Below are 111,863 nucleotides of genomic sequence, written 5' to 3' on the forward strand. Positions count from 1 at the left end.
GCCACTGGTGGCGGCCTGCACCAGGGCCACGCGGTGCGTCTCGCGCTTGAGCACGGGCAGGCAGTAGTAGTGCGGACGGATGCCACCCAGGAAGATGGCGTTGCGGTTGTAGAGCAGGTGGTGCGCGGTGATGGTGGCCGCCGTGTGCGGGCCCGCACCGGCCACGTACTGCGCGGCTTCCTTGGTGGTGATGTGCTCCATCACGATCTTCAGTTCGGGGAAGTCGCGGCGCAGGGGGATCAGCACCTGGTCGATGAACACCGCCTCGCGGTCGAACAGGTCGATGTCGGCGGACGTGACCTCGCCATGCACCAGCAGCTTGAGGCCTTCGCGCTGCATGGCCTCCAGGGTCTTGTGGGTCTTGCGGATGTCGGTCACGCCCGCGTCGCTGTTGGTGGTGGCGCCGGCGGGGTACAGCTTGAGGGCCACGACACCGGCCGCCCGGGCGCGCGCGATTTCCTCGGGCGGCAGGTTGTCGGTGAGGTAGAGCGTCATCAGCGGCTCGAAGGCCACGCCGGCGGGCACGGCCGCCAGGATGCGCTCGCGGTAGGCCTGCGCCTGCGCCGCCGTGGTCACCGGCGGCTTGAGGTTGGGCATGATGATCGCGCGGCCGAACTGGGCGGCGGTATGGGGCACCACGGCCTGCAGGGCGGTGCCATCGCGCACGTGCAGGTGCCAGTCGTCGGGGCGGGTGAGGGTCAGGGAGTCGGGGGTGGCGGCGCTCATGGTGCCGCGATTGTCGCAGCCACCACGGATGGCTTCGGCCGGCCTCAGGGCACCTGGTCGGTGGGGTACTTCCAGAAGTCGCGCAGCAGGTAGCTGATGGGCAGGTTCATCGGCAGGTTGTTCGGCGGGATCGGCTGCTCGAACCAGCGCTGGTAGATGGCGTGGATTTCGTGGCTGTAGATCAGGCGGCGCATTTCATCGTCGATGATTTTCTTGAACGCCGGATCGCCCTTGGGCAGCATGATGGCCAGCGGCTCGGTGGTGATGAAGCGGCCCACCACCTTGAGCGCCTTGGGGTCGGGCCGGGTGGACGCCAGTCCATAGAGCAGCACGTCGTCCATCACGAAGGCCTGCGCCTCGCCGCGCTCCACCATCTGCACGGCTTTCTCGTGGTCCTCGGTCTCGACGATCTCGAAGCGCAGGCCCCGCTCGGCCTGGATGCGCCGCACCGCGGCCAGCGGCGTGGTGTTGCGGGTGATGGCCACGCGCTTGACCTCGGGCTGGTCGATGCGGTCGATGCCGCTGTTCGCTTTGACCAGCATGCGCGCGCCGGTGATGAAGTGGGGAATGGTGAAGGCCACCTTCTCGCGCCGTTCCGCGTTGTTGGTGGTGGAACCGCATTCCAGCTGGGCCTTGCCGGTCTCGATCATCTCGATGCGGTTGGCCGGGGTGAGCTGCAGGTACTCGATCGGCAAGGCCGGCAGCGCCAGCCGGGCCTGCACGGCGGCGGCCAGGCGGCGACAGACGTCCACCGCGTAGCCGATGGGCCGCTTGTCGGGGCCCAGGTAGGAGAACGGCACCGAGGATTCGCGGTGGCCGATCACGAGGCGCCCCTGTGCGCGGATCTGCTCGATCACGGGACCCGAATCGCTGGCCGGCGCGGGCCCGGCCCACGCCAGGAGGACCAGCGCGGCCAGCGCCGCGCGCAGGGCAAGCAACAAGGGGGGCTGGGGCATGGCGGGCGTCCTCACGGTGTGTCCTGCGTCCACGAAGGGCGGGACGATACGTCGCGCCGGCGGGTCGGCCGCTACCGCGAATGCGGTATTTCTTCTGAGGAACGTGCCAACGGAAGCGCCGCCCCGATCGGCGGCACCCGGGGGAAGCCTCAACCGAGCAGGTCGCTCAGCCGGTTCCAGAAACCGATGGCGGCCCGCTTGCCCTTGCTGGTGTCCATGGGGCGCGTGCGGTACAGGCGGATATCCAGCGTCAGCGTGAGGCCGTCGGCCGCCGGCACCAGGCGCCGGCCCGCCACCTCGTTGCGCACCGCGCTGGCGGGCAGGAAGGCGATGCCATGCCCCTCGACGGCCATGGCCTTCAGGCCCTCGGCCATGTCGGTTTCATAGACGCGCTCGAGCTGGCTAGCCAGTGAGGTGTCCTTGAGCAGGTGCTCGACCGCGCGGCCCAGGTAAGCCCCGGGCGCGTAGCCCAGGAAGGGCTGCGCCTGGCCACCGGGCGAGGGCAGCGCGTACAGCGGCCCGCCCTGGGCGTTGGGTCGGCTGTAGGGCGCCAGCACCTCGGTGCCCAGGGGCAACATCTCATAGCGCGAGGTGTCCAGCTGGATGGGGTGCGCCGCGTGGTGGTACGCGATCAACAGGTCGCAGCTGCCCTCCACCAGGCGCATGACGGCGTCGTGCACGTTGAGCGCGATCAGCCGGCTTTTCACCGGGCCGACCGTCTCGCGCAGGCCGGACAGCCATTGCGGGAAAAAGGTGAAGGCCAGGGTGTGCGGCACGGCGAACTCGATGACGTCCTGCGCCGCCGCCGTGTGCGCGCGCAGCATGGCGCGCGTGGTGTTGAGGGTCTGCAGCAGGTCCAGCGCCTGCTCGTACAGGGTCTGGCCGGCCGGCGTGAGCCGCGTGGGGTAGGAGGAGCGATCGACGAGGTCGGTGCCGGCCCAGGCCTCCAGCGACTGGATGCGGCGGGAAAACGCCGGCTGGGTGACGTGCCGCAGCTGGGCCGAACGGCTGAAGCTGCGGGTCTCGGCAAGACTGACGAAGTCTTCCAGCCACTTGGTTTCCATGGCGCGCGATTATGGTGGTGTGGCGGGCCGACACCCGCTGGGGTTTTCTCGATCCGGGGCTCAGTCGTTGCCGGCTTGCTGCAGCGCCCACATCCGGGCGTAGGCGCCGCCCCGCGCCACCAGGTCGGCGTGGCGCCCGCGTTCGACGATCCGGCCGTTCTCCAGCACCAGGATTTCGTGGGCGTCGACCACCGTGGACAGGCGGTGCGCGATGACGAGCGCGGTTTTGTGGCGCGCGGCCTGGCGCAGTTCCGCCTGGATCGCCCGCTCGTTGGCCGAGTCCAGCGCGCTGGTCGCCTCGTCGAAGATCATGATCGGCGGGTTCTTCAGCAGGGTGCGGGCGATCGCCACGCGCTGCTTCTCGCCGCCCGACAGCTTGAGCCCGCGCTCGCCCACCATGGTGCGCCAGCCCTGGGGCAAGCGCTCGATGAAGCCGCGGATGTGCGCCGCCTCGGCCGCCGCCACCGCCGCCTCGTGCCCGGCCTCGGGCCGGCCGTAGAGGATGTTGTATTCGATGGTGTCGTTGAAGAGCACCGTGTCCTGCGGAACGATGCCGATGGCCTCGCGCACGCTGGACTGCGTGACCTCGGCGATGTCCTGGCCGTTGATCGTGATGCGGCCTTCCCCATTGGCCCGGTTGCTGGTGTCGTAGAAGCGGTAGAGCAGGCGCGCCAGCGTGCTTTTGCCCGAACCCGAGGGGCCCACCACCGCCACCGTCTTGCCGGCCGGGATGTCAAAGCTCAGGCCGTGCAGGATCTCGCGCGCGGGCTCGTAGGAGAAATGCACGTTCTCGAAGCGCACGGTGGGCGGCCCGTCGAGCACGAGCGGCTTCGCGCCGGGCGCGTCGGCCACCTCGCGCTCCTTCTCGAGCAGCGAGAACATCTTCTCCAGGTCGGTCAGGCTCTGCTTGATCTCGCGGTAGAGCACGCCCAGGAAACCCAGCGGGATGTAGAGCTGGATCATGAAGGCGTTGATCATCACGAGGTCGCCCAGCGTGAGCTTGCCGGCCACCACGCCGTTCGTGGCGCGCCACAGCATGAACACCAGCGCCACCGCAATGACCAGCTGCTGTCCCGCGTTCAGCAGCGACAGCGTGCGCTGGCTCACCAGGCGCGCGCGGCGCAGCTTCTGCAGGGCCTCGTCGTAGCGCGTGGCCTCGTAGTGTTCGTTGTTGAAGTACTTGACCGTTTCGTAGTTCAGCAGCGAATCGATGGCGCGCGTCTGGCCGGCCGATTCCAGTTCGTTCATGCGGCGGCGAAACTGGGTGCGCCACTCGGTCACCACCACGGTGAAGCCGACGTACAGCACCAGGGCCGCCAGCGTGATCCACACGTAGCCCATGTCGAACTGCGTGCCCAGCAGCGTGAGCACCAGCGCCACCTCGATCAGCGTGGGCACGATGCTGTAGAGCGAGTACGAGATCAGCGATTGCACGCCGCGCGTGCCGCGCTCGATGTCGCGCGTCATGCCGCCGGTCTGGCGCTCCAGGTGGAAGCGCAGGCTCAGGCTGTGCAGGTGGCCGAACACCTGCAGCGCGATGTGGCGCGTGGCGCCCTCGGTGGCCTTGGCGAAGACGAGTTCACGCAGCTCGGTGAACAGGCTGGTGCACAGGCGCAGGCCGCCGTAGGCCAGCAACAGGCCCAGCGGCACCACCAGCAGGGCCTGGGCGCTGCCCGGCGGGATGTTCATGGCGTCCACCAGTTGCTTGAGCAGCACCGGCACGCCCACGTTGGCGAGCTTGGCCGCCACCATGAAGGCCAGCGCGGCGATCACGCGCCATTTGTATTGCCACAGGTAGGGCAGCAGGCGCCGCAGGGTGGCCCAGTCGGAGCGGCGGGCGGGCGCCGCGGCGGGCTCGCCGGGCGCGGACGGCAAGGCCATACGGCCTTGGGTGGGGGTATCGGGACGCATGCAAGACAATCGTGGGAGTCAGCCGGAGATTGTGCCCATGCCCACCGATTCAAGCGCCGCCCACGCGCCTTTGCCCTCTTTGCCCTCGGACCACCGCGAACTGGTGCTCAAGGTGATCCCCATGCCGGCGGACTGCAACGCCAACGGCGACATCTTCGGCGGCTGGGTCATGGCCCAGGTCGACCTGGCCGGCGCCGTGCTGCCGGCGCGCTTCGTGCGTGGGCGCATGGCCACGGTGGCGGTGAACCAGTTCATCTTCAAGCAGCCGGTGCGCGTGGGCGACATCCTCAGCTTCTATTCGCAGGTCACGCGCATCGGGCGCACCTCCATCACCGTGATGGTGGAGGTGTTCGCCGAGCGCATTTCCTCGCAGGGCCAGTACCTGAAGGTGACCGAGGCCAGCCTGACCTATGTCGCCATCGACCTGGAGGGCCGGCCCCGGCCGATTCCCGCCGACGCCAAGTCGGCCTGGACGGCGCCGGCCTGAGCGCGGGCGGGGGCGCTCAGCCGCCCCAGCGGCGCACGCGCCCGGTGTCGATGTGCACGAACTGCTCGCGTGGGTAGAAGCCCACGCCGCCGGCCTGCAGCGACAGCGCGGCATCGCGCAGGTCGGCCAGCGGCACGCCGGGCAGGCGCACGTCGATGGCGCGACCGTCCATGTGCAGGCTGCGGGTGGCCACACCGCCGCCCCGCGTGGCCTTGAGGTGTGCGTTGGTGAGCGGCGAGCGGTAGCCCGATACCACCTGGTACGGCCGCTCGGTGCCCAGCACCCGGCGCAGGGCGTGCAGCACGTCGTGCAGGCCGGGGTCGATGTGGCCGACATCGCCCGAGTAGTGGTCGCGCAGGAAATGGTCGAGCCGGCCCAGGGCCTCGGGCAGGTAGTCGGCACCCGTGGCGTAGACCAGGTCGATGCGCTCGTGCGTGTGCAGGTGGTCGAAGGCCAGCGCGCGCTGGGGCGCGGCCCACACGTGCCGGGGCAGGGCGAGCAGCGGCGCGGCCACCGCGGCGCCCAGGCCTTGGCGCAGGAAACGGCGGCGAGAGGCAGGGGAGAAGGGACGGTCGTTCATCGGGATGGCTGCGGTTGGGGCCGGGGGCGGGCGTCGAGGGCGGCCTGCAGCCGCGCGTCGTGACCATACACGTCGGCGAAGAAGTGGGGGCGGCCCTGCTTGACGAGCACCGTGCCGTAGGCGATGAGCACCGGCAGCGGGTCGCGCAGGGCGACGTGGGTGGACGTGCCGGCGGCCATCTGCTCGCGGATGCGCGCTTCGTCCCAGCCGGGCATGCCCGCCATCACGAAGCGCGCCAGCGCCACCGGGTCCTCCACGCGGATGCAGCCGTGGCTGAAGTCGCGCCGTTCGCGCGCGAACAGGCCGACCGAGGGCGTGTGGTGAAGGTAGATGTTGTCGCGGTTGGGGAAGACAAACTTGATGTCGCCCAGCGCATTGGCCGGCCCCGGGCGCTGGCGGATGCGCAGCCGGCCGGCCAGCACCGCGTCGAGCTTGGCCGGGCTCAGCACGGTGTCCACGCTGCCGTCGCCGCCGACGAACTCGAAGCCCTGGCGCACCCAATGGCCCGGGTCGCGGCGCAGGCGCGGCACCGTCTCCTGGCGCGCGATCGATGGCGGCACGTTCCAGTAAGGGCTGAACTCGATGCTGCGCAGGCGTTCGTCGAACAGCGGGGTCTCGTGGCCCACGGCCTTGCCCACGATCACGCGCATGCTCAGGCGCACCTCGATGCGACCGTCCACCACTTCGTAGGCGCGCAGCACGTACTCGGGGATGTTGACCACGATCATGCGCGGCCCTTGCAGCAGGGGTGTCCAGCGCAGGCGCTCCAGGGTCAGCGCCGTCTGGCGCGCGCGCGCCGCTGGCGGCACCTCCAAGGCCGCCAGCGTGGCGGCGCCGAGCACGCCATCGTCCGTCAGGCCATGGCGCCGCTGGAAGGCCCGCAGGGCCTCGAGCGCGGCGCCATCGAGGCGGTCGGACAGCGGCGCGCCGCCAGCCAGGTCGCCCAGCAACGCCAGGCGCTGGGCCATCGCGGGCAGGCCCGCCCAGCTGCCGCCCGGTTCGAGTTTGGGCGAGCGCGCACCCGCCGGCCGCGGCAAGGGCGGCAGGCGCCGCGACCAGGCGGGGTGGCCGGCCAGCGCGTCCATGTCGCGCAGGACCTTCTGCAGCTGGCCATAGATTGGCAGCGGGGGAACCGCCGCCCGCACCGCCGCGTCGAGCCGTCCCTGGGCCAGGGCGTCGGCCAGCGCCTTCGCCGGATCGAAGGCCCTCGGCGCCACGCTGAAGCGCTGGTGCACGGCGCGGGGATCGACGCGGCCGAAGGCCAGGTCGTGCAGGTAGCGGCGCATGGCGGCGCCCAACTCGGTGGCGAACCGGGCGCCGGCCGCCCCGTCCGGGCGGGCCAGCGCCTCGCCCAGCTGCCGCTGGAGCGCCTCGGCCTGGTAGTCGCCCGGATCGAGGCCGTTCGCCCCCGCGCCGGCCAGCAGGGCCAGGGCCTGGCGGGCCAGCGGCTCGTTCCAGGCCTGGCCGCTGCCGGCCTCAAGCCAGGTGGCGGCCGCGGCGGGGTCCAGCCACCAGGGCCAGGCGCCCAGGGCGAGCAGCCAGTGGCGGCGGCGCCAGGAAAACGAAGCCAGGTGCATGGCGGCATTGTCCCCGACCGGGCGGCCGCGCCCGGGCCGCGGGTCAGAACCGGCCGTGGCGCCCTTCGCCCGCCGCGAAGCGCTGCGCGCCTTCCAGCGCGTCGGGAATGCGCGCCTGGCCGCGCCGCCATTCCTGCTGCAAGGCCTCGCCCAGGGGCAGGTCCCACTGCGCGTAGGCGCTCTCGCGGTCCGCGAGCATCGTGGCCTGCGGGAAGCCCGCGAGCTGGCGCGCCAGCGCGATGGCCGCCTCGCGCGCCTGGCCGCTCGGCACCACCCGGTTGGCCAGGCCGATGCGCAAGGCCTCGTCGGCCTCGACCTTGCGGCCGGTCAGGATCAGGTCCATGGCGTGGCCCATGCCGATCAGGCGCGGCAGGCGCACGGTGCCGCCATCGATCAGCGGCACGCCGAAGCGGCGGCAGTAGACGCCGAAGTAGGCGTCGGCCTCCATCACGCGCAGGTCGCACCACAGCGCCAGCTCCATGCCGCCGGCCACGGCCGCGCCGCTCACGGCGGCGATCACGGGCTTGGACAGGCGCAGGCGCGAGGGTCCCATGGGGCCGAGGGCGCGCGCGTCGGCGCTGTCGAAGTCCAGATCGGCCAGGGCACCGCCCTCGCCGGCCCGCGCGGCGCGCGCGCCGAACTGCAGGTCCCAGCCGGCGCAGAAGTGGCCGTGCGCGCCGTGAAAGACCGCGACCCGTGCCGCGGCGTCGTCCTCGAAGGCCAGGAAGGCCGCGTGCAGTTCGCGCGCGGTGGCGCTGTCCACCGCGTTGCGCACCTCGGGGCGGTCCAGGGTGACGACGCGGATGCCGTCGTCGAGGGATTCGAGGCGGACGGTCATGCGATCCGGCGCCGGGCCGCCCCAAGCCGGATCAGCCCCCTCGGGGGGCAGCGACCCGCGCAGCGGTGGAGCGTGGGGGTCATGCCTCCCCCCACCAGCCCACGCGCGGCTGCTGCAAGGCGGCTTCCAGTTCGGCCGCCTCCACCTCGATCTCCAGCCGCAGCAGCGCCGCCGCCATGGCCTTGCCCAGGTTGTCCAGGCGCAGGTTGCGGGCGCCGCCGCCCTGCAGCGCCCCCTTCAGCACGAACTTGAGCGCCAGGATGTTCGGCAGCGCCCAGGCCTCCACCGCGCCCGGCAGCCACGGCGCGAAGTGCGCGCGCACGCGCTCGGCCGTGACCTCCCGCGCCAGCAGGGCGTAGCCCGCCGGGTTCCAGGCGAACAGGCCAAAGTCCACCCAATCGGCTTTGTCGCCGCTGCGCGCGTGGGCGATGCGCGCCAACGGAATGCGGACCCGGCTCATGCGGCTTCTCCCATGAACGCCACCTGGACACCCGCCTCCACCTCGCCCCGGTCCACCAGCGTGGGCCAAATGCCCAGCAGCTCGCTCACGTTGTGCAGCCCGGTGAAGCCGCAGGTGTAGGCCGGGCCGCTGAGGCCCATCCAGGGGAACAGGCGCCCGAAGCCCTCGGCCGCGGCCTTCTCGGGCGTGCGCAGCACCAGCCGCGTCCAGATTTCGTTGAGCTGGTTGAGCGCGTCCACCGCCGGCAGCGGCGCCAGCGGCCCATGGGCGGAGTTCAGGCCGGGGTACTCCACGTACAGCTCGTCGTGCGGCACGCGCCGCTCCTTCAGCTGGGCGCGGATGGTCGCCTGCGCCTGCTGCGACTTGTCCCAGGCGTCGGGCCAGGAGAAGCCCCAGGTCACCTCGGCCTTGTAGCCGTCGCGGAAACCCGCCACCACCTTCAGCCGCTCGCTGGGCGCGCGGCCGCGCGCGCCGCTCAGCCGCACGCGGTCCTGCCCGAGGTCTTCCAGGTGGATGCCGCTCATGTCCAGCACCACGTCGGGGCTGTGGTAGGCGTGCGGGTCGTGCACCTCGTACAGCAGCTGCTGGCGCACGGTGTCGAAGTTCACCCGCCCGCCGGTGCCCGGCGCCTTGGTGATGAGCGCGCGGCCATCGGCCCAGACCTCGGCGATGGGGTAGCCGATGTGCGCCAGATCGGGAATGGACTGCCAATGGCCCTGCGCGCCGAAGTTACCGCCGCTGCCCTGCCCCGAGCACTCCAGCAGGTGGCCCACGGTGAGGCCCTGCGCCAGGCGGTCGAGCGTCTCGCCCTCGCCCTCGCGCGCGCCGTCCAGGCGCCAGCCGTGCGCGTGCGCGATCGGGCCCAGGAACAGCGCCGCGTCCGCCACCCGGCCGGTGATGACGATCTGCGCGCCCCCGTCCAGCGCGCGCACGATGGGCGCGGCGCCCAGGTAGGCGTTGGCGAACACCAGCCGCTCGCGCACCGACGCCACCGCCGCGCCGGTGAACAGGTGCTCGAAGGCGCCGCCGGCCGGGTCGGCCAGGCGCGGCAGCACGTCGTCGCCGCTGACCACCGCCACGCGCGCCTTCAGGCCCTTGGCGGCGAAGGCGGCCAGCACCGCCTGCGCCGCGCCCCGCGGGTTCAGGCCGCCGGCGTTGCAGACGAAGCGCACACCCTGGCGCTGCATCAGCGGCCACAGGCGCAGCAGCAGCGGCACCACGTCGCGCGCGTAGCCCAGGCCGGGGTCGCGCTGGCGGTCCTTCTGCAGGATGGCGAGCGTGAGTTCGGCCAGGTGGTCGCTGGCGATGAACTGCACGCCGCCGCGTTCGATGCTCGCGGCGATGGGCTCCCAGGCGTCGCCGTAGAAGCCCAGGCCGGCGCCGATGCGGACTGATTTCATAAAAGATGTTCGTGAACCGGGTGCCATCCAGAGGCGCCAAGGAGCCGGCTTTGCCGCGCCTCAGGTGCCGCCCCTTGAGGGGTCGCGCGAAGCGCGGCGGGGTGGTTGTCATCTTCATGGCGCCTGCGCGACTGCCGATGGGGGAGAACCCCTAGCGGCAGTCCCGGGGAGGACAGCTATAAATCTTCGACCCCTGCGGTGCGGCCCGCTCCCAAGCTTGCAGCAAGCTGCGCACCAGCCCCGGGGCAATACAAGACAGGAGACGGTTCCGTGCAACTGCTGCAACTGCTGATCAGCGGGGCGGCCCAGGGATGCATCTACGGCCTCATCGCGCTGGGCTTCGTGCTCATTTACAAGGCGACCGAGACCGTGAGCTTCGCGCAGGGCGACCTCATGATGGTGGGCGCCTTCGGCGGCCTGCTCACCATGACGCTGCTGGGTTTCCCGTTCTGGCTGTCCGTCGTCGCCGCCGTCGTGGGCATGGGCCTGTTCGGCATCGTGCTCGAGCGCCTGGTGATCCGCCCCATCCTGGGGCAACCCGCCTTCTCCATCGTCATGCTCACCATCGGGGTGGGCTACCTGCTGCGCGGGCTCATCACCATGATCCCCAACATCGGCACCGAGACACACACCCTGCCGGTGCCCTACGCGGGCCAGGTGCTCAAGCTGGGCACGCTGGTCATCTCGGCCGAGCAGATCGTGGTGATCGGCGCCACCGCCGTGCTGTGCGCGCTGCTGTTCGCCATGTTCCGCTACAGCAAGCTGGGCGTCGCCATGCAGGCCTCGTCGCAGAACCAGCTGGCGGCCTACTACATGGGCATTCCGGTCAAGCGCCTCAACGGCCTGGTGTGGGGCCTGGCGGCGGGCGTGGCGGCCATCGCGGGCCTGCTGCTGGCGCCCATCACCTTCGTGCACGCCAACATGGGCTTCATCGGCCTCAAGGCCTTCCCGGCGGCGGTGGTGGGCGGCTTCGGCAGCCTGCCCGGCGCCATCGTGGGCGGACTCATCATCGGCATCGTCGAGGCCATCGCGGGCTTCTACCTGCCCGAGGGTTTCAAGGACATCGCGCCCTACCTCGTGGTGCTGATCATGCTGGTGCTCAAGCCCAACGGGCTGTTCGGCGAGAAGCTGCGCAAGAAAGTCTGAGGCCGAACGATGCGATTCCTCTTCAAGACGAACTACGACCAGGACATCCGGCTCGCCAAGCACGGCGGCCACGTGTTCTGGTACGGCCTGCTGTGCCTGTTCCTGCTGGCCGCGCCCTGGGTGATCGACGAGTACTGGCTGGCGCAGCTCACCTTCGTGCTGATCTACGGCATCGTGGGCCTGGGGCTGATGCTGCTGGCCGGCTTCACCGGCCTGTTCTCGCTCGGCCACGCGGCCTTCCTGGGCGTGGGCGCGTACACGCAGGCCGCCCTGGTCAACGCGGGCGTGCCCTTCCCCATCGCCCTGGCCTGCGCGGGCCTGCTGGCGGCGGCGGTGGGCGTGGTGGTGGGCCTGCCGGCGCTGCGCGTCAAGGGCATCTACCTGGGCATGGCCACGCTGGCCTTCGGCTTCATCGTGGAAGAAGGCATCGCGCGCTGGGAGTCGGTCACCGGTGGCAACAAGGGCCTGATGGTCAACCCGCCCCAGCTCTTCGACTGGGCGCTGGACTCCACCAACGAGTTCTACTTCCTCTGCCTGGTGGTGTGCGTGCTCAGCACACTGGCGATCGTGAACCTGATGCGTTCCTCCACCGGCCGCGCCTTCGTCGCCATCCGCGACTCGGAAATCTCGGCCCAGAGCATGGGCATCCACCTGGCGCGCTACAAGACCCTGTCCTTCGCGCTGTCGGCCGCGCTGGCGGGCCTGGGCGGCGCGCTCTACGCGCACAAGATTCAGTTCCTGTCGCCCGAGCAGTTCTCCATCATCCAGTCGATCGACCTGCTGCTCATGGTGGTGATCGGCGGGTTGGGCTCCATCCACGGCGCTTTCCTCGGCGCCATCTTCCTCATCGTCATGCCGCAGCTCATCGCGCTGGGCAAGGACACCCTGCCCGAGGCCATCGGCCAGTCCGCCGGCCTGCAGGGTGCGGTCTACGGCGCGGTGCTGATCGCCTTCGTGCTGTTCGAGCCCATGGGGCTGTACGGGCGCTGGCTCAAGGTGCGCGCCTACTTCCAGCTCTTCCCGTTCTACCGCCAGGGCATGTTCAAGCGGCAGAAGTCGTTCCAAAAGTCGGACCGCCTGAAATGAGGACCACCCCCGCAGCGCCTTCGGCGCTTCCCCCCTCAAGGGGGCGGCGCCCGCGGCCCGGCAAAGCCGGTTCCGCGGCACCTCCCGATTCCGCGCCTGCGCGCGTTGCGTTGTCGGCAAGAAGAACCGTATGAGCAATGTGCTTCTCTCCGCCAAGAACCTCAGCGTGCGCTTCGGCGGCGTGCTGGCGGTCAACAACGTCAGCTTCGACGTGAAGAAGGGCGAGGTCTTCACCCTGATCGGCCCCAACGGCGCGGGCAAGACCACGGTGTTCAACCTCATCAGCCGCATCTACACGCCCACCACCGGCAGCATCGACTACGCCGGTCCCGCCGGCCCGGTGCGCCTGACGGACCAGGCGCCGCACAGCATCGCCCGCCTGGGCATCGCGCGCACCTTCCAGAACATCGAGCTGTTCGAGCACGCCACCGTGCTGCAGAACCTGCTGATCGGGCGCCACACGCACCGCCGCACCGGCCTGTGGAGCGAGATTTTCTTCACCGGCAAGACCCGCGCGGCCGAGGTCGAGGCGCGCGAGAAGGCCGAGCAGGTGATCGACCTGCTGGACCTGCAGCACCACCGCGAGAGCCTGGTGGCCGGCCTGCCCTACGGCGTGCGCAAGGTGGTGGAGCTGGCGCGCGCCCTGTGCACCGAGCCGCGCCTGCTGCTGCTGGACGAGCCCTCCTCCGGCCTGAACGTGGAAGAGACCGAGGACATGGCCTTCTGGATCACCGACATCAAGAACGAGCTCGGCATCACGGTGCTGATGGTCGAACACGACATGAGCCTGGTGTCCAAGGTGTCCGACCGCGTGCTGGCCATGAGCATGGGCACGGAACTCGCCACCGGCACGCCGGCCGAGGTGCAGAGCCACCCGGGCGTGATCGAGGCCTACCTGGGCAGCGTGGACGACGTGTCCAGCCTGCGCCGCGAGAACCACAAGGTGACGTCATGAGCGTGCCCACCAGCGACGCGCCGGTTCTCAAGCTGTCCAACGTGGAGAGCGCCTACGGGCCCATCAAGGCCATCCGCGGCGTGAGCCTGCAGGTGCGCCGCGGCGAGATCGCCACCGTGCTGGGCAGCAACGGCGCGGGCAAGACCACCATCCTCAAGACCATCAGCGGCATCATCGACCCGCGCAAGGGCACGGTGGAATTCAAGGGCCAGGACATCACCGCGCAGGACCCGGCGCTGATCGTGCAGCAAGGCCTGCTGCACGTGCCCGAGGGGCGCGAGGTGTTCCCGCTGCTGAGCGTGCGCGACAACCTGCTGATGGGCGCTTACACCCGCAAGGACCGCGACGGCGTGGCGCGCGACATGGAAATGGTCTTCGGCTACTTCCCCATCCTGAAGGAGCGCGCCGCGCAGGACGCCGGCCTGCTCTCGGGCGGCCAGCAGCAGATGCTGGCCATCAGCCGGGCGCTCATGGCCAACCCCGATCTGGTGCTGCTCGACGAGCCCAGCCTGGGCCTGTCGCCCAAGCTCACCAAGGAGATCTTCGAGATCGTGGTGCGCATCAACCGCGAGCGCGGCACCACCATCCTGCTGGTGGAGCAGAACGCCAACATGGCGCTCAACGCCTCCGACTACGGCTACGTGCTGGAGAACGGACGCATCGTGATGGAAGACACCTGCGCCCACCTGCGCGAGAAGGACGACATCAAGGAGTTCTACCTCGGCATGAAAGAAGCCGGCGTGCGCGCCGACCGCCGCTGGAAGAAGAAGAAGAACTGGCGCTGAGCGGCGACGAAGGGGACACGACATGAGCTACCTCTGGGACCTCTCCCACATCCAGCCCCAGACGGCCAGCGTGCTGGACGGCGACACCATTCCCGCGATGTTCTGGAACGCCGTGCGCGCGCGCGGCCCGAACGTGTGGATGCGCCAGAAGGACCTGGGCCTGTGGCGCAGCTGGACCTGGACGCAGACCGGCCAGGCCGTGCGCGAGATCGCCCACGGCCTCATGGCCCTGGGCTTCGCGCCCAAGGAAACCGCGTCCATCCTGTCCAACACCACCATCGAGTGGGTGCTGGCCGACCTGGCCGTGCTGAGCGCGGGCGGCGTGGCCAACGGCATCTACCCCACGGACGCGCCCGAGCAGGTGCACTACCTCTGCGAGGACTCGCGCACCACCGTGCTGTTCGTGGAGGACGAGGAGCAGCTCGACAAGACCCTGGCCGTGCGCGCCCAGCTGCCACTGCTGCGCAAGATCGTGGTGGTCGACATGGAAGGCCTGCGCGACTTCCACGACGACCAGGTGATCAGCCTGGACGCCCTGCGCGCCCTGGGCCGCGACCACCTGGCGCAGCACCCGCAGATGCTGGAACAGCGCGTGGCCGGCGTGGGCCCGGACGACCTCGCCATCCTGGTCTACACCTCGGGCACCACGGGCAAGCCCAAGGGCGCCATGCACTCGCACAAAGGCCTCGTCTACACCGTGCGCGGCTACAACGCCATCCTGCCGCGCTACGACAGCGACGAGTGCATGTGCTTCCTGCCGCTGTGCCACATCGCCGAACGCATGGGCGGCGAGTACTTCTCGCTCTACACCGGCGCGCGGCTGAACTTCGTCGAGAACCCCGAGACCGTGCCCGAGAACGTGCGCGAGATCGCGCCCACGGTCTTCACCGCCGTGCCGCGCGTGTGGGAGAAGTTCTACTCGGGCGTGATGATCGCCCTGAAGGAAGCGAGCCGGCTGCAGCAGGCCGCCTACGCCTGGGCCATCGGCGTCGGCCAGCGCGTGGCCGATCACGTGCTCAAGGGCGAAGCCGTGCCGGGTGGCCTCAAGCTGCGCTTTCGGCTCGCGCGCCTGCTGGTGCTCGACAACGTGCGCAAGCTCATCGGCATCCACCGCTCGCGCTTCCTCGTCACGGGCGCGGCGCCCATCTCACCCGACCTGGTGCGCTGGTACCTCGCGCTGGGCGTGCCCATGCTCGAGGTCTGGGGCATGACGGAGACCTGCGGCGCCTCCACCGGCGTGCCGGCGCAGCGCATCAAGCCCGGCAGCATCGGCCCGGCGGCGCAGTACAACGAGGTCCGCCTCGACGCCGCCACCGGCGAGATCCTGGTGCGCGGGCCCAACGTCTTCATGGGCTACCTCAACCTGCCCGAGAAAACCGCCGAGACCATCGACGCCGAGGGCTGGCTGCACACCGGCGACGTGGGCGTGGTGGACGAGGAAGGCTTCTTCCGCATCACCGACCGCATGAAGGACATCATCATCACGGCCGGCGGCAAGAACATCACGCCCAGCGAGATCGAGAACGAGCTGAAGTTCTCGCCCTACGTCACCGACGCGGTCGTCATCGGCGACCAGCGCCCCTACCTCACGGTGATCATCATGATCGACCAGGAGAACGTCGAGAAGTTCGCGCAGGACAACGACGTGCCCTTCTCCAACTACGCCAGCCTCACGCGAACGGCCGAGGTGCAGCAGCTCATCCAGGGGCTCATCGACGCCACCAACCGCAAGTTCGCGCGCGTCGAGCAGATCAAGAAGTTCTGGCTGCTCGACACCCAGCTCACCGCCGAGGACGAAGAGCTCACGCCGACCATGAAGCTCAAGCGCAAGCTCGTGCAGAAGAAGTACGCCGAGCAGATCGAGGCCATGTACCACTGACGCCGCCCCGCGCGGCACCACCCGAGGAGACCCGCGCCGTGAAAACCCGCTACACCCTGACCGCTTTCGCGCTGGCGCTGTCGGCCAGCGCCGCCCTGGCCCAGTCGCAGGGCGTGAGCAAGGACGAGATCGTCCTCGGCTCCATCCAGGACCTCTCCGGCCCGCTGGCCGGCTTCGGCAAGTCCGTGCGGCTGGGCATGGTGCTGCGGGTGGACGAGATCAACGAGCAGGGCGGCATCAACGGCCGCAAGATCCGGCTGCTCGTCGAGGACTCCAAGTACGACCCGCGCAACGCCGTGCTCGCGGCGCAGAAGCTGGTCAACCAGGACAAGATCTTCGCCATGGTGGCCCACATCGGCACCGCGCAGAACATGGCCGCCATGCCGGTGCAGTTCCAGAAGAACGTCATCAACTTCCTGCCCGTGACGGCCGCGCGCGAGATGTACGAGCCCTTCCACCGGCTCAAGTTCGCCAACATCGGCCCGTACTACGAGCAGATGCGCACCTTCCTGCCCCGCATGGTGCAGGAGAAGAAGCCCAAGGCGGTCTGCGCCATCTACCAGGACGACGAGTTCGGCCTGGAGGTGCTGCGCGGCGCCGAAGAAGGCCTCAAGGCGGTCAACCTGCAGATGGTCGAGAAGACCTCGTTCAAGCGCGGCGCCACCGACTTCTCCTCGCAGGTGGCGAAGATGAAGTCCGCCAACTGCGACTTCATCGTGCTCGGCACCATCATCCGCGAGACCATCGGCACCATCGCCACGGCGCGCAAGCTGGACTACAACCCCACCTTCTTCGGCTCGCAGGCGGCCTACACCGACCTCATCCACAAGCTCGGCGGCCCGGCCATGAACGGCCTGTACGCCACCATGACGACCCAGCACCCCTACCTGGACGAGGCCTCCCAGCCCATCCGCTTCTGGGCCAACAAGTACAAGACCAAGTTCAACGAAGACCCCAATGTCTTCTCGGTCTACGGCTACAACGCCATCGACATCTTCGCCCGCGCCGCGGGCAAGGCCGGCGCCAACCTCAACACCGACAGCTTCGTCAAGACCATGGACAGCCTGAGCGTGCCGACCGACATCTTCGGCTCGCCGCCGCTCAGCTTCAGCCCGCAGCGCCGCTACGGCAGCATGGCGATGCGCCTGTCGCAGATCCAGGACGGCCGCTGGAAGGTCGTCTCGGACTATGTGAACAACTGAGCGCTCGCCTCGGCCCGGTGCGGCGGGAAGGGTTTTTCCGCATCACCGGCCCGGTCAAAGACCCCATCATCCCCGCAGAAACGACAACCCACCGGAGACGACAGCGATGAAAACGACACTGAGTCTGATCGGCGCGGCCATCGCGCTGAGCACCGGCGCCGCCATGGCGCAATCACAGGGCGTGAGCAAGAACGAGATCGTGCTCGGCTCCATCCAGGACCTCTCCGGTCCCATCGCCGGCTTCGGCAAGCAGGTGCGCCTGGGCATGATGCTGCGCGTGGACGAGGCCAACGAGCAGGGCGGCGTCAACGGCCGCAAGATCAAGCTCATCGTCGAGGACTCCAAGTACGACCCGCGCAACGCCGTGCTCGCGGCGCAGAAGCTGGTCAACCAGGACAAGATCTTCGCCATGGTGGGCCACATCGGCACCGCGCAGAACATGGCCGCCATGCCGGTGCAGTTCCAGAAGAACGTCATCAACTTCTTCCCCGTGACGGCCGCGCGCGAGATGTACGAGCCCTTCCACAAGCTCAAGTACAGCTTCGCCGCCACCTACTACGACCAGATGCGCGTCGCGGTGCCCAAGCTGGCCAAGGAGAAGAACGCCAAGAAGGTCTGCACCATGTACCAGGACGACGAGTTCGGCCTGGAGGTCAAGCGCGGCGCGGAAGACGGCCTCAAGGCCAACGGCCTGTCGCTCGCGGTGGAGACCACCTACAAGCGCGGCGCCACCGACTTCGCCTCGCAAATGCAGAAGCTGGCCTCGGAGCAGTGCGACATGGTCGTGCTGGGCACCATCATCCGCGAGACCATCGGCGCCATCGCCACGGCCAAGCGCCTGGGCTTCAACCCCACCTTCATCGGCTCCAGCGCGGCTTACACCGACCTCATCCACAAGCTCGGCGGCCCGGCCATGAACGGCCTGTACGCCACCATGACGGTGCAGCACCCCTACCTGGACGCGGCCTCGCAGCCCATCCGCTTCTGGGCCAACAAGTACCAGACCAAGTTCAACGAAGAGCCCACGGTGTTCTCGGTCTACGGCTACCTGGCCATCGACGCCTTCATTCGCGCCGCCACCAAGGCCGGCCCCAACCTCAGCACCGACAGCTTCATCAAGGCCATGGACACCATGACCATTCCGCCCGACATCTTCGGCAGCGCCGAGCAGACCTTCGGCCCCACCAAGCGCCTGGGCAGCAACGCCACCCGCATCTCGATGCTGGACAACAACCGCTGGAAGGTGGTCACGGAGTACATCAACACCACCACCGGCAAGTGAGTCCCGGCTGACGGTTTCCTGAGCATTCGCGCCGCCCGCTCGACGGGCCATGCGCGGCAGCCGCCGGTGTCGCAAGCCCCGGTGGCTTTTTTTTGCCAGGGCCACGCCGCCGCTCAGGCGGCGGGCAGCGTCCACCAGAAGCGCGCGCCCTCGCCCACCCGGCCGCAGGCGCCCACCTCGCCACCGTGCTGCTGCACCACGCGGCGCACCACCGTCAGGCCCAGGCCGGTGCCGGGCACCGCCTCGCCGGCCAGGCGGCTGAAGGGCTTGAACAGCTCGCCGGCGCGCGCCTCGTCGAAACCCGGGCCGTTGTCGCTGACGGCGAAACGCCAGGCCTGGTCCTCGCGCTGCGCGCCCACGTCCACCGCCAGCCCGGGCCGGCCCTGCCCGTACTTGAGCGCGTTGCCCACCAGGTTGGTCACCACGTGCGCCATCAGCCCGCGGTCCACCGCCACCACGGGCAGCGGCCCCACGCGCACCGCCTGACGCGCGCTCGGGTATTCCATGGCCAGCTGCTCCACGCATTCGCGCACCAGCTCGCCGAAGTCGACCTGCGCCTTGTGCAGCGCCTGCTGCTCCACGCACGCCAGGTCCAGCAGGTCGCTCACCATGCGGCTGGCGCGCAGGGACTCGTGGCCCAGCTTGCGCACCAGGGGCAGGGCCTGGGCCGGCTGGCCTTCTTCGATGGCCTCGCGCGCCATCTCGCTCAGGCCGTGGATGTTGCGCAGCGGGCCGCGAAGGTCGTGCGAGACCATGCCCGAGAAGGCGCGCAGGCCCTGGTTGATCGCCTCCAGCTGGGCCGTGCGCTCGTGCACCGTGCGGTCCAGGCCGTCGGCCAGGCGCTGCAGCGCGGCCTCGGCCTGTTCGCTGCGGCGCAGTTCGCTCGCCAGCCGGCGCGCGTCGCGCTGCAGGATCAGCGTCAGCACGAAGAAGTACACCAGCACGATGGGCAGCGGCGTGATCTCCCGAAACGTCCGCACGTCCAGGCCCACGCGGATGGCCAGCAACAGCAGCAGCGGCTGCACCAGCAGCGCCGCCGCCAGGGCGAACTGCCCGCTCCAGCGGTCGTGCCACCAGCGCCACAGCAGCCACAGCGAGGCCGCCACGAGCACCCCCGATGAGGCCAGCGGGCCGCGGAAGGGGTTGTCGCCCAGCGCCCTCACCAGCCCCACCACCCAGACCAGGCCCAGCGCACTCAGCCAGGCAAAACGCCACCCCTGGCGGCGGGCGCCAGGGGTCAGGTAGGTGTGCAGCCCCACCAGCAGGGCGGTCAGCGCGAACACCACCACCGCGGCGGCCGGGCCGCCGATGCCCTCGGCCCGCACGCCGAAATGCAGCTGGGCCACCCGAAAACCGAGCTGCGCGAGCCCGAACAGCACGGCCGAGCCCGCAAGCCAGCGCACGTAGGGCCAGGACGCCCGGTTGGCGTAGGCGATGAAGATCACCCCCAGCAAGGCGACCATCGCCCCGGTCATGAACCGCAGGTCGCCAAAGAGTGAAAGCCAGCCCATGCGTGCTCCGAAACCGCAACGCCGCGAGTGTGACAGACGGATACATCTCCGCCAGCGGGTTCTCACCGAACGGGCGGCGCAAGCGGCCGCCGGTGCATCGCACAATGCCCAGGATGGCCCCCGACACCGCCCTCCGGCTCGCCGACGCCCTGCTCGCGCTGCACGTGGGGGTGGTGCTGTTCGTGGTGGGCCTGCTGCCCCTGGTGCTGCTGGGCGGCGCCCTGGGCTGGCGCTGGGTGCGCCACGCCGGCCTGCGCGCCGCGCACCTGGGGCTGATGCTCTTCATCGCGGTCCAGGCCTGGCTGGGCCGACTCTGCCCCCTCACGGTCTGGGAACAGGACCTGCGGCGATCGGCCGGCGAGACCGGCCACCGCGAGAGCTTCATCGGGCACTGGCTCTCGCGGCTGCTCTACTGGGAGGCGCCGTGGTGGGTGTTCGTGGCCGCCTACACGGCCTTCGCGGCGCTGGTGGGGCTGGCGTGGTGGTGGGTGCGGCCGTTCAGAGGCCGAACACCCTGAGCGCGTTGCCCCCGCGCACCGCCTCGCGCTGGTCGGCCGCCAGGGTGTCGATCTTGCCCAGCGCGCCCTTCACGTCGTGCACCTGGTGCGGCCAGTCGGTGCCCAGCATGACCTGCGAGGCGCCCACGATGGACACCAGGTACTGCAGCGAGCGCGGGTCGTAGGTGATGCTGTCGTAGTAAATGTGGCGCAGGTAGTCGGTCGGCTTGCGCTGCATGCGCCGGCGCTGGGGGATCTCCACCTCGTCGCCTTTCTCGAAGCGGCCCACCAGGTAGGGCAGCGTGCCGCCGCCGTGCGAGGCGATGAGCTTCATGTTCGGGAAGCGGTCGAAGAAGCCGTCGAAGATCATGCGCGTAAAGGCCAGCGTGGTGTCGAACATGAAGCCCACGGACCAGCTCAGGTCGTACTTCGTCATGTCCATCAGGTCCACGCCCGGCGGGTCGGTGGGGTGCACCAGCACCGGCAGGCCGCGCCGGTCGATGGCGGCCCACACGGGCTCGAAGAAGGGGTCGGTGAGGCTGCGGCCCGAGATGTTGGCCAGCACCATCACGCCCACCGCGCCGTTGGCGCAGGACCGCTCCAGCTCCTGCACGGCGCGCTCGGGGTACTCCCAGGGCAGCGAGGTGAACCAGCGGATGCGGTCCGGGTACTGCGCCTGGGCGCGCGCCATGGCGTCGTTCGACTCCACCGCCGCCTGGCGGCTCGTGGCCTCGTCGCCCCAGTACACGTTGGGGCAGGTCAGCGAGACGATGGAGATGTCGATGCCCGCCGCGTCCATCTGCCGGATGCGCAGCGCGTAGTCGAAGTGGCCGGGCTGCGGAATGGCCACCGGCGTGTCGCCGCGGAAGATCTCGTCCTGCCCGTCGGGACGGCGCTGGATGTTGTAGGCCCCGCCCTTGGCCTTGAGCAGCTCCAGCCAGGCGGGCGTGTACATGTGGGTGTGAACGTCGATGACGGGCATGTGGTGTCTCCGGTGTTGTCCTTGTTTGTCGCGCGCCCGCGCCGTCGCGCAGGACCGTTAGCAAGCATACCTTTTCGGGAAAACACGCATGCGTCCATCGGGTGCGCCCTCCCAGAATCGGTGCTCCACACAACGAGGAGACACGCATGCGACGCCGACACTTCCATGCCCTGGCGGGCGCTGGCCTGCTGGCCGCGGCCCAACTGGGCCTGCCGGGCCTGGCCCAGGCGCAAGACAGCGGCACGCTGCGCGTGTGGGTGGGCTTTCCGCCCGGGGGATCGGTGGACACGGTGGCGCGCATCGTGGCCGAGAAGATGCGGGGCACGCTCAACCAGAACGTGATCGTCGAGAACAAGCCCGGCGCGGGCGGGCGGCTGGCCCTGGGCGAGCTGCGGCGCATCGCGCCGGACGGCAACACCATCATCCTGGCGCCCAGCGGGGCCCTGGTCATCTCGCCCTACCTGTACCCCAACGTGGGCTACGACCCCATCAAGGACTTCAGCCCCATCGCGCGCGCCACGGTGTTCGACTTCGCCGTGACGGCCGGCCCGGGCGCGCCGCAGGGCAAGCTGAAGGACGTGCTGGACTGGATGAAGGCCAACCCCGCCAAGGCCAGCTACGGCACCTCCGGCGCCGGCACGGTGCCGCATTTCGCGGGCCTGCTCATCGGCCAGGCCACGGGCATCCCCCTCACGCACGTGGCCTACCGCGGCGGCGCGCCGGCCGCGCAGGACCTGCTGGGCGGGCAGATCCCGCTGATGGTGGACACCGCGTCCGAGACCATCGAACACCACCGCGCGGGCCGCCTGCGCATCCTGGCCGTGACGGGCGAACAGCGCTCGGCCGCGCTGCCCGAGGTGCCCACGCTGAAAGAGCAAGGCATCAACCTGGCGGCGGACGCCTTCTTCGCCTACTTCGGCCCGGCCGGCATGAACCCGCAGGCGGCGGACCGCATCAGCAAGGCCGTCGCGGTGGCGCTGGCGGACCCGGGCATCCAGGAAAAAATCCGCGGCTACGGCCTGGTGCCCAGCCACGCCGGGCCGGCCGAGACGGGCGCGATGGTGGTGGAGCACCTCAAGCGCTGGGAAGCGCCGGTCAAGGCCTCGGGCTTCAAGCCGGAGTGAGGCGCTGCCCGCTCAGGGCTGGCGCCCGTACTGGCTGAGGCGCCGCGTCCGTTGTTTGCGCGCCCGGCGCCGCTCCTCGGCCGCCGTCGACGGCGCCCCGCGCCGCAGCAGTTCGGCGGCGACGCGGGCGTCGGGATCCTCGGCCAGACGGGCCGTCAGCAGGCGGCTGAAAAAATCGGTGATGCCCATCCGCAGGCGGACCTGGGCATCGTCCGGGGTCGGCGGCTGGCTCACGCCGGGCTTCGTGAACAGGGCCTTGCCCTCCCTCGTCGAGGTGTCGGGCGGCACAGGCTGGGCGGCGCGCGTCGGCAGCGGCGCGGGGCGCGTCTTCGAGGACGGGGCGGGAGAAACGCGGCGGGCGGCTGAAACGGTCATGCGGTGACTGGGGCAAGGGGCGCTCTGGTGGGCACCGGAGAACGGCCATGAGTGGTGAATCGCCCACCCTGGTTTCCACCATCGGCCGCCTGGCCGGGGCCACGCGGCGCCGGCTTGAGCCAGCGCAAGGTGCGACAGGGCCGGCCAGGCCACCATCGGCGGGCCCGCTTCGCCCTCGCCGTGGCGCGCGCGCCGCATGGACACCCCCCGACACCCCCACCGCCCCGCGCGCCCGCCGGACGCCAGCGCCCCCGACTGGAGCCTGCCCGAGGCCGAGCTGCTGGCCCGCCACGCCAGCGGCCCCCAGGGCCTGGGCCAGGCCGAGGCCCTGGCCCGCCTGCAGCGGCACGGCCCCAACGCCGTGGCCGAACAGGCCGCCGCCACGGCGTGGCGGCTGGTGCTGCGCCAGTTCGCCAGCCCGCTGGTGCTCATCCTCGTGGCGGGCGCCCTGGTGTCCGCCGCGCTCAAGAGCTGGGCCGAAGCCACCACCATTCTCGCCATCGTGCTGTGCAGCGCGGGCCTCGGCTGGTGGCAGGAGTGGCGGGCCTCGGACGCGGTGGCGCGCCTGCGCCAGCGGCTGGCGCTCAACGCGCGCGTGCGGCGCGACGGCGCCTGGCGCCCGCTGCCCGCGCGCGAACTGGTGCCGGGCGACCTGATCGAGCTGAGCGCGGGCAAGCTGGTGCCGGCCGACGGCGTGGTGCTGCAGGCGCGCGACTTCCTCGTCACCGAGGCCAGCCTGACCGGCGAGTCCTTCCCGGTGGAAAAACGCCCCGGCCCCGTGGCGGCCGACGCGCCGCTGCGCGAGCGCGGCAACAGCGTTTTCCTGGGCAGTTCGGTGCGCAGCGGCACCGCCACCGTGCTCATCACCCGCACCGGCGCGGCCACGGTGTTCGGCGAACTGGCGGCCGAGCTGAAGCAGCGTCCGCCGCAAACCCGCTTCGCCCAGGGCGTGCGCCGCTTCGGCGACATGCTGCTGCGCCTGATGCTGGCCGTGGTGCTGGCGGTGCTGGTGGTCAACCAGTGGCTGGGCCGCCCCCTGATCGATTCGCTGATGTTCTCCGTGGCGCTGGCGGTGGGCCTGTCGCCCGAGCTGCTGCCCGCCATCGTGAGCGTGATGCTGGCGCGCGCCACGCGGGCCATGGCCGCCCAGGGCGTGCTGGTGCGCCGGCTCGAGGCCATCGAGGACCTGGGCGGCGTGAACGTGCTGTGCACCGACAAGACCGGCACCCTCACGCAGGGCGTGATGACGCTGGACGCCGCGGTGGACCCCGACGGCCAGCCCGACGCGGGCGTGCTGCGCTGGGCGCACCTGAACGCGGCTTTCGAGAGCGGCATCGAGAACCCGCTGGACCAGGCCCTGGTGGCCGCGGGCGAGCGCGCCGGCCTGACGCTAGAAGGCTGGCGCAAGGTGGACGAGATTCCCTACGACTTCGTGCGCAAGCGCCTCACCATCGTGGCGCAGCGCGGCGCCGATGGCGAACGCCTGCTGGTGACCAAGGGCGCGGTGCCACAGACCCTGGCGGTGTGCGATCGCGTGCGCCAGGCTGGCGGCGAGGCCCCGCTGGACGCGGCGCGGCGCACCCGCATCGACGAGCACGTGCGCGAACTCGGCGGGCAGGGGCTGCGCGTGCTGGCGGTGGCCACCCGCGCGGTGCGGGCCGACCGGGTGGGCCTGGCCGACGAAGCCGGCCTCTGCCTGGAGGGCTTCCTGGCCTTCACCGACCCGCCCAAGCCCGGCGCGGCGCAGGCGGTGCGGGCGCTGCGCGCGCACAAGGTGCGTGTGAAGATGGTCACCGGCGACAGCCGCCATGTGGCCGCGCACGTGGCCCGGCAGGTGGGCCTGGACCCCTCGGCCCTGCTCACCGGCGCCGAGATCGCCGCCATGCGCGACGAAGCGCTGTGGCACCACGCGCCGCGCACCGACCTGTTCGTCGAGGTCGATCCCTCGCAGAAGGAACGCATCGTGCGTGCGCTGCAGCGCACGCGGCACGCCGTGGGCTACCTGGGCGACGGCATCAACGACGCGCCCGCGCTGCTGGCGGCCGACGTCGGCCTGTCGGTGGACCAGGCCGTCGACGTGGCGCGCGAAAGCGCCGACGTGGTGCTGCTCCAGCCCGACCTCGACGTGCTGTGCCGCGGCGTGGAGGAGGGCCGGCGCACCTTCGCCAACACGCTCAAGTACATCGCGCTGAGCATCAGCGCGAACTTCGGCAACATGGTCAGCATGGCCATCGCGGCGCCCTTCCTGCCCTTCCTGCCGCTCACGCCCACCCAGATCCTGCTGAACAACTTCCTGTCGGACCTGCCCTCCATGGCCCTGTCCACGGACCGCGTGGACACCGCGGTGCTGGGGCGGCCACTGCGCTGGGACCTGCACGGCCTGCGGCGCTTCATGATGGGCTTCGGCCTGATCAGCTCGCTGTTCGACCTGCTCTGCTTCGCCTGGCTGCTGTGGGTGCTGCGCGCCGACGAAGCGGTGTTCCGCACGGCCTGGTTCCAGGTGTCGCTGCTGACCGAACTCGCCGCGGTGCTGGTGCTGCGCACGCACGGTCCGGTGTGGCGCAGCCGCCCGGGCGAACTGCTGTCGGGCGCGCTGATCGCGATGGCCGCGCTGGCCCTGGCCCTGCCCTACAGCGGCCCGCCGGCCGCGCTGCTGGGCTTCGTGCCGCTGGGCTGGGCGGCCACCGCCGTGGTGCTGGCGCTGGTGTTGGCGTACGCGGCGGCGATCGAAGCGGCCAAGCGCTGGGCGCGCTGAGGCCCGGCCTGCCGCCGGCGGTCAGGGCTCGATGCGCGTCTGCGACTGCTCCCGCATGTACTGCGGCAGGTAGTGGAACGACGCCAGCGCCTTGCCCGTGCTCCCCGAGCCCTTCCATCCCCCGAACGGCTGGTAGCCCGGCCAGGCGCCCGTGGTCGCGCCCAGCGGGCGGTTGACGTAGGTCACCCCGGCCTCGATGTGGTCGAGGAACCAGGCCACCTCGTCCTCCGCGCCGAAGAAGCCCGCCGTGAGGCCGAAGTCGCTGGCGTTCGCTTCTGCCATGGCCTGCTCGGCGCTGTCCACGCGGCCCAGCATCACCAGCGGCGCGAACATTTCCTTGCGCCACAGCGGGTGGTCCAGCGGGGCCTCGGCCACCAGGGGCGCGCAATAGAAGCCCGCGTCGGCATCGGCCGGCAGCGGGCCCGCCGCGACGATGCGCGCCCCCCCGCCGTCCAGCTGGCGCCGGCAGTCGGCGTGCCGCAGCTGGGCCGCGCGCGTGGCCACGGGACCGGTCCAGCTGGACTCGATCTGCGGCTCGCCCACGGCGATCGCGCCCACCGCCACGCGCAGGCGCTCGATCAGCGCATCGGCCACCGAGCGGTCCACGTACACGCGCGACAGCGCCGAGCACTTCTGCCCCGACATGCCGAAGGCCGAGCGCACGATGCCCTGGGCCGCCGCGTCCAGGTTGGCGCGCGCGGTGACGATGGCCGCGTTCTTGCCGCCCATCTCGGCGATGCAGGGACGCGGCCAGCGCCGGTTCACCTGCGCGCGCAGGATGCGCATGCCCACCTCGTAGGAGCCGGTGAAGGTCACACCGCCGATGCCGTCGTGCTGGATCAGCGCCTCGCCCACGGTCGCACCATCGCCCACCAGGCAGTTGAAGGCGCCGTCGGGCAGGCCCGCGTCCTTCAGGCATTGCGCCAGCAGCAGGCCGGACCAGGGCGTCTCCACCGATCCCTTGAGCACCACCGTGTTGCCCGTGACCAGCGCCGCCGCCGTGGGACCGCCCGCCAGCGCGAAGGGGAAATTGAACGGCGCGATGACGGCCCACACGCCGTAGGGCTTCATCACGCTGCGGTTGCGGCTCTTCATGTGGGGCAGCGGGTCGTCGGGCAGGGCATGGTCGTAGCCCGCGTTCTCTTCCATCTGCCGCGCGTAGATGTCGAAGAAGGCGCTGACCTCGGCCACCTCGCCCAGGGCCTCCATGCGGGTCTTGCCCACCTCCAGCGACACGATGGCCGCCATCTCGTAGAGGCGTTCGTCCACCAGGCGCGCGGCGCGGCGCAGCAGGGCCACGCGCTCGCGCCAGGGGGTGCGGCGCCAGACGGGCAGCGCGCGCCGCGCGGCGGCCACGGCCTGCTCCACGTCGTCCACCGAGGCCTGGGCGAAACGGCCCAGCCGCTCGCTCTGGCGCGCGGGGTTGTGCTTGTCCAGCGTCGCCGCGCGCGCGACGAAAGCACCATCGATGAACAGGCCATGGTCCTGGCCCAGCCGCTGGCGCACGCGCGCGAGCGCGGCGTCGAAACGCTCGTGCAGCGCGCGCGGCGGCGCGAACATCGTGGAATAGGTCAGTTGAAAATCGCTCATGCCCAGGTCTCCTTCTGGTCTCGATGGGTCCGCGCCGCGCGCCTCAGGACACGATATAGGCCGCCGACCCTACCGCCAGCAGCGTGCCATCGGCGCCGTGAAATTCCATGCGCGTGCTGGCCACGCGCGAGCCCAGGCGCAGCGTTTCAGCGCCAATGCGAAAGCGCGCGCTGCCCACGGCCGGGCGCAGGTAGTCCACGCGCAGGTCGATGGTGCCCAGCTTGGCGAAGCGGAGCATGCGCTGCTCCACGCTGTCGTCCATGTGGCGCGCGGCCATGGCGGCCAGCACGGCCAGACCGCCCATGGAATCCATGGCGGCGCTGATGACCCCGCCGTGCAGGCGGTGGTGCGCGTAGTGGCCGATCAGCTCGGGCCGCAGGTCGAGGTGGCCGTTCACGCGTTCGGGCCGGACCTCGTCGATCTTGAGGCCGATGTGCTGGTTGAAGACGATCTTCTGCTCGAAGAGCTCGACGATGGCCTGCAGGAACTCGGGTTCGAAACACACGGCGGATGGGGTTTTGGCGGTGCTCATGGTGTCCTCCGGAAGGTGCTGCCGGCTCAGGCGCCGAACTGCCGCGCCGCCAGGTCTTTCATGATCTCCTCGGCGCCGCCGCCGATCATCATGACCTTCACCTCGCGGTAGAGGCGCTCGCTGGCGGTGCCGCGCATGTAGCCCATGCCGCCCAGTATCTGCACGGCCGCGTCGGCGTTGGCCTGCATGGCCTGGGTGCTGTGGTTCTTGAGCAGGCAGACGTGGCCCACCCAGTCGGGGCCCTCGTCGCCCGCGTCGATGCGATCGCCCAGCGCGTCCAGCCAGGCCTGGGTGGAGCCGATGCGCATGCGCATGTCCATGAGCTTGTGGCGGATCGCCTGGCGCTGAATCAGCGCTTCGCCGAAGGTCTGGCGCTCGCGCGCCCAGGCCAGCGCCTCGTCGTGACAGGCCTCGGCAAAGCCCAGGGCCAGCGCGCTCATGGCCAGGCGCTCGCCGTTGAAGTTGCCCATGATGCAGCGAAAGCCCTTGTTCTCCTCGCCGATCAGGTAGCGCGCCGGCACGCGCACGCCGTCGAAGCGCAGGTGGCCGGTGTCGCTGCAGTGCCAGCCCATCTTGTGCAGCGGCGTGCGGCGGAGGCCTTTGGCGTCGCAGGGCACGGCGATCAGGCTGATGCCGCTGGCGCCCTTGTTGTTCGGATCGGTTCGAACGGCCAGGGTGATCCAGTCGCAGCGCAGGCCGGAGGTGATGAAGACCTTCTCGCCGTCGATGACGTAGTCGCCGCCCTCGCGGCGCGCGCTGGTGCACAGGCTGGCCACGTCGCTGCCCGCGCCGGGTTCCGTGATGCCGAGCGCGGCGATCCGCTCGCCCTGCAGCACCGGCGGCACGACCTCGGCCTGCAGCTCGGGCGAGCCATGCTTGAGCACCGGCGGCAGGCCGATGTTGTGGCTGAACAGGCTGGCCAGCAGGCCGCCGCTGGCGGTGCGCCGCGCCAGCAGCTGCGACACGGCGTTGCGCGCGCGCCAGGGCGCGGGCGTGCCGCCGAGCGCCTCGGGGTAGCCCAGGCCCAGCAGGCCGATGCGCGCGGCCTCGCGGTAGAGCCCGCGCGGGAACGTGGCCCGGGCGTCCCAGTCGTTCACGTGCGGCACCAGCGCGTCGCGCGCGAAGCGGTCCACCGTGTCGAGCAGGGCCTGGGTGTCGGTGGGGTCCCAGTTCATGCCGTTGCCTCTGCCACAAAGCTGACGAGCAGTTGCCCCGGCGCCACCTGCTGTCCGGCCGACACGGACACGGCCTGCACCGTGGCGTCGCGCGGCGCGGCGATCAGGTGCTCGATCTTCATGCTCTCGATGGCGAACAGCGCCTCGCCCTTGGCCACGCGCGCGCCGGGCCGGGCGTGCACGGCCACGAGCTTGCCGTTGAAGGGCGCGCGCAGCTCGCCCACCGCGCCAGCGGCGCCGGCACGGGTTCGCGCGCGGTGGCTCAGGTCGCTGAGCGTGAGCGTGTGCGGGCCCACCTGCACCTGCCAGTGGCCGTCGCCCAGCGCGACGGCGGTGGTGGCGTGGCGCACGCCGTCGATGGCGACGCCCTGGGGTTGCAGAAGGGCCTCGTGCGTGCGATCGCCCAGCACGACGCTCAGGCGGCCGTGGCCGTGTTCCAGCACGGCGAGGTCGAGCACCGCGTCGCCGTGCCGCCAGCGCAGCGGCCGCGCGAAGGGGCACGGCAGCGCGCCGGGCGCGGGCCGATCCGCGCAGGCCGCGACCAGCACCCCGGCCAGCACCGCCTCGGCCGGCGGCCGCAAGGCATCGCGCAGGCCCTCACCCTGCTCCGCCAGAAAGGGGATGAGCGCCTCGCCCGCGCCGAACACCGGGTGGCGCAGGCAGGCCGCCAGCAAGGCGCGGTTGGTGGGCAGGCCCAGGAGCACGGTCGCGTCCAGCGCGTGCGCGAGGCGTTCGATGGCCTGCGCGCGCGTGGGCGCGTGGGCGATGAGCTTGCCCAGCAGGGCGTCGTAGTGCGGCGTCACCTCCGTGCCGGTCTCGATGGCGTGGTCGAAGCGCAGGCCCTCGCCCAGCGGGGGTTCGGCGAAGGCGCGCACGGTGCCGGTGTGGGGCGCGAAGCGCTCGTCCTCGGCGCACAGGCGCACCTCGATGGCGTGGCCTTGCAGGCGCACCTGGTCCTGCGCCAGCGGCAGCGGCTCGCCGCGCGCCACGCGGATCTGCCACTCCACCAGGTCCAGGCCGGTGAGCATCTCCGTCACCGGGTGCTCCACCTGCAGGCGGGTGTTCATCTCCATCAAAAAGAACCGGTTGCCGTCCAGCAGGAACTCCACCGTGCCCGCGCCCACGTAGCCCGCCGCGCGCGCCAGCGCCACCGCGGCCTCGCCCAGGCGCTCGCGCAGTTCCGGCGTGACCGCCGGGCTCGGCGCTTCCTCGACGATCTTCTGGTGGCGCCGCTGCACCGAGCAGTCGCGCTCGCCCAGGTGGATGCAGCGCCCCTGCGCGTCGGCGAAGACCTGCACTTCCACGTGGCGCGGGCGCCGCACGGCCGACTCGATCAGCAGGTCCGCGCTGCCGAAGCCGGCCAGCGCCTCGGCGCGCGCGCTGGCCAGCGCGGCGGGCAGCTGCGCGGCCTCGGCGACGAGGCGCATGCCGCGCCCGCCGCCCCCCGCCACGGCCTTCACCATCACCGGGTAGCCGATGCGCTCGGCCTCGGCGGCGAAGGTCCCGTCGCCTTGGTCGGCGCCGAAGTAGCCCGGCAGCACCGGCACGCCATGCGCTTGCGCCAGGGCCTTGGCGGCCGACTTGCTGCCCAGCGCGCGGATGGCCTCGGGCGGCGGACCCACCCAGGTGAGGCCGGCGTCGATCACGGCCTGCGCGAAGTCGGCGTTCTCGCTGAGGAAACCGTAGCCGGGGTGCAGCGCGTCGGCGCCGGTGGCGCGCGCGGCGGCGATCAGGCGATCGATGCGCAGGTAGGACTCGGCCGAGCCCGCGCCGCCGAGCGCGAAGGCCATGCCGGCCTCGCGCACGTGCGGCGCGCGCGCGTCGGGCTCGCTGAACACCGCCACGGTGGCGATGCCCATGCGGTGCGCGGTGCGGATCACGCGGCGCGCGATCTCGCCGCGGTTGGCGATGAGCAGGCGCTTCAAGACGCGTCTCCCTTGGCCCAGGGCGCGGGCTGTTTTTGCGCGAACGCGGCCAGACCGGCGGCGGCCTCGGGGCTGCGCAGCGCATTCGCGAAGGCGATGGCCGCCTCGTCGCGCAGGTCGGGCAGGTGCTGGTGCAGGCGGTGCAGCAGCTGCTTGGTGGCCGCCAGCGCGCCGGGCGCGGCGCGGCCCAGGGCCTTGGCGGCGTAGGCCACGGCGGCGTCCAGCGCGTCGTCGGCCACCACGGTGTTCACCAGGCCCACGGCCTGCGCCTCGCGCGCGGTCCAGCGCGTGCCGCTCAAGAGGCACTGGCGCGCGGTGGCGTCGCCCAGGCGCCGCCACACGAAGGGCGCGATCTGCGCCGGTGGCAGGCCCAGCGTGACCTCGGGCGTGGCGAAGGCCGATCGCTCGGTGGCGATCACCACGTCGGCGCAGCACACCAGGCCGAAGCCACCGCCCATGGCCGGGCCGTCGACGGCGCACATCAGCCACTGCGGCAGGCCGATCAACGCGTGCAACAGATCGCCGAAACCGCGGTTCATGGCGATCAGCGGATCGGGCTCGCCGGGGGGCAAGGCCTGGCCAATGGCGCTGGCGAAACCGCCCAGGCTGCCGCCCGCGCAGAAGGCGCCGTCCGCGCCCGTCAGCACCACGCCGCGCAAGGAAGCATCGGCCTTGGCGCGCAGGCAGGCCTCGAACAGGGCCAGCACCATCGCGTCGCTCAGCGCGTTGCGCGTGGCGGGTTCGTTCAGCGTCCAGGTTTCCACGTCGTGCCGACGATCGATGAGCAAACTGGCCATGGTCACTTTCTGCAGAGTTGAGCGAGCGAAGGGCTGATGTCGCGGGCCACCGTCGAACCGGCTTGGCCGGGCCACGGGTGGCGTCCCCCTTGGGGGAAGCGGCGTCAGCCGCTCAGGGGGGTTTTCTTGATCCCCATGATCTTGCTGAGGATGCCCAGCATCACCTCGTCGGCCCCGCCGCCGATGGACGCCAGGCGCCCGTCGCGGTACATGCGAGAGACCTTGTTCTCCAGCGTGAAACCCATGCCGCCCCAGAACTGCAGGCAGGTGTCGGGCACCTGGCGGTTGAGCCGGCCGGCCTTGAGCTTGGCCATGGTGGCCCACTCGGTCACGTCCTCGCCGGCCACGTAGCGGTCGCACGAGAGGTAGGTGAGCGCGCGCAGGGCCTCGACCTCGGTCTTGAGCTCGGCCAGCTTGAACTGCACCCACTGCTGGTCGGCCAGCTGGGCGCCGAACAGCTTGCGCTCCTGCGCCCACTCGATGGTCCATTCGATGCAGTTGTTCAGGCTCTGCAGGGTGCTGGCCGCGCACCACAGGCGCTCTTCCTGGAACTGCTGCATCTGGTAGACGAAGCCCGCGCCCTCCTGGCCGATGCGGTAGCGCTGCGGCACGCGCACCTCGTCGAAGTACAGCAGGCCGGTGTCGCTGCTGTGCATGCCGATCTTGCGGATCTTCTTGCCGACCTCGAAGCCTTTCACGGTCTTGCCGTTCTCGCGCAGCGGCACCATGACCAGGCTCTTGTTCTTGTGCGCGGGGCCGTCGCTGGTATTGACCAGCAGACAGATCCAGTCGGCCTGCAGGCTGTTGGTGATCCACATCTTCTGGCCGCTGATGACGTAGTCGTCGCCGTCCTTGCGGGCGGTGGTCTTGATGGCGGCCACGTCGCTGCCGGCGCCCGGCTCGCTCACGCCGATGGCGCCCACCGCCTCGCCGCGGATGGCGGGGGCCAGGAACTGCGCCTTCAGTTCCTCGCTGCCGAAGCGCGCCAGCGCTGGCGTGGCCATGTCGGTCTGCACACCGATGGCCATGGGCACGCCGCCGCAGTGGATGTGGCCCAGGGTCTCGGCCATGGCCACGCTGTAGCTGTAGTCCAGGCCGGCGCCGCCGTGCGCCTCGGGCTTGGTCAGGCCCAGCAGGCCCAGTTGCCCCAGGCCCTTGAAGACCTCGTGCGCGGGAAACATCTCGGCCGCTTCCCACTCGTCCACGTGGGGGTTGATGTGGTCGTCGATGAAGCGCTTGAGCGTTTTCTGTATTTCGCGGTGCTCGTGCGTGAACTGCATGGGGGGTCTCCTCGGGGTGGGTATGTGAGGGGTCTACATGCGCGCCACGCCGAACGGCAAGGGGCGCGGGTGGCGCTGTTCGGCCTCGGCGCAGGTGTCCAGGCAGAAGGCCAGCACGGCGCGCGTGTCGCGCGGATCGATCACGCCGTCGTCCAGCAGCAGGCCGCTGGTGTGGAAGGCGTCGGCCTGGCTCTCGAAGACCTGCACGATCTGCTCGAACTGCTGCTGCATCTGCGCCGGGTCGGGCGCGATGCCTTTGCGGGCCAGCCCGGCCTCGGCCACGATCTGCATGGTGCGCGCGGCCTGCTCGCCGCCCATCACGGCCGTGCGTGCGTTGGGCCAGCTGAACAGGAAACGCGGCCCGAAGCCGCGCCCGCACATGCCGTAGTTGCCGGCGCCGAAGGAGGCGCCGCACTGGATGGTGATCTGCGGCACGGTGGCGCCCGTCACGGCCTGGATCATCTTGCTGCCGTGCTTGATCATGCCGCCCTGCTCGCTGTCCTTGCCCACCATGTAGCCGGTGGTGTTCTGCAGGTAGATGAGGGGGTGGCCCAGCTGGCACATCCACTGGATGAAGTGCGTGGCCTTGTTGGCGCCGGCCACGTCGATGGGGCCGTTGTTGCTGATGAGGCCCACCGCGTGGCCGCCGATGCGGGCCTGCGCGCACACCGTGGCCGCGCCGTAAAGCGGCTTGAATTCCAGCAGGTCGGAGCCGTCGGCCAGGCGGGCCATCACCTCGCGCATGTCCACCGGCTCGCGATGGTGCGTGGGCATGAGGCTGAGCAGGTCGTCGCTGGGCAGCAGCGGCTCGGCCACCACCGGCGCCACCGGGCGCGCGACACCGTCGCGCAACTGGTCGACGATGCGCCGCGCCAGCCCCAGCGCCTCGCGGTCGTCCTCCGCCAGGTACTCGCCCAGGCCCGACACGCCGGTGTGCATCTCGGCCCCGCCCAGCTCCTCTTCGGTGGCCACCTCGCCCGTGGCGGCCATGAGCAGCGGCGGCCCCGCCAGGAAGGCGCGCGAACGCCCGCGCACCATCACCACGGTGTCCGACAGCCCCGGCATGTACGCCCCCCCCGCCGTGCCCGAGCCGTGCTGCACCGTGATCACCGGCAGGCCCGCGGCCGAGTGCCGGGCGAGGTTGCGGAACAGCGAGCCGCCGTGCACGAAGCCCTCGACCTTGTACTTGGTGAGGTTGGCGCCCGCGCTCTCCACCAGGTGAACGAAGGGCAGCTTGTTCTCCAGCGCGATGTCCTGCACCCGCAGAATCTTTTCCAGCCCACGGGGCTGGATGGCGCCGGCCTCAATGCCCGAGTCACTGGCCACCACCATGCAGCGCACGCCGCTGACGAAGCCGATGCCCGCGACCACGCCGCCGCCGGCCACCGACTTCGCGGGGTCCTTGGTGTCCTGCAGAAAGCCCGCGAGCGAGCACAGCGGCAGCCAGGGCGCGCCCGGGTCCAGCAGCAGCGCGATGCGCTCGCGCGGCAACAACTGGCCGCGCTTGTCGAACACGGGCTTGGCCTGGGCCGAGGCGGTGGCCGCGCGCTGCTCGAGCGCGCGCAGCTGCGCGATGCGCTCGAGCATGGCCACCCGGCGCAGCTGCGCGGCTTCGGTGTGGGGGTTGAAGCAGGACGCGAAGCTCATGGCTGGAACACCTGGGGCACAACGTAGCGGTGGAAACCATCGAAAGGCTTTACGGCGTCGCGCGACTGCGCCTCGGCCGGCGCCGCGACCTGGCCCCAGCCCAGGCGCACCTGGGGCCGCGCGCCGTCCACGCGCAGCACGCTGCCGCTGATGAAGCTGGCGGCCGGCGACAGCAGGAAGGCGATGGCCGCGCTGGTTTCGGCCTCGTTGCCGAAGCGGCCCAGGGGCACCGTTTCGCGCATCTCGCGCAGCATGGGACCGGCCTCCGGCGGGTAGTGGTCCATGCCGCTGGAGGCGATGTAGCCCGGCGCCACCGCGTTCACGCGCACGCCGCTGCGGGCCCATTCCAGCGCGGCGGTCTCGGTGAAGCTCACCATGCCCGCGCGCGCCGCGCCGCTGTGGCCCATGCCGGGCATGCTGCCCCACATGTCGGCCACGATGTTGACGATGGCGCCACCGTGCGCCTGCAGGCTTTGCAGGTAGCACTCGCGCGCCACCAGGAAGCCGCCCATGAGGTTGGTGTCCAGCACGGCCTGCCAGCCCTTGGCACCGATCTTTTCCAAGGGGCTGATGTACTGGCCGCCCGCGTTGTTCACCAGGCCGTGCACGCGGCCGTGCGCGGTCACGATGTCCGCCACCAGGGCGCGCACCGCGTCTTCCTGGCGGATGTCGCCGGCGTGGCAGCTCGCGCGCCCGCCATCGGCCGCGATCTCCTCGGCCACGGCCCGCAGCTTCTCGGGCTTGCGGCCCACCAGGGCCACGTGCGCGCCCAGCGCGGCCAGTTCGTGCGCGGTGCAGCGGCCGATGCCCGAGCCACCGCCCGTGACCACGATGACCTGGCCCGCGAACAGGCCGGGCCGGAAGACGGAGCGGTAGCGGTCCGCCGCGGGGCCGCCCCCCGCCGGATCAGCCCCCTCGGGAGGCAGCGACCCGCGCAGCGGCGGAGCGTGGGGGCCTGGGTTCATTCCATGTCCTTGACGAAGAGTTGCAGCGCGGCCTCGGTGAGGCCGTCCAGCGTGGTCGGCCCCTCGGGGTCGTACCACTGCGCGGTCCAGTTGAGCGCGCCGAAGATCAGCAGCCGCGCCAGCGCGGTGTCGCCCCGCAGGGCGCCTTCGCGTCGCAGGGCCTGCAGCACCGGCACCCACACGGCCTCGTACTCGGCCATCAGCTCGCTCACCACGCGCTTGGGCTGCGGCGCGAGCCAGCGCCACTCGTACAGCATCACGGGGATGTGGTCGCTCTCGGGGCCCAGCAGGTTGTCGAAGTGGCCGCGCACCAGCACGCGCAGGCACTCGCTGGCCGACAGCGGCCCAGGCGCGGCGGCCACGGCCGCGTCCATGCGCTCGCGCTGGTGCCGCAGGGCGCGCTGCATGCCCTCCTCCATCACGGCGGCGAGCAGAGCTTCCTTGTTCTCGAAGTGGTAGAAGGGCGAGCCCGAGCGCATGCCCACGGCGGCGGCGATGTCGCGCGTGCTGGTGGCCGCGAAACCCTTCTGGCGAAACAGGCGCGCGGCCGCGCGCAGCAGGGCCTGGCGGCGGTTGCCGTCGTCGCGCTCATCGGCGGTCTTGCGGGGGCGTCCGCGGCTGCGGCGTTCGGGCGCGGGGGTGGCCTGGGGATCCATGGCGCGCCACGTTAGCAGCGCCATTCATTTATAGCAAGCGGATGCTTGGTGAAAATACCAATGCCCGCTGTCGCCGGCCCGACAGCGGCGGCACGGCGCCTCAGCCCGTGGCGTGGCAGGCCACAAGGGCGTAGGGCAGCGCCGGGTCCTCGAACCAGGCCCGCAACTCGAAGCCGGTGTCGGCGGCCATGGCCTCCACGCCCGCGCGCTCGTACTTCTGCGACTGCTCGGTGTAGATGAACTCGCCGGGCCCGAAGTGAAACTCGCGCTGCAACAGCGCGCTGCGCACGGTCTGGCGCGCCTGGCTCACCAGGAAGCTGCGCGCCACGCCCTGCAGCGGGCAGTAGCTCGCGTAGTGGCGGAAGCGCTCGAGATCGAAGTCCATGCCCAGCTCGCGGTTGAGGCGGCGCAGCAGGTTCAGGTTGAAGGCGGCCGTCACGCCCTCGGGGTCGTCGTAGGCGGCCCGCACGGTGTGCGGGTCCTTGCGCAGGTCCAGGCCGAGCAGCAGGCTGTCGCCCCGGCGCAGGTGGGCGCGCACGCGGCGCAGGAAGCGCCGGGCCTCCTCGTCGGTGAAGTTGCCGAGGTTGCTGCCCAGGAACAGCGCCACCTGGCGGCGCCGCGCGCTGGGAATGGGCCAGGTCTGGAAGTAGTCGCCGCACAGCGGGTGCACCGCCAGCGCGGGCAACTGGCGCGCCATGCGCGCGCTCAACTGGTCCAGCGCCTGGGCGGAGATGTCCATGGGGCGGTAAACCAGCTCGGCGCCGGCCTTGAGCCAGGCGCGGCACAGCGCCAGCGTCTTGCGCCCGTCGCCGCTGCCGAGCTCGAGCATCTCGATCGGCGAGCCGCCGGTGTCCAGCGCGCCCAGCAGGTCCCTGGCGTGGCGGCGCAGCAGGGCGGCCTCCACCCGCGTGGGGTAGTAGCTGGGCAGGCGCATGATGCGTTCGAACAGGCGCGAGCCGCGGTCGTCATAGAAGTACTTGGACGACAGCCGCTTGGGACTGCCCGACAGGCCGGCCAGCACGTCGGCGGCCAGGCCGCGCGGCGCGGCGGCCCCGGCTTCGGGTGGCGCGGTGTCGCGCGCGGGTTGGATGGCGGATGCGGGGTCGCGGCCTCGGGTCATTCTGCAAACCTTGCTCGGTGCCCGCCGGCGCTCATGGCCGGGCCAGGCGGATGCCGGTGTATTGCCAGCGCAGCGGCGGCTGAAAGAAGTTGCGGTACGTCAGGCGTTCATGCCCCGGCGGTGTGGCAAACGACGCGCCACGCAGCACCTGCTGGTTCACCATGAACTTGCCGTTGTATTCGCCCACCGAGCCTTCGGCGCGCCGAAAGCCCGGGTAAGGCGCGTAGGCGCTGGCGGTCCACTCCCAGCGGTCGCCCCAGGCCATGCCCCGGCCAGCGGCGGCCTCCCATTCGAACTCGGTGGGCAGGCGCGCGCCGGCCCAGTCGGCGTAGGCGCTCGCTTCGTACCAGCTCACATGCGTCACCGGCGCCTGCGGTGGCAGGGGCAAGGGGCCGGCCAGGGTCTGGTGCCACCAGTCGCCGCCCTCGCCGCGGAACCAGTACATCGGCGCCGCGATGGCGTTCTGGCGCAGCCAGTCCCAGCCGTCGGCGTGCCAGTGGCGCGGGTCCTGGTAGCCGCCGGCGCCAATGAAGGCGGCGTACTCCGCGTTGCTCACCAGCCGGTCGCTGAGCGCGAAGGGCGCGAGCAGCCATTCGTGGCGCGCGCCCTCGTTGTCGAAGGCGAAACCATCGCCCGCGTGCCCGATGGCGACCACACCGCCGGGGTGCTCGAGCCATCCCACCATGGCGGCTTGAGGCAGGTGTTCGCCGGCCAGGCTCACCACGGCGGTGTCGGCGCTGGCGTAGGCGGGGCGCAGGGGGTTGTGGCCCAGGATGGCCTTGATGTCGGTGAGCAGCAGTTCCTGGTGCTGCTGCTCATGCTGCAGGCCCAGCGCCAGGCGGTCCAGCCACCGGGCCGGTGGCTGCGTGGCCAGCCAGGCCATCACGGCGGCGTCCACGTGCGCGCGGTAGGCCAGCACCTCGGCCACGGTCGGCCGGCTCAGGTGGCCGCGCTGGGCGCGCGGCACGCGCACCCCCTCGCCCTCGTAGTAGCTGTTGAAGAGGTAGCCGTAGGCCGGGTGGAACGGCGCGTAGCCCGGCGAGGCGTGCGCGAGCAGCATGGCCTCGAAGAACCAGCTGGTGTGCGCCAGGTGCCACTTGGGCGGGCTCACGTCCACCACGGGCTGGACCACGTGGTCCTCGATGGCCAGCGGCGCGCACAGCGCCTCGCTGCGCGCGCGCACCTCGGCGTAGCGCGCGGCGGCGTCGGCGGTGGCGTCGCGCCGCATGCTCAGTCCACCACCTGCACGCCGCGCCAGAAGGCCACGCGGTCGCGCACCATGTCGGCCTCGGGCTTGGGGTCGGGGTAGAACCAGGCGGCGTCGCGGTTGAGTTCGCCGTCGATGAGCAGGCTGTGGTAGCTGGCCTGGCCCTTCCAGGGGCAGTAGGTGTGGTGGTTGCTGTGCTGCAGGTACTCGCGGCGCAACGCGCTCGCAGGGAAGTAGGCATTGCCCTCGACGAGCACGATGTCGTCGCTTTCGGCAATCACCGTGCCGTTCCAGATCGCCTTCATGGGCGCTCCTCGGGTGTGTTGGGATGGGGATGTCTCGCATCCTGGGCGCATTTGCGGCTCATTGCAAGCCTGTGGCGATCGGGAATGACCGCATGGGGTCATTGACTTGTCATCGGCGCCGTTTCTCCCTGTGCGGCGCGCGCGCCCGTTGCCGCCTCGACCTAGCGCTGAGGCATGTTCCTGGTCCCGTAACCCTGCCTCACGCGGGCGTCCTCCGGGATGGGAGGCATGGTGCGGTTCCACGCTTCCCATGCCTCCCGCATGTCGCTCATCCGCTGTGGGTCCCGCGCGGCCAGATTCGCGCGCTCGCGCGCATCCGAGGCGATATCGAACAGGTAGTCGATTCCATCCACGCGCAGGTACTTCCAGTCACCGTTGCGGTGCGCCCGCTGCTCTCGGTGCTTCATCCGCCAGAACAGCGGACGATCGAAGTGGGCCTGGGGCGCGTGCAGAACCGGCAGGAGCGACAACCCATCCAGCGGGTAGTCCGGATCCGGACGCGCGCCCGCCGCCTCCAGAACGGTGGCGGACCAGTCCATGGTCATGCAGTGTTGCGCGGTCACGGCACCGCGCGGAATCACGGCCGGCCAGTGCGCGATCCATGGCACGCGGATGCCACCTTCGGTCAGGTCCATCTTGCCGCCCACGAGCGGCCAGTTGTCCGAGAACCGTTCGCCGCCGTTGTCGCTGGTGAAGACGACCAGCGTGTTGTCGGCGATGGCGTTCCGGCGCAGCGCCTCCATCACCCAGCCGATGCCCTCGTCCATGTGGTGGATCATCCGCTGGTAGGTGTGGACGCTGCCACCATGCAGATGGAAGAGGTTCTGCCTGACGTCTGGCGCGAGGTGTTCGTCATCCCGCGTCTCCCAAGGCCAATGGGGGGCGGTGTAATGGAGGCTGAGAAAGAACGGTTCTTTCTTTCCAGCCATGCGATTGATGCAGTCGACGGCGCGTCGCGAGAGAAGGTCCGTGAGGTAGCCCTCTTCGTGCCTCTTCTGCTCGCCGAGGTACAGGTCGTGGTCGCCGTTGCCGCTGCAGTGAGAGAAGTAGTCCACCCCACCCGACAGGGGGCCGAAGAATTCGTCGTACCCCGACTTGAGGGGACCAAAATGCGGCGGGTACCCGAGATGCCATTTGCCGATCAAGGCGGTCTGGTAACCCGCCCGCTTCAACAGCGAGGGAACGCTGGGGTGTCCCGGGGGCATACCGAGCGTCGCGCTGCCCTTGCTGTCCGCGTGAATCGGCTCCTCGGCCGCCCCTCGCAGTCTGTACTGGTAACGTCCCGTGATCAGTGCAAAGCGCGTCGGCGAGCAGAGCGATGAGTTCGCGTAGCCATCGGTGAAGCGGATGCCGTTCTCGGCCAGCGCATCGAGGACCGGTGAAACGCGGCCGAAGGCCGCCTCGCGCCCACCGTAGCAACCCAGGTCGGCGAACCCAAGGTCGTCGGCAACGATGAAGATCACATTGGGTTGCATGGCAAGGGGTGTTGCAGGATCCACGGGAGCGCTGGGGGCCACGGCGCGTGCGGTCAGTCCAGCGTCAGATTCAACCGCTTCACCACTGGCGCCCATCGCGCCGTATCGGCCTGCACCTGCGCCTCGGCCACCTGGCGCGTGCTGCCCACGCCACGCAAATCCAGCGCTTGCAGGCGGGTTTGCACATCGGGGGCCGTCATGATGGCGCCGGCGGCCTGCTCCAGTGCGCTGGCGACCGCCGCGGGCAGGCCTTTGGGCGCCTGCAGCAGCAGCTTGAAGCTGATGTCCAGGGTCGGCTTGTGGAGTGCCTCGGCCAGCGTCGGCACCTGCGGCGCCAGCGCGGACGGCTCGGCGGACGAGACGGCCAGCGCCACCAAGCGGCCGGTTTTCACATGCGGCAGCACCGTGGGCGTTGCCAGAAAGCCGCAGTTCACCTCGCCGGCCAGAACGGCGGTGGTGGCTGGCGCGGGGCCGCGGTAGGCGATGTGCTCCATGCCGACGCCGGCCTCGCGCAAGAACATTTCAGCGGCCAGATGGCCCGGCACGCCAGCGCCACCCGACGCGTAGATCATTCGGTTCGCATTCGCTCGGGCCACCAGCTCGGCCGCGGTCTTCACGCCCGTGCCTGGGTGGCACACCAGCATCTGGGTGAAGTTCGCCAGCACGGAGAGGTTCATCAGGTCTTTGCGCGCATCGAACGTGAGCTTGGGGTACACGAGCGGGTTCACGGTCACCACGGTGTCCGGGCTGACCCCCAGGGTGTAGCCATCGGGCTCGGCAGCCGCCACCACACCGGCGGCCAGGCTGGTGCCGGCGCCCGGGCGGTTCTCGACCACCACGCTCTGGCCCAAGCGCTGCGACAACCGTTCGGCGAAGAGACGGGCCGTGATGTCGGAGGGCGCGCCCGGCGGCGATCCGACGAGCAGGCGAATGGTCTTGCTCGGGTAGGCGGGCGCCTGCGCCTGCGCGTTGCCGGCGCTCAGCACGGCCAGCGCAAGGCCGGCCAGCAGGGAGGGAAGAAGTCGCTGGGTCATGGCTGTCTCCTGGTAGAGGTCGAACGAAAGGTGTGCCCGTGCGCTGCGGGCCTCAGCCCCCGGTGAAGCGCGGTGCGCGCTTGTCCAGCCGCGCGCGCATGCCTTCGTGCTGGTCGTGCGTGGAAAAAAGCGTCTGAAAGGAGCGCCGCTCGAACCGCAGCCCGCTCTCCAGCCCGCTGCTCATGCCTTCCAGCACGGCTTCCTTGATCAGGCGCAGCGCCAGCACGGGCAGTGCGGCCAGCTCGCAGGCGATCTGCAGCGCGCGCGCTTCCACTTCGTCGTCGTTCACCACTTCGCTGGCCAAGCCCATGGCCAGGGCCGCGTCGGCGCCGAAGGGTTCGCCCCGCAGCAGGATGTGCATGGCAGCGAATTTGCCCACCACCTGGGTGAGACGTTGCGTGCCCCCACCCCCGGGCATGATCCCGAGCTTCACCTCCGGTTGGCCGAAGCGCGCGCCCTGGCCCGCGACGAGGATGTCGGCGTGCATCGAGAGTTCACAGCCTCCGCCAAGCGCGTGGCCCCGCACGGCGGCGATCACCGGTTTGCGGCAGTTGGCGATGGCGCCCCACAGCCGGTCCATCTGGCGCGCCATGATCTGCGCCGGCGTGGCGTCCACGTACTCGTTGAGATCGGCCCCGGCGCAGAACGCGCGCTCACCGCCCGCCAGCACGATGGCGCGAACCCGGTCGTCGGCGTCGAGTCGCAGAAAGGCCTCGGCGAGTGCATGGCGCAGCTCGAGGTTGAGCGCATTGAGCACGGCCGGGCGGTTCAGGCGCAGCAGCGCCACGCCATCCATGGGGTTCGCCTGCAACAAGCAGTCGCTCGCGGTGCTCATGTGGCTGCGCCCTGAAAGCGCGGCGCGCGTTTCTCGAAGAAGGCGGCAACGGCTTCGGCGTGGTCGGCCGTGTGGTGCGCCAGGCCCTGCAGGCGACCCGCGCTGCCCAGAGCCTCGTCCAGCGTTGCGGTGCGTGCCTGCTGCAGCAGCTGGCGCGTCCATCGAAGCACCTGGGGCGGGTTGGCCGCGATGCGGGCGGCCAGTTGCAAGGCCTCGTCGAGCAGCGCCTCGGGCGCCACCACCCGCGAGACCAGGCCGATGCGCAGGGCCTCCTCGGCATCGATCGCATCGCCGGTGAGCGCCATCTCGGCCGCGCGCGCGTAGCCGACAACACGCGGCAGCAGCCAGCAGCCTCCGTCGCCGGGCACGATGCCGACCTTGACGAAGCTCTCGGCGAAGCGCGCTTGGCGGGAGGCGATGCGCAGGTCGCACATGCAAGCCAGGTCGTTGCCGGCGCCGATGGCCGGGCCGTTGACCGCGGCGATGATGGGCACTTGCAGCGCCTCGAAGGCGCGTGGAATGCGCTGGATGCCGTCGCGGTAGGCCTGCGCGATCTGCTCGGGCGTGCCAGCGAACATGCCACGGCGCTCGCGCATCTCGGCCACGTTGCCGCCGGAGCAAAAGGCTGTTCCCGCGCCGGTCAGGATGGCGACGCGCACGTTGAGGTCCGCGTTGAGCGCGGCGAAGGTCTGTTCGAAGGCCGCGAACATCGCTTCGCCGCTAAGGGCGTTTCGGGTGTCGGGACGGTTGAGGGTGAGCAGCGCGACATGGCCGCGCCGCTCGATCAGGATGGGTTCGCTCATCGGGGGTCTCCCACGCGTTCGATGGCCATGGCCACGCCCTGCCCCACGCCCACGCACATCGTCACGAGGCCGTAACGCCCGCCGCTGCGTTGCAGCTGCCGCGCGGCGGCCAGCACCAGGCGCGCGCCGCTCATGCCCAGCGGGTGACCGAAGGCGATGGCCCCGCCGTGGGGGTTCACCTGCGGTGCGTCGTCACTCAGGCCGAGCGCGCGCATCACAGCCAGGCCCTGGGCCGCGAAGGCCTCGTTGAGCTCGATGACATCGAAGTCGCCGATGCGCAGGCCGGTGTGTGCCAGCAGGCGCCGCACCGCCGGCACCGGGCCGAAACCCATCACACGCGGGGCTATGCCCGCGCTCGCGTAGCCGAGCACACGGACCAGGGGCCGCAGGCCGTGGCGCTGCGCCCCGGCTTCGCTGGCCAGCAACAGTGCGGCGGCGCCATCGTTCACGCCCGATGAATTGCCGGCGGTGACCGTGCCGCCCGGGCGAAACGCCGGTTTGAGCGCGGCCAGACTCTGGGCCGTGGCGTCGGCGCGCGGGTGCTCGTCCTCGCTCACCCGCACGACGGCGCCTCGGCGGCCCGGCACCTCCACGGGCACGATCTCCTGCGCCAGCACTCCGGCCCGCGCGGCGGCCGCCGCGCGTTGCTGGCTGCGCAGGGCGAAGGCGTCCTGGTCGGCGCGCGAGATGCCGTGTTCCTGCGCCACGTTCTCCGCCGTGTCGCCCATGCTGTCCACGCCGTGCAGCGTTTCCATGCGCGGATTCACGAAGCGCCAGCCGATGGTGCTGTCGTGCACCTCGGCGCGGCGCGAGAAGGCCGCCGTGGGCTTGGGCATCACCAACGGCGCGCGGCTCATGCTTTCCACGCCCCCCGCGATGGCGATCTGCGCCTGGCCCGCGTGCAGCGCGCGCGCCACCTGGGCCACGGCCTCAAGGCCCGAGCCGCACAGCCGGTTGACGGTGAGCGCCGGCACCTCGACCGGCAACCCCGCCAGCAGCGCGCTCATGCGCGCCACGTTGCGGTTGTCCTCGCCGGCCTGGTTCACGCAGCCAAAGACCAGTTCGTCGATCAGCGCCGGCTCGAGGCCGGGGTGACGCGCCATCAGCGCGCGGATCGGGATGGCGCCCAGGTCGTCGGTGCGCACGCCCGAGAGCGCGCCGCCGTAGCGCCCGATCGGCGTGCGCACGCCGTCGCAGAGGAAGGCGTCCATGCTCACAACCCCAGCACGCGCTCGGCGTTGCCGTGCATGATCTTTTCCATGATCTCCGGCGTGTAGCCGAGCCCGTCCCACTCCCGCAGGATGCGCTCATAGGGCAGGCTGGGGTAGTCGCTGCCGAACATGATCTTGTCCTGCAGGCGGCCGCGGATGTCCACCTTCAGGTTGCCCGGGAAGTGCTTGGGCGCCCAGCCCGACATCTCCCAGAACACATTGCCCTTGTGCAGGGCCACGGCGGTGGTTTCGTCCACCCAGGGCCAGCCGGGGTGGGCCATGATGATCTTCAGCGTCGGGAAATCGGCCGCGAGCTGATCGATGTGTTGGGGGTGGGCGTGGCGGATCACCGCACCGTGCCCACCCGGCATGCCCGCGCCCATGCCGGTGGTGCCGACGTCGATCATCACCGCGGCGCCCATGGCGTCGATCTCCTCGAACAGCGGGTAGTAGCGCCGGTCGCTGACACCGAAGTGCTGCATGATGGGGTGGAAGTGAAAGCCGATGAAGCCCAGCTCGCGCACGGCCTTGCGGGCCTGGATCATGGCGATCTCGCCTTTGGCCGGCTCCACCGCGCCCCAGCACTGGATGATCCGTTTCGGGTGGCGCTTCCACATGCCGTGCACGTACTCGTTGGTGCAGGGCGGCGCGGCAATGGTGGTCTCCAGGTCCAGCGCCACCAGGCAGGCCTCGACGCCCGCGCCGGCGAACTCGGCGATCACCTCGTCTTCGCTCTTGCCCACCCAGTCCCGCTTCCAGTAGCGGGCGAGCTCGGCGGGATAGGGACCCTGGGAATCGGTCCAGGTGGACGTACCCGGGTAGCAGTGCAGGTCGATGATGCGCATGGGGTCTCTCGGGGGTTCGGTCAGTGGGGGATGCGGCGCGCGGCCTCTTCTTCTGCCAGCCGCTGGCCGATGAGTTCGCCCAGCGCCTTCTTGGATACCTTGCCAAAGGTGGAGACGGGAAAGTCCGGCAAGACCTCCAGCCGCTCGGGCAACTTGAACTTGGCGATTTCCTTGGTCAGCAGAAAACCCACGAGCTCCTTCAGGTGCAACTCGTGTCCGGCCTTGAGGATCACGAAGGCGCACATGCGCTCGCCCAGGTTGGCGTCGGGCATGGGCACGCAAGCCACGTTCTGCACCGCGGGGTGCATCAGGATCAGGTTTTCCACCTCCTCGGCACTGATCTTTTCGCCGCCGCGGTTGATCAGGTCTTTCTTGCGGCCCTCGACGATGTAGTTGCCGCTGGGGTGCTTGCGCATCAGGTCGCCGGAACGGTAGAACCCGTCGGGCGTGAACTGGCGCGCGTTGTACTCAGGCACACCGAAGTAGCCGCGCAAGGTGTAGGGGCCGCGCACGGTGAACTCGCCGACCTCGCCGTCGGGCACCACGCGGCCCTCGTCGTCGAGCAGCAGCACCTCGTCGTCCTCGCACACGGGACGGCCGCAGGTCTCGAGCTTGACGTCCTCCGGGTCGCTGGCGCGCACGAACATCAAGGTGCCTTCCGACATGCCGAAGTTCTCCTGCACGAACACGCCGGGTATCAGCGCGCGTGTCTTCGCGCGCACTTCGGGCTGCATGCGTTGTCCGCCGCTCTGGATCAGCCTGAGGCTGGACAGGTCGTAGGCGCTGGCGGCCTCGTCGTTGATCAGGCGGATCAGCAGCGCGGGCACCACCTTGAGGTGCGTGACCCGGTGCTTCTGGATCAGCGCGAACATGTCCGTCGGGCGCGTGTTGGCGTGCAGGACCACCTTGGCGCCCTTGAACAGAAAGCCCTGGATGCCCGGGCAGGCCAGCGGCAGGTTGTGGGCGATCGGCAGCACCAGCAGCAGCACCGATTCCGCGTCGATCTCGGTCACCTCGGCGGCCACCTTCGAGTTGTAGGCGTAGTCGTTGTTGGTTCGCGGGATCAGCTTGGGGATGCCGGTGGTGCCACCCGAGAGCTGGAAGATGCAGGGGTCTTCGGGGTCGATGCGGATCTCGGCCAGGCGCGAGGCCGGCAGCTTGGCCGGCGTGTCGATCAGCGCACGCAGTGAGACCTCGCCCGGCCCCGCGTTGCCCAGCACCAGACGAAATTTCAGCGAGGCGTTCTCGGCCTGCACGCGTTCGATCATCGGCGCGAAAGTGAAGTCACCTGCGGTGCCGGGGTAGACACAAGTGGTCGCGCCCGAGAGCCGAACGAACTGGCTGATCTCGGCATAACGGTGCGTGACCAGCGCAGCGATCGGGATGCAGCCGATCTTCTGCAGTGCGAAGTACAGCAGCACGAACTCGTGCACGTTGGGCAGCGTGGGCACCACGCGGTCCAGCGGGCGCAGGCCGAGCTCGAGCAGGTTGAGCGCCAGGTTAGTGGTGACGCGGTCGAGTTCGGCGTAGGTGAAAGACACGTCGCCGTCAATCAGCGCGACGCGGTCCGCGAAGCGCTTGAACACGGCGTCGAACTCCTGCGCCAGCGAGCGGTCCTGCCAGTAGCCCTTGGCGCGGTAGCGCGCGGCGCAGTCGGGCGGAAAGGGAACGAATCCTTCAAGCATGGGAAGTCTCCGGAGGATCAAGGGGGATGGGGCAACGCGGGCGCGGCCTCAGGTCGAACTCGTGAAGCCGCCGTCGATGACGACCACCTCGCCGGTGACGAAGCGCATGCCCTGGATCAGGTTGAGCATCACCTCGGCCACGTCGTCGGCGGTGACGCAGCGCTTCAGCGGCGTGGCCTTGGCGCGCGCGCCCATGAGCGTTTCGTACTTGTCGCCCAGCATGCGCTGCATCCAGTCGCCTTCCATCCAGCCCGGCGCCACCGCGTTCACGCGGATGTCCGGGCCCAGGTTCCAGGCCAACATCTTGGTCAGGCTCACCACGGCGGCCTTGCTGGCCGCGTACGGTGGCGGCTGCGGGCCGGGGCGCAGACCCACGATGCTCGCGGTATTGACGATGCAGGGCTCGCCTCCTTGTGCCCTGCTCTTGCGCAGCAGCGGCACCGAGGCGCGGCTCACCTGGAAGTTGCCGCGCACGTTGACCGCGAAGGTGCGGTCCCAGGCGTCCATGTCCAGGCTGTCGAGGTCTTTCACCTTCCAGGTGGCGGTGGTGCCGGCGTTGTTGACCAGCGCGTCCAGGTGGCCGAAGGCGCTACCCACCTCGGCCAGCATCTGGCGCACGGCACTGTCGTCGCTCACGTCGCAGGGCAGCACCAGGGTCTGGGCGCCCAGAGTCCGGGCTTCTTCGGCCACCGCTTGCGCGGCCTTGGCGCTCGAGGCGTAGTTGATGGCCACGTCGTAGCCGGCTTTCGCCAGCGCCAGCACGGCGCTGCGGCCGATGCCGGTGCCACCGCCGGTGACGAGGGCCTTCTTGCGGGGGGTCATGTTGGGAGGCTCCTGTTTCGGTTGTGAAAGCTTGAGTCGGCCCAGGGCGCCAGCTGCGCCGGCGCCATCGGGTCTGGAAAACGTTGCGGCGAGTGCTACTGGGGCTGCACGCCGAGTGCGGTCACCAGGCGCCTCATTGCGCCTTGCTGCTGCACGAAGAACGCGTGCGCGGCGCTCACGCTGTCCTGTCGCGGGTACACCCCCATGTCGGCCAGCCGACGGGTGACTTCGGACGAGGCGGTGATGCGGTTGACGTCGGCGTTGATGCGTTCGATGACGCCGGGCGGTGTGCCCGCCGGCGCGATGATCTGGAACCAGCCGATGGCCTCGTAACCGGGATAGGTGTCCGCCACCGGCGGCGCATCGATGCCGGGCAGGCGCTGCGCCGAGGTGACGCCCACGGCGCGCAGGCGGCCCGACTTCACATGCTCCAGCAGTCCCGGCACACCATCCACCGTGAGCACGGCGTCGCCCGCCAGCACGGCCGCCACCGCGTCGGGCGGCGTGCGGTAGGGCACGGTGAACAGGCCCATGCCCCCGGCCTTGCTGACCATCTCGCCGGCCAGGTGCGGCAGCGAGTTGAGCTGCGGCGCGGCGAAGTTCACCTTGCCCGGATGGGCCTTAGCGTGCTGGGCCAGGTCCGCCATGGATCGGATGCCGCTGCTGGCCGGAACCGCCAGCATCAGCGGGCTGATGCCCACCGTGGCCACGGGGGCGAGGTCGGTGTCCGGGTTGAACTGCGGGTTCTTGAACACGAGCGGAGTGATCGTGCCCATGGCGGCCGGGACGAAGCCAATGGTGTAGCCATCGGGCGCCGAGCGCACCAGCGCCGACATACCTGGAATGCCGCCTGCACCGGGGCGGTTGTCCACCACAACGCCTTGGCCCCAGACGTTGGCAAGCCGCTCGCCAACGATGCGCGCAATCACGTCTGGCGCAGAACCCGCGCCCACCGGAACGATCATGCGCACGGGCCGGCTGGGCCAGTCCTGTGCCGCGGCGCTGCCCAGTGTGGACAGCAGACAGGCCGCTGCCAGCAGGCGCCTTCTGGAAATGGGGTTCATGGCGTGTCTCCGTCTCGTTGTCTGTGTTCCCGGCGCGGGATGGGGCGGACTGTAGGCAGGCCTAAAGATTCAAATAAGATGGAAATATTCGAAAAGTGATTCGAATCTGATATCTCCCCGAATGAACAACAGGTAAGTCAAGGCATGAAGCTCGATCAGCTGCAGCACCTGATGGCCATCGTCGAACACGGCAGCCTGCGCGCGGCCGCCAGGCGCTTGGACATGCCCCAGCCCGCGCTGACGCGCAGCGTGCGGGCACTGGAGCGGGAACTGGGTGTGAGCTTGTTTGCGCGGGAGACCACGGGCATGGTCCTGACCGCCGAAGGCGTGCGCTTTCATCGCCGGGCCTGCGTCATCACCAGCGAGGCTCAGCGCGCGCGGGAAGAGGTGCAGCACCCGGGGCCGGCCTACGAGGGAACGGTATCGGTGGCCTTGTCGATCATGCCCCACCTGGGCATGCTGCCCGATGCGCTGCCGGTGTTCCGCCATGCCTATCCGAAGGTCAGGCTCAACATCACCGAGAGCCTGATGCCCGGCGTGGAAAGCGCATTGCGCGACGGCGGGCTGGAGTTCTACCTTGGCGCTGCGCCATCGCAGAAGCTGGCGCCGGGCCTGGCGATGCGGCACCTGTGCGACAACACGCGCGTGGTGGTTTGCCGCAAAGGCCACCCGCTGGCGCGCGTGCGCAGCCTCAAGGCGCTGGCCGGCGCCGAGTGGGCCAGCACCACCATCGACCACAACGCCGAGCAGGACCTGGCGCGGCTGTTTGCCTCCCACGGTCGGGCCGCGCCGCGCGTGATGCTGAGCGCGCACTCCGCGCTGTCGGTGCAGGTGGCCCTGGTGCGTACCGACCTGCTGGCCATGTTGCCTCGGCAGTGGTTGGACTTCGCCATGACGCGTGACCTGCTGGACGTCATCCCCGTGCGCGAGCGCCTGCCGGCGCCCGCCATCGTGCTGGTGCGCCGACCCGATCTGCCGCTGTCGCCGCCAGCGGAGTTTTTGTGCGACGTGCTGATGCGCCGTCTTCCATCAGCCTGACTGGGCCACCCGGCCGGCGGTGCCTGAGGCCGGCGCCAGCGAAGCCGCGATGCGCCCGGCCACCCGCTCGGCCTGCATCGCGATCGTGCGCAGCAGCCCGCCCGGCTGGCGGATGTCGTAACCCACGAAGTGCAGCCCCGCCAATGCGCCTTCACCGTGCAGCACCGTGGGCAGGCCGCGTTCATCCAGCGGCAGCGGGTGGTTCGGGAACAGTCCCTGCACCAGGGGCTGGTAGCCGGTGGCGAGCACGATGCTGTCGAAGCCCTGCCCCCGTCCGTCGGTGAAGCGCACGCCACCGCGCATGAGCGTGGCGATGCCGGGGTAGACGGTGATCTCGCCGCGCCGGATGCGCGCGAGGGTGCCGACGTCGATCACCGGCGTCTTGCCCTCGCGGCGCAACTGGCGCAGCGGCGAGGCGGCCGGCGTGCGCAGGCCCCAGCGCGACAGGTCGCCCACGGTGAGCCGGCGCAGCAGCGTGGCGCAGGCGTCGCCCATGGGTTCGGGCAGGCGGGCCAGCGCGATGCTGGAGAGCTGCGTGGGCCGGCCCAGCACGTCGCGCTTGACGATGTTGACCGGCGAGCGCACCGACAGCGCCACCGCCACGCCCTGCTCGGCCAGGTCCAGCGCGATCTCCGCGCCCGTGTTGCCCATGCCCACCACGAGCACGCACTGGTCTTTGAACGGCTGGGCGTTGCGGTAGTCGTGGCTGTGCAGCACGCGGCCGGTGAAGGCGTCCTGCCCCGGCAGCACCGGCCTGCGCGGCTCCCGGTTGGCGCCGGTGGCCAGCACCAGCTGCGCGGCGTCCAGGACCCGGCCGCCAGCGGTGTGCACGCGCCAGCGCGCGCCGGGGTCGGCGGCGGCGCCGGCGGTGATGCGCACCACCGTCTGCCCGCCCACGGGTTCGATGCGGTGGTGGCGGGCGTAGGCCTCCAGGTAGTCCACCACCCCCTGGCGTGGCACGTAGCGCGGCGCCTCGTCGGGGAACGGCAGGCCCGGCAAGGCCGAGTGCGACTTGACCGTGTGCAGGTGCAGCCGCTCGTAGTGCTCGCGCCAGGACGAGCCCAGTTGCGCGGCCTCGTCGATGACCGTGGCGTCCCGCCCCAGCAGGCGAAGGCCGCCGGCCACCGCCAGGCCCGCGGGCCCGGCACCGACGATGAGGACAGTGTGGCGATCGTTGGGGGCGGCGGACTCGGTCATGGTGGACGCGAGTGTGAGGGTGCGCTTCGTCGCACGCCATCGGTGTTCGCCCGTGGCGGGCACCCGAAGGACCGCGCACGGCCCTCCCCCACCTGGGGGAGCCGCCTGTACCCCGCCCGTGTATTCCCGCCGCAGTGCACACCCTATCGTGCCCAGCCCGGCGCCGGCCGGCCCCGCGGTCCACCCCCATGGAGAAACCAACGTATGGCATCCCTCATTGAATGCGCCCATCTCGCGTGGGCCGTCGGCATCGGCCCCTTGTCCGGGGGGTCGCACCGCACCCCCTTGCTGCCGGGCTGGAAGGCCTTGCAAGCGCCGCCCCTGGCGGCGCAGGCTGAGCAAGCCCTGCACGGCGGCGGCTTCGGCGCCAGGGCGTATCTCAACCCGTCCACGGGGGACATGGTGGTGGCCTACCGAGGCCGGGACCTGCCTTCGGCGCTGCCGGGCCCTGCGCGGCAGGACTTGCCCGAGCTGTTGCTGGGGCTGAGCCTGGTGCTCGGCCGCCAAGGAGTCGAGATCGGCACTGAGCTGCGGCGCCAGGCGATAACGCACTGCCTCGCGGTGGTGGCGTCGGCCCAGCGGCAGGGACAGGACCCTGGCCGCCTGTTCTTCACCGGTCACGGCATGGGCGCGGCCCTGGCCGCCAGCATGGCCGTCTGGCTGGGGCGCCCCGCCACGCTGTTCGCCGCCGCCCCCTTCACGGTGGCCGGCGGAGGCCAGGACTGCCACGACGCCCTCAGCCACGTGTCGGTGCAAGGCGAACCGATGGGCTACGCGCGCCACGCCATGCCCTTCGCCGTGAGCGCCGAGCGCGACCGGGCGATCGAGGCTGGCCCGGCGCCGGTGTCGAAGGCCCTCGCCCTGCACCGCATGGACCTGCACCTGGCGCTGCTGCTGGACGAGCGCCTGCCCGCCCTGATGCAGCGCCTGCCGGAACTGCTGCCCGCGCTGTGCGGCGGTTCACCCGACCCGGCGCACGATCTGATCGGCCCGCTGATCGAGGACCAGCTGCGCCAGGGCGCGGGCGCCCCCAGCGCCCTTCGGCGCTTCATCGACGATGTCGAGAAGCTTCCCCTGCTGAGCGCGTTCGACACGCCGCCCGGCGGGCGCCAGGCGCTGATCGCCCTGCTGGCCATCCTCCATGGGTCGCAGGCCGGCCGGGGCACCCGTCCGTCACGGTGGCCGGCGGACGAGGCGCCGCCAGGGCCAGCGAGCGGGACCCAGCACCAGCACCGCCCCGGCATCGGGGTCAGGGAACCGGCCTGAGCGGGCCATCACGTCGGCAGCACGAGCCCGAAGGCCAGGCCGCTCGCCAGGCCCAGGGCCAGGCCCGCGAGCACGTCGAGCGGGAAGTGCGCGCCGGTGTGCACGCGCGCCCAGCCGGTGGCCAAGGCCACGGCCGCCATGGCGGTGATCAGCGCCCCGCTGCCGGTGTGCGGCAGCAGCGCGCCCAACACGGCGCCCATCACCAGGGCATGGCTGCTCGGGAAGCCCGCGCGGCCGCCGTGGCCCAAGTGGTTGGGGCACAAGCCCAATGCAAAGGGCCGCTGCGCCTGCCAGCGGCGCGCCAGGCGCTTGCCCGCCAGCTGCACCAGCCCGGCCCAGGCCAGGCACAGCAAGGTCAGGGCCGGCCCCAGCGGGTGCGGCAGCGACACCAGCACCACGAGCGCCAGCAGCGGCAGCCAGCTCCAGCGCGCGACCAGCCGCGCCAGCACCAGCGCGGCGACCGGGCCGCGCCCCGCGCCGAGGCGGCGGAACAGCCAGATGTCGACCCGCAGCCAGGGGCTGGCGGGCGCGAAGGGAAGCGTCTGGTCGGCCATCCGCGCACTGTGCGGCGCGCAGATGACAGGCGCGTTAAGCGCGGTCGGCTCGGGGCGGTTGCGCCGGGGTGTCGCGCAGCGCCTCGGCGCGCTCGCGCATCAGGGCCTGGTCGGCCTCGTTCTGGGTGAGGCTGGCGGCGCGCTCGAAGGCCTCGCGCGCTTGCGCCCGGCGACCCAGCTGTTGCAGCAGGTCGCCGCACACCGCGCTGAGCCAGGGGTAGCGCGCCAGCGCGGGCTCTTGCAACAGCGGCGCGAGCACGGCCAGGCCAGCGGCCGGGCCAGCGTGGCGCGACACCGCCACCGCGCGGTTGAGCTCCACCACGGGCGAGGGCGCCAGGCGCGCCAGCTCGGCGTACAGCGCGGCCATGCGCGCCCAGTCGGTGGACTCCACCGAGGCGGCGCTCGCATGGCAGGCGGCGATGGCCGCCTGCAACTGGTAGGGGCCGGGCGATTCGGTGATGAGGTCGGCGCGCGACAGCGCGTCCAGCCCGCGGCGGATGAGCAGGCGGTCCCAGCGCGCGCGGTCCTGCTGCTCCAGCAGCACGGGGTGGCCCTGCGCGTCGGTGCGCGCGGCGCTGCGCGAGGCCTGGATCTCCAGCAGCGCCTGCAGGCCCAACGCCTCGGGCTCTCGCGGCATCAGATCGGCCAGCACGCGCGCCAGGCGCAGCGCCTCGTCGCACAGCGCGGGGCGCATCCAGTCGCTGCCCCGCGTGGCCGTGTAGCCCTCGTTGAAGATGAGGTAGATGACCTCCAGCACCGAGCCCAGGCGCTCGGCCAGCGCGGGGCCGTGCGGCAGTTCGAAGGGCACGCCCGCGTCGCGCAGGGTGCGCTGCGCGCGCACGATGCGCTGCGCCACGGTGGACTCGGTCTGCAGCACGGCGCGCGCGATCTCGTGCGTGCTCAGGCCGCCCAGCAGCTTGAGCGTGAGCGCGACGCGCGCGTCGGCCGAGAGCACGGGGTGGCAGGCGGTGAAGATCAGGCGCAGCAGGTCGTCGCCGATCGGGTCGCGGCGTGCGGCGTCCACCAGCTCGGCCACGTCGGGCGCGCGGTCGGCCTGCAGGGCCACCAGGTCGGCGGCGATGTCGGCCTCGTGCCCCTCGCGCGTGGCGCGCTGGCGCAGGTGGTCGAGCGCGCGGTTGAGCGCGGTGCGCATCAGCCAGGCCCCGGGCTTGTCGGGGATGCCGTCCTTCGGCCAGTGCTCCAGGGCCGCCACCAGCGCGTCCTGTGCGATGTCCTCGGCCACGCCGAGGTCGCGCACGCGGCGCATGACGGCCGCCACCACCTGGGCCGACTCCAGTCGCCAGGTGGCGGCGATGCGCTGGTGGATGGCACTGTGCATCGGTCGCCGCGCCTCAGGCCTGCTGCGCCTGCTGGGCGAACGCCGCCTCGTCCATGTAGAACACCTCCCACTGGTGGCCGTCCGGGTCGGCGAAACCGTGCTGGTACATGAAGCCGTGGTCTTTGGCCGGGTTGGGCGTGCTGCCGCCGGCGGCCAGGGCCTTGGCGACGAAGGACTCGACCTCGGCGCGGTTCTCGCACGACAGCGCGTTGAGCACGGCCGTGGCCTTGGCCGGCTCGGCCACCGGCAGGTGGGTGAAGGTCTGGAAGAAGGGGCGCACGAGCAGCATCACGTAGACGTGTTCGCTGATGACGATGCAGGCACCCTGGTCGTTGCTGAACTGCGGGTTGAGCGTGAAGCCCAGGCCGGTGTAGAAGGCGCGGGCGCGCGGCAGGTCGGCGACGGGCAGGTTGACGAAGATCTGGCGGGACATGGGAGGTTCCTGGGTCGGGGGTGGGTGGTGGGGGCGGCGGGATCAGGCCTGCAACATCTGGCGGAAAGCCTCCACGCTGGGACCGTCGGCCTGGATTTCGTCGAGCTCGATGAGCTGGCGCACCTCGACCACGGCGGGCTTGCCTTCGCCCACCGGGTTGGGGAAGCGGCGCGACCACTCGATGGCCTCGTCGCGGCTGCGCACCTGGATCAGGGTGTAGCCGGCGATGAGTTCCTTGGCCTCGGCGAAGGGGCCGTCGACGACGCGCGGCGCGCCGGGGCCGTGCTGCACCCGCCAGCCCTTGCGGCTGGGGTGCAGGCCCGAGGCGTCGAGCAGCACACCGGCCCGGGCCAGCTCCTCGTGGAAGCGCAGCATGGCGTCGAACACGGCGGGGTCGGGGCTGGGTGTGGTCTCGGCCTCGAACTCGGGGATGGAGCGCACGATGATCATGAATCGCATGGGACTCTCCTGGACGGCGCGGGCAACCGTTTCGCCCGCTTCATCCCCACGACGGCTCATCGCGCCGGGTTTCGACGGGGTGAATCTAGGTAAAAACCCTAGGCCCGACTCTCGTCGAAGCAGGGCGCCAGGCCGCGCACCTCGACCGTGGCCCACTCGGCCGCCGGGCACTGGCGGGCCAGCTCGATGGCCTCCTCGCGCGTCACGCCGTCGAGCAGGAAGAAGCCGCCCACCATTTCCTTGGCTTCGGCAAAGGGTCCGTCGAGCCGGCGCGCCGCACCAGGCGCCTGGCTCACGCGCACCGCGTCGCCCAGGCCGGCGAGCGACTCCACCGCCCTGAGTTTGCCCTGCGCGCGCAGCGCGTCGCCGAAGGCCTGCATGCGGGCATAGACCTCGCGGCCCTGCGCTTCGGTGCGCTCGGCGCGCTGGCCGGCGGGTTCGATGATGAGCAGCATGTAAGACACCTGCGTGTTCTCCCGGTAGGCAAAGCGCGCATCCTAGACGCACAATGCCCCGCCATGAACACCCCACCGTTCGATGCGTTCCGTGACCAGGCCCTGGCCGAAGGCTTCGATGAGGTGTTGGAGCGCCGCTGGGCGCCGAACACGGTGCTGGGCACCCACACCCACCCGTTCTCGGTGAAGGCCTTCGTCGCCGAGGGCGAGATGTGGCTATCCTGCGGCGAAGACACGCAGCACCTGCGGGCGGGTGCGCCCTTCTCCCTGGGCCACGAGGTGCCGCACGCCGAACGCTACGGCGAGGCCGGCGCGGTGATCTGGGTGGCGCGGCGCCGCGCGGGCTAGGCGGCGCGGCGCAGCCAGGCGTACCAGCCCATCACGGGCCGGCCCTGCTCTTCCCGTATCGGCCCGGCCTCGATGGCCTGCACCGCGAAACCGTGAGCGGCGGCCAGGCGCTCGATCTGTTCGCGCGAATGCGCGTAGCGCAGGCTGGGGCGCAGCTGCAGGTCGCGCCCGGGATCGGCTCGCTCAACGCTGAAGGCAAAGCGGCCACCACTGGCCAGGCGGGCGGCGACGGCGGCGAAGACCGCGTCGAGCGGCCCCACGTAGATGAACACGTCGGCGGCGACGATGAGATCGGCCGGGACGTTGCTGGCGCGCAGGAAGCCGAGCAGGTCGCCGTGCACCACCCCGCGGTACGCGCCGCTGGCGCGGGCGCGTTCCACCATGGCGTGCGACGCGTCCACGCCCTCGACGGCGTCGGCGATCGGCGCGATCAAGCGGCCGCACAGGCCGGTGCCGCAACCCAGGTCCAGCACCAGGCCGATCCGCCGACCCTCGGCCAGCAGCGGCTTGAGCAGGGTATCGGGCGCGGCGTACCGCAGCTGCGCGAGCAGGTGGTCCTGAAAGTCGTCCGCGTACTGGTCGAACAGCGCGCCCGCGTACACCGGCGGCGGGGGCGGCGGATCGCGCAGGTCCTGCACCGAAGCGAGGTAGTGGCGGTGCAGCGCGGGCTCGGCACCGTGCTGCAGGGCCTGTTCGTAGGAGCGCGCGGCCTCCTTGAGCTGACCGCTCTCGCGCAGCAAGTGGCCGCGCTGGCTCCAAACCTCGGGCTCGCGCGGGTCGATCTCCAGCGCGTCGTCGAGCGCCTGCAGGGCCTCGCGCCAGCGCTCCTGGCGCAGCTCGCAATGCGACAGCGCGAGGTACAGGCTCGGCAGGAGGGCACCCAGCGCGATAGCCTGGCGCAGCGCGTGCGCCGCACCAGCCCACTGGTTCAGCGCTTCGCGGCTGAGGCCCAGGGCCGCCCAGGCGTCGCGGTGCGTCGGGTCGGCGAGCAGCGCGGCGTCCAGGCGCTCGATGGCGGCGTCCCATTGGCCCAGCCGGCACAGCGTGACGCCCAGGTTGGCCAGCACCGACGGCCGGCCCGGCACGAGCGCCTGCGCCGCCTCGTAGTCGGCGCGCGCGGCGTCCAGGCGGCCGGCTTCGAAGTGCGCGTTGCCGGCAAAAAAATGCGCCTTGGCGCGTTCGGTGGTGTCGTCTGACATGTCGGCGGGCAAGGAAGCGACGAAGACGCGCATCCTACCCAGGCGCGAGGGGCGCATGGCGCTTTCGCCACCGCCTTGCGTGCCAAACAATCGCGCTCCAGGCAACAAGCCCACGTCCATCGGCATTGCGGCGCCTCAGCGGCAGCGGCCCCTCTGGGCCTAGACGCCGAGGTAGCGCTGAAGAAGATCGGGCTGTGCCTTGAGCTCGGCGGCGGGCGCTTCGTGCACGATGTGGCCGTTGCCGATGATGTACACGCGGTTAGCCAATGCCAGCGTGGCGGCCAGGTTCTGCTCGACCAGCACAATGGTCTGCCCAGCCCGCGCCAGTTCGTGGCAGATGCGCACCAGGTCCTCCACGATGACCGGCGCGAGCCCCTCGAACGGCTCGTCGAGCAACACGATCTTCGGATTTCGCACCAGCGCGCGCGCGATCGCCAGCATCTGCTGCTCGCCTCCCGAGAGGTCGGTGCCCCGGCTGGCGCGTCGCTCCTTGAGCCGTGGAAACATGTCGTAGATGCGCTCCAGCGGCCATCGGTTGTCGGCGGTCAGCCCGGCAAGGACGATGTTCTCCTCGACATTGAGGCTGCCGAAGATGCGGCGGTCTTCGTGAACCAGCTGCACGCCGCCCCGCGCAATGTCGTGCGCGGGCCGGCCGACCAGCTCCGCGCCGTCGAGTCTGACGCTCCCGGATGTCGGCCGAACCACGCCCATGAGGCTCTTGAGCGTGGTGGACTTGCCCGCGCCGTTGCGGCCCAGCAGCGCCACCACCTCGTGCTTTTTCACCTGGAGCGCGACATCGAACAGGATGTGGCTATCGCCGTAGTGGCTGTTCAGCCCAGTGACTTCGAGCAAGTTCATGAGGTGCCCTCCGCCCTCGGGATGGCGGCGCAAGCCCTCTGCGGATCTGCGGATCGGTGTCTCATGCGTTCAATGCCTCTTCCTGGGCATGCAGCCCGCCAAGGTAGGCCTCCTGGACCTTCACGTTGGTCTTGATCTCATCGGCCGTGCCTTCCACCAGCACGCGACCTTCCTGCAGCACAGTGACTTTCTGCACCAGCTCGAACAGCGAATCCATGTCGTGGTCGATAACGATCATCGTGCGACCCAACGCGATCGACTTGAGCAGCGCCACGGTCTCGACGCGCTCCTGCGGACTCATGCCGGCGAGCGGCTCGTCCAACAGCAGCAGGCTGGGGGACGTGGCCAGTGCCAGCCCGATCTCAAGCCGCCGCTTCTCGCCATAGGCGAGCTCTGACACGGGCGTGTCGAGCCGGTCGCTCAGATGAACCAGCGCCGCGGTGTCGTGCACCAGCGCGTCCAGGCCCGGCACCTTCCACAGGCTGCGGAACAGGTCCAGCCTGAATTTGCCGCGAACCTCGCCGAGCGCGGCGATGCTGAGGTTCTGCTGCACGGTCAGCCGCTCGAAGAGCTGGTTGATCTGGTAGCTCTTCGTGAGCCCGAGCTGGCAGGCATCGGTAACGCCCAGGCTGGTGATGTCTCGCCCATCGAACACGATCTTGCCGGCGCTCGGCGTGACCTCGCAGGTGAGCATCTTGAAGAAGGTGCTCTTGCCCGCGCCGTTCGGTCCGATGATCCCGCGGATCTCGCCGTGATCGACGGTGAAGTCGATATCGCTGTTGGCCATCAGTCCCCCATAGCGCTTGCTCAGACCCGTCACCTGCAGCACGGGGCCGCTGCGGCTGGTGGTCGGCTTGTGACGGCTGGTGGTGGCCGTGCTAGCGAACGCCGACCCGGATGCCATGGACGCAGCGCCATTTGACCGCCGCGCCGCCGGCCCGCGGCCACGCGTGACGATCCGATAGGCATCGACGAGGGCTCCCACGATTCCGCGGCGAAGAAACACCACGAGCAACACGAACACCAGGCCCAGCACCAGCTTCCAGGTGGCGCCCAGGTGGAGCGTCGTCTGCAGGAAATCGCTCAGCAGCAGCCAGGTCGCCGCGCCCACCAGCGGACCGAACAGGGTGCCCGCGCCGCCGATGGCCGTCATCATGACGATCTCTCCCGAGGTGTGGAACATGAACGCATCGGGCGGCATGAAGCCTTGCATGAGTCCGAGCAGGCCACCGGCGAATCCCGCGTACATCGCGGCGACGACGAAGATGGTGAGCTTGTAGCCGTGAATGTTGTGACCGAGCGCCTGCGCGCGCTGCGGGTTGTCGCGGATGGCGCGCAACAGCAGGCCCACCGGCGAGCGCACGATGCGCAGCGCCAGCACCAGCGCGACGAAGTACCAGAACGCGAAGAACACGTACATCGCCTGGTTGCTCTCGAAGCCGAGTGTCGTGAAGCCCAGCTTCAGATTCGGTGGCGGCACGCCCGGCAGACCGTTCTCGCCGCCCGTGAAGGCCGAGAGCGGGTTGAACTCGACGAAGAAGAAGACCTCGGCGATCGCCACGGTGATCATGGCGAAGTAGATGCCGGTGCGCCGCAGGGCGATCAGCCCGATCACGTAACCGATGGCCCCTGCGACGAGCGTTCCGAGTACCACTGCGACGACCGTGTTGTCGAACGTCGTCTGCGTGAGCAGGTAGGCGGCGAACATGCCGCCGGTGCCGAAGAACGCCGACTGGCCGAACGACAGCAGCCCCGTGTAGCCGAACAACAGGTCGAAGCCGATGCCGACCAGCCCCATGATGAGGATCCGGTTGATGGTGGTGGGCGAGAAGCCCAGCAGGGGCAGGACGAAGGGGGCGGCGATCAGCGCGAGCAGCGTCAGTGCTTCGACGAGAAAGGGGCGTTGTCTGTGCATCGGGAGAGCGGTGTTACTCGCGACTTGCCGTGCCGAGCAGCCCGTGAGGACGCAGCACCAGCACCAGCGTCATCGCCACGAACAGCATGACGTAGGAATAGGCAGGATTGAACATGGAGGTGATGGAGATGATCTCGCCAGCGATCAGTCCTCCCAGGACGGCCCCGGGGAAAGATCCGACGCCACCGATGACCACGACGACGAAGGTCTGCACCAGGATGGCGTCGCCGACGTCTGGCGCGATTGCGACGACCGGGGCATTGACCACGCCAGCGAAGCCAGCCGCCATCGCGCCGATGCCAAACACCAGCATGAAGATCCTGTAGACGTTGATGCCGAGCGAGCTGACCATGGTCGCGTCCTCGATGCCTGCGCGAACGATCATGCCGATGCGCGTTCGATAGAGCACGAAATACAGCAACACCAGCGCCGCGGCCACAATGCCCAGCAGGGCCAGCCGGTAGGTCGGGTACATCATGAAACCCAGCGGCGTGATGCCCACCAGCGCGTCGGGCGGCGGCAGCCGTTTCGACAGGCTGCCGAAGAAAAAGCGCACGGCCTCGACGAACACGATGCCCAGCCCGAAGGTCACGAGCAACTGGTCTTCGGGAGGACGCGCATAGAAATACCGGATGATCAGCCGCTCGGTCAACAGGCCCACCAGCATGACGAACAACGAGCCGGCGAGGATGGCCACGAGGAAAGAGCCCGAGTAGCTCCAGGCCACCCAGCCCGCGTAGCCGCCCAGCATGAACATGGCGCCGTGCGCGAGGTTGAGTACGCCCAGCGTGCCATAGATGATCGTCAGGCCGGAGGAGATGAGCGCCAGCAATGCGCCCAGCACCAGCCCGTTGAAGCATTGCGAGATGAAATTGGCCCAGTTGATCACGCGGTACAGCCCTTTTCGTCGATGGATCGACCCGCAGGCCGATGCGCAGCGCTGCGTCCGGCGAAGCGGACGCAGCGACCCTCAGGTGTAGTCACCCGGCTTGCAGCCGAACGCATCGGGTGGCTGGATCACTGTGTCGCCGGGCACGATCTCGACCACTTCCCAGAAGTCCTCGTTGTTCTTCATGTCCTTCTTGGCCTTGCCGCGCACGATGACCACGGGGCGCACGCACTGGTGGTCCTGCGGCCGGTAGTGGACATCGCCCAGCAGAGAAGGAATCGTTTCACCCTTCTCGAACTGCCGGATGACGTCGGGCGGGTAGAAGCTGCCGGCCTGCGTGACCATGCGCGCCCAGTGCGCGAAGCTGACGTAGGCGTTCTCGGCGCCCCACTCGGGTCGGTAGCCGTGCTTCTGGCGGAAGGCGTCCACGAACATCTTCGCCAGCGGGTACTTGTCTTCCAGCGTCCACCAGAAGTCGGTCGCGGCGAAAACGCCAGCGGTGAGGTCCGGTCCCGCCTCCTTGGCGATGAAGGGAATCTGGTAGGGCAGAACGAGTGTCATTTTGGGGATGAGACCGAACTGCTTGGCCTGCTGCGTCGACAGCACGGCGTCTCGACCCCAGTTGACGTTGATCAGGAACTCGGCATCCGAATTCATGATGTTGGTGAGGTATTGGCTGAAGTCCTGCGTGCCCAGCGGTGATACCTGGTTCGTGACGACGGTCCAGCCGGCGTTCTTGGTCAGGTAGTCCTCAACCGATTTCGTGGTGGTGTGGCCGTACGTGTAGTCCGGCGTCATGAACGCCGCCTTGCGGTTCTTCCCGAATGTCTTGACCAGGATGGGGCCGATCGCGTTGGCCGCCATTTCGCCGTAGAAGCCTTGCCGGAAGCCATACCGCACGCAGTCCTTGCCGGTGGTGTCGTTGGACCCCGAGATGCCCGGCATATAGAGAATTTTCTCGCGCTGCGCAAACTTGTTGAGCGCCACCGCCACCGCCGACGAGGTGGAGCCGGTCATCAGAATGATCTTCTTCTGGTTGATGAAGGTCTGCTGCACCTGCACGCCCTGGTTGGGCTTGGCAGCAGAGTCGGCCGAGAGCAGTTCGACCTTCTTGCCGAGCACGCCCTTGTCGATCTTCGGCGCGAGCTTCTTCATCAACTCGTGGTTGGTGTTGATGTGCTCGACCGCGAGCTGCCAACCCTTGAGCTCGTCCTCACCTTGCGCCGCGTAGGTGCCGGTGAGCGGCACCGCAGCACCGATGTAGACCGTGTCGCCCTGCGAGCCGGCCGGCCAGGTGCCGATGGCCGACTTGTCCTCGGCGTAGGCCCATTGCACGCCAGCGAAGTTGCCGAGCAAGGCCGTTCCGGCGATGCCTGCGCCTCGGTACAGCACGTCGCGGCGCGAGATGGGGGGCGTCGTTTCCTGGGGGAGCGTGAACTTGGACACTGCTTTCCTTTCGTGGAGAGGGGTCTGGTTTCGGCCCAGGCCATTGCCGCGGAGGCCGACGCCTTGCGCGTGGCGGCTGCCTGTCTGAATGCAGGATCGCAGTTGCCCATGCGCCCCGCAACAGCGGTTGGAGCATGGCCGCCGATTTGGTGAAGAAACGAAAATCGCTTGTCAAAGCGCTGTCAACAATTGACACTGCGACGCAGCAAATTCGCCCCGCCCGCGCCCCGATGCCCCGCACCCTCGTCGGCCCCAAGATCCGCGATCGCCGCAAGGCGCTCGGCCTGACCCAGGCGGGGCTGGCGCACAGCATCGGCATATCGGCTTCCTACCTGAACCTGATCGAGAGCAGCCGCCGGCCGATTGCCGGCGCCTTGCTCAAGCGCGTGGCCGACGCGCTGTCGGTGCCGGTGGACGACTTCGACCGTGCGGCCGAGCGCCGGCTCATCGACGACCTGGGCGAGGCGGCGGCCGACCCCGCCATCGCCTCGCGCGCGCCCGACCCGGCCAGCGCGGCCGACCTCGCCGCCGGGCACCCCGAATGGGCCCAGGCGCTGGTGTCGCTCCATCGCAGCCTGCGCGACAGCCGACAGGCCGCCGCCGCGCTGTCCGACCGGCTGAACCAAGACCCCTTCCTGGGCGACGCCGTGCATCGCCTGCTGACGCGGGTGACGGCGATCCGCTCGGCCTGCGAAATCATGGCCGACCAGGGGGAACTTGACGCGGCGCAACGCTCGCGCTTCCTGGCCATCATCGGCGACGACAGCCGACGACTGGCGGAGGTGGCAAGCGCGCTCGCGGATTTCTTCGAGCCCTCTCGCGTCAGCGCGCGCTCGCTCACGCCGATGGACGACGTGGACGACTTCATCGCAGAACACGACAGCCACTTCCCGGCGTTGGAAGACGCTGCGCTGGCGCTGCGCGCCGCCGTCGGCGGCCCCGACAGCGACATCGAACGGCGGCTGGTGCGCTACCTGCAGCGCATGCACGGCGTGCAGGTGGTGTTCGCGGCCGAGCCACCAGCGAACGCCGCGCACGCGCGGCATGGCACCTGGTTCGATGCCCACGCCCGACGCTGCACGTTGCTGGAGGTTCTGCCCGGCACCACGCGCCGCTTCGAGTTGGCGCGCCTGGCGGCCCAACTGGCGTCGGGAGAAGCCATCGATGCGCTGCTCGACGCCTCGCTGCAAACCGATGCCGCGCGACGGGGTGCCCGGCGCGCGCTCGGCGCCTACACGGCCGCCGCGGTGCTCATGCCCTACGACGCCTTTCTGGCCGCCGCCCGCCGCACGCGCTACGACATCGACCACCTGTGCCGCCGCTTCGATGCCAGCTTCGAGCAGGTATGCCACCGGCTGGTCACGCTGCGGCGGCCCGGTGCACAAGGCGTGCGCTTCGGCTTTATGCGCGCCGATCCGGCCGGCCACATGACCAAGCGCTTCCCCCTGCCCGGCATGCCGCTGCCGCGCTACGGCAACGCTTGCCCGCTGTGGGCGGTCTACAAAGCCTTCCAGACCCCAGGCGTTCTGGAACGCCAGCTGGTTGAATTTCCGAACGCCCAGCGCTTCCTGCTGCTGGCGCGGGCGGTGGAAAAGCCGCGCCTGACCTGGCAGGTGCCTCGGCGTTTCGTCTCGGTGATGCTGTCTTGCGACGCCCTGCAAGCCGACCAGATGGTGTACGCCGACGGGCTGAACCTCTCCTCGGCCGCGCCGGCCGTCCCCGTGGGCCAGACCTGCCGGCTGTGCCTGCGCCCCGGTTGCGACTGGCGCGAGGAAGAACCCATCATCCACGCAGGGATTGACTCGATATCCACCGACGCCGGGTCGGCATAGACTTTGCTGCACGGCCGGCAAGCGCCCCGGTCGACGGAGACATCGATGACCATGCGCGTTTTGATCGCCGAGGACGAGGCGAACATCACCGAATCCCTGCGCTTCATCCTGGGCCGAGAGGGCTTCCAGGTCACCTGCGTGGCGGACGGCGAGAGCGCGCTGCGCCGCCTGCGCGCCGACCCGCCGCAGGTCCTGGTGCTCGACGTGATGCTGCCCGGCGTCAACGGCTTCGAGGTACTCAAACAGGTGCGCGCTGACCCGGCGCTGCAGGGGCTGCCGGTGCTGGTCTTGACGGCCAAGACGCAGGCGTCCGATCGGCGCATCGCCGAGGAAGTTGGCGCCAGTGCCTACATGACCAAGCCGTTCTCCAATCGGGACGTTGTCGAGCAGTTGCGGCGCATGGCCGAGGCCGCCTAGACACCGCAGGCCCCGCCATGGATTCGCGCTTCGCCGCCCGGGCCCGCCTCAAAGACGCGGCCGTGCTGCTGCCGTTCACCGGCCTGTTCCTGCTCATGCCTCCGTTCATCGGGCTGTTTCCGCCCGACGCGCGGCTGGCCGGCATCCCGGTCATGGTCCTCTACGTGTTCGGTGTGTGGGGCCTGCTGATCGCCCTGGCCGCGCTGCTGGCGCGCCGCCTGAGCGCCTCCGAGCGCCGGCCGCCCGAGCCACCGCCTGGCTGATGCTGTCCGGCGACGTCGTCCTCGCCGCGGCGCTCATCTACGTCGCGCTTCTGTTCGCCGTCGCTTTCTTCGGTGACTGGCGGGCCGGCCAGGGGCGCCTGGGGTGGCTGAGCTCACCGGTCGTCTACACGCTGTCGATCTCGATCTACTGCACGTCGTGGACCTACTACGGCATGGTCGGATCGGCCACGCGCGACGGCATCGAGTTCGCCGCGGTCTACATCGGCCCGATGCTGGTGTTCGTCGGCTGGTGGCTGCTGCTGCGCAAGCTGGTTCGCATCGGCCGGGTGCACCGCATCACGTCCATCGCCGACATGGTGTCCTCGCGCTACGGCAAGAGCACGGCGCTGGCGGCGCTGGTGACGGTCATCGCCGTGGTGGCGTCCACGCCCTATATCGCACTTCAGCTCAAGGCAGTGGTCGCCAGCTTCGAGGTGATCAGCGGCGCGCACGCCGATGGCGGCATGTTTGGTCCGCGGGGCGACTCGACGCTGGCGCTCGGGGTCGCCGTCGGCATGGCGGTGTTCGCCATCCTGTTTGGCACGCGCAACATCGACGTCGACGAGCGCCACCACGGCGTGGTCGCGGCCATCGCGCTCGAAGCGATGGTCAAGCTGGTGGCGATGCTCGGGGTCGGGCTGCTGGTGGTGTTCGGCATCGCCGACGGTCCGGGCGAGATCTTCGCGCACATGCCGGCGCAGCTGCTGCGCAGCGAGCAGGTGCTCGGCCCACGCTGGGTCACGGTGGTCTTCCTGTCGGCCGCGGCGGTGGTGTGCCTGCCGCGCCAGTTCCAGGTCACGGTGGTGGAAATCGGCAACGAGCGCCACCTGCGCACCGCCTCGTGGTTGTTCCCGCTGTACCTGTTCTTGATCACCCTGTTCGTGCTGCCGATCGCGATCGCCGGGCTGACATGGCTGCCGGCCGGCGCCAATCCGGACATGTTCATGCTCACGCTGCCCCTGTGGGCCCAGCGCCCCGAGGTCGCGCTGCTGGCGTTCCTGGGCGGCTTCTCGGCGGCGACCTCGATGGTCATCGTCGCCGCGATCGCGCTGTCGACGATGGTGTCGAACCACCTGATCCTTCCGGTGGCGCTTCGGCTGCCGCGGCTGTCGCTGGCCGCCAGTGGCGACATGCGCCGCCTGCTGCTGCGCAGCCGACGCATCAGCATCTGCCTGATCCTGCTGCTGGGCTTTCTCTACCTCAGGCTGAACGCGCGCTTCAACCCCATCGCATCCATCGGACTGACCTCTTTCGCCGGCATCGTTCAGCTCCTGCCCGCCCTGCTCGGCGGCTTGTTCTGGCGCCAGGCCACCGGGCGCGGCGCGGCCGCAGGGCTCTGCGCTGGCGCCGCTGTGTGGGCCTATACCCTGCTGCTGCCCAGCTTCAAAGGCGACTGGCTGCTGTCGGCGGCCACCATGGCCGACGGGCCCTTCGGCCTGCACTGGCTGCGCCCCTATGCGCTGTTCGGCCTCGATGGACTGGACCCGCTGGTCCATTCGGTGTTCTGGAGCTTCACGTTGAACGTGCTGCTGTTCGTCGGCGTGTCGCTGCTGCGCGATCCCAAGCCGCTGGAGCGGCTGCAAAGCGCCCTGTTCATCGACGTGTTCCGCGACCCGCTGGGCGACACCTCGCGCTTCGTCAGTCGCTCGGCCACCACCTCCGATCTGAACATCCTGGCCCAGCGCCTGATGGGGGTGGACGAGGCGCGCCAGCTGCTGGAAGGCGGCGCGGGCAGCGACGCGGGAGCCAACGAGCCGATCGCCGACGAAACGCTGATCGCCGAGCTGGAACGCAAGCTCGCCGGCAGCGTGGGCGCCGCTTCGGCGCGCGCCATGATCTCTCAGGTGGTGACCGGCGAGACCATCAGCCTGTCGGCGCTGCTGCGCATCGCCGACGAGACCGAGCGCATCCGCGCCTACAACCTGCAACTGGAGAACCAGTCGCGCCAGCTCGCCGAGGCGGCCGCGGAACTGCGCCTGGCCAACGAACGGCTGACGCAGCTGGACCGCCAGAAGGACGACTTCCTCAGCCACGTCAGCCACGAAGTGCGCACGCCCATGACCTCGATCCGCTCGTTCGCCGAGATCCTGCTCGACAGCGGCGACCTGGAGCGCGCCCAGGTGCAGCGCTTCCTGGGCATCATCCACGAGCAGAGCCTGCGCATGACACGCCTGCTCGACGGCATCCTCGATCTCAACGTGCTGGAAGACGGCGCCGCTTCCTGGATGCTGACGCCGGTGGACCCCGAGGTCGCGCTGGACAATGCGCTCAGCCTGTGCGAGGGCCTGGGCAGCGCCAGCGGCGTGCGGCCGCGGCGCCTGGCGCGCCTGGACGGCGTTCGGGTGATGGCCGACGTCGATCACCTGACCCAGGTATTCATCAATCTGATCGCCAATGCCATCCAGCACAACACCAGCGATGCGCCGCGGGTTCTTGTCAGCAGCGCGGTGCGCGAGGGCATGTACGTCGCGCTGATCGAGGACAACGGACCGGGCATCCACCCGAGCGAGCGCGAGCGCATCTTCTCCAAGTTCTCGCGCGGCTGGGCGCACACGCGCTCGGCGACCCAGGGCGCCGGGCTGGGCCTGGCCATCAGCTGGCAGATCATGCAGCGGCTGGGCGGCTCGCTGAAGCTGCTGCCGGCACGGCCCGGTGGCCAAGCCGGCAATTGCTTCCAGGTGCGGCTCGCGTGCTGCCCCCCCACGGCGACGCCCATGAGCACCCGTGCGCCATCGCCCCTGGCCGATTGACGTCCGCCGCCAAGGGCCCGCCACCGGCGGGGCGCTCGGTTCAGAGCGCGGAAAAATCCGGCTTGCGGCGCTCCATGAACGCCCCGAAGGCCTCCTTCGCCGCCGGCTCGCGCAGCATGCGGCCGAAGCTCTCGCCCTCTTCGGCGATGGTGCGCAGAACGCGCTCTTCCTGGCCCTTCTTCATGAGCCGCTTGGTCTCGATCAGCGAGCTCAGCGGCTTGGCCGCGAGCTTCTTCGCCACCGACTGCGCGTAGCCGTTCGCTTCGGTGGGCGGCAGCACGCGGTTGACCAGGCCCACCTCCAGCGCGGCCTCGGCCATGAAGGGCTCGCCCAGCAGCAAGGCCTCGGCCGCGCGGTGGTAACCCAGCATCTGCGGCACCAGCAGGCTGCTGGCGGCCTCGGGGCACAGGCCCAGATTGACGAAGGGCATGGAGAAGGCGGCGTTGTCGCCCGCGTAAACCAGGTCGCAATGGAACAGCAGCGTGGTGCCCACGCCCACCGCCGGGCCGCAGACCGCCGCCAACAGCGGCTTGGGAAAGGTGGCGATGCCCTGGAGGAAACGGAACACCGGCGAGTCCAGCCCGGCCGGCGGATTGTTCAGGAAGTCGCCGATGTCGTTGCCGGCGGAGAACACGGTCTCGTGGCCCTGCAGCAGCACCACGCGCACGCCGGGGTCGTTCACCGCCGAGGCCAGGGCCTCGGCCATGGCGCCGTACATGGCCGAGGTGAAGGAGTTCTTCTTGTCGACGCGGTTGAAGGTGATGGTGCGGATGCCGGCTTCGGTGTGGACGAGGATGTCGCTCATGGTCGTTGGCGGGAAAGGGTTGAAAACAGCAGCCGGGCAAGTTAACACGAAGGCCACCGGGTGGCCCACCTAAACTTCGGCGTTTCCCCCGCCCGTGCCGCCCGCCATGTTGACCCGCCTGCTGCTGACCTGCCTTGCCGCGTGCCTTGCACTGCCCTTGGCCGCGCAGACCCCGCCCACGTCCGCGCCCGCGGCCGAGCCCCTGCCCCCGCAGCCCCGGCCGCGCGTGGCGCTGGTGCTCTCGGGCGGCGGCGCGCGCGGCTTCGCGCACGTGGGCGTGATCAAGGCGCTGGAGGCCGCGCGCGTGCCGGTGGACCTGATCGTCGGCACCTCCATGGGCGCCATCATCGGCGGCCTGTACGCCAGCGGCATGACCGGCGAACAGCTCGAGCGCGAGATCCTGACCGTGGAATGGAGCGGCCTCTTCAATACGCGCCAGCCGCGCCAGGTGCTGTCGCAGCGCCGCAAGGAAGAGGACTTCGAGCTCTCGCCCGTGTTGCTGGTGGGCTTTCGCGACGGCGAGTTCCGCCTGCCCACGGGCGCGGTGTCCTCGCGCTCGCTGGAAATGCTGCTGCGCCGCTACACCCTGCCCACGCGCCACCTGAGCAGCTTCGACGCCCTGCCCACGCGTTTCCGCGCCGTGGCCACCGACATGGAGACCGGCCAGGAGGTGGTGATGGACCGCGGCGACCTGGCCGCCGCGCTGCGCGGCAGCATGTCGGTGCCGGGCGTGTTCTCTCCACTCGGCATGGACGGCCGCATCCTGGGCGACGGCGGGCTGGTGAACAACCTGCCGGTGAACGTGGCGCGCGCGCTCGGCGCGGACGTGGTCATCGCCGTCAACATCGGCACGCCGCTGGCCGGGCGCGAGACACTGGGCTCGCTGGTGGGCATCACCACGCAGATGGTGAACATCCTGACCGAGCAGAACGTGAAGGCCAGCATCGCCCTGCTCACCCCGCGCGACCTGCTGCTCACGCCGCCGCTGGGCACGCTCAGCTCGTCCGACTTCGACCAGGCCAAGGAACTGGTGCGCCTGGGCAATGCGTACGGGCGCACCGTGAACGCGGCGCTGGAGCGCTTCTCGGTCGGCGAGCGCGAGTACGCCGCCTGGACCGGGGCACGGCGCACGCAGGCCGAGCTCAACGCCACGCGCGTGGGCACCATTTCGGGCATCCGCTTCGAGGGCGTGGACGAGACGCGCGCCCAGCGCCTGGGCGTGGGCCTGGAGCACCTGAAAGGCCAGCGCGCCGACGTGCAGCTGATCGAGAACGACATGGAGGCCCTGGCCGCCACCGGCGACTACGAGCGCGTGGACTACCGCCTGGTGCGCAACACCGACAGCGGCGGCGAAGACCTGGTGGTGGGCCTGCGCGAGAACAGCTGGGGGCCGAACTACCTGCGCGTGGGCCTGGACCTTCGCACCGACTTCCGCGGCGAAGGCGCGTTCAACCTGCGCATCAGCCACAACCGCCACTGGCTCACGCCCAGCGGCACCGAGTGGCGCAACCGCGTGCAGCTGGGTGAGACCCTGGGCCTGTACTCCGAGATCTACCAGCCCCTGGACCCGCTGGCCAACACCTTCGTATCGGCCTATGGCGACCTGAGCGTGCGCAAGGTCGACCTCTACGGCGAGGAAAGCCGCCCGCTGGCGCGCATCCAGCGCGAGTCGCTGCGCGTGGGCGCGGACATCGGCTGGCCGATCGGGCGCCAGGGTTCGGTGGGCGACATGCGCCTGGGCGTGGTGGCCAGTTCACGGCGTTCGTCGCTGGAGCTGGTGCAGCCGGGCTTCAACCTGCAGCCCGACGTGCTGGACGTGCACTGGCGCGAAGCCGGCCTGCGCGCGGCCGTGATGGCCGACCAGCTCGACTATGCGAACTTCCCGTCGCGCGGCTACCGGGCCTTCGGCGAGGTGGTGGTGGGCAAGCGCCACGTGCGCGGCGGCGAGCGCAGCAGCTTCGCGCGGCTCGAGGGCTCGTACACCGGCGTGCGCAGTTTCGGCGAGCACACCTTCAACCTGGGCCTGCGCTTCGCGCACGCCAACAACATCCCCATCGGGGCGATCGACGAGTACTCGCTGGGCGGGTTCCAGAACCTCTCGGGCTTCCGCTCGGGACAGGTGGCTGGCAACTACCTGGCCTTCGGCCGCCTCACCTACTACCGCCGCCTGCCCTGGAACATCGGCATCGCGCGCGCGATGTTCGCGGGCGGCTCCATCGAGGCGGGCAACGCCTGGCTGGACCGGCGCGACGTGTCCTTTCGCCACCTGCTCGCCGGCGGCAGCCTGTTCGTGGGGGCGGACACGGGGATCGGTCCCCTGTACCTGAGCGTGGTGAGCGCGCCCAAGGGCTTCACGGGGCTGTACCTGTTCCTCGGCCGGCCCTGAACGCCCGCCGCCCCGGGTCGCTGGCGAAGCGCCTCACTCCTTGAAGTACACCACCTGGTGGGTGGTGGCCAGCAGCGCCCCCGCCTGGCTCCACACCTGCGCGCGCTGATCGAAGTAGCCGTTGCGAAAGGCGCTGGCCTGCGCCTGGCCCAGCAGCCAGCCCTCGCCCACCGCCGCCAGCTCGGCGGCCCCGGCGTGGAAGTACACCGTCATCGACACCGTGCCCGCCGGCACGCGCGTGGCGCGGCGCAGCCACACGCGCGGGTAGAAGACGTCGCACAGCGCCGCGAGGGCCGGGAAGTCCAGCGGGCGCGGCGGCTCGTCGCGCATCCACACCGTGGTGCGGCTGGACTCGCCCGTGCCGTCCCACACGCGCGGCATGGCGCCTTCGGGAAAGCGCAGGTCGTAGCGCTTGACCCATTCCACCGGCGCCATCATCGAGGGCTTGCCCAGCGCCGCTGGCGACAGCACCGGCGGCAGGGGCTCTTCCTGCGCGCCCCAGGTGTCGCGCCGCACCGCGGTGAGCGCGGTGGCGCTCAGCACGGTCTCGCCGCCCTGCTCGATGCTCACCGCCCAGTGCTGCGTGGAGCGGTTGGTGCGCACCGTCTGCGCCTCCACCTCGAAAGCGCCGTCGTTCAGCGCGGCGCAGAAGTTGACGGTGAGCGCCACCGGCTCGCCCAGGCGATCGGGGTGCAGCAGGAGGGCGTTGAGCGCGGTGGCCGCCGTGATGCCACCGAAGGGGCCGACCATGTTGGCCCAGGCCGGATCGGTGCGGCCGCTGTAACGGCCATCGGCCATGGCGTCGAGGGCAATGGCCCGGTCAAAAAGGTGCGGATTCATCCGGGGCAGTGTGCACCAGCGGCGTGCACCCACCCCCCGACTGTCCGCCGACCGACAGTCCGGCTGTTGCCTGCGCGACAAGCGCATGACGGGCGGCGGGCGTTCCGCCGAAATCCATAGCAGCGCCGCCGCGCCGCGTGGGGTTTCCCCTCATTCTTGATATGGGTCGCGTGCTCACAATGCCCCTCCTACATGGCACCGAACACCCCCAACGACTGCATTCTCGAAGCGCGCGGACTGGTCAAGGAGTTCAAGGGCTTCGTCGCCGTGAACGACGTCAACCTGCGCGTGCGGCGCGGCCAGATCCACGCGCTCATCGGGCCCAACGGCGCAGGCAAGACCACGGTCTTCAACCTGCTCACCAAGTTCCTCATCCCCACGCGCGGGCAAATCCTCTACAACGGCGAGGACATCACGCCGCAAAAGCCCGCCCAGGTGGCGCGCCGGGGCATGGTGCGCTCGTTCCAGATTTCGGCCACCTTCCCGCACCTGAGCGTGCGCGAGAACGTGCGCATCGGCCTGCAGCGCGCCACCGGCCAGTCCTTCCACTTCTGGAAGAGCAAGAAGGTGCTCGACCGGCTCGACGAGCGCGCGATGGCGCTGCTCGACACCGTGGGCCTGTCCGAGTTCGCCGACTGGGTCACGGTGGAGCTGTCCTATGGCCGCAAGCGCGCGCTGGAGATCGCCACCACGCTGGCCACCGAGCCCGAGCTGATGCTGCTCGATGAGCCCACGCAGGGCATGGGCCACGAAGACGTGGAGCGCGTGACGCAGCTCATCAAGAAGGTGTCGGCCAACCGCACGGTGCTGATGGTGGAGCACAACATGAACGTGGTGTCGAGCATCGCCGACACCATCAGCGTGCTGCAGCGCGGCCAGGTGATCGCCGAGGGCGACTACGCCACCGTATCGGCCAACCCGCAGGTGCTGGAGGCCTACATGGGCAGCGCCGACGCGCAGCTGCAAGGGGCGCATTGATGGCCGCTGAAGAACTGCTCCGCCTCAGCGGCGTGAACGCCTGGTATGGCGAGTCGCACATCCTGCACGGCGTCGACCTGCAAGTGAACCGCGGCGAGGTCGTGACCTTGCTCGGCCGCAACGGCGCGGGCCGCACCACCACGCTCAAGGCCATCATGGGCATGGTGGGCAAGCGCGCGGGCTCGATCCGGCTCTTCGGGCAGGAGACCGTGAACATGGCGACGCACCAGGTGGCGCGCCTGGGCCTGGGCTACTGCCCCGAGGAACGCGGCATCTTCGCCAGCCTGAGCTGCGAGGAGAACCTGCTGCTGCCGCCCGTGGTGGCCGACGGCGGCATGCCACTCGACGAACTCTACGAGCTGTTCCCCAACCTCAAGGAGCGCCGCCACAGCCCGGGCACGCGCCTGTCGGGCGGCGAACAGCAGATGCTCGCGGTGGCGCGCATCCTGCGCACGGGTGCCAAGCTGCTGCTGCTCGACGAAATTTCCGAAGGCCTGGCGCCGGTCATCGTTCAGACGCTGGCGCGCACCATCCGCACGCTGCGCGAGCGCGGCTTCACCATCGTGATGGTCGAGCAGAACTTCCGTTTCGCGGCGCCGCTGGCCGACCGCTTCTACGTCATGGAACATGGCCGCATCGTGGAGGGCTTCGGCGCCGCCGATCTCGACGCGAAGATGGGCATGTTGCACGAGTACCTCGGCGTCTGACCCTGGTCGCCGGGTTTGGGTCTTTCCACGTTCACACACCGATGAAGGAGACGACGACATGAAGACGACGAAGAAATTGCTGGCCACCGCGGCGGCGGCCATGCTGACGGCGGGGGTTGCGCAGGCGCAGATCTCCGATGGCGTGATCAAGATCGGCGTGATGAACGACATGTCGGGCCTGTACGCCGACATCGGCGGACCGGGCTCGGTGCTCGCCGCACGCATGGCGGTCGAGGACTTCGCGCCCGAGAAGAAGGGCATGAAGGTCGAGGTCGTCTCGGCCGACCACCAGAACAAGCCCGACGTGGGCTCGACCGTGGCCCGCACCTGGTACGACGTGGACAAGGTGGACGCCATCTTCGACGTGCCCACCTCGTCGGTGGCGCTGGCCATCAATCAGATCACCAAGGAAAAGGGCAAGGCCTTCATCAACACCGGCGCGGCGACCTCCGACCTGACCGGCAAGCAGTGCAGCCCCAACACCGTGCACTGGCTGTACGACACCTGGATGCTGGCCAACGGCACCGGCGGGGCGATCGTGAAAACCGGCGGCGACACCTGGTTCTTCCTGACCGCCGACTACGCCTTCGGCCACGCGCTGGAACGCGACACCGAGGCCGTGGTGCTGAAGAACGGCGGCAAGGTGCTGGGCAAGGTGCGCACGCCCTTCCCGGGCAGCGACTTCAGCTCCTTCCTGTTGCAGGCCCAGGCCTCCAAGGCCAAGATCATCGGCCTGGCCAACGCCGGCGGCGACACCATCAACAGCATCAAGCAGGCGGCCGAGTTCGGCATCACCAAGGGTGGCCAGAACCTGGCCGGTCTGCTGGTGTTCCTGCCCGACGTGCACGGCCTGGGCCTGGCCACCGCGCAGGGCCTGATCTTCACCGAGACCTTCTACTGGGACCTGAACGACCAGACCCGCGCCTGGAGCAAGCGCTTCGCCGAGCGCAACGGCGGCAAGTACCCCAGCTCCGACCACGCGGGCGTATACGCCTCGGTGCTGCACTACCTGAAGGCGGTGGAGGCCGGCAAGACCGACGACGGCACCAAGGTGGTGGCCAAGATGAAGGACATGCCGACCGACGATCCGCTGTTCGGCAAGGGCACGATCCGCGCCGACGGCCGCAAGATCCACCCGGCCTACCTGTTCGAGGTCAAGAAGCCCTCGGAGTCGAAAGGCCCTTACGACTACTACAAGGTCCGCGCCACCATCCCCGCCGACCAGGCCTTCCGTCCCCTCAAGGACGGCGAGTGCCCGCTCGTGAAGTAAGCACCGGAGCGTTCTGAGCATGACCGAGATCTTCGGCGTCCCCACCGCGGCCCTGTTCGGGCAATTGCTGATCGGGCTGATCAACGGCTCGTTCTATGCCCTGCTGTCGCTGGGGCTGGCCGTGATCTTCGGTCTGCTCAACATCATCAACTTCACGCACGGCGCCCAGTACATGATGGGCGCCTTCGTGGCCTGGCTGCTGCTCAACAAGCTGGGCATCGGCTACTGGTGGTCGCTGCTGATCGCGCCCGTCGTGGTCGGGGCCACCGGGGTGCTGATCGAGCGCTTCATGCTCAAGCGGCTCTACCAGCTCGACCACCTCTACGGCCTGCTACTGACCTTCGGCATCGCGCTCATCATCCAGGGCCTGTTCCGCCACGAGTACGGCTCCTCGGGGCAGCCCTACGCGATCCCGCCGCAGCTCATGGGCGCGCAGAACCTGGGCTTCATGTTTCTGCCCAACTACCGCGGCTGGGTCGTGGCCGCCTCGCTGGTTGTCTGCCTGAGCACCTGGTTCGTCATCGAGCGCACCAAGCTCGGCGCCTACCTGCGTGCGGCCACAGAGAATCCCACGCTGGTGCAGGGCTTTGGCGTGAACGTGCCGCGCATGATCACGCTCACCTATGGCTTCGGCGTGGGCCTGGCCGCACTGGCCGGCGTCATGGCCGCCCCCATCTACCAGGTGAGCCCGCAGATGGGCTCGGACCTGATCATCGTGGTGTTCGCGGTGGTGGTGATCGGCGGCATGGGCTCCATCATGGGCGCCATCCTCACGGGCTTCGGCCTGGGCATCATCGAAGGCCTCACCAAGGTCTTCTACCCCGAGGCCTCCAGCACGGTGATCTTCGTCATCATGGCCATCGTGCTGCTGATCCGGCCCGCGGGGCTGTTCGGAACCCAGAAATGAAACACCCTCGCCGCGCTTCGCGCGCCCCCCTCAAGGGGCCGGCGCCTACGGCCCGGCACAGCCGGTTCCGTGGCACCCCTGGCCGCACAGCCCCGCGTGCCACGCGATGGGCCATCGACGGGAATTCCTGATGAGCACCTCGACCACCACCATCGCCCACGCGGGCAGCGCCCACAAGGCCCCTGCCGGCACCTCGTCCCTGGTCATCGCCTTCGCCATCATGGCCGCGTTCTTCCTGATCGCGCCGGTGGTCGTGTACCCCGTGTTCCTGATGAAGGTGATGTGCTTCGCGCTCTTCGCCTGCGCCTTCAACCTGCTCATCGGCTTCAGCGGCCTGCTGTCCTTCGGCCACGCCATGTTCCTCGGTGGGGCGGGCTATGCCTCGGCGCACGCCGCCAAGGTCTGGGGCTTCACGCCCGAGCTGGCCATCCTCTTCGGCACCTGCTGCGCGGTGCTGCTGGGCGTGGTGGTGGGCGCGCTGGCCATCCGCCGCCAGGGCATCTACTTCGCCATGATCACCCTCGCGCTGGCGCAGATGGTGTTCTTCTTCAGCCTGCAGGCCCGGTTCACCGGCGGTGAAGACGGCATCCAGGCGGTGCCGCGCGGCCAGCTCTTCGGCCTGGTCGACCTGAGCCAGCCCATGGCCATGTACGCCGTGGTGTTCGTGATCTTTTTCGCCGGCTTCCTGCTGATCTGGCGTGTGGTGCACTCGCCCTTCGGCCAGGTGCTGCAGGCCATCCGCGAGAACGAGGCGCGCGCCACCTCGCTGGGCTACGACACCGACCGCTACAAGCACCTGGCCTTCGTGCTCTCGGCCGGCCTGGCCGGCGCGGCCGGTGCCACCAAGGCCATCGTGTTCCAGCTCGCCTCGCTCACCGACGTGCACTGGAGCATGTCGGGCGAGGTGGTGCTGATGACGCTGCTCGGCGGCATGGGCACGCTGTTCGGCCCGGTGGTGGGCGCGGCCATCATCGTCTCGATGCAGAACTACCTGGCCCAGCTCGGCGCCTGGGTGACGGTGGTGCAGGGCGTGATCTTCGTGATCTGCGTGCTGGCCTTCCGCCGCGGCGTGGTGGGCGAGATCGCGAACCTGATCAAGAAGCCGCTGTAAAGCAGCCGCCCGCAGGCGGCGCGTGGGTGGGCCTCCCGGTGGGGCGGGGGGTGACGGCTCAGACCGTGTCTGGCGCCTTGACCGGCACCGCCACCGGCCGATCGGCCACGGGCCAGTCGCGCGCGAGGGCCTGGGGACCGTCGAGCTTGCCTTCCCACTGGGCGATCACCGCCGTCGCGATGCTGTTGCCGATCACGTTGGTGCCGGTGCGCCCCATGTCCAGCAGCACGTCCACGCCCAAGATCAGCAGCAGGCCGGCCTCGGGCACGCCGAACATCGGCAGCGTGGCGGCGATGACGACCAGCGAGGCCCGGGATACGCCGGCCATGCCCTTGCTGCTCAGCATCAGGAACAGCAGCAGCGTCAGCTGGGTGGCGAGGGGCATCTGGATGCCGTAGACCTGGGCCACGAAGAGCACCGCGAACGTCAGGTACATCATCGAGCCGTCGAGGTTGAAGGCGTAGCCCAAGGGCAATACGAAGCCGCTCACCTCGCGGCGCACGCCGAACCTCTGCAACTGCTCCAGGGTCTTGGGGTAGGCGGCCTCGCTGCTGGCCGTGGAGAAGCCAATGAGGGCGGGCTCCTTCAGTAGCTTCAAGAGATGGAACACGCGCCCCCGCAACACCAGGTAGCCGGCGGCGATCAGCACCAGCCACAGCGATCCCAGCGCGACGAAGAAACTGAGGATGAACCTGGCATAGGACCCCAGCACGTCCAGCCCCTGCACCGCGATGGCGGCGGCGACCGCGGCGAAGACGCCCACCGGGGCGAACAGCATGACGAAGTCGGTGACCTTGATCATCACGAGCACCAAGGCGTCGATGGCCGAGACGAGCGCGGGGTCCACATGGGACTTGACCGCCCGCAGCCCGAAGCCGAAGAAGAGCGAGAACACCACGATCTGCAGCACCGAATTGGTGGCCATCGCGCTCACGATGCTCGTCGGGAACACGTTGAGGAGGAAGTCCTTGACGTTCAGCGAGCTGGTCTTCAGGTGGGTGGTGGCCTGGTCGTCGGGCAGCGGCAGGCGCAGGCCCGCGCCCGGCTGCAGGGCGTTGGCCCACAACAGGCCCAGCAGCAGCGACACGAAGGACGCCCCGACGAACCAGGCCATGGCGCGAGCGCCCATGCGGCCCACGCGGCTCTCGTCGTCCATGCCCGCGATGCCCGCGACCAGGGTGGCGAACACCAGGGGCGCGATGATCATCTTGACCAGGTGCAGGAAGATGCCCGCCACCACGCTGAAGTGGTCGCCCCACTCCTTGGCGGCGGCCGCGTTCGGGGCCATGGCATGGCACATGTAGCCGGTCGCCACGCCGAGCACCAACGCGAGCGCGATCCAGGCGGTGAGTCTGTTGAAGTGCAAGTGGGTCTCCTGGGGAAAGGGATGGCGGCCGGCTGAAACGCCCGCAGCCTCAGTGGACAGCCGCCTGGCGACGTTCCCCCAACCATCCATATGGCCGGGCCGCCGACGCGCCGGCGCGGCGCAGCCCCCCAAAAGCAAAGGCGCCCCGGGGGGCGCCTTCGTCATGGCGGCGGCGGTCCTTACACCCGCTCGAAAATCCCCGCCGCGCCCTGCCCCATGCCCACGCACATGGTGACCATGCCGTACCGCTTCTGGTGGCGCTTGAGTGCGTGCACCACGGTGGCTGAGCGGATGGCGCCGGTGGCGCCCAGCGGGTGGCCCAGGGCGATCGCGCCGCCCATGGGATTGACCTTGGCCGGGTCCAGGCCCAGGGTGTTGATGACCGCCAGCGACTGGGCCGCGAAGGCCTCGTTGAGCTCGATCCAGTCCATGTCGTCCTGCTTCAGGCCGGCGTAGCGCAGCGCGGCGGGAATCGCCTCCACCGGGCCAATGCCCATGATGTGCGGCGGCACGCCGCGGCTGGCGTAGCTCACGAAGCGCGCCAGCGGCGTGAGGCCGAAGCGCTTGACCGCGGCCTCGCTGGCCAGGATCAGCGCGCCCGCGCCGTCGCTGGTCTGCGAGCTGTTGCCCGCCGTGACCGAGCCGCGCGCCGCGAACACGGTGCGCAGCTTGGCCAGGCCTTCCAGGCTGGTGTCGGGGCGCGCGCCTTCGTCCAGGTTCACCGTGCGCGTGCGCTTGTTCACCTCGGCCGTGTCCAGGTTCACCGCGCGCTCGGTCACCTCCACCGGCGTGATCTCGTTGGCGAATTCGCCGTTCTTCATGGCGATGAGCGCGCGCTGGTGCGACTGCAGAGCGAACGCGTCCTGCGCCTCGCGCGAGACCTTCCACTGCTGCGCCACCTTCTCGGCCGTGAGGCCCATGCCGTAGGCAATGCCGTACTGCTCCACGTCCTGGGTGTTGGCGAAGATGGCGGGCGACAGGCTGGGCGAATTGCCCATCATGGGCACCATGCTCATGCTTTCGGTACCGGCGGCGACCATCACGTCGGCCTCGCCCACGCGGATGCGGTCGGCCGCCATGGCCACGGCCGATAGGCCCGAGGCGCAGAAGCGGTTGACCGTGATGCCGCCCACGCTGTTGGGCAAGCCGGCGAGGATGGCGCCGATGCGCGCCACGTTCAGGCCCTGCTGCGCCTCGGGAATGGCGCAGCCGCAGATCACGTCTTCGATGGCCTTGGGGTCCAGCCCCGGCGCCTGCGCCAGCGCCGAGCGCAACGCCAGGGCCAGCAGGTCGTCGGGCCGCAGGTGCTTGAACGCGCCCTTGTGCGAACGCCCGATGGGCGTGCGCGTGGCGGCGACGATGTAGGCGTCTTGGATTTGCTTCATTGGAGGAACTCCAGAGGTATTGGTCCAGAAACACCGCGGAACCGGCTTTGCCGGACCGCTGGTGTTGCCCCCTCGAGGGGGTGACGGGCAAAGCCCGGCGCGGGGGTGTTCATCAGTTCCTCACCGGCTTGCCGGTGTTGAGCATCCCGAGGATGCGTTCCTGCGTCTTGGGGTGCGTGATGAGCGCGCAGAAGGCCTGGCGCTCCAGCGTCATGAGGTACTCCTCGCTGACCAGGGTGCCAGGGTCCACGTCGCCGCCGGTGACCACGTTCGCGATCAGGCTGGCGATGTGGAAGTCGTGCTGGCTGATGAAGCCGCCGTCGCGCATGTTCACGAGCTGGCCCAGGATGGTGGCCTTGCCGTCGCGTCCGGCCACGGGGAACAGGCGCTTGTGCGGCGCGCGGTAGCCGGCGCGGAACATCGCCTTCGCTTCGTTGAGCGCGACGAACAGCAGCTCGTCCTTGTGCGGCACGATCAGATCGGACTCGAGCAGGTAGCCGATGGCGCGCGACTCGATCGCGCTGGTGCCGACCTTGGCCATGGCGGCCGCCGTGAAGCCCTCGGTGAGGAACGGCAGCAGGTCCTTGCCGGTGGAGCTGGCCGCGTTCTCGGCCGCGCGGCGCGCCACGTAGGTGAGGCCGCCCGCGCCCGGGATCAGGCCCACGCCCACCTCCACCAAGCCGATGTAGCTCTCCATGTGCGCGACGCGCCGGCCGCTGTAGACGGCCAGCTCGCAGCCACCGCCCAGCGCCATGCCACGGATGGCCGAGACCACGGGCACGCTGGCGTAGCGCAGGCGCAGCATGGTCTGCTGCATGAAGCCCTCGGCGTCCTCGATGGCGGCCACGCCCACGGCCAGGAAGGCCGGCAGCATGGCCTGCAGGTCGGCGCCCACGCTGAAGGGCTCGTCGCCCGACCACACCACCAGGCCCTGGTACTGCGCCTCGGCGAGTTCCACCGCCTGCATCAGGCCCTCGCAGACCTCGGGGCTGATCGCGTGCATCTTGGTCTTGATGCTGGCGATCAGGACCTCGTTGTCGAGCGTCCAGAGCCGCACCGCGTCGGTTTCCTCGACGGTGGTGCCGGCATTGGCGAAACGCGGGCCCGCCTCGCCGAGCAGCAGCTCGGGGAAAGGCTGACGCTGGTAGACCGGCAGTTCACGGCGCGCCTCGAACACGCCCTTGGTGGGGTTCCACGAACCCTGGGCGGTGTGCACGCCGCCGGCCTCGGCCACCGGGCCCTTGAACACCCAGTCGGGCAGCGGCGCCGTCGACAGCGCTTTGCCGGCGTCGATGTCCTCCTGGACCATCTTCGCCACCTCCAGCCAGCCGGCTTCCTGCCACAGCTCGAAGGGACCCTGCTTCATGCCGAAGCCCCAGCGCATGGCCAGGTCCACGTCGCGCGCGGTGTCGGCGATGTTCGCCAGGTGCACGGCCGCGTAGTGGAAACCGTTGCGCAGGATGGCCCAGAGGAACCGCCCCTGCGGACCTGTGCTGTCCTTCAGCAGGCGCAGGCGCTCGGCCGCGGGCTTCTTGAGCATGCGGCCATAGACCTCGTCGGCCTTCTCGCCCGAGGGCACGTAGTCGCCGCTCGCCAGGTCGAAGCGCTGGATGTCGCGGCCCACCTTCCTGAAGAAGCCAGCCTTGGTTTTCTGGCCGAGGTGGCCCTTGTCGAGCAGGGCCTTGAGCACGGGCGGCGTGCCGAAGCTGCCGTAGAACGGGTCGCTCTCGGCGCTCAGGTTGTCCTGCAGGGTCTTGATGACGTGGGCCATGGTGTCCAGGCCCACCACGTCGGCGGTGCGGAAGGTGCCGCTGCTGGCGCGGCCCAGGCGCTTGCCGGTGAGGTCGTCCACGACGTCGAACGTCAGGCCGTGGTTTTCCACCTCCTTCATCGTGGCCAGCATGCCGGCAATGCCGATGCGGTTGGCGATGAAGTTGGGCGTGTCCTTGGCGCGCACCACGCCCTTGCCCAGGCCGCTGGTCACGAAGGTTTCGAGCTGGTCCAGGATCAGCGGCTGCGTCGCCGGCGTGGCGATCAGCTCCACCAGCACCATGTAGCGCGGCGGGTTGAAGAAGTGGATGCCGCAGAAGCGCGGCTGGATGGCCTCGGGCAGCGCCTCGCTCAGCGCCGTGATCGACAGGCCCGAGGTGTTGGACGCCACGATGGCGTGCGGGGCGACGTGCGGCGCGATCTTCTGGTACAGGTCGCGCTTCCAGTCCATGCGCTCGGCGATGGCCTCGATGACCAGGTCGCACTCGCCCAGCAGGGGCATGTGCTCCTCGTAGTTGGCCGCGACGATGAGGTCGGCGTCGGCGGCCACGCCGAGGGGCGAGGGCTTGAGCTTCTTCAGGTTTTCGATCGCCCGGGTGACGATGCCGTTCTTCGGGCCTTCCTTCGCGGGAAGATCGAAGAGCACGACAGGCACCTTGGCGTTGACGAGATGGGCGGCGATCTGCGCGCCCATCACGCCCGCGCCGAGCACGGCGACTTTTCTGACGTTGAATCGGTTCATTGAAAGTACTTTCCTTGGCGGGCTAGCTGTTGCGCCTCGCACGAGGGGGAGTGGTCGAGGGACACCGAGGAACCGGCTGTGCCGGGCCTCTGGTGTCGCCCCCTTGAGGGGGTCGCGCGAAGCGCGGCAGGGGTGTCATTCCATTCTTTGCCAGACCTGGGTTCGGAAGAAGGGGCCGATGTAGCCGCGCATCTCAAGTTGCGCGCCGCCATTGACGGGCTTGAGGCGCGCGCGGTAGCTCTTGCCGTTGTTCGGGTCGACGATGCTGCCGCCCTCGAACACGGTCTTGTCGCTCTCGCCGGCCTTGATGCCGCGCAGGATCTCCAGGCCCACGATGGGTTTGTCCTTGCGGTCGTCGGTGCACTTGTCGCACACGCCCTTGGGGTCGCTGGCCGGGTCGAGCAGCTTCTCGATGCGGCCGCTGAAGACGCCGTTGTTCTCGGTGATGCGCACCAGCGACTTCTCCTTCTTGGTGTCGTCGTCGATGGTTTTCCACAGGCCCGCGGGCGTCATCTGCGCGTGGGCCAGGCCGGCCAGGGCCAGCAGGGAAACGGCGATCGTGGTCTTGAGCAACATGGCGGTCTCCTGGTTGAACGGCGATCGATCAGGCGAGGGCTTCGTTGGTGTCCATCAGGACCCGGCTGCCCGATCGCGCCAGTCGCATCAGCGTGGCCGTCTCGGGGAACAGCTTGGCGAAGTAGAAGCGCGCGGTCTGCAGCTTGGCGGCGTAGAACGGGTCGCTGCTGCCGCCGTCGATGGCGCGTTGCGCGGCCTGGGCCATGCGCGCGAAGAAGTAGGCGAACACCAGGTGGCCAGCCACGCGCAGGTAAGGCACGGCGGCCGCGCCCACCTCATCGGGGTTCTGCAGGCCCTTGAAGCCGATCTCGGTGGTGAACTTGGTCATCTGCTCGCCCAGGTAGGCCAGCGGGTTGATGAACTCGGCCATCTTCTCGTTCACGCCCTCCTCTTCCACCAGCGCGGCCACGAGCTTGCCGAACTTCTTGAGCGTGGCCCCGTTGTTGCCCAGCACCTTGCGGCCCAGCAGGTCCAGGCTCTGGACCGTGTTGGTGCCCTCGTAGATCATGTTGATGCGGGCATCGCGCACGAACTGCTCCATGCCCCATTCCTTGATGTAGCCGTGCCCGCCGAACACCTGCATGCAGTGGTTGGTGGCCTCGAAGCCGTTGTCGGTGAGGAAGGCCTTGGCGATGGGCGTGAGCAGCGCGGCGAGGTCGGCGCTGTCCTTGCGCACCTTCTCGTCGGGGTGGTGCAGCTCCTTGTCGAGCAGCAGGGTGCAGAACATCAGCAGCGCGCGGCCGCCTTCGGCGTAGGCCTTGGCCGTGAGCAGCATCTTGCGCACGTCGGGGTGCACGATGATGGGGTCGGCCGGCTTGTCCTTGGCCTTCACACCCGAGAGGCTGCGCATCTGGATGCGGTCCTTGGCGTAGGCCAGGGCGTTCTGGTAGGCCACTTCGGTCAGGCCCAGGCTCTGGTTACCCACGCCCAGGCGGGCGGCGTTCATCATCACGAACATGGCGGGCAGGCCCTTGTTGGGTTCACCCACCAGGGTGCCCACGGCGCCGTCGAGCACCATCTGGGCGGTGGCGTTGCCATGGATGCCCATCTTGTGCTCCAGGCCGCCGCAGTGGATGGCGTTGCGCTCGCCGAGGGTGCCGTCGGCCTTCACGAGGTGTTTGGGCACCAGGAACAGGCTGATGCCCTTGCTGCCCGCGGGCGCGTCCGGCAGCCGCGCGAGCACCAGGTGCAGGATGTTCTCGGCCAGGTCGTGCTCGCCCGCGCTGATGAAGATCTTCTGGCCCGTGAGCTTGTAGGTGCCGTCGGCCTGGGGCTCGGCCTTGGTGCGCAGCAGGCCCAGGTCGGTGCCGCAATGCGGCTCGGTCAGGCACATGGTGCCGGTCCATTCGCCGCTGGTGAGCTTGGGCAGGTAGCGCTGCTTCTGCTCGGGCGAGCCATGGGCGTGCAGGCATTCGTAGGCGCCGTGCGACAGGCCGGGGTACATGGTCCAGGCCTGGTTGGCGCTGTTGAGCATCTCGTAGAAGCACTGGTTCACGATCAGGGGCAGCCCCTGGCCGCCGAACGCCGGGTCGCAGGAGAGCGCGGGCCAGCCGCCTTGCACGTATTGCGCGTAGGCCTCCTTGAAGCCCTTGGGCGCCTTCACCTCGTGCGTGGACTGGTCCAGCACGCAACCTTCCGCGTCGCCGCTGATGTTGAGCGGGAAGGTCACCTCGGCCGCGAACTTGCCACCCTCTTCCAGCACCGCGTTGATGGTGTCGGCGTCGATGTCGGCGTGCGGCGGGCAGGCCTTGAGCTCCTCCACGGCATTGAAGACCTCGTGCATCACGAACTGCATGTCGCGCAGCGGGGGGGAGTAGACGGGCATGGGTGGGTTCTCCTGTGGTTTCGTCGAGATGAAAAGGGGGCGTTCAGGCCTTGCGGCCGGCGGACTGGCGCGCGCCGTTGCGCTCAAGGATGGCGCCGAAGCCGCGCCAGGCGCGGTCGAGGCAGCCGGGGCTGCGCAGGAAGCGCGCCTCGTAGTGCAGGGCAAGAATCAGACCGTGGATTTCGAAGGCCACCTGTGACGCGTCGGTGTCGGCCGACAGGTGGCCCTCCTCTGCGGCGATCTCGATCGCGCGCCGCAGGGCCTCCTGCCAGGTGCTGACCGAGCTCGCGAGCGCGTCGCGCACGGGGCCGGGGCGGTCGTCGAACTCGACGGCGCCGCTGATGTAGATGCACCCCGAGTCGATCTCGACCGAGGTGCGCTTCATCCAGTTGTCGAACATCGCGCGCAGGCGCGGCAGGCCGCGCGGGGCGCTCATGGCGGGGTAGAAAACCTCGTCCTCGAAGCGCGTGTGGTACTCGCGCACCACCGAGATCTGCAGCTCCTCGCGCGAGCCGAAGTGCGCGAAGACACCGGACTTGCTCATCTGCATGACCTCGGCGAGCGCGCCGATGGACAGGCCCTCGAGCCCGATCTGCGTGGCCAGACCCAAGGCGGCGTCGACGATGGCGGCCTTGGTCTGCTGGCCCTTGGCTTGGGGCTTGGCCGAGCGGCCATTGGCGGGCGCGGCGCGGCGGGGACGGCTGGCGGTGGTGTCGCTCATGCGGGGCCTGGGTGGATCGGCCGAGGGGTGTCGGCCGAAAGAAACGAACGGTCGTTCTATTTTTACCCAGATTCCGGCGCAGCTGGCAAGCCCGAGGGCATTTGCGCGGGTTTGATTTAGAGCCAGCTGCCTAAGGCGGCGGGGTTGCTGCGACCGAAGGACTGGCCGCGCGGTCGCCCGCCCCGGGCTGGCCGGGACGCGATGCCGGCGCCCAAGGCGCCTGCCGCCTGAAGCGGCGGATCAGCCCCGCCCGCCGGGCAGCAGCAGCGCCAGGCTGTGCTCCAGGCTTTCGTTGGGCGAGCGTTTGAAGCCGCTGCGCGCGAAGCGCTGCAGGCGCCCGACGCAGAAGGCCGTGATGACCGAGGCGTCGGCCTGCGCGTCCACCGTGGGCGTGGCGGCGCCGCCGAGCGTGGCGGCCTCGCGCAGGTTCTGGCGCAGCGTGGCCTCGATCTTGTCGAAGAACAGGTTCATGCGCTGCTGCAGGCGTTCGTTCTCGAACACCAGGGCGTCGCCGACCATCACGCGCGTCATGCCAGGGTTCTTTTCGCCGAACTGCAGCAGCAGGGCCACGAGCTTGCGGCAGCGCGCCTGGGCATCGGGCTCGCGCTCGTCGAGCTGGTTGATGAGGCCGAAGACGGTTTGTTCGATGAACTCGATCAGGCCCTCGAACATCTGGGCCTTGCTCGCGAAGTGGCGGTACAGCGCCGCCTCGCTCACCTCCAGCCGCGCCGCCAGGGCCGCGGTGGTGATGCGCTCGGCACCGGGCTGCTCGAGCATGGTGGCCAGGGCCTGCAGGATCTGCACGCGGCGCTCGCCCGGCTTGGGCCGCTTGCGGCCGGTGGCTTCGACCGCTTCCGTGGCGGACGCGGCGTCCAGCGTGTCGTCGTCGGGCGAGGGCCTGTCGGGCGCGGCAGCAGGGGTCATGGTCGGTGGTCCGTGAGGTGGCTGTCAGTCCGGTGGACGCGGCCCCCGAGGGGGCTCGGGGGTATTCGCGCGGCATTCTCGCACAGCCGGCTACATCTGGTTACCCAGCATCGGCGCGGTCTGCGCAGCTAGTGGGCAACCGCATCGAAAACCACGCGCACGCACAGGCCATGCCCCGCGGCACCGCTGCCCAGCCGCAGCTGCGTGTGGTGTACGCGCGCGATGCCATCGGCAATCGCCAGGCCCAGGCCGTGCCCGCTGCCGCCGGTACCGGGCACGCGGTAAAAGCGCTGCAGGACGCGCGCACGCTCGGCCGGCGCGATGCCGGGGCCGTCGTCCTCCACCTCGATCCAAGCCGCGCCCGCCCCGCCATCGCCCTGACCGCAGCGCAGGGTGACGGCGCCACCCACGGGGGTGTATTTGATGGCGTTGTCCACCAGGTTGATCAGCAGTTCGCGCAGCAGCCAGGCGTGGCCTTGCACGCGCGCGGGCGCCGCCTCCAGCCCCAGGTCGATGCGGCGCGCGCCGGCGGCGTCCAGGAAATGCGCGAGCACGGTCTCGCAGAGCTCGGCCAGGTCCACCGTCTCGCGGGCCGTATCGTCGTCGCGCAGCGCGTCGGCCCGCGACAAGGCCAGCAACTGGTTGGCGAGCTGGGTGGTGTTGCGCGTGGCGTCGCGCAGGCGCAGCACCTGCTCGGCGCGCAGGCTCAGCAGGTCGCCCGCGCCCATGCTGCGCGCCGCCTGGGCCCAGGCCTCCACCTGGGCCTGCAGTCCGGCCAGCGGCGTGCGCAGCTGGTGCGCGGCGTCGGCCACGAAGCGCCGCTGGGTGTCGCTTTGCTCGTTGACACGCGCGAACAGGCGGTTCAGGGCGTTGACCAGCGGGCGCACCTCGGCCGGCGTCTGGCGCTCGTCGATCGGACTCAGGTCGCGCGGCGAGCGCCGCTCCACCGCCTGCCTCAGGTCCATGAGCGGCTGCAGCGCGCGCGTGACGCCCCAGCCCAGCACGCCCGCGGCCACAGCGAACAGGGCCAGGTTGGGCAGGAGCACGCGCAGCAGCACGTTGCGCAGCCAGTGCTGGCGCGCGTCGCTGCCGTCGGCCAGCACCAGGATGAGCTCGCCCGCCTCGGTGACCGCGCGCTGGGCGACCACGCGGTGCGTGACGCCAGCATCGACCACGCTCACGAACTCGGGGGCCTCGGTGGTGGGCAGCAGCACCGGCAGCCAGTCGGCGCCGACCAGGCGCTCGCCCTGCGGGCTGAACACGCCCACGGCGGTGTGGCCGTCGCGGTCGGCCAGGAACTCCTGGATCGGGGGCGCCATCAGCAGGGTGAGGTCGGTGCCATCGGTGGGGGCACCACCGCGCGGCACCACCACCGAATCGGCCAGCATGGGCACCAGGCGCAGCAGGCGCTGGTCCTGCTGCAGCGCGGCGGTGCCCGCGCCCTGGTAGTGGAAGGCCACCGTGGCCGCGCCGATGGCCCCGATGGTGGCCAGCAGCATGACCATGAGGCGGCGCCGCAGGCCGCCGATCAGGTCGCGCGGTGCGCCGGGCTCAGGCGTCGGCACGACCCGCGGCATCGGCGCACTCCAGGCGGTAGCCGAAACCGCGGATGGCGCGCACCGCGATGCCCGCCGGCTCCAGCTTGGCGCGCAGCCGCGAGACGTAGACCTCGATCGCGTTGGGCGTGATTTCCTTGTCCCAGCCGGTGAGCGCGGCCAGCAGCTTGTCCTTGGCCACGGGCTTGGGGGTCTGCATCAGCATGTACTCGAGCACGGTCCATTCGCGCGGGCCCAGCTCCAGCGGCTGGCCCGCGAGCGTGACGCGCCGGTGCGCGGTGTCCATCTCCAGCGCGCCGAAGCCCAGCACGGCCGAGGTGGCGGCCTGGGAGCGGCGCAGCAGCGCGCGCAGGCGGGCCAGCAGCTCGGGCAGCTCGAAGGGCTTGACCATGTAGTCGTCGGCGCCGAGGTCCAGGCCCTGCACGCGGTCGTGCAGCGCGTCGCGCGCGGTGAGGATCAGCACCGGCAGCGCCAGGCCCTGCGCGCGGATGTGGCGCGTGAGCGCCAGGCCGTCGCCACCGGGCAGGCCGATGTCGAGGATGGCGGCGTCGAAGCCCTCGCGCGCCAGCACCTGCTCGGCGCGCTCGGCGCTGCCCACCCAGTCGACGGTGTAGCCCGCGTCGGCCAGGCCCAGCTTGATGCCGCTGGCGACCATGACGTCGTCCTCGACCAGCAGCAGGCGCATGGGATCAGTGGCTTTTGATCATGGTGCCGAAGGGCTCGTTGCCCAGCACCTCGAGCAGCAGCGCGTGCGGCACGCGGCCGTCGATGATGTGCACCGCGTTCACGCCGCTCTTGGCGGCGTCCAGCGCCCCGGCGATCTTGGGGATCATGCCGCCGGAGATGGTGCCGTCGGCCACCAACTCGTCGATGCGGCGCGGCGTGAGCTCGGTGAGCAGCTGGCCGTCCTTGTCGAGCACGCCGCGGATGTTGGTGAGCATGAGCAGCTTCTCGGCCTGCAGCACGGTGGCCAGCTTGGCGGCCACCACGTCGGCGTTGATGTTGTAGCTCTCGTTGTGCTCGCCGAAGCCGATCGGGCTCACCACCGGGATGAACTGGTCGTCCTGCAGGGCCTTCACCACCGCCGGATCGATGCCCACGATGTCGCCGACCTGGCCGACGTCGTGCTCGCGCGAGGGGTCGGCCTGGTCGGCCATGCGCAGCTTGCGCGCGCGGATCATGGCGCCGTCGCGGCCGGTCAGGCCCACCGCCTTGCCGCCGGCCTGGTTGATCAGGCCCACGATGTCCTGCTGCACTTCGCCGGCCAGCACCCACTCGACGACTTCCATGGTCTCGGCGTCGGTGACGCGCATGCCCTGGATGAACTCGCCCTTCTTGCCCAGGCGCTTGAGCAGGGTCTCGATCTGCGGGCCGCCGCCGTGCACCACCACCGGGTTGATGCCCACCAGCTTGAGCAGCACCACGTCCTCGGCGAAATCCTGCTGCAGGGCCGGATCGGTCATGGCGTTGCCGCCGTACTTGATGACCATGGTCTTGCCGTGGAACTGCCGGATGTAGGGCAGCGCCTGGGCGAGGATTTCCGCGCGGTCGCGCGGTGCGATGGTGGTGATGTCGGGGGCGGTGGACATGCGCGAGGTTCTTCCGAGAGAAGCAAAACCGCGATTCTAGAGAGGCACCGAACGCCAGGCCCTCAACCCCGAAACACCGCGGAAACGGCTTCGCCGGGCCGCAGGTGTTGCCCCCTCGGCGGGTGGTGCAAGGCGCCGCGGGGGGACTTCAAAAATGGATGCCCCGCATCATCTGCTGCATGGCGATCGCCTCGGGCGACAGCTGCGCCTTCGCGCCCTTCTCGCCCTTGGCCGCCGCCGAGTCCGGGAACATGCGAAAGCTGGTGTTCATCACGACCTGCGCGATGCGCGGCACCAGCGCGTGCATCACCTGGCCGGTCACGCCCAGGCGGGTGGCGATGCGCACCGGCTTGTCGATACAGGCCTGGGCGATCATGTCGGCGGCCTCCTCGGGGCTCAGCGTGGGCACGTTGTTGTAGATCTTGGTGGGCGCGATCATGGGCGTGCGCACCAGGGGCATGTTGATGGTGGTGAAGGTGATGCCCTGGTCGGCGAACTCGCTGCTGGCGCAGCGCGTCCAGGCGTCCAGCGCCGCCTTGCTGGCCACGTAGGCCGAGAAGCGCGGCGCGTTGGTGAGCACGCCGATCGAGCTGATGTTGACCACATGCCCCCGGCGCCGCTGCACCATGCCCGGCAGCAGGCCCATGGTCACGCGCAGGCAGCCGAAGTAGTTGAGCTGCATGGTGCGCTCGAAGTCGTGAAAGCGGTCGTAGCTGCCCTCGATGGCGCGGCGAATGGAGCGGCCGGCGTTGTTGATGAGGAAGTCCACACCGCCGTGCTGCTGCACCAGCAGCTGCACGAAGCGGTCGCAATCAGCCATGTCGGCGATGTCGGCCGGGTAGGCGATGAACTGGTATCCCTTGGCCTTGGCCTCCTTGCAGGCCTCGTCGAGCTTGTCCTGGTCACGGCCGCAAATGATGGTGGTGGCACCGGCCTCGGCGAAGGTGTGCGCCGCCGCCAGGCCGATGCCGGAACTACCGCCCGTGACCAGGACCACCTTTCCCGCGACGGTCCCCCTGAGGCTGCGGTCGCGGTGCAGGTCGGGGTCGAGGTGGCGCTCCCAGTAGTCCCACAGGCGCCAGGCGTAGTCCTTCAGGTTCGGGCACTCCACGCCGCTGCCCTTGAGCGCGGCCAGCGTGCCGCGGCAGTCGAAGCGTGTGGGGTAGTTGACGAAGGTGAGCATGTCCTCGGGCAGGCCCAGGTCCTTCATCACCGCGTCGCGCACGCGGCGCACCGGCGCCAGGGCCATCAGGCCCTTCTTGACGCTCTTCGGGATGAAGCCCAGCAGCGCCGCGTTGACGAACAGGTTCATCTTGGGCGCGTGCGCGGCCTTGCTGAAGATGTCGAGCACATCGCCCACGCGGTAGCCCACCGGGTCCACCAGGTGGAAGCACTCGCCGCCCTGGCGCGGGCCATGGGCGATGTGGTCGAGCGCATTGACCACGAAGTCCACCGGCACGATGTTGATGCGCCCGCCCTCGAGGCCGATGCTGGGCATCCACGGCGGCAGGATCTGGCGCATGCGCTGGATCAGCTTGAAGAAGTAGTAGGGGCCGTCGATCTTGTCCATCTCGCCGGTCTGGCTGTCGCCCACCACCATCGCCGGGCGGTACACGGTCCAGGCCAGCTTGCTCTCGGCGCGCACCAGCTTCTCGCTCTCGTGCTTGGTCATGAAATAGGGGTGGTCGATGTTCTCGGCCTCCTCGAACATGTCCTCGCGGAACACGCCCTCGTACAAGCCCGCCGCGGCGATGGACGAAACGTGGTGGAAGTGGCCCGCACCGATGGCCTTGGCCAGCTCCAGCGTGTGGCGCGTGCCGTCGATGTTGACGGCCACCTGGCTCTCCTCGTCGGCGCCCAGGTCGTACACCGCGGCCAGGTGAAAGAAGTGGTCGATCTGCCCCTTGAGGGCCTTCACGTCGTCGGCCGAGACGCCGAGCTTCTTCTCGGTGAGGTCGCCGAACACCGGCACGGCGCGCGCCGGCCCCACGCCCCAGTAATCGCGCAGCGCCGCCACCTTGCCTTCGCTTTCGCGCCGGATCAGGAAGTGCACCACCGCCCCCTTTCGCTGCAGCAGCCGGCGAACGAGGCGCTTGCCGATGAAGCCGGTGGCTCCGGTCACGAAGTACTGCATGGGGGGCTCCTGTGTGTTGTTGCTGGGGTGCCGCCAAGGGCATCGCTCGCGATTCTGTTGCACGCGATCGGGCGGCCCAGTCCGCAGAAACCCGTGGCCGATTTAGTCGCATGCCCCTACACAGGCCCGGCGCGGGCCGCCACCATGCGCGGCAATGGCGACGCCCCGCAGGCCGCCAGCGCATCCGCAGCAACCACCATTCAGGAGCCCGAAGCATGGTCAAGAAGATCCAGAAGAAGGGCGGCAGCGCCCGCACCAATGGCGGCGACGAGAAGGGCAGCGGCGCCTCGCCGCTGGCCGGCGCCATCAAGGAATCGGCCCAGCAGATCTGGCTGGCCGGCCTCGGCGCCTTCGCCAAGGCGCAGGCGGAAGGCGGCAAGGCCTTCGAGACCCTGGTCAAGGAAGGCATCAACATCCAGCGCAAAACCCAGACCGCGGCCGAGGAGCGCATCAGCGAGGCCACCAGCCGCGTGAGCAGCATGGCCAACGACATCCAGAGCAAGGCCGCCGGCCAGTGGGACAAGCTGGAGAGCCTGTTCGAGGAGCGCGTGGCCAAGGCCCTGGGCAAGCTGGGCGTGCCCTCGGCGCGCGACGTCGAGGCGCTGATGGAGCGCATCGAGGCGCTCAACCAGCAGGTGCTCAAGCTCGGCGGCGTGGACGTGGCCACCAAGCCCGCGCGCAAGGCCTCGGCCAGCGCCAAGGCCGCGCCCCGCAAGGCGCCCGCCAAGCGCAGCCCCGCCCGCAAAGCCGCGGCGAAGAAGGCCGCCACCTGAGCCGCGCTGCTGCAGCGCAGCACGCTTGAGCCGGGGCGCCCCCTACACTCGCTCGCATGAGCCGTACCCCCCCGCGTACCCGCACCGGCCCACGTCCGCCGCGCATCGGGCTGGCCCTGGCCGGTGGCGGCCCGCTCGGTGCCATCTACGAGATCGGCGCCCTGTGCGCGCTCGACGACTCGCTCGACGGCCTGGACCTCAACGCCTGCGAGCACTACGTGGGCGTGTCGGCGGGCGGCTTCATCGCCGCCGCGCTGGCCAATGGCATCACGCCGCGCGAACTGTGCGAGACCTTCATCGAGGACCGGCCCCGGCTCGACGGCTTCGACCCGGCCTGGCTGATGCAGCCGGCCTGGGGCGAGTTCGCCCAGCGGCTGCGCACGCTGCCGCGCCTGGCGGGCGAGGCCGCCTGGTCCTGGCTGGTCCAGGGCAAGGCCTTGAGCCAGGCACTGGAGCGACTGGGGGCCGCGCTGCCCGCCGGCGTGCTCGACAACGACACCATCCACCGCGAGATCGCCCGGCTGTTCAGCCGGCCCGGCCGCAGCAACCGCTTCAGCGACCTGCGCGCGCGCCTGACCCTGGTGGCCACCGACCTGGACACCGGCGAGGCGGCGCCCTTCGGCCAGCCGGGTTGGGACCAGGTGCCGATCTCGCGCGCCATCCAGGCCAGCGCCGCCCTGCCTGGCCTGTTCCCGCCGGTGCAGATCGGCGGGCGCCACTACGTGGACGGCGCGCTCAAGAAGACCATGCACGCCTCGGTCGCCCTGGACGACGGCGTGGACCTGCTGCTGTGCCTCAATCCCCTGGTGCCTTACCACGCCACCCCGGAATCGACGCACGGCGGCCGCATTCCCGCGCTGGTGGAGGGTGGGCTGCCGGTGGTGATGAGCCAGACCTTCCGCTCCATGATCCATTCGCGCCTGGTGCTGGCCTTCGAGCGCTACGAGCGCATCTACCCCCACACCGACATCGTGCTGATCGAGCCCGACCAGCGCGATGCCGAGCTGTTCTTCGCCAACACCTTCAGCTACCGCCAGCGCCGCGAAATGGCCGAACACGCCTTCCAGCGCACCCGCGCGCTGCTGCGGCTGCGCGCGGGCCGCCTGGCGCCGCAGCTGGCGCGCCACGGCATCACCATCGACCACGCCGCGCTCGCCGACCCGGAACGCCGCCTGATCGACACGCGCTACCGACCCGCCGACAGCGCCGTGGCCACGCGGCTGCACCGCGTGCTCGACGAACTGCAGCGCCGCCTGCCGGCCACCGCAGAGCGCGCCGCCGGGCCGCTCCCAAGGCGCTCAGCCCCGCGGCGGGCATTCCACTGAACCCCGCGCGCATGCCCAAGAAAGCCCCGCGCCGCACGGCCGAACGCATCCTGGAAGCCACGCTGGCGCTGTTCAACCGCTTCGGCGAGCCCAACGTCTCCACCACGCTGATCTCGGCCGAACTGGGCATCAGCCCCGGCAACCTGTACTACCACTACCCGGCCAAGGACGAGCTCATCAACTCGCTGTTCGAGCGCTACGAGCGGTCCCTGAACGAGTTGCTGGGTGCGGCCGAGGGCGTGCGCCACGTGGAAGACGCCTGGTTCTTCCTGCACTCGCTGTTCGAGCGCATCTGGGAGTACCGCTTCCTCTACCGCGACCTGAACGACCTGCTGTCCAAGAACCGCCTGCTGGAGACGCGTTTTCAGGGCCTGCTGGCGGCCAAGACGCGCGCCATCCGCCAGCTGCTGGGCGGCCTGGGCCGCTCGGGCGCGGTCCAGATCGACAGCCGCGAACTCGACCCCACGGCCGATGGCATGGTGGCCCTGCTCACGTTCTGGCTGAGCTTCGAGTACGTGCGCGACCCGCGCCACGCCCTGGAGCCCGACCACGCGCAGGCGGCGCTGCTGCGCGGCGCGCAGCACGTGCTGCACCAGCTCGCCCCCTACCTGGAGCCGGCGCAGCGCCAGCACCTCATGGCGCTGTCGTCGGCGTACCAGCGCTGAGCGAAAAGCCCAGGAAGCGCGCCGCGCCGCGCGCCGCTGGCGCCATGTCGGCCAGGTGCAGCCACAGGTAAAAGTTGGCGGCGTCGAAGGGGCTGGTGAACACCGAGGGGCGCCAGCGGCGCCCCCCTTCGGCGTAGTAGACCACCCAGACCGGGCCCTCCGGGTGGATGCACCAGCCGCCCGCGCCGAACGCGTCGGGCACACCCAGCAGCCTGGGGTTGACGCCGCCCACCCGCAGGCGCATCAGCTCGTCGGCCAGCTCTTCCAGGGCCCAGGCGGCCGGCAGCTCGGGCCGCGGCGGCGGCAACTCGTAGCGCGAACCCCATTCGATCTCCATCGGTGCTCCTTGCACGCGGCGCCCCGGTGGCGCGCGGGCCGGCATTTGACGTCGGGAGAACCGGGCCGCGGCGCGGCGGCGCGGTGGAATTCACGCCTCGATCACAGGGCCTTCAGCCCTTCAGGCCGTCGACCGCCTGGAACATGGCCTGGCGCGCCTGGCTCACGATCTGGCCGCGCCAGACGTCGGTGTCGGTGTAGAAGGCGTCCTTGACGCGCTGCTTGATGGCCGCCTGCAGCTCGGCCGGCGCATCGGGGTGCTGGTGCAGCCAGTGGTCGCCGCGCAGCGCATCGATCACCTCGGGAATGGGCACCGTGCCGTATTCCAGCGCGATGCCGGTGTACTCCGCCTGCGGGCATTCCTGGTAGATGGACACCCACATCAGGCCGGTGAGCAGGGCCGAGGTGGACGAGCCGTCGTAGATGGAGGTGATGGGGGTGGCGCCGTCGCCGCCCCACCAGGCCTTGGCGCGCGCGAAGGCGGCCGCGTCGTCGCGGCAGGCGAAGATGCGCTCGCCCAGGCCGCTGGGACCCAGGCCGGTGTGCAGGTCGATCCAGGCCACGCGGCGCGCGCGCCCGGCCTGCTCGCGCAGCACCCGGCGCACCGTGTCGTTGTTCCAGGTGGGCGCGGTGCCGCCGAAGAACAGGCCGTCGGCGAAGCGGTGCTGGCCCATGGTGATGGCGGCCTGGAAGGCGGTCATGCCGCGCCGGGCGATCCAGCCGCGCACGGCCGCTTCGTTCTCGGCCGTGGGCGGCCACTCGTGCGGCAGCAGCAGGTGGTGCAGATCGGCGTAGTCCTCGTTCACCGGCAGGGGGCCGGAGAAGTCCTGGAAGTTGCGGTTCAGGTCCACGTTCTCGTGCGTCACGCGGCGCAGCCAGGAAAAGCCGTGCGGGTTGAGCGCGTGGATGTAGAGCACCGCCACGCCGGCGTCGCGCGCCTTGGCGCGCCACTCGGCGTCGTGCAGGGCGTGCACCTGCACGCCGGAGCCGCAGAAGCCTTCGGCGCCATGGCAGGCGCTGCTCACGATGAGCAGCTGCTCGGCGTCGGGCGAGCCATCGAGGGCGGTGTCCATGGCCAGGGTTTCGCCCTCGCGGCCCTTGAGCGGGTGCTCGTGGCTGCGGATGGCCAGGCCCGCCGCGGCGGCGGCCTCGAGGAACTTGACCCGGGCCTTGGCGTAGGTCGGGGAGAACGCGTCGCGGATCTCGATCACGCCGCACCCCCGTTCGCGCGCGGCTGGGCCAGCCATTTCTCGGCCAGGCGCACCCAGTAGGTGGCGCCCAGGGGGATCAGGTCGTCGTTGAAGTCGTAGTTCGGGTTGTGCAGCACGCAGGGCCCTTCGCCATGGCCGACCTCGCGGTGGCCGCCGTCGCCGTTGGCGATGAACACGTAGCAGCCCGGCTTGGCCTGCAGCATGTAGGCGAAGTCCTCGGCGCCCATGGTGGGCTCCTGCGCCAGCACGCGCTCGGGACCGACGATCTCGGCCAGCACCTCGCGCGCGAAGGCGGTCTCGGCCGGGTGGTTCACGGTGGGCGGGTAATTGCGCTTGAACTCGAATTCGCAAGCGGTGCCATAAGCCGCGCAGGTGTGCTCGGCGATTTCCTTCATGCGCTTTTCGATCAGGTCGAGCACCTCGTAGGTGAAGGTGCGCACGGTGCCTTGCAGCTCGGCGTGGTCGGGCACCACGTTGGTGGCCTCGCCGGTGTGAATCATGGTGACCGAGATCACGCCCGCGTCCACCGGCTTCTTGTTGCGCGTGATGATCGTCTGCAAGCCCATGACCATCTGGCAGGCCACCGGCACCGGGTCGATGCCGGTGTGGGGCAGCGCGGCGTGCCCGCCCTTGCCGCGGATGGTGATCTTGAATTCGCTGGTGGACGCCATGACCGGCCCGGCGCTGGCCGCGAAGCTGCCCGTGGGCAGGCCGGGCCAGTTGTGCATGCCGAACACCGCTTCCATCGGAAACTCGCTGAACAGGCCGTCCTTGATCATTTCGCGCGCGCCGCCGCCGCCCTCTTCGGCCGGCTGGAAGATCAGGTAAACCGTGCCGTCGAAGTGGCGGTGCTTGGCGAAGTGCTGGGCCGCGGCCAGCAGCATGGCGGTGTGGCCGTCGTGGCCGCAGGCGTGCATCTTGCCGGCGTGCTGGCTGGCGTGGGCGAAGCGGTTGTGCTCCTGCATGGGCAGGGCGTCCATGTCGGCGCGCAGGCCGATGGCGCGGCCGCAGGCGCCGCCGTCGCGGCCGTGCACGATGCCCACCACGCCGGTGGTGCCCATGCCGCGGTGGATCGGGATGCCCCATTCGGTGAGCTTGGCGGCGACGAGGTCGGCGGTGCGCACCTCCTCGAAGCAGAGTTCGGGGTGTGCGTGGATGTCGCGCCGCACGGCCGCGATGCCCGCGGCCTGGGTAACGATGGAATCGATGAGCTTCATGTCCGGTCTCCGAAACCGGGCATGGTAGCGGTAGCAGGCGCCGCCGCGCGTGCCCGCGGCGACAGCCCCGCGCGGCCGTCGGGCAAGGCCTCGGGGGCCCGCGCTTCAGCGCCGCACGCGCCCGTCCTCGGTCAGCAGGGTGAGCTCCACGAACCGGGAGCCGGTGTGCTTGTTGGGCCCGAAGTCCACCGGGAAACCACCCAGGTCCAGGCCCCGGATGCCTTCGATGGCGTTGATGAAGCCCTCGCGGCTGAGGCCGCGGCCCGCGCGGCTGAGCGCCTCGGTGAACACCTTGGCGGCCACGTAGCCCTCGATGCCGGAGTAGTTGGGCGCGCGGCCCTGCTTGGCGCGCACGGCGGCCAGGTACTCGCCCGACAGGGACGTGGCCGGGCTGTACGGAAACGGCATGACCTGGCTCACCGCCACGCCGCGCGCGTCCTTGCCGAGCTCGTCGAGCAGGGCCTGGGTGCCCACGAAGGACACGTTGTAGAGGTTGCCGGCGAAACCGGCCTTGCGCGCCGCGCGGATGAAGGCGGCGCAGGACTTGTAGGCGCTGATCTGCACGATCGCCTCGGGCCGCCCGGCCAGGATGGACTTGAGCGACTCGGCCACGTCCACCGTGTTGCGCTCCACCGTGCCGGTGGACGCGGGCTCCATGTTGAGGGCCTTGAGCGCGCGCGTGACGCCTTCCAGGCCGGTCTTGCCGTAGGCGTCGTTCTGGTAGAAGACCGAAATGCGCTTGATGCCCACCTGCGTGAGCTGGCGCACGATGGCCGCCGTCTCGTCGAAGTACGAGGCCCGCACGTGGATGGCGTAGCGATTGAAGGGCGTGCGCAGGGCCTCGGCGCCCGAAAAAGGCGCGAAGAACGGGACCTTGGCCTCGGTGGCCAGTGGCAGCGCCACCACGCTGGTGGGCGTGCCGATGTAGCCAAACAGCGCGAACACGCCCTCGCCGATGAACTGGCGGGTGTTGGCCACGCAGCGGTCGGGCTCGTAGCCGTCGTCCAGGCGCTTGAGGTCGATGCGCCGGCCGTGCACGCCACCCTTGGCATTGAGCTGCTCGAAGAAGAGCTGGGCGCCCAGGTGGAACTGCAGGCCCAGCTGCTCCGCCGCGCCGCTGAAGGGGGCCGACTGGCCCAGCACAAGCGTGGTGTCGTTCAGGCCGGCGGAGGCCCCCTGGGCGCTGGCGCGGGCGGGCAGCAGGGCCAGGCCGGGCAGCAGGGCGGCGGAACCGGTGGCGGTCAGCAGGCGGCGACGTCTCATGGCAGGCTCCTCGGGGGACGGAACGGGCTCGGACAGCCGCAAGGGTATAAACAAGCGTTCATATGCCTGCAGGGGCATCCGCCAGGCGGCGCCCCGGAACGGGCGGACGCGGCGGCCTATGATCGCTTGGCCACACCCCCATTCCGCCATGACAGAAGCATCACTTGTTGTCCGCGGCGCCTGTCCGCACGACTGCCCCGACACCTGCGCCCTGCTGACCACGGTGGAGAATGGCCGCGCCGTGCGGGTGCAGGGCAACCCCGCGCACCGCCACACCGACGGCGTGCTCTGCACCAAGGTCTCGCGCTACGCCGAGCGCACCCACCACCCCGAGCGCCTGCTGCAACCCCTGCGCCGCACGGGCCCCAAGGGCAGCGGGCGCTTCGAGCCGGTGGGCTGGGACGAGGCGCTGGACGATATCGCCGCCCGCCTGAAGGCCATCGCCGCACGCGACCCGCAGGCCATCCTGCCCTACAGCTACGCCGGCACCATGGGCCTGGTGCAGGGCGAGGGCATGGCCGCGCGCTTCTTCCACCGCCTGGGCGCCTCGTTCCTGGACCGCACCATCTGCGCCTCGGCCGGCAGCGAGGGCCTGACCCAGACCCTGGGCGGCAAGGTCGGCATGAGGGTGGAGCACTTCGCCGAGGCCCGGCTGATCCTGATCTGGGGCAGCAACAGCATCGCCAGCAACCTGCACTTCTGGAGGCTCGCCCAGCAGGCCAAGCGCGACGGCGCGCGCCTGGTCTGCATCGACCCCCGGCGCAGCGAAACCGCCGAGAAGTGCCACGAGCACCTGGCCATCCGCCCCGGCACCGACGCCGCCCTGGCGCTGGCGCTGATGCACGAGCTGATCGTCCACGACTGGCTGGACCACGACTACATCGCCCGCCACACCCTGGGCTGGGAGGGCCTGCGCGCGCGCGCCCTGCAGTGGCCGCCCGCGCGCGCGGCCGAGGTCTGCGGCATTGCCGAACGGCAGATCACTGAGCTGGCCCGCGCCTACGGCACCACGAAGCCCGCCGCGATCCGCCTGAACTATGGCATGCAGCGCGTGCGCGGCGGCGGCAACGCCGCCCGCGCGGTGGCCTGCCTGCCGGCGCTGGTGGGCGCCTGGCGGCACCGCGCGGGCGGGCTGCTGCTGTCCAGCTCCGGCCTGTTCCCGGTGCGCCGCGCCGAGCTGCAGCGGCCCGAGCTGCTGGCCGGGCGCGCGCCGCGCACCATCAACATGAGCACCATCGGCGACGACCTGCTGCGCGAGGCCTCGCCCGCCTTCGGTCCGAAGGTCGAGGCGCTGATCGTCTACAACAGCAACCCAGTGGCGGTGGCGCCCGACTCGGGCCGGGTGGTCAAGGGCTTCGCGCGCGACGACCTGTTCACCGTGGTGCTGGAGCACTTCCAGACCGACACCGCCGACTTCGCCGACTACATCCTGCCGGCCACCACGCAGCACGAGCACTGGGACATCCACACCAGCTACGGCCACACCGACGTGCTGCTCAACCGCCCGGCCATCGCCCCGCAGGGCCAGGCGCGCCCCAACACCGAGGTCTTCCGCGCCCTGGCCGCGCGCCTGGGCTTCGACGACCCCTGCTTCGCCGACGACGACCTCACGCTGTGCCGCACGGCCTTCGGCGACCGGGTCGATTTCCAGCAGTTGCTGGACGTCGGCTGGGCCACGCTGCCGGAGCCCGAAGCGCCCTACGCCGAGGGCGGCTTCCCCACGCCGTCCGGCCGCTGCGAGTTCCACAGCGAGCGTCTGGCCGCCCAGGGCCTGGACCCGCTGCCCGACCACATCCCCAACGCCGAGCCCGGCGGCGCAAACCCCGACTACCCGCTGGCGATGATCTCGCCGCCCGCCCGCAACTTCCTCAACAGCAGCTTCGTCAACGTCGCCAGCCTGCGCGGCATCGAGGGCCAGCCGCGGCTGGAAATCCACGCCGACGACGCCGCGCCGCGCGGCATCGCCAGCGGTCAGATGGTGCGCGTGTTCAACCCGCGCGGGGAGTACCGCTGCGTGGCCGAGGTGTCCGAGCGCGCGCGCCCCGGCGTGGTCAACGGCCTGGGCATCTGGTGGCGCAAGCTCGGCCCCTTCGGCACCAACGTCAACGAGGTGACCAGCCAGCGCCTCACCGACATGGGCCGCGGCCCCACCTTCTACGACTGCCACGTGCAGGTGGCGCCGCTGGAGGCCTCGGCCTGATGCGCGCGGCCGCGCTGCTGCTGGCGGCGACGGCGCTGGTCTCGGGTTGCGCCCGCACGCAGGGCCTGGGCTACTACTGGCAGTCGCTCAGCGGCCACGTCGACCTGATGTGGCGCGCCCGCCCCATCGACGACTGGCTGGCCGACGCCGGCACGCCCGGGCCACTGAAAGACCGCCTGCTGCTCGCCCAGCGCCTGCGCGCCTTCGCGGTGAGCGAACTGGGCCTGCCCGACAACGCCAGCTACCACCGCTACGCCGACCTGGGGCGCAACGCCGCCGTCTACAACGTGGTGGCCGCACCGGCGCTCTCGCTCAGCCTGCAGACCTGGTGCTTCCCCGTGGCCGGCTGCGTGGGCTACCGCGGCTACTACCGCGAGGCCGACGCGCGCGCCTTCGCCGCCGGCCTGGACCGGGGTCTGGAGGTGGCCGTGTACCCGGTGCCCGCCTACTCCACCCTGGGCTGGATGAACTGGGCCGGCGGCGACCCGCTGCTCAACACCTTCATTCGCCAGCCAGAGGGCGAACTCGCCCGCCTGCTGTTCCACGAGCTGGCGCACCAGGTGGTCTATGCCAAGGACGACACCACCTTCAACGAGTCCTTCGCCACGGCGGTGGAGCGGCTGGGCGTGCAGCGCTGGCTGGCGCAAGCGTCCACGCCCGGCGCGCGCGTGGCGTACGAAGCCTTCGACCAGCGCCGCCGCGCCTTCCGCGCCCTCACCGCCTCGGTGCGCGCGCGGCTGCAGGCGGTGTATGGCGACGCCTCGCTCGACGACGCGGCCAAGCTCGAGCGCAAAGCGCGGGTGATGGCCGACTTCCGCCGCGAGTACGAGGCGCTGAAGGCCTTCTGGGGCGGCTTCGCGGCCTACGACCCCTGGGTGGCGCGCGCCAACAACGCCCTGCTGGGCGCCCAAGGCGCCTACGACCAGCTGGTGCCCGGTTTCGAAGCCCTGTTCGCACGCGAGGGCCGCGACTTCGCGCGCTTCTATGATGCGGTGCGCACGCTCGCCGCCCTGCCCCAGGCCGAGCGCCACCAGCGCCTGCAGGCGCTGGCGATCACCCGCTGAACACCAGGAGACCCCGTCCCATGGCCGACATCCACATCGAACGCGAACACGCCCTGGGCCTGGCGGCCGCACGGCAGCTGGCCTGGAAATGGGCCGAGCAGGCCGAGGAAGAGTTCGACATGAGCTGCACCTACGAAGAAGGCGCCCGCGAGGACGCCGTGCAGTTCACGCGCTCGGGCGTCAGCGGTTGCCTGCGGGTCGAGGGCGACCGCTTCGTGCTCGACGCCAAGCTCGGCTTCCTGCTCGGTGCCTTCAAGGAGCGCATCGAGGCCGAGATCGTGAAAAACCTGGACACCCTGCTGGCGGCGAAGAAGCCCGCCGCGAAGAAGGCGGCCGCCAAAAAGAAAACCACCTAGGCGCCCAGGTGACTTGATCCCGTGGCACCGAGGAACCGGCTTGGCCAGGCCTCAGGTGCCGCCCCCTGGAGGGGGTCGCGCGCAGCGCGGCGGGGGCGTCAGCTGAGGCTCTCGATGAGATCGATGTACTGCTGCATCGCGTCGTCGGACGAGGCGCCCTTGAAGCCGTTCCAGGCGTCCCATTTGGCGCGGCCCACCATGTCGCTGAAACCCGGCTTCTTTTCGGTGTTGTCGCCCGCGGTGGCCTGCTTGTAGAGGCCGTAGATCTTGAGCAGCGTGGCGTTGTCGGGGCGCTCGGCGAGCTTCTTGGAATTGGCGACGGCGGTCTCGAAACGGGCTTTGAGGTCGGACATGGGGTCTCCTGAAGGGGGGCGCCAAGGGGATGGCGGTTTGTCCCGGTATCTTACGGAGCCCGGCCTGCCCACAATAGAGAACCCACCCGAGGAGACACCATGGACCACCGCGTCGCGGCCGTCACGCAGGCGCTGAGCAGCACGCTCGGGCTCGAAGGCGAGCGCATGAGCAAGGTCGACACCGCCTGGCTGCGCATGGACTCGCCGGTCAACCTCATGATGATCGTGGGCGTGTGGGTGCTGCGACCCGGCGTGGCGCGCGAGGCGCTGGAACAGCGGGTGCGCGAGCGGCTGCTGCCCTACAGGCGTTTCCGGCAGATCGCCCGCGAGGACGCGGCCGGCGCCGCTTGGATCGACGACCCCGACTTCGATCTCGCCCGCCACGTCACCACGCACCGCCTGCGCCGCCGCCGCGGCCAGGGCGAGCGGGAGGCCTTGCAGGACCGGGTGGGCCAACTCGCCGTGCAGCGGCTCGATCCCCTCCACCCGCTCTGGCACTTCGAGCTGATCGAGCACTGCGCCGGCGGCTCGGCGCTGATCGCGCGCATCCACCACTGCATCGCCGACGGCATCGCGCTCATCGGCGTGATGATGAGCCTGGTGGACGGCGGTCAGGCCCCGGCGCCGCGCGCGCGGCGGGCCAGGCGCGCCAACGAGGGCGCCGAGGACTGGCTGGCCGACACCCTGATCCGCCCGCTGGGCGACCTCACCGCGCGCGCCCTGCAGGTGGCGGGCGGCGGCGCGGCGAAATCGCTCTCGCTCATGGCCGCGCCGCAGCAGACCCTGGCCGGCGCCTTGGACCAGGCCGTGGGCGCGGCGCACATCGGCGCCCAGCTCGCCAGCGACGTGGCCGCGCTCGCCCTCATGCCCGACGACTCGGCCACCCGGCTCAAGGGAACGCCCGGCGCCGTCAAGCGCGTGGCCTGGTGCGAGCCGATCCCGCTGGACGCGGTCAAGGCCATCGGGCGCGCCTTCGACGCCTCGGTCAACGATGTGCTGCTGTCCTGTGTGGCCGGTGCCATCGGCCAGTACCTGCGCGGCCACGGCGACGACACCGCGGGCCAGGAGATCCGCGCCATGGTGCCCATCAACCTGCGGCCGCTGGAAGACGCCTGGAAGCTGGGCAACCGCTTCGGCCTCGTGCCGCTGCTGCTGCCCATCGGCATGACCAACCCGGTGGAGCGGCTCTACGCCGTGCGCGAAGGCATGCGCCAGCTCAAGGGAAGCCTGCAACCGCTGCTCACTTTTGCCCTGCTGTCGGTGGCGGGCCTGCTCATCAAACCGGCGCAGGACGCGCTGCTCAATCTCTTCGGGCGCAAGACCACCGCCGTCATGACCAATGTGCCCGGACCGGGCAACAAGCTTCAGTTCTGCGGCAGCACCCTGGAGCAGACCATGTTCTGGGTGCCGCAGTCCGGCACCGTGGGCCTGGGCGTGTCGGTGCTGAGCTACGGCGGCGGGGTGCAGTTCGGCGTGATCGCCGACGCCGGGCTCTGCCCCGACCCGCAGGCCATCATCGACGGCTTCGAACCGGCCTTCCAGCAGTTGCTGGCCCTGACGCTGATGCTGCCCTGGGGCCCTGAATGACCGCCGGGGCCGCTCAGGCCACCGCCAGCCGCTGGCTGGCGATGTGCAGCAGCCCGTCGAAAATCAGGCTCTCCACCAGCTCGACCTCGGTGGACATGGACGGCGCCATCTTCCAGCCCGCACCACCCGTCATGTAGACCACGGGCGCCTCGCCGCAGTGGCGGCTCAGGTTCTCCACCATGCGCTGCACCGCGCCGGCAATGGCGAAGGTGCCACCGCTGGTGAGCGCGTCGCTGGTGTTGGTGGGAAAGTCGCGCACGTCGCCCGTGGGCACGTGCAGGCCGGCGGTGCCCGATTCGAGGGCGCGCAGCATGATGCCGTGCCCCGGCAGGATGAGGCCGCCCAGGAACTTGCCCCCGGCGTCGATGGCCTCGACCGTGACCGCCGTGCCCACCATCACCACCACGCACGGCCGCTGGCGGCCCTGGGCGAGCAGGCGCTGGCGCGCCCCGATCATGGCCACCCAGCGGTCGGAGCCGAGCCGCGCGGGGTGGTCGTAGCCGTTGACCACGCCGGCCTCGGCATTGCCCGACACCACCCACTGGGGGGTCACGTCCCACATCTCCAGCTGCTCCTCGACGCGGCGCTTGACCGCGTCGCCCGCCACCACGCAGCCCAGCACCCAGCGCGGCGTGGGCAGGCGGCTCCAATCGCCCTCTTCCAGGGTTTCGATGTTCTCGAGGAATTGCGCCCCGTGCGTGATCAGCCGGGCACCGACACGCGGCTCGTCGTACAGCGCCCATTTCAGGCGTGTGTTGCCGACATCCAGGGCGAGAAAAGCCATGGGGCGCGATTATGACAAGGGCCTGAACCCGGCGGGGATGGGCCTGTGGCGCGCGGGAACCGGTCCGACCGGGCTCCCCCTGGATAGGGTGGTGGGGGTCAAATCAGGCCGAGCCAGCAGGCCCGCTGCACGGCGCCGAGCTTGTTGTCGGTCTGCAGCTTGGCCATGGCGTTGGCCAGGTGGTAGTTCACGGTGCGCTCCGAGCAGTCCATGCGCAACGCGGTTTCGCGCGCGGTCAGGCCCTCGAAGGCCAGGTTGAGGCTTTCCAGCTCGCGCGGGCTCAGGCTCACGCGCTGCTCGGCCAGGGCGCGCTTGAGCATGGGCCAGACATTGAAGACCGACCAGGCCAGCGTGGCGGCCTCCAGGCGGCTGTCGTAGGCACGCGGGCTGAACATGAAACACTCGAAGGCCCGGCCGGCCGGCAAGGGGAAGGCCACCCGCACCAGGCTCTGCTGGCCGTGGGCCAGAAACAGGCGCCGCCAGCGGCTGGAATGCTCGGCGGCCGACTTGGAAATATCCTGCCACGCCACCAGGGGTGCGTCGCTTTCACGCCAGCTCGCGCCAAAATCCACGCTGGCCGCCAAGGCCTCGGCGGGTGCGAGCATGCGGGGGGGATGCACGGCCAGCAACTCGCGGCGCTCGCGTGGGCCCAGGGGGTCCGGGCCCAGCACCAGCACCACCTCCACCCCCTGTTCGCGCAGCGCCATCAGCCAGTCGGCCAGGATGCTGTCGACGCCCACACTGTCAAAGTTGACAGGGAGTGTCATGGGCGCGAGGCCTCGCGAGGTTGCAGAATGCGCGCAACCCGGGCGTCGGAGGCGACGCCCGCGAGAGGCCAGTCAGGACAGGAGACCATATTGCGGCTGAACCGGTTGCAGTGGAAAAGCGGGTGGGCAAGGTGGCGGCAGTGGTTGCTCGACGAAGTCGTGCACACGCCGCTGGAGCCCATTTTGCACCCATCGCCGCGCCGGCTGGTGTGGATCGGCTTCTTCACGTTCAGCGGGCACCTGCTGATCTACTGGATCTGGGCGCACGCCGTGCCCCAGCCCTACGAGAACCCGCTGGCCCGGCTCCTGATGGCGTTCACGGCGCTCATCTACCTCATGCCCAGCCTGCGCCGCGACCCGACCTCGGCCGCCAGCGGGCGCCTGTTCAGCCTGGCCACCTGGATCCAGCTGCCGTGGTTCTTCACCTGGATGTACGCCATGAACGGCGGCAACCCCGCCTGGCTGGGCAGCGTTGCGGCCATGGTCCTCATCTATTACCACGCCACCGACTGGCGCCTGGCCACGCTGGGCCTGCTCACCGGCGGTGCGGCGGGGCTGTACTCGGCGCACCTCATGGGCGCCAGCCCCGTGGGTCCGGAGCAGCCCCTGGCCAACGTGGTCGTGATCGCCTTCGCCTGGACCATGGGCCTGATGCTGGGCATCTCCAGCGCCAACCTGCGCCGCGCCCGGCTGCTCAATACCCTCTCCACCATGGGCGTGATGGCGCATGAACTGCGCACCCCCCTGGCCACCGTGAACCTGATGGGCGACGTGCTGCGCAACCTCTCGCAGCACGACGTGAGCGACGCCAAGCGCAAGAAGTTCGAGGAACTGGCCACGCGGCTGCAAAACCTGGTGCGCAGCATGAACCGCCAGATCGACACCCAGATCTCCAACGCCCAGCTGCTGCGCCTGCCCCGCGAACAAAGCACCATCCAGGCGGCCGAGCTGGTGCAGGAGGTGGTGGCCAACTACCCCTACCGCAGCTCGCGCGAGCGCGACTGCGTGCGCGTGCAGGTGCAGCAGGACTTCTGCTTCCTCGGTTCGCGCTCGCTGTTCGCCCAGGTGGTGATCAACCTGCTGAAGAACGCCCTGCACGCCTTGGCGGCCGCCAGCCACGCGCCGCAACCGGGCGATTTGCGGGTCAACGTGGGCATCCACCACGGCAAGGGCCGCATCGCCGTCTCGGACGACGGCGTCGGCATTTCGCACGAGTTGCAGAATCGCATCTTCGAACCTTTTTATTCCTCGCAGGCCGGCGCAGGCAACGGACTGGGCCTCACCTTCTGCAAGAACGTGGTCGAGGCCGCGCGCGGCCGCCTCAGCGTGCACTCCGAACCCGGACTGGGCGCCGTCTTCATGATCGACCTGCCCCTGACCGCCACGGCGCCCGTTCGGCCCGCCGCCACCGCCCAATCCCAATGGCTCTGACCCTCTCCCTCTTCCAGCGCCCAGGCGGCGTCCTCTTCCTGGACGACGACCCGGACTACCTCGAAATGCTCGGCATGGTGGTGCCCGCCCAGACCCAGGTGGAGCTCTACTCCCGGCCCTCCGGGTTCCTGGCCCGCATGCAGGCCGAGCCCGCGCACTGGGAGGCCGACGCCGCCCTGCAATTGCAGATGATCGACCGCTGGCGCCAGGGACAGCCCCTCATTCCCCAGGTCCTGCGCTATTGGGCCAGCCGCCCCGAGCGCTACCACCTGGCCCAGGTCTGTGTGGTCGACTACGCCATGCCCGGCACCGACGGCCTGACGGTGCTCAACACCCTGCTCGACTGGCCGGGCGCGCGCGTGCTGCTGACCGGCCAGGCCGACGAGCAGATCGCCATCCAGGCCTTCAACAATGGCCTGATCGACCAGTTCGTGCCGAAACAGGCCACCGACATCACCCGCCACCTGCTGGGCGTGCTGCGCCGCCTGGCCCAGGCGCCCCACCCGCGGCTGAACACCCTGTGGCGCGGCGTGCTGCGGCCCAATCAGCTGTCGCTGCTGCAAATCCCTTCGGTGGCGCAGTGGCTGCGCGACTACACCCACCACCACTGGGTGGAGTACGTGGTGATCGGCGAGCCCTTCGGCCTGATCGGCCTGGACATGGCCGGCCAGGTGCACTGGCTGCAGCTCGAACCCACCTCCAGCCTGCCCGACCTGGCCGATCTCGCCGCCTCGGCCGCCTTGGGCATGGAGGTGGTGCAGGCCATCCGCGCCGGCCAGCGGCTGGCGGCGGTGGAACTGCACCAGCAGCTCGCCCTGCCCGGGCGGGTGCGCACAGCGCCGGCCATCGCCATCGGCGAGGACGGCCTGCTCATGGCCGCGCCCTTCCAGCTCGAAGGGACCGAATTGCCCCAGCCCATTTACCCGTACCGCAACTTCCTGCAGTCCGAGAACCACCGCATGGTGCAGGACCACTGAGGCGCCAGGCGGCGCGAGTCCGCCCGTGCCCCTCAGTCGACCGCGCCCGCCCGCGCGCGGCGGGCGATCGGCCACTCCCAGGGCTGCACGATGGGCGCCACCTCGCGCAGCACCGCCTCGATGTGCCCGATCTCGGCCTCGGTGAGCGCGGCATTCAGCGTCAGTCGCACCATGGCGCGGTTGCGGCTGGTGGCGGGAGCACAGAAGATGGCGCCGAACAGGCCGCGGGCTTCCAGCTCATCGCGCAGGCGCATGGTCCCGGACTCGGTGCCGGCCTCCAGCGCAATGATCTGCTCGCTGCCCTGGTGGATGGGGTAGCCCATGTCGCTGATGCTGGCGCGCAGGCGCCGGGTGATGGCCATGAGCCGCTCGCGTGCCGCGTCGGCGCGCTGCAGCACGCCCACGGTAGCGCGCAGGCCGGCCACCTCGTGCGGCAGCAGGCAGGAGCTGAAGATGTTCGGGAAACTGGAGCTCAGCACGTAGTAGCGCATGCTGGCCGGCATGGTGAAAAAGCCAGCGCGCCCGGCCATCGCCTTGGCCAGGCTGGCGGTGATGAAGTGCACCCGGTCGGTCAGGCCCAGTTCGGCGCACAGACCGGCGCCGCGCGGGCCATGGGTGCCCAGCGAATGCGATTCGTCGACCAGGATCATGGCACCGTGCTTCTCCACCACCTCGACCATCTCGCGCAGCGGGCAGACGGCGCCGGTCGTGCTGTAGACCGAGTCCACCACCACCACGCCCGGGCCCTTCTTGGTCAACACCCGGTCCAGGTGGTCCGGATCGTTGTGGCGAAACGGAGAAGCGGGTGCCCGCGCCGCATGGGCGCCTTCCCACAGCGAGGTATGGGCCATGGTGTCGATGTAGACCGGCGTGTCGGCGTTGGCGATGGCCTGCAGAAGGCCCACGTTGGCCGAGTAGCCCGATTGGCAAATCAGGCCGTCCTCCTTGCCCACCCAGTTCGCCATCTCCAGTTCCAGGGCCCGCGAGGGGTGCTGCGCCAGCAGAAACACGCCCGACTGCACCACGAATTCCGAGTTGCGGGTGAGGGCCGCGACCTGTGCCGAAACGATGTCCGGGTGGCCGGTCACGCTCAGGTAGTCGTTGCCGTCCAGGCGCACCGCGTTGGGACCGGGCTGGCTGCCGTGCAACACGAATTTGCCGCCCCAGTCCCCCTCCCAGCGGGGCAGAAAGTCCCGCTCCAGACGCGCGCGCAAAGCGGGGTTGAGCGGCGGATCTTTCGGCGCCGCGAGTTCGAGTATTCCCAACGTTGTCATGGAGTTCCCTTTAAAGACCCAGGACTCCATTGAAAAAAGAAATGTGTGACGGATCGCACAAACCCTGTCAGGATTGACAGGGGGCTTGACGCTTTCGTCTCAACTTTGAGTTTGGAAAACCGACCAGTGGTCGGGCAGGCGCTTCTTTTTCGCAACATGTTGTGGCTGGGTTTCGCATTCGGTTACGCGTCCAGCCCGCCACTCCCACGCCTTTTCGGCTGCACTGCAGCAGCACCAGATCGGTGCCATTGGCGCCGGCGGGCCGACACCCGCCCTGAGACACACGCAGCGCCACAATTCACATTATGAAATTTTGAAGAATTTCATCGCCCGCTTCAAAAAAATTCACGCGGTTCACTGACCGCCGTCCCCTTCGCTGGCAGAAGGCGGACAAGAGGCTGACACCGTGCCACACGCTCCGTGAAAACCCTGTCTTGGTAAGCATGCACCCGGAAGGATGATGCCCGCTCCACCTGACCCTCACTGGAGACAAACCGATGTCCGAGAAGAAAACCGTCACGTCCCGTCGCGGCGTGCTCAAGGGTGCCGCCGTCGCCACCGGCGCCATGGCCGTGCCCATGGTGGCCACCGCGCAAACCACCACGCTTCGCTTCCAGTCCACTTGGCCCGCCAAGGACATCTTCCACGAGTACGCCAACGACTTCGCCAAGAAAGTCAACGACATGGCGGGCAACCGCCTCAAGATCGAGGTGCTGCCCGCTGGCGCGGTGGTGCCGGCCTTCCAACTGCTGGAAGCGGTGTCCAAGGGCACGCTGGACGGCGGCCACGGCGTGATCGCCTACCACTACGGCAAGAACTCGGCCCTGGCCCTCTGGGGTTCCGGCCCCGCCTTCGGCATGGACCCGAACATGGTGCTGGCCTGGCACTACTACGGCGGCGGCAAGGACCTGGTGGACGAGATCTACAAGTCCCTGAACATGGACGTCGCGTCCTTCCTCTATGGCCCCATGCCCTGCCAGCCCCTGGGCTGGTTCAAGAAGCCGGTGGCCAAGGTCGAGGACATGAAAGGCCTGAAGTTCCGCACCGTGGGCCTGGCCGTGGACGTGTTCACCGCCATGGGCACCGCGGTTAACCCGCTGCCCGGCGGTGAGATCGTTCCCGCCCTGGACCGCGGCCTGATCGACGCGGCCGAGTTCAACAACGCCTCGTCCGATCGCGTGCTGGGTTTCGCCGACGTGGCCAAGAACTGCATGCTGCAGAGCTTCCACCAGAGCGGCGAGCAGTTCGAGATCCTGTTCAACGGCGCCAAGTACAAGGCCCTCAACGGCGAACTCAAGGCCATCATCGACTACGCGGTGCAGGCCGCCAGTGCCGACATGAGCTGGAAGGCCATCCACCGCAACAGCGAGGACTACATCGAACTCAAGAAAGCCGGTGTCAAATTCTTCAAGACGCCCGACCCGGTGCTGCGCGCGCAGCTCGCGGCCTGGGACGCGACCATCGCCAAGAAGTCCGGCGAGAACCCGCTGTTCAAGAAGGTGCTCGACTCGCAGAAGGCCTTTGCCGCCCGCGCGGGCCAGTGGCAGAACGATTACACGGTCGATTTCAAGATGGCCTACAACCACTACTTCGGCCGCGGCGCCAAGAAGAGCTGATCACCGACAGCCAGCCCAGGAAAGGGCGCCCCCTTGGGCGCCCTTTCTGTTTCCGGGGAACCCCATGCAAAAACTACTTCTCACGGTCGACGCCATATCGACCTGGTTCGGCAAGGCCTGCGCCTGGACGGTGGTGCTCCTGACGGCGCTGATCACCTGGGAGGTCTTCTCCCGCTACGTGCTCAACACCCCGCACGCCTGGGTGCTCGACGCCCAGATCATGCTGTACGGCGTGCTCTTCATGACCGCCGGCGCCTACACCCTGGCCAAGAACGGCCACGTGCGCGGCGACGTGCTCTATGGCTTCTTCCGCCCGCGCACGCAGGCCTCGATCGACCTCGCGCTGTACATCCTGTTCTTTCTGCCGGGCGTCATCGCACTCACCTGGGCGGGCTGGACCTTCGCCAACGAATCGCTCGCGATCCGCGAGCAGACCTTCAACGCCGACCCGCTCCCGGTCTACCCCTTCAAGTTCTTCGTGCCCATCGCCGGCGCCTTCCTGCTGCTGCAGGGCATCGCCGAGATCATCCGTTGCGTGATCTGCCTTCGCACCGGCGCCTGGCCCAGCAAGGAAGAGGACGTCGAAGAGGTCGACGTCGACAAGCTCAAGGAAATGGTGCACGTGAAAGACGCCGACATCGAAGCCCTGGACCAGACGCTGGTCACCAAGAAAGGTGGTCAGTGATGGCGATCCGCAAGGAACTCTGGTTCGGCTTCACGCTGATGGGCATCATCGTGGCCGGCGTGCTGGCCATGGTGTTCAGCGTCGACACCATGACCAACGGCCACTACGGCCTGCTCATGCTCTCGCTGGTGGTGGTGGCCATCATGCTGGGCTTTCCCACCGCCTTCACGCTCATGGGCATGGGCATGATCTTCACCTTCTTTGCCTACCACTCGGGCAACCAGACCGCGGCCGGCGCGATCACGCAGACGCTGGATCTGATGGTGCAGCGCGCTTTCTCGGTGATGGCCAGCGACGTGCTGATCGCCATCCCCCTGTTCGTGTTCATGGGCTACCTGGTCGAGCGGGCGAACCTGATCGAGAAGCTGTTTCGCAGCCTGCACCTGTCGCTGGCGCGCGTGCCGGGCTCCCTGGCCGTGGCCACGCTGGTCACCTGCGCGGTGTTCGCCACGGCCACCGGCATCGTCGGGGCGGTGGTCACGCTCATGGGCCTGCTGGCACTGCCGCAGATGCTCAAGGGCGGCTACGACACGCGATTGGCGGCGGGCGCCATCACCGCAGGCGGCTGCCTGGGTATCCTGATCCCGCCGTCGGTGCTGCTCATCGTCTACGGCGCCACCGCCGGTGTCTCCGTGGTCAAGCTGTACGCTGGCGCGTTCTTCCCCGGACTCATGCTGGCGGGCCTGTACATCGTGTACGTGATCGTCATGGCCAAGCTCAAGCCGACCTGGGCACCGCCCCTGACGGCCGAGCAGCGGCGCGTGCCGCTGCCCGAACCTCTGCTGAGGGTGGGCGCCACCGCCGGCAAGTCGGCCCTGCTCGGCCTGCTGTCGGCGCTCAAGGGCCGCAACAACCAGGGCGTGTCCACCGGCTACCTGCTGCGCCAACTCGGCGTGGTGCTGTTGCCAGCGGTCCTGTTCGTGGCCGTGGCGGTGCTCAGCTACCCCAGCGCCAAGCCGCTGGCGGCCGATGTGCCGGCCGGTCTGGTGCCCCTGGGCCTGGGCGGCGGTGCGCCGGACAGCGGCGGCGGCCTCGCCGAGCCACCGGGCGCCGACGACCAGGGACTGGCCGAGCCCGATGGCGGACTGAGCGAGCCGCCCAGCAGCGAAGGCGGGGATGGACTCGCCGAGCCGCCTTCCGCGGACCAGCCCGAGGCGCTGGGCGAGCCCGCGACCGGC

At 69.9% G+C, this 111,863-nt stretch carries 101 protein-coding genes (2 of these 101 only partly in view); 36 read left to right on the forward strand and 65 right to left on the reverse strand.

The annotated features are described in order from the left end of the window. The 4 genes from pyrC to JNX00_RS17610 form a co-directional block, all read right to left on the reverse strand. Positions 1-726 carry the 5' portion of a dihydroorotase gene (pyrC, locus tag JNX00_RS17595; RefSeq protein ID WP_204743028.1) on the reverse strand. 321 nt of this gene lie to the left of the window's left edge, so 726 of the gene's 1,047 nt are visible here — the first part of the coding sequence; its start codon is at positions 724-726; its stop codon lies beyond the left edge, outside the window. 44 nt (positions 727-770) lie between these two features. Continuing rightward, positions 771-1,682 carry an amino acid ABC transporter substrate-binding protein gene (locus tag JNX00_RS17600; protein WP_204743029.1) on the reverse strand — a complete coding sequence of 304 codons (912 nt, stop codon included), beginning with the start codon at positions 1,680-1,682 and terminating at the stop codon, positions 771-773. A 149-nt stretch (positions 1,683-1,831) separates the two neighbouring features. Next, a complete protein-coding gene (locus JNX00_RS17605) occupies positions 1,832-2,746 on the reverse strand; it encodes a LysR substrate-binding domain-containing protein (protein ID WP_070397216.1) in 915 nt (304 codons plus the stop codon). 60 nt (positions 2,747-2,806) lie between these two features. Further along, the gene (locus JNX00_RS17610) at positions 2,807-4,627 is read right to left on the reverse strand and encodes an ABC transporter ATP-binding protein/permease (RefSeq protein ID WP_204745095.1); all 1,821 of its coding nucleotides are present in this window, start codon (positions 4,625-4,627) and stop codon (positions 2,807-2,809) included. 67 nt (positions 4,628-4,694) lie between these two features. On the opposite strand from JNX00_RS17610, the gene JNX00_RS17615 reads away from it, so the two are divergent. Continuing rightward, the gene (locus tag JNX00_RS17615) at positions 4,695-5,144 is read left to right on the forward strand and encodes an acyl-CoA thioesterase (RefSeq protein WP_070397214.1); all 450 of its coding nucleotides are present in this window, start codon (positions 4,695-4,697) and stop codon (positions 5,142-5,144) included. Between the two features lie 16 nt (positions 5,145-5,160). Here the strand turns inward: JNX00_RS17615 and JNX00_RS17620 are convergent, their stop codons facing one another. The 5 genes from JNX00_RS17620 to JNX00_RS17640 form a co-directional block, all read right to left on the reverse strand. Then, positions 5,161-5,724 carry a DUF882 domain-containing protein gene (locus tag JNX00_RS17620; RefSeq protein WP_204743030.1) on the reverse strand — a complete coding sequence of 188 codons (564 nt, stop codon included), beginning with the start codon at positions 5,722-5,724 and terminating at the stop codon, positions 5,161-5,163. Beyond that, positions 5,721-7,301 (reverse strand): L,D-transpeptidase family protein, encoded by a 1,581-nt coding sequence (locus tag JNX00_RS17625; RefSeq protein WP_204743031.1) that lies wholly within the window; start codon positions 7,299-7,301, stop codon positions 5,721-5,723. Before JNX00_RS17625 ends, JNX00_RS17620 begins: the two co-directional genes overlap by 4 nt. Before the next feature lie 43 nt (positions 7,302-7,344). Beyond that, complete coding sequence (locus JNX00_RS17630) at positions 7,345-8,139, reverse strand: crotonase/enoyl-CoA hydratase family protein (protein WP_070397211.1); 795 nt, start codon at positions 8,137-8,139, stop codon at positions 7,345-7,347. A 79-nt stretch (positions 8,140-8,218) separates the two neighbouring features. Then, positions 8,219-8,599, reverse strand: coding sequence for a hypothetical protein (locus JNX00_RS17635; RefSeq protein ID WP_070397210.1), 381 nt, complete (start codon positions 8,597-8,599; stop codon positions 8,219-8,221). Beyond that, complete coding sequence (locus JNX00_RS17640; RefSeq protein ID WP_204743032.1) at positions 8,596-9,999, reverse strand: acyclic terpene utilization AtuA family protein; 1,404 nt, start codon at positions 9,997-9,999, stop codon at positions 8,596-8,598. The genes JNX00_RS17635 and JNX00_RS17640 overlap by 4 nt, the downstream gene beginning before the upstream one ends. A 270-nt stretch (positions 10,000-10,269) precedes the next feature. On the opposite strand from JNX00_RS17640, the gene JNX00_RS17645 reads away from it, so the two are divergent. The 7 genes from JNX00_RS17645 (at position 10,270) to JNX00_RS17675 (ending at position 18,334) form a co-directional block, all read left to right on the forward strand. Next, the gene (locus tag JNX00_RS17645) at positions 10,270-11,145 is read left to right on the forward strand and encodes a branched-chain amino acid ABC transporter permease (RefSeq protein WP_070397208.1); all 876 of its coding nucleotides are present in this window, start codon (positions 10,270-10,272) and stop codon (positions 11,143-11,145) included. Positions 11,146-11,154: 9 nt separating this feature from the next. Continuing rightward, on the forward strand, positions 11,155-12,231 hold the full coding sequence (locus tag JNX00_RS17650; protein ID WP_070397207.1) for a branched-chain amino acid ABC transporter permease: 1,077 nt from the start codon (positions 11,155-11,157) through the stop codon (positions 12,229-12,231). Positions 12,232-12,361: 130 nt separating this feature from the next. After that, positions 12,362-13,186, forward strand: a complete 825-nt coding sequence (locus JNX00_RS17655) for an ABC transporter ATP-binding protein (RefSeq protein WP_204743033.1) — start codon at positions 12,362-12,364, stop codon at positions 13,184-13,186. Beyond that, the gene (locus JNX00_RS17660; RefSeq protein WP_070397205.1) at positions 13,183-13,971 is read left to right on the forward strand and encodes an ABC transporter ATP-binding protein; all 789 of its coding nucleotides are present in this window, start codon (positions 13,183-13,185) and stop codon (positions 13,969-13,971) included. Before JNX00_RS17655 ends, JNX00_RS17660 begins: the two co-directional genes overlap by 4 nt. A 22-nt stretch (positions 13,972-13,993) precedes the next feature. Continuing rightward, positions 13,994-15,850, forward strand: coding sequence for a long-chain fatty acid--CoA ligase (locus JNX00_RS17665; RefSeq protein ID WP_204743034.1), 1,857 nt, complete (start codon positions 13,994-13,996; stop codon positions 15,848-15,850). A gap of 38 nt (positions 15,851-15,888) precedes the next feature. Continuing rightward, a complete protein-coding gene (locus tag JNX00_RS17670) occupies positions 15,889-17,052 on the forward strand; it encodes an ABC transporter substrate-binding protein (protein ID WP_116960722.1) in 1,164 nt (387 codons plus the stop codon). Positions 17,053-17,158: 106 nt separating this feature from the next. Next, on the forward strand, positions 17,159-18,334 hold the full coding sequence (locus JNX00_RS17675; RefSeq protein ID WP_204743035.1) for an ABC transporter substrate-binding protein: 1,176 nt from the start codon (positions 17,159-17,161) through the stop codon (positions 18,332-18,334). 113 nt (positions 18,335-18,447) lie between these two features. Here JNX00_RS17675 and JNX00_RS17680 read toward each other — a convergent pair whose 3' ends face one another. Then, complete coding sequence (locus tag JNX00_RS17680) at positions 18,448-19,845, reverse strand: HAMP domain-containing sensor histidine kinase (protein WP_070397201.1); 1,398 nt, start codon at positions 19,843-19,845, stop codon at positions 18,448-18,450. A 113-nt stretch (positions 19,846-19,958) separates the two neighbouring features. Here JNX00_RS17680 and JNX00_RS17685 point away from each other — a divergent pair, with 113 nt between their 5' ends. Continuing rightward, positions 19,959-20,363: a DUF2784 domain-containing protein gene (locus tag JNX00_RS17685; RefSeq protein ID WP_070397200.1), complete on the forward strand. Its 405-nt coding sequence runs from the start codon at positions 19,959-19,961 to the stop codon at positions 20,361-20,363. Here the strand turns inward: JNX00_RS17685 and JNX00_RS17690 are convergent. Next, the gene (locus tag JNX00_RS17690) at positions 20,344-21,324 is read right to left on the reverse strand and encodes an amidohydrolase family protein (RefSeq protein WP_070397199.1); all 981 of its coding nucleotides are present in this window, start codon (positions 21,322-21,324) and stop codon (positions 20,344-20,346) included. The two genes, JNX00_RS17685 and JNX00_RS17690, sit on opposite strands and share 20 nt — an antisense overlap. 146 nt (positions 21,325-21,470) lie before the next feature. Between JNX00_RS17690 and JNX00_RS17695 the strand changes: the two genes are divergently transcribed. Continuing rightward, positions 21,471-22,448, forward strand: a complete 978-nt coding sequence (locus tag JNX00_RS17695) for a Bug family tripartite tricarboxylate transporter substrate binding protein (RefSeq protein ID WP_204743037.1) — start codon at positions 21,471-21,473, stop codon at positions 22,446-22,448. A gap of 12 nt (positions 22,449-22,460) precedes the next feature. On the opposite strand, the gene JNX00_RS17700 is transcribed toward JNX00_RS17695, so the two are convergent. Continuing rightward, complete coding sequence (locus JNX00_RS17700; RefSeq protein WP_204743038.1) at positions 22,461-22,823, reverse strand: hypothetical protein; 363 nt, start codon at positions 22,821-22,823, stop codon at positions 22,461-22,463. A 196-nt stretch (positions 22,824-23,019) separates the two neighbouring features. Here JNX00_RS17700 and mgtA point away from each other — a divergent pair, with 196 nt between their 5' ends. Further along, positions 23,020-25,578: a magnesium-translocating P-type ATPase gene (gene mgtA, locus JNX00_RS17705; protein WP_204743039.1), complete on the forward strand. Its 2,559-nt coding sequence runs from the start codon at positions 23,020-23,022 to the stop codon at positions 25,576-25,578. Between the two features lie 21 nt (positions 25,579-25,599). On the opposite strand, the gene JNX00_RS17710 is transcribed toward mgtA, so the two are convergent. The 21 genes from JNX00_RS17710 to JNX00_RS17810 form a co-directional block, all read right to left on the reverse strand. After that, on the reverse strand, positions 25,600-27,168 hold the full coding sequence (locus JNX00_RS17710) for an aldehyde dehydrogenase family protein (protein ID WP_204743040.1): 1,569 nt from the start codon (positions 27,166-27,168) through the stop codon (positions 25,600-25,602). A gap of 43 nt (positions 27,169-27,211) precedes the next feature. Continuing rightward, complete coding sequence (locus JNX00_RS17715; RefSeq protein WP_070397194.1) at positions 27,212-27,700, reverse strand: thioesterase family protein; 489 nt, start codon at positions 27,698-27,700, stop codon at positions 27,212-27,214. Positions 27,701-27,726: 26 nt separating this feature from the next. Next, positions 27,727-28,875: an acyl-CoA dehydrogenase family protein gene (locus JNX00_RS17720; protein WP_204743041.1), complete on the reverse strand. Its 1,149-nt coding sequence runs from the start codon at positions 28,873-28,875 to the stop codon at positions 27,727-27,729. Beyond that, on the reverse strand, positions 28,872-30,800 hold the full coding sequence (locus JNX00_RS17725) for a biotin carboxylase N-terminal domain-containing protein (protein WP_204743042.1): 1,929 nt from the start codon (positions 30,798-30,800) through the stop codon (positions 28,872-28,874). Before JNX00_RS17725 ends, JNX00_RS17720 begins: the two co-directional genes overlap by 4 nt. Next, complete coding sequence (locus tag JNX00_RS17730; RefSeq protein ID WP_204743043.1) at positions 30,797-31,597, reverse strand: enoyl-CoA hydratase/isomerase family protein; 801 nt, start codon at positions 31,595-31,597, stop codon at positions 30,797-30,799. Before JNX00_RS17730 ends, JNX00_RS17725 begins: the two co-directional genes overlap by 4 nt. Positions 31,598-31,701: 104 nt before the next feature. Next, positions 31,702-32,877, reverse strand: coding sequence for an acyl-CoA dehydrogenase family protein (locus tag JNX00_RS17735; RefSeq protein WP_204743044.1), 1,176 nt, complete (start codon positions 32,875-32,877; stop codon positions 31,702-31,704). 33 nt (positions 32,878-32,910) lie between these two features. After that, positions 32,911-34,524 carry a carboxyl transferase domain-containing protein gene (locus tag JNX00_RS17740; protein WP_070397189.1) on the reverse strand — a complete coding sequence of 538 codons (1,614 nt, stop codon included), beginning with the start codon at positions 34,522-34,524 and terminating at the stop codon, positions 32,911-32,913. Continuing rightward, a complete protein-coding gene (locus JNX00_RS17745) occupies positions 34,521-35,489 on the reverse strand; it encodes an SDR family oxidoreductase (RefSeq protein ID WP_239478173.1) in 969 nt (322 codons plus the stop codon). The genes JNX00_RS17740 and JNX00_RS17745 overlap by 4 nt, the downstream gene beginning before the upstream one ends. Further along, positions 35,486-36,145, reverse strand: a complete 660-nt coding sequence (locus tag JNX00_RS17750; protein ID WP_070397188.1) for a TetR/AcrR family transcriptional regulator — start codon at positions 36,143-36,145, stop codon at positions 35,486-35,488. Before JNX00_RS17750 ends, JNX00_RS17745 begins: the two co-directional genes overlap by 4 nt. A gap of 100 nt (positions 36,146-36,245) precedes the next feature. Further along, positions 36,246-37,265, reverse strand: coding sequence for an L-histidine N(alpha)-methyltransferase (gene egtD, locus JNX00_RS17755; RefSeq protein ID WP_204743045.1), 1,020 nt, complete (start codon positions 37,263-37,265; stop codon positions 36,246-36,248). A gap of 31 nt (positions 37,266-37,296) precedes the next feature. After that, positions 37,297-38,493, reverse strand: coding sequence for an ergothioneine biosynthesis protein EgtB (gene egtB / locus JNX00_RS17760; RefSeq protein ID WP_204743046.1), 1,197 nt, complete (start codon positions 38,491-38,493; stop codon positions 37,297-37,299). Positions 38,494-38,495: 2 nt separating this feature from the next. Then, positions 38,496-38,777 (reverse strand): DUF427 domain-containing protein, encoded by a 282-nt coding sequence (locus tag JNX00_RS17765; protein WP_070397185.1) that lies wholly within the window; start codon positions 38,775-38,777, stop codon positions 38,496-38,498. A gap of 161 nt (positions 38,778-38,938) precedes the next feature. Further along, positions 38,939-40,252, reverse strand: coding sequence for a sulfatase-like hydrolase/transferase (locus JNX00_RS17770; protein ID WP_204743047.1), 1,314 nt, complete (start codon positions 40,250-40,252; stop codon positions 38,939-38,941). 53 nt (positions 40,253-40,305) lie between these two features. Next, on the reverse strand, positions 40,306-41,286 hold the full coding sequence (locus JNX00_RS17775; RefSeq protein WP_204743048.1) for a tripartite tricarboxylate transporter substrate-binding protein: 981 nt from the start codon (positions 41,284-41,286) through the stop codon (positions 40,306-40,308). Positions 41,287-41,338: 52 nt separating this feature from the next. Further along, a complete protein-coding gene (locus JNX00_RS17780) occupies positions 41,339-42,121 on the reverse strand; it encodes an enoyl-CoA hydratase-related protein (protein ID WP_070397182.1) in 783 nt (260 codons plus the stop codon). Next, positions 42,118-42,924 (reverse strand): crotonase/enoyl-CoA hydratase family protein, encoded by an 807-nt coding sequence (locus tag JNX00_RS17785; RefSeq protein ID WP_070397181.1) that lies wholly within the window; start codon positions 42,922-42,924, stop codon positions 42,118-42,120. The genes JNX00_RS17780 and JNX00_RS17785 overlap by 4 nt, the downstream gene beginning before the upstream one ends. After that, the gene (gene pcaF, locus JNX00_RS17790; protein WP_204743049.1) at positions 42,921-44,135 is read right to left on the reverse strand and encodes a 3-oxoadipyl-CoA thiolase; all 1,215 of its coding nucleotides are present in this window, start codon (positions 44,133-44,135) and stop codon (positions 42,921-42,923) included. The genes JNX00_RS17785 and pcaF overlap by 4 nt, the downstream gene beginning before the upstream one ends. A 2-nt stretch (positions 44,136-44,137) precedes the next feature. After that, positions 44,138-44,980, reverse strand: a complete 843-nt coding sequence (locus JNX00_RS17795; RefSeq protein ID WP_070397179.1) for an amidohydrolase family protein — start codon at positions 44,978-44,980, stop codon at positions 44,138-44,140. Positions 44,981-45,000: 20 nt separating this feature from the next. Beyond that, entirely contained in the window at positions 45,001-46,665 is a 1,665-nt protein-coding gene (locus JNX00_RS17800) for an AMP-binding protein (protein ID WP_070397178.1), read from the reverse strand. A 48-nt stretch (positions 46,666-46,713) separates the two neighbouring features. Next, entirely contained in the window at positions 46,714-47,487 is a 774-nt protein-coding gene (locus tag JNX00_RS17805) for an SDR family oxidoreductase (protein WP_070397177.1), read from the reverse strand. Positions 47,488-47,582: 95 nt separating this feature from the next. Continuing rightward, positions 47,583-48,551 carry a tripartite tricarboxylate transporter substrate binding protein gene (locus JNX00_RS17810; RefSeq protein WP_204743050.1) on the reverse strand — a complete coding sequence of 323 codons (969 nt, stop codon included), beginning with the start codon at positions 48,549-48,551 and terminating at the stop codon, positions 47,583-47,585. Positions 48,552-48,695: 144 nt separating this feature from the next. On the opposite strand from JNX00_RS17810, the gene JNX00_RS17815 reads away from it, so the two are divergent. Then, on the forward strand, positions 48,696-49,589 hold the full coding sequence (locus JNX00_RS17815) for a LysR substrate-binding domain-containing protein (protein WP_204743051.1): 894 nt from the start codon (positions 48,696-48,698) through the stop codon (positions 49,587-49,589). Here JNX00_RS17815 and JNX00_RS17820 read toward each other — a convergent pair. Next, on the reverse strand, positions 49,581-50,786 hold the full coding sequence (locus tag JNX00_RS17820; protein WP_204743052.1) for an NAD(P)/FAD-dependent oxidoreductase: 1,206 nt from the start codon (positions 50,784-50,786) through the stop codon (positions 49,581-49,583). The genes JNX00_RS17815 and JNX00_RS17820 overlap by 9 nt on opposite strands. 204 nt (positions 50,787-50,990) lie before the next feature. Between JNX00_RS17820 and JNX00_RS17825 the strand changes: the two genes are divergently transcribed. Next, a complete protein-coding gene (locus JNX00_RS17825; protein WP_204743053.1) occupies positions 50,991-52,052 on the forward strand; it encodes a hypothetical protein in 1,062 nt (353 codons plus the stop codon). Positions 52,053-52,060: 8 nt separating this feature from the next. Here the strand turns inward: JNX00_RS17825 and JNX00_RS17830 are convergent, their stop codons facing one another. The 5 genes from JNX00_RS17830 to JNX00_RS17850 form a co-directional block, all read right to left on the reverse strand. Beyond that, positions 52,061-52,606: a phosphatase PAP2 family protein gene (locus JNX00_RS17830; protein WP_204743054.1), complete on the reverse strand. Its 546-nt coding sequence runs from the start codon at positions 52,604-52,606 to the stop codon at positions 52,061-52,063. A 34-nt stretch (positions 52,607-52,640) separates the two neighbouring features. After that, positions 52,641-53,945, reverse strand: a complete 1,305-nt coding sequence (locus JNX00_RS17835; protein WP_204743055.1) for an RNA polymerase sigma factor — start codon at positions 53,943-53,945, stop codon at positions 52,641-52,643. Between the two features lie 13 nt (positions 53,946-53,958). Further along, positions 53,959-54,378, reverse strand: a complete 420-nt coding sequence (locus tag JNX00_RS17840; protein ID WP_204743056.1) for a VOC family protein — start codon at positions 54,376-54,378, stop codon at positions 53,959-53,961. Between the two features lie 42 nt (positions 54,379-54,420). Beyond that, positions 54,421-54,837: a YciI family protein gene (locus tag JNX00_RS17845; RefSeq protein WP_070397169.1), complete on the reverse strand. Its 417-nt coding sequence runs from the start codon at positions 54,835-54,837 to the stop codon at positions 54,421-54,423. Between the two features lie 98 nt (positions 54,838-54,935). Further along, positions 54,936-55,301 carry a YciI family protein gene (locus JNX00_RS17850; protein ID WP_070397168.1) on the reverse strand — a complete coding sequence of 122 codons (366 nt, stop codon included), beginning with the start codon at positions 55,299-55,301 and terminating at the stop codon, positions 54,936-54,938. A gap of 54 nt (positions 55,302-55,355) precedes the next feature. Here JNX00_RS17850 and JNX00_RS17855 point away from each other — a divergent pair, with 54 nt between their 5' ends. Then, entirely contained in the window at positions 55,356-55,640 is a 285-nt protein-coding gene (locus JNX00_RS17855) for an AraC family transcriptional regulator (protein ID WP_070397167.1), read from the forward strand. Here JNX00_RS17855 and JNX00_RS17860 read toward each other — a convergent pair. The 5 genes from JNX00_RS17860 to JNX00_RS17880 all read right to left on the reverse strand — a co-directional run bounded on the left by JNX00_RS17860 (position 55,637) and on the right by JNX00_RS17880 (position 61,947). After that, complete coding sequence (locus JNX00_RS17860; RefSeq protein ID WP_175442771.1) at positions 55,637-56,839, reverse strand: tetratricopeptide repeat protein; 1,203 nt, start codon at positions 56,837-56,839, stop codon at positions 55,637-55,639. The two genes, JNX00_RS17855 and JNX00_RS17860, sit on opposite strands and share 4 nt — an antisense overlap. Positions 56,840-56,998: 159 nt before the next feature. Beyond that, positions 56,999-57,697 carry an ABC transporter ATP-binding protein gene (locus tag JNX00_RS17865; protein ID WP_204743057.1) on the reverse strand — a complete coding sequence of 233 codons (699 nt, stop codon included), beginning with the start codon at positions 57,695-57,697 and terminating at the stop codon, positions 56,999-57,001. A gap of 61 nt (positions 57,698-57,758) precedes the next feature. Next, a complete protein-coding gene (locus JNX00_RS17870; RefSeq protein ID WP_204743058.1) occupies positions 57,759-59,612 on the reverse strand; it encodes a branched-chain amino acid ABC transporter ATP-binding protein/permease in 1,854 nt (617 codons plus the stop codon). Between the two features lie 13 nt (positions 59,613-59,625). Next, entirely contained in the window at positions 59,626-60,501 is an 876-nt protein-coding gene (locus tag JNX00_RS17875; RefSeq protein ID WP_070397163.1) for a branched-chain amino acid ABC transporter permease, read from the reverse strand. Positions 60,502-60,582: 81 nt separating this feature from the next. Continuing rightward, positions 60,583-61,947: a substrate-binding protein gene (locus JNX00_RS17880; RefSeq protein WP_070397162.1), complete on the reverse strand. Its 1,365-nt coding sequence runs from the start codon at positions 61,945-61,947 to the stop codon at positions 60,583-60,585. Positions 61,948-62,177: 230 nt separating this feature from the next. Here JNX00_RS17880 and JNX00_RS17885 point away from each other — a divergent pair, with 230 nt between their 5' ends. From JNX00_RS17885 to JNX00_RS17900, 4 genes are read left to right on the forward strand one after another with little or no spacing between them, the layout of a single operon-like run. Next, positions 62,178-63,779, forward strand: a complete 1,602-nt coding sequence (locus tag JNX00_RS17885; protein WP_204743059.1) for a short-chain fatty acyl-CoA regulator family protein — start codon at positions 62,178-62,180, stop codon at positions 63,777-63,779. A 45-nt stretch (positions 63,780-63,824) separates the two neighbouring features. After that, entirely contained in the window at positions 63,825-64,196 is a 372-nt protein-coding gene (locus JNX00_RS17890; RefSeq protein WP_070397160.1) for a response regulator, read from the forward strand. Between the two features lie 17 nt (positions 64,197-64,213). Continuing rightward, entirely contained in the window at positions 64,214-64,459 is a 246-nt protein-coding gene (locus JNX00_RS17895; protein ID WP_070397159.1) for a hypothetical protein, read from the forward strand. Next, the gene (locus JNX00_RS17900) at positions 64,459-67,209 is read left to right on the forward strand and encodes a sensor histidine kinase (protein ID WP_204743060.1); all 2,751 of its coding nucleotides are present in this window, start codon (positions 64,459-64,461) and stop codon (positions 67,207-67,209) included. Before JNX00_RS17895 ends, JNX00_RS17900 begins: the two co-directional genes overlap by 1 nt. A gap of 40 nt (positions 67,210-67,249) precedes the next feature. Here the strand turns inward: JNX00_RS17900 and JNX00_RS17905 are convergent, their stop codons facing one another. Beyond that, a complete protein-coding gene (locus tag JNX00_RS17905; protein ID WP_204743061.1) occupies positions 67,250-68,014 on the reverse strand; it encodes an enoyl-CoA hydratase in 765 nt (254 codons plus the stop codon). 106 nt (positions 68,015-68,120) lie between these two features. On the opposite strand from JNX00_RS17905, the gene JNX00_RS17910 reads away from it, so the two are divergent. Continuing rightward, on the forward strand, positions 68,121-70,400 hold the full coding sequence (locus JNX00_RS17910) for a patatin-like phospholipase family protein (RefSeq protein ID WP_204743062.1): 2,280 nt from the start codon (positions 68,121-68,123) through the stop codon (positions 70,398-70,400). A gap of 33 nt (positions 70,401-70,433) precedes the next feature. On the opposite strand, the gene JNX00_RS17915 is transcribed toward JNX00_RS17910, so the two are convergent. Beyond that, complete coding sequence (locus JNX00_RS17915) at positions 70,434-71,240, reverse strand: thioesterase family protein (RefSeq protein WP_070397155.1); 807 nt, start codon at positions 71,238-71,240, stop codon at positions 70,434-70,436. 192 nt (positions 71,241-71,432) lie between these two features. Here JNX00_RS17915 and JNX00_RS17920 point away from each other — a divergent pair, with 192 nt between their 5' ends. From JNX00_RS17920 to JNX00_RS17940, 5 genes are all read left to right on the forward strand, one after another. After that, positions 71,433-72,218 carry an ABC transporter ATP-binding protein gene (locus tag JNX00_RS17920; RefSeq protein ID WP_116960751.1) on the forward strand — a complete coding sequence of 262 codons (786 nt, stop codon included), beginning with the start codon at positions 71,433-71,435 and terminating at the stop codon, positions 72,216-72,218. Next, a complete protein-coding gene (locus tag JNX00_RS17925) occupies positions 72,218-72,925 on the forward strand; it encodes an ABC transporter ATP-binding protein (RefSeq protein WP_070397153.1) in 708 nt (235 codons plus the stop codon). Before JNX00_RS17920 ends, JNX00_RS17925 begins: the two co-directional genes overlap by 1 nt. A 58-nt stretch (positions 72,926-72,983) precedes the next feature. Beyond that, positions 72,984-74,195 carry an ABC transporter substrate-binding protein gene (locus JNX00_RS17930; protein ID WP_070397152.1) on the forward strand — a complete coding sequence of 404 codons (1,212 nt, stop codon included), beginning with the start codon at positions 72,984-72,986 and terminating at the stop codon, positions 74,193-74,195. A 19-nt stretch (positions 74,196-74,214) separates the two neighbouring features. Beyond that, complete coding sequence (locus tag JNX00_RS17935) at positions 74,215-75,102, forward strand: branched-chain amino acid ABC transporter permease (RefSeq protein WP_070397151.1); 888 nt, start codon at positions 74,215-74,217, stop codon at positions 75,100-75,102. 220 nt (positions 75,103-75,322) lie between these two features. Then, on the forward strand, positions 75,323-76,213 hold the full coding sequence (locus tag JNX00_RS17940; protein ID WP_204745096.1) for a branched-chain amino acid ABC transporter permease: 891 nt from the start codon (positions 75,323-75,325) through the stop codon (positions 76,211-76,213). A gap of 58 nt (positions 76,214-76,271) precedes the next feature. Here JNX00_RS17940 and JNX00_RS17945 read toward each other — a convergent pair whose 3' ends face one another. The 11 genes from JNX00_RS17945 to JNX00_RS17995 form a co-directional block, all read right to left on the reverse strand. After that, positions 76,272-77,579: a dicarboxylate/amino acid:cation symporter gene (locus JNX00_RS17945; RefSeq protein WP_204743063.1), complete on the reverse strand. Its 1,308-nt coding sequence runs from the start codon at positions 77,577-77,579 to the stop codon at positions 76,272-76,274. Between the two features lie 179 nt (positions 77,580-77,758). Continuing rightward, positions 77,759-78,964 (reverse strand): acetyl-CoA C-acyltransferase, encoded by a 1,206-nt coding sequence (locus JNX00_RS17950; RefSeq protein WP_204743064.1) that lies wholly within the window; start codon positions 78,962-78,964, stop codon positions 77,759-77,761. Positions 78,965-79,076: 112 nt separating this feature from the next. Continuing rightward, a complete protein-coding gene (locus JNX00_RS17955; protein WP_204743065.1) occupies positions 79,077-81,476 on the reverse strand; it encodes a 3-hydroxyacyl-CoA dehydrogenase/enoyl-CoA hydratase family protein in 2,400 nt (799 codons plus the stop codon). Between the two features lie 135 nt (positions 81,477-81,611). Next, entirely contained in the window at positions 81,612-82,052 is a 441-nt protein-coding gene (locus JNX00_RS17960) for a DUF2147 domain-containing protein (protein ID WP_070397147.1), read from the reverse strand. Between the two features lie 28 nt (positions 82,053-82,080). After that, positions 82,081-83,877, reverse strand: a complete 1,797-nt coding sequence (locus JNX00_RS17965) for an acyl-CoA dehydrogenase C-terminal domain-containing protein (RefSeq protein ID WP_204743066.1) — start codon at positions 83,875-83,877, stop codon at positions 82,081-82,083. A gap of 43 nt (positions 83,878-83,920) precedes the next feature. Next, complete coding sequence (locus tag JNX00_RS17970; protein WP_070397145.1) at positions 83,921-84,598, reverse strand: TetR/AcrR family transcriptional regulator; 678 nt, start codon at positions 84,596-84,598, stop codon at positions 83,921-83,923. Positions 84,599-84,838: 240 nt separating this feature from the next. Further along, positions 84,839-85,522, reverse strand: a complete 684-nt coding sequence (gene slmA / locus JNX00_RS17975; RefSeq protein ID WP_070397144.1) for a nucleoid occlusion factor SlmA — start codon at positions 85,520-85,522, stop codon at positions 84,839-84,841. 128 nt (positions 85,523-85,650) lie between these two features. Beyond that, a complete protein-coding gene (locus JNX00_RS17980) occupies positions 85,651-87,099 on the reverse strand; it encodes an ATP-binding protein (protein WP_204743067.1) in 1,449 nt (482 codons plus the stop codon). Beyond that, positions 87,074-87,763 (reverse strand): response regulator transcription factor, encoded by a 690-nt coding sequence (locus tag JNX00_RS17985; RefSeq protein WP_070397142.1) that lies wholly within the window; start codon positions 87,761-87,763, stop codon positions 87,074-87,076. Before JNX00_RS17985 ends, JNX00_RS17980 begins: the two co-directional genes overlap by 26 nt. Positions 87,764-87,767: 4 nt before the next feature. Further along, positions 87,768-88,667 carry an acetylglutamate kinase gene (gene argB / locus JNX00_RS17990; protein WP_070397141.1) on the reverse strand — a complete coding sequence of 300 codons (900 nt, stop codon included), beginning with the start codon at positions 88,665-88,667 and terminating at the stop codon, positions 87,768-87,770. Positions 88,668-88,815: 148 nt separating this feature from the next. Continuing rightward, positions 88,816-90,801 carry an SDR family oxidoreductase gene (locus tag JNX00_RS17995; RefSeq protein WP_204743068.1) on the reverse strand — a complete coding sequence of 662 codons (1,986 nt, stop codon included), beginning with the start codon at positions 90,799-90,801 and terminating at the stop codon, positions 88,816-88,818. Positions 90,802-91,016: 215 nt separating this feature from the next. Between JNX00_RS17995 and JNX00_RS18000 the strand changes: the two genes are divergently transcribed. From JNX00_RS18000 to JNX00_RS18010, 3 genes are read left to right on the forward strand one after another with little or no spacing between them, the layout of a single operon-like run. Further along, positions 91,017-91,574, forward strand: a complete 558-nt coding sequence (locus JNX00_RS18000; protein WP_070397139.1) for a phasin family protein — start codon at positions 91,017-91,019, stop codon at positions 91,572-91,574. Positions 91,575-91,630: 56 nt separating this feature from the next. Beyond that, positions 91,631-92,899 (forward strand): patatin-like phospholipase family protein, encoded by a 1,269-nt coding sequence (locus tag JNX00_RS18005; protein ID WP_204743069.1) that lies wholly within the window; start codon positions 91,631-91,633, stop codon positions 92,897-92,899. An 11-nt stretch (positions 92,900-92,910) separates the two neighbouring features. After that, on the forward strand, positions 92,911-93,564 hold the full coding sequence (locus JNX00_RS18010; protein ID WP_204743070.1) for a TetR/AcrR family transcriptional regulator: 654 nt from the start codon (positions 92,911-92,913) through the stop codon (positions 93,562-93,564). Here the strand turns inward: JNX00_RS18010 and JNX00_RS18015 are convergent. The 4 genes from JNX00_RS18015 to JNX00_RS18030 all read right to left on the reverse strand — a co-directional run bounded on the left by JNX00_RS18015 (position 93,533) and on the right by JNX00_RS18030 (position 97,591). Then, the gene (locus tag JNX00_RS18015; protein WP_204743071.1) at positions 93,533-93,901 is read right to left on the reverse strand and encodes a hypothetical protein; all 369 of its coding nucleotides are present in this window, start codon (positions 93,899-93,901) and stop codon (positions 93,533-93,535) included. The two genes, JNX00_RS18010 and JNX00_RS18015, sit on opposite strands and share 32 nt — an antisense overlap. A gap of 112 nt (positions 93,902-94,013) precedes the next feature. Next, entirely contained in the window at positions 94,014-95,111 is a 1,098-nt protein-coding gene (locus JNX00_RS18020; RefSeq protein ID WP_204743072.1) for a M14 family metallopeptidase, read from the reverse strand. After that, entirely contained in the window at positions 95,108-96,328 is a 1,221-nt protein-coding gene (locus tag JNX00_RS18025; protein ID WP_204743073.1) for a M20 aminoacylase family protein, read from the reverse strand. The genes JNX00_RS18020 and JNX00_RS18025 overlap by 4 nt, the downstream gene beginning before the upstream one ends. A gap of 105 nt (positions 96,329-96,433) precedes the next feature. Continuing rightward, positions 96,434-97,591: an ABC transporter substrate-binding protein gene (locus tag JNX00_RS18030; RefSeq protein ID WP_204743074.1), complete on the reverse strand. Its 1,158-nt coding sequence runs from the start codon at positions 97,589-97,591 to the stop codon at positions 96,434-96,436. Between the two features lie 148 nt (positions 97,592-97,739). Between JNX00_RS18030 and JNX00_RS18035 the strand changes: the two genes are divergently transcribed. From JNX00_RS18035 to JNX00_RS18045, 3 genes are read left to right on the forward strand one after another with little or no spacing between them, the layout of a single operon-like run. Next, complete coding sequence (locus JNX00_RS18035; protein WP_204743075.1) at positions 97,740-99,791, forward strand: molybdopterin oxidoreductase family protein; 2,052 nt, start codon at positions 97,740-97,742, stop codon at positions 99,789-99,791. Beyond that, positions 99,791-100,855: an aminopeptidase gene (locus tag JNX00_RS18040; RefSeq protein WP_070397132.1), complete on the forward strand. Its 1,065-nt coding sequence runs from the start codon at positions 99,791-99,793 to the stop codon at positions 100,853-100,855. The genes JNX00_RS18035 and JNX00_RS18040 overlap by 1 nt, the downstream gene beginning before the upstream one ends. Positions 100,856-100,875: 20 nt before the next feature. Then, complete coding sequence (locus JNX00_RS18045; RefSeq protein WP_070397131.1) at positions 100,876-101,211, forward strand: polyhydroxyalkanoic acid system family protein; 336 nt, start codon at positions 100,876-100,878, stop codon at positions 101,209-101,211. A gap of 98 nt (positions 101,212-101,309) precedes the next feature. Here JNX00_RS18045 and JNX00_RS18050 read toward each other — a convergent pair whose 3' ends face one another. Continuing rightward, positions 101,310-101,564: an acyl-CoA-binding protein gene (locus tag JNX00_RS18050; RefSeq protein ID WP_070397130.1), complete on the reverse strand. Its 255-nt coding sequence runs from the start codon at positions 101,562-101,564 to the stop codon at positions 101,310-101,312. Positions 101,565-101,663: 99 nt separating this feature from the next. Here JNX00_RS18050 and JNX00_RS18055 point away from each other — a divergent pair, with 99 nt between their 5' ends. After that, positions 101,664-103,151 (forward strand): wax ester/triacylglycerol synthase family O-acyltransferase, encoded by a 1,488-nt coding sequence (locus JNX00_RS18055; protein ID WP_204743076.1) that lies wholly within the window; start codon positions 101,664-101,666, stop codon positions 103,149-103,151. Positions 103,152-103,164: 13 nt separating this feature from the next. Here JNX00_RS18055 and JNX00_RS18060 read toward each other — a convergent pair whose 3' ends face one another. Together JNX00_RS18060 and JNX00_RS18065 are read right to left on the reverse strand one after the other, a co-directional pair. Further along, complete coding sequence (locus tag JNX00_RS18060; protein ID WP_070397129.1) at positions 103,165-103,935, reverse strand: type III pantothenate kinase; 771 nt, start codon at positions 103,933-103,935, stop codon at positions 103,165-103,167. A gap of 98 nt (positions 103,936-104,033) precedes the next feature. Beyond that, positions 104,034-104,702: a helix-turn-helix transcriptional regulator gene (locus JNX00_RS18065; RefSeq protein WP_070397128.1), complete on the reverse strand. Its 669-nt coding sequence runs from the start codon at positions 104,700-104,702 to the stop codon at positions 104,034-104,036. Positions 104,703-104,846: 144 nt separating this feature from the next. Here JNX00_RS18065 and JNX00_RS18070 point away from each other — a divergent pair, with 144 nt between their 5' ends. Both JNX00_RS18070 and JNX00_RS18075 read left to right on the forward strand, forming a co-directional pair. After that, positions 104,847-106,133, forward strand: a complete 1,287-nt coding sequence (locus tag JNX00_RS18070) for a HAMP domain-containing sensor histidine kinase (protein ID WP_239478174.1) — start codon at positions 104,847-104,849, stop codon at positions 106,131-106,133. Continuing rightward, positions 106,124-107,110, forward strand: a complete 987-nt coding sequence (locus JNX00_RS18075) for a response regulator (RefSeq protein WP_083292756.1) — start codon at positions 106,124-106,126, stop codon at positions 107,108-107,110. Before JNX00_RS18070 ends, JNX00_RS18075 begins: the two co-directional genes overlap by 10 nt. 32 nt (positions 107,111-107,142) lie before the next feature. On the opposite strand, the gene cqsA is transcribed toward JNX00_RS18075, so the two are convergent. After that, positions 107,143-108,384: an alpha-hydroxyketone-type quorum-sensing autoinducer synthase gene (gene cqsA / locus JNX00_RS18080; protein ID WP_204743078.1), complete on the reverse strand. Its 1,242-nt coding sequence runs from the start codon at positions 108,382-108,384 to the stop codon at positions 107,143-107,145. A 497-nt stretch (positions 108,385-108,881) separates the two neighbouring features. Between cqsA and JNX00_RS18085 the strand changes: the two genes are divergently transcribed. From JNX00_RS18085 to JNX00_RS18095, 3 genes are all read left to right on the forward strand, one after another. Next, on the forward strand, positions 108,882-110,000 hold the full coding sequence (locus tag JNX00_RS18085) for a TRAP transporter substrate-binding protein (RefSeq protein ID WP_070397125.1): 1,119 nt from the start codon (positions 108,882-108,884) through the stop codon (positions 109,998-110,000). A gap of 64 nt (positions 110,001-110,064) precedes the next feature. Then, positions 110,065-110,685 carry a TRAP transporter small permease subunit gene (locus tag JNX00_RS18090; RefSeq protein ID WP_204743079.1) on the forward strand — a complete coding sequence of 207 codons (621 nt, stop codon included), beginning with the start codon at positions 110,065-110,067 and terminating at the stop codon, positions 110,683-110,685. After that, a protein-coding gene (locus JNX00_RS18095) for a TRAP transporter large permease subunit (protein WP_204743080.1) crosses the window boundary here: on the forward strand, positions 110,685-111,863 show its 5' portion. The gene runs 825 nt beyond the window's last position; the window shows 1,179 of its 2,004 coding nt (coding positions 1-1,179); it begins with the start codon at positions 110,685-110,687; its stop codon lies off the right edge, out of view. The genes JNX00_RS18090 and JNX00_RS18095 overlap by 1 nt, the downstream gene beginning before the upstream one ends.

Origin of the sequence: Hydrogenophaga sp. YM1 (assembly GCF_016903055.1) — a bacterium.
GTDB classification, from domain to species: Bacteria; Pseudomonadota; Gammaproteobacteria; order Burkholderiales; family Burkholderiaceae_C; genus Hydrogenophaga; species Hydrogenophaga borbori.

Excerpts from the sequence above, each read along its gene's own strand:
- JNX00_RS17905 (WP_204743061.1), bottom strand. The coding sequence starts at position 68,014 with ATGAGCGACATCCTCGTCCACACCGAAGCCGGCATCCGCACCATCACC.
- JNX00_RS17950 (WP_204743064.1), bottom strand. The coding sequence starts at position 78,964 with ATGAAGCAAATCCAAGACGCCTACATCGTCGCCGCCACGCGCACGCCC.
- JNX00_RS17955 (WP_204743065.1), bottom strand. The coding sequence starts at position 81,476 with ATGAACCGATTCAACGTCAGAAAAGTCGCCGTGCTCGGCGCGGGCGTG.
- JNX00_RS17900 (WP_204743060.1), top strand. The coding sequence starts at position 64,459 with ATGCTGTCCGGCGACGTCGTCCTCGCCGCGGCGCTCATCTACGTCGCG.
- JNX00_RS17615 (WP_070397214.1), top strand. The coding sequence starts at position 4,695 with ATGCCCACCGATTCAAGCGCCGCCCACGCGCCTTTGCCCTCTTTGCCC.
- JNX00_RS17710 (WP_204743040.1), bottom strand. The coding sequence starts at position 27,168 with ATGAGCGATTTTCAACTGACCTATTCCACGATGTTCGCGCCGCCGCGC.
- JNX00_RS18090 (WP_204743079.1), top strand. The coding sequence starts at position 110,065 with ATGCAAAAACTACTTCTCACGGTCGACGCCATATCGACCTGGTTCGGC.
- JNX00_RS17885 (WP_204743059.1), top strand. The coding sequence starts at position 62,178 with ATGCCCCGCACCCTCGTCGGCCCCAAGATCCGCGATCGCCGCAAGGCG.
- JNX00_RS17940 (WP_204745096.1), top strand. The coding sequence starts at position 75,323 with ATGGCCGCGTTCTTCCTGATCGCGCCGGTGGTCGTGTACCCCGTGTTC.
- JNX00_RS18035 (WP_204743075.1), top strand. The coding sequence starts at position 97,740 with ATGACAGAAGCATCACTTGTTGTCCGCGGCGCCTGTCCGCACGACTGC.
- JNX00_RS17630 (WP_070397211.1), bottom strand. The coding sequence starts at position 8,139 with ATGACCGTCCGCCTCGAATCCCTCGACGACGGCATCCGCGTCGTCACC.
- JNX00_RS17730 (WP_204743043.1), bottom strand. The coding sequence starts at position 31,597 with ATGGCCAGTTTGCTCATCGATCGTCGGCACGACGTGGAAACCTGGACG.
- JNX00_RS18015 (WP_204743071.1), bottom strand. The coding sequence starts at position 93,901 with ATGGAGATCGAATGGGGTTCGCGCTACGAGTTGCCGCCGCCGCGGCCC.
- JNX00_RS18065 (WP_070397128.1), bottom strand. The coding sequence starts at position 104,702 with ATGACACTCCCTGTCAACTTTGACAGTGTGGGCGTCGACAGCATCCTG.
- egtB (WP_204743046.1), bottom strand. The coding sequence starts at position 38,493 with ATGCGGCGCGACGCCACCGCCGACGCCGCCGCGCGCTACGCCGAGGTG.
- JNX00_RS17920 (WP_116960751.1), top strand. The coding sequence starts at position 71,433 with ATGGCACCGAACACCCCCAACGACTGCATTCTCGAAGCGCGCGGACTG.
- JNX00_RS17720 (WP_204743041.1), bottom strand. The coding sequence starts at position 28,875 with ATGAACTGGGACCCCACCGACACCCAGGCCCTGCTCGACACGGTGGAC.
- JNX00_RS17870 (WP_204743058.1), bottom strand. The coding sequence starts at position 59,612 with ATGCACAGACAACGCCCCTTTCTCGTCGAAGCACTGACGCTGCTCGCG.
- JNX00_RS17785 (WP_070397181.1), bottom strand. The coding sequence starts at position 42,924 with ATGAGCGAACCCATCCTGATCGAGCGGCGCGGCCATGTCGCGCTGCTC.
- JNX00_RS17925 (WP_070397153.1), top strand. The coding sequence starts at position 72,218 with ATGGCCGCTGAAGAACTGCTCCGCCTCAGCGGCGTGAACGCCTGGTAT.
- JNX00_RS17600 (WP_204743029.1), bottom strand. The coding sequence starts at position 1,682 with ATGCCCCAGCCCCCCTTGTTGCTTGCCCTGCGCGCGGCGCTGGCCGCG.
- JNX00_RS17620 (WP_204743030.1), bottom strand. The coding sequence starts at position 5,724 with ATGAACGACCGTCCCTTCTCCCCTGCCTCTCGCCGCCGTTTCCTGCGC.
- JNX00_RS18025 (WP_204743073.1), bottom strand. The coding sequence starts at position 96,328 with ATGAAGCTCATCGATTCCATCGTTACCCAGGCCGCGGGCATCGCGGCC.
- JNX00_RS17800 (WP_070397178.1), bottom strand. The coding sequence starts at position 46,665 with ATGCTTGAAGGATTCGTTCCCTTTCCGCCCGACTGCGCCGCGCGCTAC.
- JNX00_RS17915 (WP_070397155.1), bottom strand. The coding sequence starts at position 71,240 with ATGAATCCGCACCTTTTTGACCGGGCCATTGCCCTCGACGCCATGGCC.
- JNX00_RS17820 (WP_204743052.1), bottom strand. The coding sequence starts at position 50,786 with ATGACCGAGTCCGCCGCCCCCAACGATCGCCACACTGTCCTCATCGTC.
- JNX00_RS17775 (WP_204743048.1), bottom strand. The coding sequence starts at position 41,286 with ATGACCCAGCGACTTCTTCCCTCCCTGCTGGCCGGCCTTGCGCTGGCC.
- JNX00_RS18075 (WP_083292756.1), top strand. The coding sequence starts at position 106,124 with ATGGCTCTGACCCTCTCCCTCTTCCAGCGCCCAGGCGGCGTCCTCTTC.
- JNX00_RS17690 (WP_070397199.1), bottom strand. The coding sequence starts at position 21,324 with ATGCCCGTCATCGACGTTCACACCCACATGTACACGCCCGCCTGGCTG.
- JNX00_RS17805 (WP_070397177.1), bottom strand. The coding sequence starts at position 47,487 with ATGACCCCCCGCAAGAAGGCCCTCGTCACCGGCGGTGGCACCGGCATC.
- JNX00_RS17855 (WP_070397167.1), top strand. The coding sequence starts at position 55,356 with ATGAACACCCCACCGTTCGATGCGTTCCGTGACCAGGCCCTGGCCGAA.
- JNX00_RS18000 (WP_070397139.1), top strand. The coding sequence starts at position 91,017 with ATGGTCAAGAAGATCCAGAAGAAGGGCGGCAGCGCCCGCACCAATGGC.
- JNX00_RS17635 (WP_070397210.1), bottom strand. The coding sequence starts at position 8,599 with ATGAGCCGGGTCCGCATTCCGTTGGCGCGCATCGCCCACGCGCGCAGC.
- JNX00_RS17640 (WP_204743032.1), bottom strand. The coding sequence starts at position 9,999 with ATGAAATCAGTCCGCATCGGCGCCGGCCTGGGCTTCTACGGCGACGCC.
- JNX00_RS17935 (WP_070397151.1), top strand. The coding sequence starts at position 74,215 with ATGACCGAGATCTTCGGCGTCCCCACCGCGGCCCTGTTCGGGCAATTG.
- JNX00_RS17695 (WP_204743037.1), top strand. The coding sequence starts at position 21,471 with ATGCGACGCCGACACTTCCATGCCCTGGCGGGCGCTGGCCTGCTGGCC.
- JNX00_RS18005 (WP_204743069.1), top strand. The coding sequence starts at position 91,631 with ATGAGCCGTACCCCCCCGCGTACCCGCACCGGCCCACGTCCGCCGCGC.
- JNX00_RS17665 (WP_204743034.1), top strand. The coding sequence starts at position 13,994 with ATGAGCTACCTCTGGGACCTCTCCCACATCCAGCCCCAGACGGCCAGC.
- JNX00_RS17735 (WP_204743044.1), bottom strand. The coding sequence starts at position 32,877 with ATGCAGTTCACGCACGAGCACCGCGAAATACAGAAAACGCTCAAGCGC.
- JNX00_RS17750 (WP_070397188.1), bottom strand. The coding sequence starts at position 36,145 with ATGGATCCCCAGGCCACCCCCGCGCCCGAACGCCGCAGCCGCGGACGC.
- pcaF (WP_204743049.1), bottom strand. The coding sequence starts at position 44,135 with ATGGACGCCTTCCTCTGCGACGGCGTGCGCACGCCGATCGGGCGCTAC.
- JNX00_RS18085 (WP_070397125.1), top strand. The coding sequence starts at position 108,882 with ATGTCCGAGAAGAAAACCGTCACGTCCCGTCGCGGCGTGCTCAAGGGT.
- JNX00_RS17995 (WP_204743068.1), bottom strand. The coding sequence starts at position 90,801 with ATGCAGTACTTCGTGACCGGAGCCACCGGCTTCATCGGCAAGCGCCTC.
- JNX00_RS17980 (WP_204743067.1), bottom strand. The coding sequence starts at position 87,099 with ATGCCGCGGGTCGTGCCGACGCCTGAGCCCGGCGCACCGCGCGACCTG.
- JNX00_RS17830 (WP_204743054.1), bottom strand. The coding sequence starts at position 52,606 with ATGGCCGACCAGACGCTTCCCTTCGCGCCCGCCAGCCCCTGGCTGCGG.
- JNX00_RS18045 (WP_070397131.1), top strand. The coding sequence starts at position 100,876 with ATGGCCGACATCCACATCGAACGCGAACACGCCCTGGGCCTGGCGGCC.
- cqsA (WP_204743078.1), bottom strand. The coding sequence starts at position 108,384 with ATGACAACGTTGGGAATACTCGAACTCGCGGCGCCGAAAGATCCGCCG.
- JNX00_RS17840 (WP_204743056.1), bottom strand. The coding sequence starts at position 54,378 with ATGTCCCGCCAGATCTTCGTCAACCTGCCCGTCGCCGACCTGCCGCGC.
- JNX00_RS17685 (WP_070397200.1), top strand. The coding sequence starts at position 19,959 with ATGGCCCCCGACACCGCCCTCCGGCTCGCCGACGCCCTGCTCGCGCTG.
- JNX00_RS17890 (WP_070397160.1), top strand. The coding sequence starts at position 63,825 with ATGACCATGCGCGTTTTGATCGCCGAGGACGAGGCGAACATCACCGAA.
- JNX00_RS17660 (WP_070397205.1), top strand. The coding sequence starts at position 13,183 with ATGAGCGTGCCCACCAGCGACGCGCCGGTTCTCAAGCTGTCCAACGTG.
- JNX00_RS18040 (WP_070397132.1), top strand. The coding sequence starts at position 99,791 with ATGCGCGCGGCCGCGCTGCTGCTGGCGGCGACGGCGCTGGTCTCGGGT.
- JNX00_RS18010 (WP_204743070.1), top strand. The coding sequence starts at position 92,911 with ATGCCCAAGAAAGCCCCGCGCCGCACGGCCGAACGCATCCTGGAAGCC.
- JNX00_RS17680 (WP_070397201.1), bottom strand. The coding sequence starts at position 19,845 with ATGGGCTGGCTTTCACTCTTTGGCGACCTGCGGTTCATGACCGGGGCG.
- JNX00_RS17835 (WP_204743055.1), bottom strand. The coding sequence starts at position 53,945 with ATGCACAGTGCCATCCACCAGCGCATCGCCGCCACCTGGCGACTGGAG.
- JNX00_RS17825 (WP_204743053.1), top strand. The coding sequence starts at position 50,991 with ATGGCATCCCTCATTGAATGCGCCCATCTCGCGTGGGCCGTCGGCATC.
- JNX00_RS17910 (WP_204743062.1), top strand. The coding sequence starts at position 68,121 with ATGTTGACCCGCCTGCTGCTGACCTGCCTTGCCGCGTGCCTTGCACTG.
- slmA (WP_070397144.1), bottom strand. The coding sequence starts at position 85,522 with ATGACCCCTGCTGCCGCGCCCGACAGGCCCTCGCCCGACGACGACACG.
- JNX00_RS17895 (WP_070397159.1), top strand. The coding sequence starts at position 64,214 with ATGGATTCGCGCTTCGCCGCCCGGGCCCGCCTCAAAGACGCGGCCGTG.
- JNX00_RS17865 (WP_204743057.1), bottom strand. The coding sequence starts at position 57,697 with ATGAACTTGCTCGAAGTCACTGGGCTGAACAGCCACTACGGCGATAGC.
- JNX00_RS17655 (WP_204743033.1), top strand. The coding sequence starts at position 12,362 with ATGAGCAATGTGCTTCTCTCCGCCAAGAACCTCAGCGTGCGCTTCGGC.
- JNX00_RS17960 (WP_070397147.1), bottom strand. The coding sequence starts at position 82,052 with ATGTTGCTCAAGACCACGATCGCCGTTTCCCTGCTGGCCCTGGCCGGC.
- argB (WP_070397141.1), bottom strand. The coding sequence starts at position 88,667 with ATGTCCACCGCCCCCGACATCACCACCATCGCACCGCGCGACCGCGCG.
- egtD (WP_204743045.1), bottom strand. The coding sequence starts at position 37,265 with ATGACCCGAGGCCGCGACCCCGCATCCGCCATCCAACCCGCGCGCGAC.
- JNX00_RS17985 (WP_070397142.1), bottom strand. The coding sequence starts at position 87,763 with ATGCGCCTGCTGCTGGTCGAGGACGACGTCATGGTCGCCAGCGGCATC.
- JNX00_RS17965 (WP_204743066.1), bottom strand. The coding sequence starts at position 83,877 with ATGCCCGTCTACTCCCCCCCGCTGCGCGACATGCAGTTCGTGATGCAC.
- mgtA (WP_204743039.1), top strand. The coding sequence starts at position 23,020 with ATGGACACCCCCCGACACCCCCACCGCCCCGCGCGCCCGCCGGACGCC.
- JNX00_RS17605 (WP_070397216.1), bottom strand. The coding sequence starts at position 2,746 with ATGGAAACCAAGTGGCTGGAAGACTTCGTCAGTCTTGCCGAGACCCGC.
- JNX00_RS18050 (WP_070397130.1), bottom strand. The coding sequence starts at position 101,564 with ATGTCCGACCTCAAAGCCCGTTTCGAGACCGCCGTCGCCAATTCCAAG.
- JNX00_RS17715 (WP_070397194.1), bottom strand. The coding sequence starts at position 27,700 with ATGAGCACCGCCAAAACCCCATCCGCCGTGTGTTTCGAACCCGAGTTC.
- JNX00_RS18030 (WP_204743074.1), bottom strand. The coding sequence starts at position 97,591 with ATGAGACGTCGCCGCCTGCTGACCGCCACCGGTTCCGCCGCCCTGCTG.
- JNX00_RS17650 (WP_070397207.1), top strand. The coding sequence starts at position 11,155 with ATGCGATTCCTCTTCAAGACGAACTACGACCAGGACATCCGGCTCGCC.
- JNX00_RS17860 (WP_175442771.1), bottom strand. The coding sequence starts at position 56,839 with ATGTCAGACGACACCACCGAACGCGCCAAGGCGCATTTTTTTGCCGGC.
- JNX00_RS17610 (WP_204745095.1), bottom strand. The coding sequence starts at position 4,627 with ATGGCCTTGCCGTCCGCGCCCGGCGAGCCCGCCGCGGCGCCCGCCCGC.
- JNX00_RS17930 (WP_070397152.1), top strand. The coding sequence starts at position 72,984 with ATGAAGACGACGAAGAAATTGCTGGCCACCGCGGCGGCGGCCATGCTG.
- JNX00_RS17740 (WP_070397189.1), bottom strand. The coding sequence starts at position 34,524 with ATGAGCTTCGCGTCCTGCTTCAACCCCCACACCGAAGCCGCGCAGCTG.
- JNX00_RS17970 (WP_070397145.1), bottom strand. The coding sequence starts at position 84,598 with ATGAGCGACACCACCGCCAGCCGTCCCCGCCGCGCCGCGCCCGCCAAT.
- JNX00_RS17625 (WP_204743031.1), bottom strand. The coding sequence starts at position 7,301 with ATGCACCTGGCTTCGTTTTCCTGGCGCCGCCGCCACTGGCTGCTCGCC.
- JNX00_RS17795 (WP_070397179.1), bottom strand. The coding sequence starts at position 44,980 with ATGCGCATCATCGACCTGCACTGCTACCCGGGTACGTCCACCTGGACC.
- JNX00_RS17815 (WP_204743051.1), top strand. The coding sequence starts at position 48,696 with ATGAAGCTCGATCAGCTGCAGCACCTGATGGCCATCGTCGAACACGGC.
- JNX00_RS17765 (WP_070397185.1), bottom strand. The coding sequence starts at position 38,777 with ATGAAGGCGATCTGGAACGGCACGGTGATTGCCGAAAGCGACGACATC.
- JNX00_RS17700 (WP_204743038.1), bottom strand. The coding sequence starts at position 22,823 with ATGACCGTTTCAGCCGCCCGCCGCGTTTCTCCCGCCCCGTCCTCGAAG.
- JNX00_RS17770 (WP_204743047.1), bottom strand. The coding sequence starts at position 40,252 with ATGCAACCCAATGTGATCTTCATCGTTGCCGACGACCTTGGGTTCGCC.
- JNX00_RS17675 (WP_204743035.1), top strand. The coding sequence starts at position 17,159 with ATGAAAACGACACTGAGTCTGATCGGCGCGGCCATCGCGCTGAGCACC.
- JNX00_RS17745 (WP_239478173.1), bottom strand. The coding sequence starts at position 35,489 with ATGAACCCAGGCCCCCACGCTCCGCCGCTGCGCGGGTCGCTGCCTCCC.
- JNX00_RS18060 (WP_070397129.1), bottom strand. The coding sequence starts at position 103,935 with ATGGCTTTTCTCGCCCTGGATGTCGGCAACACACGCCTGAAATGGGCG.
- JNX00_RS17845 (WP_070397169.1), bottom strand. The coding sequence starts at position 54,837 with ATGCGATTCATGATCATCGTGCGCTCCATCCCCGAGTTCGAGGCCGAG.
- JNX00_RS17810 (WP_204743050.1), bottom strand. The coding sequence starts at position 48,551 with ATGAACCCCATTTCCAGAAGGCGCCTGCTGGCAGCGGCCTGTCTGCTG.
- JNX00_RS18055 (WP_204743076.1), top strand. The coding sequence starts at position 101,664 with ATGGACCACCGCGTCGCGGCCGTCACGCAGGCGCTGAGCAGCACGCTC.
- JNX00_RS17780 (WP_070397182.1), bottom strand. The coding sequence starts at position 42,121 with ATGAGCACCGCGAGCGACTGCTTGTTGCAGGCGAACCCCATGGATGGC.